Here is a 109,487-nt window from a genome sequence, read left to right on the forward strand (position 1 = left end):
TGGGTCTGTAAAGGAGATCAATGGCATGGTATGCAGCCGGTACTGTCGCGCTCACTAACGGGCAAGCGGCGGTCATCGGGACCGGCACGTCCTTCCTCACGAAGGTCAAAGCTGGTGACATGTTTGTCCCCGAGGATGGGGCGAACATCTTCTATGAGATCGCAGAGATCACATCGTCGCTCCAGTTCATCCTCAAGAAGCCCTACCAGGGCACCACGGCCCAAGGCGTCGGGTACGCCATCGTGCCGACGCAGAGTTTCCTGAAGGAGCTCGCGGCCCAAGTCACGGACCTCATCACGCTGTACTCTGACGTCCCGGCTAACGTAGAGGCCGCCGAGGCAGCCATGACGGAAGCTCAGTCCGCCCGTAGCGCCGCTGTGAATGCGCAGACAGCATCCGAGGCCGCGAGGGACGCTGCCGAGGTCTGGAAGGCCGCCGCAGCCGCCAGCGCTCAGTCTGCGAGCCTGTCGGCTGGTGAGGCCGGAAATGCACAGACTGCTGCTGAGGCGGCGCGAGACTCGGCCCAGGCGGCGCAGGAGATCACCACGGCCGCCCGCGACGTAGCCCTGGCTGCCCGAGACGCGACCATTGCCTCGGAGTCCGCCGCAGCCGCAAGCGCAACACAGGCGCAGCAAGCTGCCGATGACGCCGCCGTCAATCTCACGGAGGTTACTGCGACGGCGAACAATGCACTGAGCGTGGCGAACGGGATCGACGCGAAGGCGCAGACGGCTCTGGACGACTCGTCGGCGGCTGTCGCGACGGCCAACGCCGCTCAGTCCACAGCCAACGGGATCGACGCGAAGGCACAGACGGCTTTGGACAACTCAGCTGAGGCCACGAGTGCGATAAACGCGCTGTCAGGTATCGCCGTGGTAAAGGACGGGAGTGTCCAGTTTACGGGGCACCAGAAGGCCAAGGATAGTACGCCGACAGACCCACTCCACCTCGCGAGCAAAGGGTACGTGGACGCTGCCGCAATTGGCCTAAGCACCGTTACAGGTTTGTCTGCCGACATGCTGACAGGCGCCGTTCCGGTAACTGCCACGGCATCCTCCGTCCTCCTTACGTCCGGCACCGGGGCGATTGTCCGCATCACCTCCATCGGGAACATCACAGCCAACCCAAACTCGGCAGGACCAACGGCTGGAGGCCGCGACACCTCATCTGCGCTTCCGGCTGGCTGGATTCACTGGTACTTCATCTGGAACGGGACGACCCTATCAGCTATCTGGTCGGCGGCGTCGACCCCGGCGCTACCCCCTGGGTACACGCATTGGGCCTACGGATTCACTGTGTACTGGAGCGGCACCGTCGTGAGCAGCTGCCGTGTTCGAGGGTCGATGGTCAAGTTCAACGGTCCGCTCTCGATGGGGACGCGCGGGGCGTCATCCGGGGCCGAAGGGGCCGCTGTCAACATGACTATCAGCCGGGTCCCCCCTAACGCATCCGAAATGGGCCTTATGGTCCACTGCTACGCGTCGTCCAGCGGGACGGCTGCGCTTGAGTACCTTGTGGGTCCGTCAGAATCCGGAGGCGTACGCGAGTACATGACGAAGTTCGTGACCGTCCCCAATCAGTACATCGATGTAGTCGGTCACATCACCATCCCTGCGACAGGGACCGTTAGTGTGTTCTATCGCAACGTGTCGTCAGGCGTCCTTTCCGATGCGGGGAGCACGCTATGGATTAGCTGGTTCCGAATCCCCAACGGCGGATAAGCATCACCCAACAACTCAACTCTTACCTGAACATGAAAGAAGCAAACAAGACCGCATTCATCTGGACCGCCAACGGCGTCGTGTCGGCAGTGACCTTCCCCGGCGAGCAAGTGAGCGTCCCCGGCGTCCTGACCGCCGAAGTGGACGTGGCCGAGATCGTCGGCGTAGGCGAAGTGTGGCCCCCGGTGAAGGCGGACAAGGCGCCCAAGACCCCGAAGGCCACGGGCGCCAAGAAGCCGAAGGCTGACGCCGCGTAATGAACGGCGAGTTCTCCCTGAAGCAGTTCCTGCTGCTACTGACGGGCATGGGCGTCATCATCGGCCTGGGTAAGCTCCTGGCCTCGAACGAGCGGTTCACGTGGCGCCTCGCCATCGGACGCTCGATCATCTCCGCAGGACTGGCCGTGGCCGCAGGTTCGCTCCTGGCGTTCATCCCCGGCCTGTCGCAGATGGCCCTCCTGGGCCTCGCCGCAGCGTCTGCTGTCCTGGGCGAGCAGTTCCTGGAGAAGGTGATCCACCTGAAGGCCGGCGGGTCGCAGTGACCTTCCGCATCCTGCGGGCCTCCGAGCACCACGCCGAGGCCCTGCGGGCACTGCACACCCTGACGTTCCCCGGCGACAGTCACGAGGACTACCTGACCGGCTGGTGGTGGATCGTCTTCGACGGGTGGAACCCCGTGGCATTCGCAGGGATGCGCCACGCCCACTCCGAACTCGACGTCATCTACTTCAGCCGCTGCGGCGTCCTCGCGTCGCACCGTGGCCTGGGCCTCCAGAAGAAGCTCCTGGCCCGACGCCTCGCGCTGGCAAAGCGCCTGGGTGTCAAAGCCTGCATCTCCACAACCATCGTCATGAACACCCCGTCCTCGAACAATCTGATTCGGGCGGGCTTCCGTCTCTACGACCCCGCAGAACCCTGGGGCCACAACGAGACCCTCTACTGGCGAAAGGAACTCATTGTCGAAAAACGAGCCGCGCATCCGGGAGAAGTTCGAGAACATTCTCCTTGATGGGCTGACGGGCGTCCCCCTGGTGGGTAAGGACGGCCCCGTGATCGACCCGACGACCGGACAGGTCGTAATGGGTCCCCCGGACAACGGCTTCCTGGCCGTGGTCAAGGGCTACCTGAAGGACCTCATGGGCTTGAAGCCCGCCAAGCCCGAAGAGAATCTCCCGGCCACCGGGAAGTCCTCGGGCCTCCTGGAGCGCTTCGAGCGCCAGATGCCATTCGGAGCTCGGCACGTCCAGTGAAGACGTGCGCCAAGTGCGGGGCACAAAAGCCCCTCACAGACTTCTACGCCTACGGCGGGAAGGTAAAGGGCAAATGCAAGCCGTGCTGGTCCGCAGATACCGCCGCGCGTCTCTTGGAGACGCCTCGTGGCGTCGCCAACAGGCTGATTGCCGGCGCCCGGAAACGCCGCCCGGTGACTGTATCGGTGGAGCAAATCGAGGCCGGCATCGTGCGTGGCGCCTGCGCTGTAACGGGTCTCCCGTTCGTAATTGGCAGGAGCGGCACTGGCGCACGGGCGCTTGCCCCGTCCATCGACCGAATCGACCCGTCGCTGGACTACACCCCGACCAACACCCAAGTCGTCTGTTGGCTCTACAACCGCGCTAAGGGCGACGGTAGCCACGAGGACGTCTTGATGCTCGCGGAGGCTCTATGTCCGAAGCTGTGACCCGCCCCTGGTGGTGGGAGTCGGACGACCCGCTACGAGAGGACTTCCGAAATCTGGTGTACCTGATTTGGGAGCACATCGGGCTTCCCGAGCCGACCCCGGCGCAGTACGACATTTGTCGGTTCCTCCAGTTCGGATGGGCCGGCTACGGTCGGAACGACGAGACCGGAGAGATCATCGAGTGGTTCGGTCACGAGCCTATCGAGCCTAACCGCACCGGCTGGACGCGGATGGGTAACCCCGAGTCCAAGTTCCGCGAAGACATCATCGAGGCGTTCCGCGGCATCGGGAAGTCCTTCCTGACGTCCGCGTTCGTCCTGTGGCGCCTCTACCGGGACCCGGTGAAGGAGAAGGTCATCGTCCTTTCCGCCTCGGGCGCGAAGGCCAAGGAATTCGTCTCCATGACGAAGAACATCCTGATGACCATGGACCTCTTCGAGCGTCTGCGGCCTCGGGACGACCAACGCGACACCGCGTGGTCCTTCGACGTCAATGGCGCCTCGATCTCCCAAAGCCCCTCGGTGAAGGCCGTAGGTATCACGGGCCAGATCACCGGCTCCCGCGCCACGCTCATCATTCCCGATGACATCGAGGTCGTGGACAACTCGCGGACCGAAGACGCCCGTGAGCGCCTGCTGCACAAGACGAACGAGTTCGCCGCTATCAAGGTGACTGGCGGGGCCGACGTGATCTTCCTGGGGACGCCCCAGACCGAAGAGTCGATCTACACCAAGCTCATCAAGGAAGGCGGAGCGATGGGCTGGATTCTCCCGGCCCGCTACCCGCGCAAGGATAAGCGCGACTCCTACAAGTTCCAGATCGAGGGTCGAGAGACTCCCCTGGACTGCCTCGCTCCCCGCGCCCGCGTGGTGGACCTGGAGCCGTCCCTGGAGTGGATGCCGACCGACCCCGAGCGGTTCGATGAAGTCGAGCTCTCCAACCGGGAGACAAAGGGCCGCGCCTACTTCGCCCTCCAGTTCCAACTGGACACGAGCCTGTCGGACGCCGAGCGCTACCCGCTCAAGCAGAACGACCTGATCGTGATGGCCTGTAACTTCCTGAAGGCGCCGATGACCGTCTCGTGGGGGCATGACTCCAACGGGCGGAACAAGCGGATCGACCTCAAGAACTACGGGTTCACCGGAGACACGTGGCTCGCCCCGCTCTTCATCGACAACGATTGGGCGCCCTACGAGCAAAGCCTGGTGTTCGTGGACCCGTCGGGCCGGGGCAAGGACGAGACCGGCTACGCGGTCCTGAAGGCCCTGAACGGCATGATGTACGCCGTGGAGACCGGGGGCATCCAGGGCGATCCTGGCGCCGCCATGCAGAAGGTCGCAGAGGTCGCCAAGCATCACAACGTCAACGAGATCGTCATCGAGCCGAACTTCGCCCCTGGAGTCTGGATTAGCGCGTTCGAGCCGATCCTGGCGAAGGTATGGCCGGCGGAGAAGCCTGGGGACACCTCGGGCTGCACCGTGCGCGAGGCTGAGTGGTCGAGGGCTCAGAAGGAAGTCCGCATCATCGACACCCTGGAACCCGTCATGGGGAGTCACCGACTCGTCGTGGACGAGACCGTGGCGATGGATGCGGTCCTGATGTACCAACTGACCCACATCACCCGCGAGCGCGGCGCCCTGGCCCACGATGACCGCCTGGACGCCCTGGCCGGCGCAGTGTCCGAAATGCAGAAGGTTTTGCGCATCGACGTCGCCAGCGCCGCCAAGGACATGAAGGACGCCGAGCTCCAGGCGCTCCTGGACCGCTACGTGCGGGACCTGGAGGACGGCAGGACGTCCTGGGACGATTGGGACGACGAGCGGGTAGGCGCCAACGTCCGCTATCAAGGGTGATAGCCAAGCCGCCGATAGCCTCGTAAACTATCGGCAAAATCAAATCAAACAAGAAGGGTCACTATGAAGTCGCTGCTGGTTACCGCCGCTGTCCTGGTTCTCGCCGGATGCGGCACTCAGACTCAATGGGTCAACACGAAGATGGAGAAGCCAGGCCACTGGCGCTCGGACCTCCAGGCGTGCCGTGAGGTCGCCTCCCACGAGGCCGGTCCGATGGACACCCGCAACGGGTACACCATCGACCAGATTCGCCTCCAGCACGCCGCCAAGCTCTCCGGCTACATCCAGGACTGCATGGAGGACCGGGGCTGGGAGCGTCAGGCCGTCCAGAAGTCGTGACGATCCCTGACACCCCGAACGGGCGGCTGGTCACCTACCTGATGTCCAGCTACCTGTACTACGTCGAGGACGTCCACGTCCTGAGCGACTGCGACTTCGACTACCTGTGCAACCGGCTGGTCCAGGAGTGGGAGCAGATCGACCATCCCCACAAGGTCCTGGTGAGTCTTGAGGACCTCCGGGCCGGCACCGGCTACGCCATCAAGTACCCCACGATTGTCGCTGGCGCAGCCCGGCGCTGGTATCGAGAGTCCACGAAGCGCTAGGAAGGCCCAGGAGCGCTTGGAGGCGCGGGGAGTCACCGAGACACCCTGCCGCCGGTAGGGGCCGTCCTGGAGCGTCTCGTGAGGCCCCAGGGGCCATGGCGAATTCCCCAGAAAATTTTGGGCGCAGTAGCGCGTAGTGACTTGCGTGGCCGCGCGAACGCGAATCCCCCCTGCCGCCCCCAGGCCCCCTTGGCCGGATCGAGGGGCGCATCGGCCACGCCTAGCCGTACCGTGGGACCTCGGGCGTCCCCACGACGGCCCGTGAGCGTCGGCAATTCCCTTGCGAATCAATGGCTTGCACCCTGCGGCCAGCGGATACATGGGACTCACGCCGCATCCGATGGGCTCCAGGACGGCGCGGGACGGCAGGCAGCACCAGGACAGAGGTTTGGCGAGAGCGCGAACGCGTGCACTTGCTTGCCTCTGTTTCCTGTTTTGGGCGGTCCTGGGCCGTCCTGGAGCGTCTCCGGCGTCCGGGGGCATCGCAGGCGGTCCTATGCGTCCTGGGCCGTCCTGCCCTCTTATAGGCTCGCTACGGCCTGCGGCCTCCGCTCGCGCTGGTGCGATGCGCATGGATCGCGGGGCCGTCCTGGTGACGTCTGGTGACGTCGGGGAGAGGGCGGGGAAGGTCGGGGAGAGGCACCCTCAGAGTAAATCAGTACATGGTAGTACCGCTGGGCCGGTCTATGAGATAGAGAGGCCCTGCCCGTCTTTAAGACGTCTCTAAGACCGTCCCTAAGCCGTAGATGGGGGATGGATGGGGGAGTATCCACTCCCTCCGCTAGAGACCCTCTCTATGTTCCGCTCGACTCGCCATGACTTGCCTGTGACCGTCTGAGGTATGCCGCACGGCATCGCCCGGCAAGTCATGGCTCATCGCGCGGCCTGAGAATACCCCTACAAAGCAATCAACTTCTAAGCGATTCGCTTTACATGGCCGGCGCCCGCCTCTACTATGAAGGCTCATCAACAAACAACGTACTAAACACACCATGTTCAACGCCTGGATAGCTGCACTCTTCGGTAGCCGCCACTCTGGCTACATCTCGTGGGAGGGGACCATGCACCGCGCCCGCTTCCGTCACGGGCGTCTGGTGGACGCGGACGCCGCCACGGCGAACGCTTACGGCCTCATGGCCGCTCACTTCGATCAAATCGGCTTCTGAGGACTCACCATGAACCGCAAAGACTTCCGCAAGGCTCGGGTAGCCGTGAATCGGGGCGTGTTCGGGCTCGCAGACGATGAGGTGCCGGGCTACTCCGCAGCACTCCGCCTGCAAGGGCAGCGCTTCGACGTCCTGCAACTGCGCACGGGCGGTTTCACCACGGACGCGCGTAGCCGTATCAAGGTCTATCCGATGCTCGGGGCTCGCCATGGGCGCTAAGAACACCAACCCTGCCGAATGGCCGCTCTTCGCCGCGACGCGCCAGGACGGCACCAAGACCGTGTATAGCTCGCCGGACTTCTCCAGCGCCGTGCGTTACTGCCCTGCGGCCGTGCGCGTGGTGAACCTGGAGACGGGCGAAGAGTGGGAGAAGGATAACCCCACGATTCAGTCGGGTTCTAAGTGAAGCGTTTGACTTACTGTGATGCGCTTGGCACTATGTGAACTCCTAAGCAACTCACTTCACCGCAGCAACGAAACACCATGACACACCAAACGAAACCCAAGCGCCGCAAGGCCCCGAAGCGCCGCACAGCAGAGTCCCTTGTCCGATTCTGCCGCCGCACTCCTACCGCACCTCTTGAGGCCCTGACCCTGGCAGACGTCGCAGACGTTATCGCCCTGCCAGTGCGAGGTGTCGAATGACGGCCCCGCGTAGGAGAAGAGCCTGGACCCTGGTTGTCTACGGTCACAGATAGCGCGTTTTGCCCATTTCGCAGTGCTCCAGTTCTAGCCGCTCTCACGGGGCGGCTACGGCGGGCGCATTGACCCGGACAGACGACCACAACAGACACAAGGACACACCATGACTACCGAAATCACCCATGCCGACATCCTGGACCTGCGCGACATCACCGACCGCGTAGAGGACCTGGAGAGCCAGAAGGAAGACGCAGAACTCGCGGAGGACTCCAGCGCCGCCATGCGCGAGTGGGACGCATCCGAAGAGGCGCACGAACTGTCGCAACTGCTGGCCCTGCTGGACGAACTGCGTGGATACGGCGGCAATCACCAGTGGCGCGGCGACTGGTACCCGGACATCCTCATCGCAGAGGACCACTTCCAGGACTACGCACAGGAACTTGCGGAGGACTGCGGGATGGTCACGAAGGGCGCTCAGTGGCCGAACAACTGCATTGATTGGGAACAGGCCGCCCGCGAGCTCAAGATGGATTACACGTACGTCCGCGTGACCCTGGGCCATAACGGGCAGGAAGGCGATTACTACTACCGCTGAGGTAGCGCGTTTCGCCCATTCCACAGTGCTCCAGTTACAGGCCCTGCGGGGCCTCTAGCGGGCGCATTGACCCGGAACAGTCCGCACCCTGAGTGCGTCAGTGCGAGCCCCTTGCGAGGGGGTTCCTGCGGGCGCATTTGAGCGGGCTACATGACAAGGGACTCACCATGACACGAACAGTTGACCGCATCCGCGCGGATCACGAAGCGAACCAGGACGCGCAGCGCGTTATCGACGTCACGCCGACCTGGAGCGCCGTCCTGCCGTATCTGCTGGTCGGTATCGAATCCGGGAACGCCGAGGGCAAGCGCATCGCCCGCGAAGAACTTGCGCGGATGGCACGGGCGGCGGACCTCTACAACGCATCGCGTAAGGGGGACGCGCAATGACCATCATCTACCGCACCGAACAGGCGTTTTATGACGGCGTGGCAGCCCTGGTGGCCCGTGGTCTGACATTCCGCGCCGACTTCGAAGGCATGACCGTGACGCTCCTGGGGGGCTACTGATGACCCGCCAGCGCCGCACCCTGCCCCGGCGCGTCCCTGAGATCGTTTGGACGTGCTGCGCCTTCGTGGTCTTCACCCTGCCCGCGTTCGCGGACTTCCTGAACCGGGGGTGACGCCATGGCGATCAAGTTCCTACCGCGCGACCTGGAGTGCATGGCCCTGGGGTTCATGACGCCGGGCGCGGACTCTCTCAACGCCGCCGAGCATCTACAGGACGCGCTTAAACGCGCTTGGGGATGGGACGTGACCCTCGCCTTTGCGCGGGACGTCATCGAGTTCCTAGAGGGGCGATGACATGCCGAGCAAACCAAGGCCGGTACGCGTGGCCCTCAACGTGCAAGGCGAGGACAACGCGCAGGCAATCTTTGACGTCCTGGCCGCGCAGGACCGTAAGGTCGGCATGGGCCGCAAGCGGGCTACGTGGTGGTTCGTCGCGTTCAATCTGCGGCCCGGTGAAACGCCGGGCGAGATGCTCGCGCACATCCGCTCCCTGTTCCCTCGCGCCCGCATCGGGCTCCAGGACGTCTTTATCTCCCGCTGAGACTTCACCAGACGCCCCAGGATCGCATAACGCGGTCCGGGGCTCACTGCCCTACACACCATGACAATGAACGCACAGCAGCGCCTCTGGGGCCTGCCCGTCAATCCGCAGTTTTACAGTGATCCCCCGCACGTCTGCATAGTGCGCGGGCATTGGGTCTGCGTGGGCCGCGAGACCATCCGTACAGGCGGTACGGCGCGGCAAGCGTACGCGCTTGGGTCGGGGAGGTCCGCCGCCGTCTGACTGCGCCCTTCGGGGGCATGGAGAACGCCCCGCACGGCATGCTGGCTACCCTGCCGCGCTACAGGCCCCGAGGCGCGACCCGGCGCGGCCCGTCGTCCCCACGTTTCGAGTAGTGCGCTTCCCTGGCCTCCCGGCGACGTTCGAGTCACCTACTTGAGCGCCGCCTTCTGAGCCTTAGGGGTCGCCATTACAGCCCAGATAAAGCCGTACAGCGTATCACGCAGGGGTGGGGTATCGCCCCATTCTTGAGCGACGTAAAGTCCCCATTCCGAATGTGCCGCACCCGTTTGGGGCACGCCGGAAGAGGGGTCAAAACCGATACGAGATTCCCCGAGTCTTTGCCGAGTAAATCAGTACATGGCAAGGGCCGAGAGGAATCCTTAAGACTGTCTTATAGACGTCCTATAGAACCATAGGAGGTCTATAAGAGAGCCTTGCGCGAGTAGCTGTTGCAGATAATGCGATGGCAGCTATGAAGTGAGTGACTCTGTTGTATTCCGCCCGATAGAATCCGCTCCTGAAGTTTGTAGCTGTCCTCCTGAGTTACAATTTGAGTTCTTTGGAGATCACCATGACTGTCAAGCTGGATTCGAGTAACGCCGTGCTACGCGGCCGATTCGGAGCGTGGATCAAGGAGCGCCGCGAGGCCCTGGGGTACACACAATTAGAAATGTCGTCCAAGGTCAATTATGCGTACGCCGCCATGGTGTCGCAGATTGAGCGAGGCGCCAGCGCACTGCCTCCGCACGACCTTCGCCTCTGGGCGGAAGTCCTGGAGGTGAAACCTGACGAGTTTGCAATGACGTACTTGTACTACTGCCAACCGTTCATTTATCAATGTTTGACGGGAAAAGACCCTTATGTTGCCGAACGCCTCCCCAAAGCCCCAAAAACAGTCATGTCAGCGCCCGGTCGCCCGAGCGTGCGCCGTGCACGGGATGCTCACTGACGTTAGCTGGTGCAAAGTGGGGCCGCTGTACGTGGAGCACGACGCGGCATTCTTCAACGTAGAGCTCGCGGACTCGGAGCTCCTGGTGTCGGCCATGCCGGACGGCTACATCACGGTCTCGGACGTCTTCGGCGCGAACGCGCTGCGGTGGAATGCTGACCGCACGGGCGTCCACATGGAGGTCTACGAGATGGTCAAGCAATTGTCGGGAGGGAGCCATGAGCATCTACAAACGGCCTGATGGGGCCGGATACTGGTACGAGTTCGTCCTGAAGGGCAAGAGGTTCCGGGGGGCAACCGGGACTGACAACCCGTCGGAGGCTCGCCAGATCGAAGCGCAAAAGCGCTTGGAGGCCGCAGAGGCCATGCGCCGCGACGCGCTAGGGGTGAAGCGTTTGACCCTGTACGTTGTCGCCCAGATGTGGCTCACTGAGACCCAGAAGGTTCTGAGCGACACGCGCAACAACGCCAGCCGCGTCCGCAAGCTCTTCGGGACCGAATTGGTCTGGACGAAGATCAAGGGCCATCCCGACGGCGGCGAGTGGACCCCACGGGAGAACGCGCGGTACGGCCTGAGCAAGACCATGATGGTCGATGAGCTCACCCAGGCCGACCTTCTGAGCCTTAAACGGGAGCGTTTGACTGAGGGCAACTCGCCTTCCACGATCAACCGTGAGATGGCGCTGGTCCAGTCGCTCCTGGGATTCGCGGAGGCCATGGGAGTCTCCATGCCGGCGCGGGCGATCATCTGGGACGCCAAGCGGAACCGGGCGGCCAGCGCCAAGATGCCAAAGACGCCCCCGAAGACCCGCTGGCTCACCCTGGCCGAGGAAGAGAAGCTGCTGGGCTACATGCGCGAGCGCGTGAGGCCCGAGGACGTCGCCTGGATCGACGCGCTGGAGCTCAGCACCCTGCTGCTGGACACCGGGGCGCGGTACTCGGAGATCGCCGGGATGCGGTGGGACCAGGTGAGCCTGGAGGGGGACGTGATGATCGACCTCCAGCGGAGCAAGACTCGGAACAGGTCCTGGCTGAAGGTCACGAAGCGTGCTGCGGCGATCCTGAGGCGGCGCAAGCCGGCCACGCCGGGCACCTACGTCTTCCCGGCCCAGGTAGCGGTCGCTCGGGGCACCATGGCCTACTCTCGTGAGGACGAGCCGCGCGGCCACGCCACGAAGAAGATTCAGCAGGCTATCGAAGAGTGCGGGCTGAACGAGAACGCGGCCCAGGTCGGTCGGGTGACGCCCCATACCTTCCGGGACACCTACGCGAGCCGGCTGGCCCAGGCGGGCATCTCCCTGGCGGAGATCGCCAACATCCTGGGGCATAGCTCGACGCAGATGACTGAGAAGTACGCCCATCTGTGCCCTGACCGGGCGGGCGAGAAGGCGGCGGATGTCCTGGACCGGCTGATGCACGCCGAGTAAATCCGTACAGGGTGACGGCCCTATGCCGGACTCATGGGAACCGGGCGGCTGGAAGCCGCAACCCGGAGATACCGAGGGCGGCTAAGGCGGGGATCGGAGTAAATCAGTACAGGGTGACGACCCTATGCGGACGGCGCGAACCGGGCAAAGCTCCCGGAGGGCGGACGACCCGATCCGAAGTCATAGGTTTTGTTTGTCATGGTGATTGGTGGGGCCGCCTGTATGGGGTCCCACGTTTTTAACCACGATGAAGGACCCCACGGTAAGTAACTCACTTCAATACTTACCCTGGAGCCCTTGAAGAATCTGGTGGGTCGTGCGTGACTCGAACACGCGACCAACGGATTAAAAGTCCGCTGCTCTACCGACTGAGCTAACGACCCGAAAAAACAGAACCGCGATTATAGTGATGCGATTCTCGATGTGTCAAGGGCATGGCTCGCCAGCGCGCTTACACCATGCGTTCGAGGCGCCACATCTGGTAGCGGAACGCCAGCACTGCGCCAAGCAGTATGCCGGCCAGCGCAATGAACGAGCCCAGCGCCAGCGTCGAAACGCCCGACAGCCCCTGCCCCACCGTGCAGCCCAGCGCCGTGACCCCGCCCGCGCCCATCAGGATGCCGCCGACCATGTGATTGGCGACGTCCTCGGCATTGCCGAAGCCTTCCCAGCGGAAGGTGCGCGTGGCCAGCGCATACGCTGCCGCGCCAGCGATCACGCCGAACACGCTGACGATGCCGATGGTCAGCACCTTGCTCTTGTCGCTGAACATCATCAGCCAGTCGAGCGTGTAGGCATACGGCGCGACGAAGCTCAGGCTTTCCATGCGGCCGCTGTTGGTCGAGACGAACAGTTCTTCCAGCGTATTGGGGTCTTCGGCGACGTAGCCCATGTGACCCGACACATACCACATCGCCACGATGATCAGGCCCACGCCGATGCCGCCCAGCAGGTTGTCGAAGGTGCGGAAACCGCGCCCGGCCAGCGCCCACGCCGCCAGCACGCCGCCCAGCGCCAGGCCCAGCCCCAGTTGCAGCACGGAACGCGCCGCGCCGGTGCCCTGCGCCAGCACCGACGGCAGGTCCTGCGTGGTCGGCAGCGCCAGCGCCACCGCGTCGACGGTATTGACGCGCACCACGCCGAACAGGCCGCGCAGCGTCATGTAGGCCGACAGCCCCAGGAACACGAACACCACCAGCGACTTCAGGTTGCCCGCGCCGATGCGCACCAGCGTCTTGCTGCCGCAGCCGGACGCCAGCACCATGCCGAAGCCGAACATCAGCCCGCCGGCCAGCGCCGACAGCCACGCCAGCTTGCTCGCGGCATAGATGGTCTTGGTCGGGTCGATGGCGCCGTTCCAGGCCAGCACGCCGGTGCCGATCATGGCCACGCCGATCGCCAGCACCCACATGCGCATGCGACTCCAGTCGCCCATGTTGACGATGTCCGAGACCGCCCCCATGGTGCAGAAGTGGGTGCGCTGCAGCACCGCGCCGAACAGGAAGGTCAGGACAAAGGTGCTCAGCAGCACCGAGCGCGACAGCGCGGCAAGATCGATTTCAGGCATGGGGCGGGAACGGCGGACTCAGGCTCAGGATCAGGCGGCGGCCTGGTAGCGGGTCGGGTCGGGCACGCCGGCGGCCTCGAAGCCGGCGCGGCGGATGCGGCAGGAGTCGCACACGCCGCAGGCGCGGCCGTCGTCGTCGGCCTGGTAGCACGACACCGTCAGGCTGTAGTCGACGCCCAGCGCGATGCCGGCGCGGATGATCTCGCCCTTGGTCATGTCGATGATGGGCGCATGCACGCGGAAGCGGTCGCCCTCGACGCCGGCCTTGGTGGCCAGGTTGGCCAGGGTCTCGTAGGCCGCGACGTATTCCGGGCGGCAGTCCGGGTAGCCCGAATAGTCGACCGCGTTGGCGCCGAAGAACAGGTCGCGCCCGCCCACCGCCTCGGCCCAGCCGAGCGCCAGCGACAGCATGATGGTGTTGCGCGCCGGCACATAGGTGACCGGGATGCCGCCGCTGGCGCCGTCGGTGGGGACCTCGAGCGCGTCGTCGGTCAGCGCCGAGCCGCCGAAGCGGCGCAGGTCGAGGTCGACGATCTCGTGGCGCACGGCGCCCAGCGCCGCGGCCACGCGCTTGGCGGCCTCCAGCTCCGAGGAATGGCGCTGGCCATAGCGCATCGACAGCGCATAGGTCTCGAAGCCCTGGGCGCGGGCCATGGCAAGTACGGTGGCGGAGTCGAGTCCGCCGGACAGCAGGACGATGGCGCGTTGGGTCATGGTGCGGTTCGCGCCGGGGCGGCGCGCAAGAACATTCAGGCGAATCGCATATTCTAGCGCGACAAACGCAAAAGGCCCGCCGAAGCGGGCCTTGCGGTGGCGGGCGGCGCCGGCGCTTACTTGAGCGTCTTGAGCCGGTTGCTCGCCGCCTGCGCGCCCTCGGTGCCGGGATACTTCGCCACCACCTGCTCCAGCGTCTTGCGCGCAGCCGCCTTCTGGCCGGACTCGAGCTGGTTGTTGGCGATGGCGATCATCGCGTCCGGCACCTTGGGGTGGGTCGGGTTGGCGTTGACCATGTTCTGCAGCACGAAGGTGGAACCCTTGTAGTCGCGCTGCGCGTACAGCGAGTTGCCGAGCCAGTACTGTGCCAGCGGCAGGTACGGGCTCTGCGGGTACTTCTTCGCGAACGCCGAGAACGAATTCCCCGCGCTCTTGAAGTCGCCCGCCTGGAACTGCTTGAGCGCGGCATCGTATTCGGGCTTTTCGCCCGGCTGCGCGACCCCTTCGCGGCCTTCGACCGTGACCTGCTGCGGCTCGAATTTCTTCAGGCGCGCATCCAGGTCGGCGTAGTAGTCCTTCTGCTGCTTCTGCAGCGTGTCCACCGTGTTCTGCAGGACTTCGTTCTGGCCGCGCAGCCGCGCCACTTCCTGGCGCAGGCCTTCGAGCTGGTTCTGCATGTCGAGCAGGGTGCGGCTGTTCTGCTCGATGCGCTGCGTCGCGGTCGCCTGGAAACCGTTGAACTGGTCGCGCAGGCTGATGACGGCCTTGCGGGCCTCGTCATCGTCGAACACTCCGGCATGCGCCTGCGACAGCGGCAGCATGCCGCCGCCGGCCACGGCGGCGAGCCACAACAAGGTGGAAACGCGTGCTTTCATGGAGGGTCAGTCCGCAGATCAGTAGTTGATGTCCGCGCGGCGGTTTTCCGCCCACGAGGCTTCATCGTGGCCGGTGGCCTTGGGCTTTTCCTTGCCCAGGCTCACGGCTTCCATCTGGCTGTCAGGCACGCCCATCGAGGCCAGCGAGCGGCGCACGGCTTCGGCGCGCTTCTGGCCCAGCGCGAGGTTGTACTCGCTGGTGCCGCGTTCGTCGGTGTTGCCCTGGATCAGGATCTTGCGGCCCTGGTTGGTGCCCAGGTACTTGGCGTGCGCGCCCAGCATGCCCTGGTAGTCGGCCTTGACGGTGTAGCTGTCGAAGTCGAAGTAGACGCTGCGCTTGGCCAGCGGGCTGTTCGGATCGTTCAGCGGATCGGCGGCGGTCACCGGGGTGACGGCGCGCGGATCGGCACCCGTGCCGCCGGCACCGGCGCCGGCATTGGCGGTGTCGTCCAGCTTGACGCCGGAGCTGCAGGCGCCAAGGGCCAGCAGTGCGGCAACGGCAAGGGTTTTGGTCATCAGTTGGGCCATGGTGGTTGACTCCTGTTATTGCATGAAAGGACCCCAGGACGGCTCGCGAACATCGCCGGACTGGAGGGACAGAACCTGCCGGGTACGCCCGTCAGTGGACACCGCCGCCAGCACCGCACGACCGCCCACGCGGGTGGCATAGAGGATGTACTTGCCGTTGGCGGCGAAGCTGGGCGCCTCGTCGTTGGCCGTATCGGTCAGCGACGTCACGTCGCCGTTGGTCAGGTCCTGCAACTGCAGCTTGAAGCCGCCCCCGCGCGAGATATACGCCAGGTACTTGCCATCCGGCGAAATGCGCGGGCTCACGTTGTAGCTGCCCTTGAAGGTGACGCGTTGCGCCGCGCCGCCCTCCTCGCCGGAGGCGGGCATGCGGTAGACCTGCGGCGCACCGCCGCGGTCGCTGGTGAAATAGATGCTCTTGCCGTCGGGCGAGTACTGCGGCTCGGTGTCGATGGCGCTGCTGCGCGACAGGCGGCGGATGCCCGAGCCGTCTGCGTTGACCTGGTAGACCTGGGTATTGCCGTCGCGCGACAGCGCCAGCGCCAGGTGGCGGCCGTCCGGCGACCACGACGGCGCGCTGTTGTTGCCCTTCTGGTTCGACACCAGCGTGCGCTTGCCGCTGGCCAGGTCGTGCACGTAGACCACCGGCTTCTTGGCCTCGAACGAGACGTAGGCCACGCGCGCGCCGTCCGGCGACCACGACGGCGAGATGATCGGCTCGTTGCTGGTCAGCGCCACCTGCGCGTTCTGCCCGTCCGAATCGGAGATCAGCAGCTGGTAGCGGCCGCCCACCTTCGACACGTAGGACAGGCGCGTGGCAAACACGCCGCGCTCGCCCAGCAGCTTTTCATAGATGTAGTCGGCGATCTTGTGCGCGGTCACGCGCAGCTGCGACTGGTTCACGGTGAAGGCCAGCCCGCCCAGGCTCTGTCCCTTGACGGTGTCGTACAGGCGGAAGCGCACTTCGTACTTGCCGCCCGCGGCCGGGGTCACGCTGCCGGCGACGAAGGCATCGGCGCCGCGCGCCTTCCAGCTGCCCAGGTCGACATTGGCGGACTCGGCCACGGTGGCGCCGCCGGGGTCGACGTTGCGGAAACGGCCGCTGCGGGCCAGGTCCGAACGGATGATCGCGGTCAGGTTCTGCGGGGCCTGGGCCTCGCCCTGGAAGTTGGCGGTGGCCACCGGGAACTGGCTGCTGCCGACCCCGGAGATCTCAACATTGAGCTGCGCGTGCGCGGCGCCGGCGGCCATGGTCATGGCTGCGGCCAGCCACGCCATCAGCGCGCGCCGGCCCGCCAGCGGCGCCGGCCGCCCGGGGACTCGGGATGCGGGGGGATTTGCGTTGTGCCGCCTCGCGGACAGCCAGTTGGGGGCCCAAAGCTTTCGCATGCTGCTCCTCAGTCGATTTCAAGTTTCGTCGGGCACCGTCGGGCACGCCGGGCAATCGTCAACACGGGCAAATGCGGCATTGCAGCGCGTGGCGCATGCCCCGTCCGTGTGCATACCGCACCGTCGGCTGCGTCGGGCAACCTGTCATGCTAGCGCTGGGACCGGAACCCGGCGATGAAGGTTGCATTATGTTGCAAATCATGCCGTGCCGGTCACTCAGTCCTTCGGCCGGAAGGTAATGGTGAAGCTGGCCGGCGCCTTGCCGTTCTCATCGCGCGGCAGCGGATCGGAACGCTCCACCGCGCGCAGCACGGCATTGTCCCAGCCGGAGTTGCCGCTGGACTTGGACAGCCGCGCCGACAGCAGCGAACCGTCCGGCGCCAGCTGCACCGAAACCACCGCGGTCGGGTTGCCCGGCACGTCTTCGGTAAAGACGATGTTCGGCTTGACGCGGCGGCGCACGCGGTCGGCATAGCCGGGCGAAGCCTTGCCGCCACCGCCGGCACCGGCGCCGGCCGCGTTGCCGACTCCGCCGCCACCCGCGCCGGAGCCGCCGGCCAGCGCCTGCAGGCGCGCCAGCTCGCTCTTGCGCTGGGCGTTGGCGGCGGCTTCGCGCTTGGCCTTGGCGTCGGCATCCGCCTTGGCCTTGGCGTCGGCCTGCGCCTTCGCCTTGGCGTCGGCCTGGGCCTTGGCCTTGGCATCGGCCTGCGCCTTGGCCTTGGCCTCGGCGGCTTCCTTGCGCTCGCGCTCGGCCAGTTCCTTGCGTTCCTGCTCCTGCTGCGCGGCCTTCTTCTTCGCGTCGTCCTTGCGCTGCGCTTCCTTGCGCTCGGCCTCGCGCCGCTCGGCTTCCTTGCGGTCGGCCTCCTTGCGCAGCGCTTCCTTGCGCGCCTCTTCCTTGCGCTCAGCCTCCTTGCGGGCGGCTTCCTTGCGCTCGGCTTCTTCGCGCGCGGCCGCCTCGGCGCGGCGCTTCTTCTGCTCCAGCGCGATATCGGCGTCGTCCTCGACCTTGCTCTTCACCTGGGGCGGCGGCGGCGCCGGACGCGGCTGCACCACCGGCTCGGGCTCTGGCTGCGGCTGCGGCCGTGGCGGCGGGGGCGCGGTGGCGGCGGGGATTTCCTCCCACAGCTCGGCCTCGGCCCCGACCGGGGTGCTGCTCTGCCAGCTCACGCCGTAGTACAGCACCACGGCCAGCAGCAGGTGCATGAGCAGCGCGAGCAGGAAGGAACGCAGGGTTCCCCGCTCCTTGACCGGCTGGTAGGGATAGGCGGCGGCGGTCGTCATCAAGCGCAACGGCAATCGGATAGGTGCTTCAATACGTCAGGAGGTCTTGGACTTGACCATCAGGCCCACGCGCTTGACGCCGTCGGCTTTCAGGACCGACATCACGTCCAGCACCGCCTCGTACTTGACCGCGCGGTCGGCGGCGATCACCACCGGCTGGTCCGGGTTCTCGTTCTGGCGCTGGTGGACGAAGTCCAGCAGGCCCTGCTTGTCGAGCTTGCGTTCGAAGGCGTTGCCGGCGGTGTCCTTGCCGCGCGCGGTGAGCTGGCCGTCTTCATGCACGGTGACGACGATCGGGGGCGCCTTCTGCTGCGGCGTGGCATTGGCCACGGTGGGCAGGTCGACGGTGGCCGGGCTGACGATCGGCGCGGCCACCATGAAGATGACCAGCAGCACGAGCATGACGTCGATATACGGCACGACGTTGATCTCGGCGCTGGCCCGGCGGCGCGAGCCGCCGCGGCGCTGAATGGCTGCCATTGCAGGACTCCTGGAAACGCCGGCCCGGGCTCGCGCCCGGACCGTTGATAGGGAATACGGTTAGCGGGTCTGGCGCTGCAGGATGTTCAGGAACTCTTCCATGAAGCTCTCGAAGCGGATCGCCAGGCGATCGATTTCGGTGGCATAGCGGTTGTAGGCGATCACCGCGGGGATGGCCGCGAACAGGCCGATCGCGGTCGCCACCAGCGCTTCGGCGATGCCGGGCGCCACCGACGCAAGCGTCGCCTGCTGCACATTGGACAAGCCACGGAACGCGTTCATGATCCCCCACACCGTGCCGAACAGGCCGATATACGGGCTCACCGAACCGACCGACGCCAGGAACGGCAAATGCGATTCCAGCACGTCCATCTCGCGCTGGTAGGCCGCGCGCATGGCGCGGCGGGCGGCGTCGAGCAGCGCGCCGGCCTCGTTGCCGCGCTCGCGCGCCTTCAGGAACTCGCCCATGCCGGATTCGAAGATCCGTTCCAGCGCACCGGTGTTGTGGCGGTTGTTGACGGCGCTGTTATAGAGCGCCTGCAGGTCGCCGCCGGCCCAGAAGTCGCGCTCGAAGCCTTCGGTCTGGGTGCGCGCCGAACGCACCGCCAGGTGCTTGCGGAAGATATAGGTCCACGAAAACAGCGACATGACGAGCAACAGCGCCATGACGGCCTGTGCCAGCACGCTGGCGTGGAGCACCAGCGTTACGATCGACATGTCTTGCGTGACGGTCACGGGATTCATCGTGCTGACTTGATGGTGGCTAGAACGGGGTCGGGGATCGGGGCGGGGCGGAAAGTGCTTTTGTCGACGCAGCCAACGCGGATCGCGCCGGTCGCGAGCATCAGTTCGCCACGCCAGGCTTCCTGGGTGAACTGCACCGAAGCCGGACCGACCCGGTCGATGCGCGTGCGGATCTCAAGCTGGTCGTCCAGCCGGGCGGGCGCATTGTAGTCCACCGCCGTGCTGCGGACGATGAAGACCACGCCCGCCTGGTCGGCGAGCGCCTGCTGCTCGATGCCGAGCGAGCGCAGCCACTCGGTGCGGGCGCGCTCGAAGAACTTGAGGTAGTTGGCGTAGAACACTACGCCGCCTGCATCGGTGTCTTCCCAGTACACCCGCAGGGTCCAGACAAAGTTTGGCATGGCCGCGATTGTAACGGAGAGCGATACCCGTTTCGTGTAAACCCGCAGGACGACTTTGCAACAGCAAGTTGCTGGCCAGGGCGGCGCCAGCCCTTGCCAGCGCTTGTCTGGCGGGTCCACGGCTTGCGGCGGGCGGCCGCCTCGCGCTACACTGCGCGCAACCATTCCATCTTGCGCGACTGGCGAAGTCAGTGGGCACTACCACGAGGAAGCGCAAGTTCTCTGGCGTGAAGTTTCCAAACGCCATGGCGTTGACGCGAGTCATGCCTGCCGCTCGCCTGGGCAGCGAATGGGAAGCAGGGTGCGCCCTGCGCCGACGGCCAAGCCGCCGGTGCCGGTCGCCGCTAGCCTTCCCCGCGCGCCCTACCCCCGATGCCTGCATCGGATTCCCTTTTTTCAGACGAGTTTCGCCATGTTCGAACGCAGCCGTTTTACGATCGACCAGATCGACCCCGAGGTCTTTGCCGCCATCCAGCAGGAAAACCAGCGCCAGGAAGACCACATCGAGCTGATCGCTTCCGAGAACTACACCTCGCCCGCGGTGATGGCCGCGCAGGGTTCGCAGCTGACCAACAAGTACGCCGAGGGCTATCCCGGCAAGCGCTACTACGGCGGTTGCGAGTACGTCGACATCGTCGAGCAGCTGGCCATTGACCGCGTCAAGCAGCTCTTCGGCGCCGAAGCCGCCAACGTGCAGCCCAACTCGGGCTCGCAGGCCAACCAGGGCGTGTACTTCGCCGTGCTCAAGCCGGGCGACACCATCATGGGCATGAGCCTGGCCGAAGGCGGCCACCTGACCCACGGCATGGCGCTGAACATGAGCGGCAAGTGGTTCAACGTGGTCAGCTACGGCCTCAACGCCCAGGAAGACATCGACTACGACGCGCTGGAAAAGCTGGCGCAAGAGAAGAAGCCCAAGCTGATCATCGCCGGCGCCTCGGCCTTCGCGCTGCGCATCGACTTCGAGCGTATCTCCAAGGTGGCCAAGTCGATTGGTGCCTACTTCATGGTCGACATGGCCCACTACGCCGGCCTGATCGCCGCGGGCGTCTACCCGAACCCGGTGCCGCACGCCGACTTCGTCACCACCACCACCCACAAGAGCCTGCGCGGCCCGCGCGGCGGCGTGATCCTGATGAAGGCCGAGCACGAGAAGGCGATCAACTCGTCGATCTTCCCGGGCATCCAGGGTGGTCCGCTGATGCACGTGATCGCCGGCAAGGCGGTGGCGTTCAAGGAAGCGCTGACGCCGGAGTTCAAGGAATACCAGCAGCAGGTGGTGAAGAACGCCGCGGTGCTGGCCGAGACCCTGATCGCGCGCGGCCTGCGCATCGTCTCGGGCCGCACCGAAAGCCACGTGATGCTGGTCGACCTGCGCGCCAAGAACATCACCGGCAAGGAAGCCGAGCGCATCCTGGGCGAGGCGCACCTGACCGTGAACAAGAACGCGATTCCGAATGACCCGGAAAAGCCGTTCGTCACCTCCGGCATCCGCGTCGGCTCGCCGGCCATGACCACGCGCGGCTTCAAGGAAGAAGAAGCCCGCATCGTCGGCAACCTGATCGCCGACGTGCTGGACAACCCGCACGACGCCGCCAACATCGCCGCGGTGCGCGAGCAGGTGTCGGCGCTGACCAAGCGTTTCCCGGTCTACGGCTGACGCGACCAGGCCGCCCGCGCGCACGCGCACGGGCGGCCGGCAGCTCCGCGGTCCGTGCCACCCCCGGCGCGGGCCGCGGGCCTCGCCAACCCGCCCCGCCGCCGCAGAACGACAACACGGACAAGGCGATGGGGTTCAACTGAAGGTGGTCCGGCATGAAATGCCCCTTTTGCGGTCATTCCAATACCCAGGTTCTCGACACCCGCATGTCGGAAGACGGCGATGCCGTGCGCCGGCGCCGCCGCTGCGAAGCCTGCGACCGCCGCTTCACCACCTATGAGCGGATCGAGCTGTTCTTCCCCGCCATCGTCAAGAAAAACGGCTCGCGCGTGGACTACGCCCGCGCCAAGCTGAAGGATTCGATGCGCCTGGCGTTGCGCAAGCGCCCGGTCTCGGCCGAAGCCATCGACGAAGCCATCACCCGGATCGAAGAAAAGCTGCTGGCGCTGGGCGAGAAGGAAATCCCCAGCAGCCAGGTCGGCGAGCTGGTGATGCGCGAGCTGCGCAAGCTCGACAAGATCGCCTATATCCGCTTTGCCTCGGTCTACCGCAGCTTTGAGGACGTGTCCGAATTCTCGGACGTGCTGGCCGAAGTCACCGCCGGCAGCGGCAAGCGCTGACGCCCGCGTTTTCCGCTACCAGCACTGCGCCGACGCCACGCCGGCGCGCATCCCCGTGTTCCCCTGCAGCCCAAGGTGGTTGAGGGTATAGCTGCCGCAGTCGTCCCCCGCCTGCGGGCCGACCGGCGCCGCGGTCGCGGTATAGCTGGTGGCCGGATTGCCCGCCACCACCGTCAGCTGGTAGTAGGCCTGTCCGCCCGACTGGACCGCCACAGGGAACGCGTCGCCGGCATATCCCAGCGCGGCAGGCGTGCCGCCATAGACGTTCTGCGTGCTGAACAGCCGCTCCTGGCGCGCCGCGAGATCCAGCAAGGCGGTCTTGGCGTCGGTGCGGCGCGACTTGCGCACGTGTTCGGTGTAGGACGGGTAGGCGATCGCGGCCAGGATCGCGGCGATCGCCACCGCGATCATCAGTTCGATCAGCGTGAAGCCGGCGGCGGCACGCCGCGGCGATGGGGATGCGGACAGCTTCATGGTCGTCAGCGCAGGCGTATCCAGTTGAGGCGGGCGCCGGCGCCATTGGCGCCGGGGTTGATCTGGGTGATGGCGCCGCTGCCGCCCACGGTCTGCTGCACCAGGTAGGGCCGCTTCTTCGCCGTCACCAGCGACGGCGTGCCGGTGCCGCTCAGGCCGATGCCGCTGACGATGCCGTTGTTCAGCAACGGGAAGGTGCTGCTGTTGGTGCTGCTGAAGAACGACTGCGCGGCCGCGCCGCCCGAGCCCATCGACACGCCCATGGTAAAGCCCGACGGCACCTCGGCATTGCACGACAGCGCCTGCGACAGCGCCGAACTGGGCGGGATGGTGGTGTTGACGATCACCATGCCGTAGGCGATCACCGGGTTGTAGATCACCTGCTCGCGCGTGGCCGACGGCAGCGGCAGTTGCCAGCCGTACTTGTTGTTGCCGCTGGCGCAGGCGTTCGAGCCCTGCCAGCACACCTTGCCGGCGCTGACCGTGCGCACCGTGACCGTGCTGCCGGCCGCGCGCCCTTCGGCGGTAATCGACTGCTGCGTCAGGTTGGCGCCGGACAGCGGCCGCGTGGCGCTGGCCAGCGAGGCATAGCGGGCCTGTGCCCCGGCCACCGCGTTCCATCCCGCCATGTCCCAGTCCCACACGCCATACAGTCCCTGCCCGCCCGGCTCGAACACCGCTTCGCTGCCCTGGGTCTGCTCCAGCCGGCGGCCGGTGCCGAACGCCACCACCACGCGCGGCATCGCCGCCGCGCCGGTTCCGGTGCCGGGCACCGAGCCCACCGCCACCCTGGTGGAGATCGGCTTGCCGCCGGTCTGCATCAGCGGGCGGCTGCCGGCGCGCCAGTGGTCCGGATTGTCCGAGGTCAGGTCGAAGCGCCACAGGTTGCCGAACACGTCGCCAGCGTAGACGTAGTCGGTGATGTGGTCGCCGTCGAGGTCGGCCGGCGTGACATAGGCAATGCCGTTGCGGCTGCTGGCGCCGGCCGGGTCCTGCTGCGGCCCGTAGCCGGTGCCGAGATAGCGGAAGCTGCGCGCGCCGTCGGCCGGGTCGACCAGCATGATGAACAGCCCGGCCGAGCCGCTCTTGCTGCCCAGGCCGTTGCCGAACAGCACCGCCCACTGGCCGTTGTGCAGGCGGCGGATCACGGGCGTGCCATAGGTGTTGCCGAGGTTGTCGCCGCACGCGCTATCGCCGGTGCACTGCAGCGTGTTGGTCCACTCGCCGATCACCGTGGCGCCGGCCGCCGCCGGGGTATCGCTGAAGCGCTCCGGATCGGTCACGTCGAGCGCGTAGAGCGCGCCGCCGGTCGCGGCCGCGGTCTTGCTGGCGAGCGGGCCGCCGCGGTTCGCGCCCGGCCCCAGGCCGCCGACCAGCCAGGTATGCCAGGCCCCGGCGTAGTAGAGGTCGCCGGTGCCGGGGGTGGCATCGACAAACAGGTTGTGCACGTATTGCGGCGAACTGTAGGCGAGCGCCGCATTCGACGACTGGATGGTGTCGAGCACCGCGCCGGGCATGTACGCCAGCACCTCGCGCCCGTCGTTGGGCTTGCTGGCGTCGTTGCCGACGAATGCTCCCGCGGCGTTGTAATAGCCGGAACGGAAGCCGTGCAGCAGCCCGTCGTTAGCGCCGACATAGACCACGTTGAGCCGCTGAGCCCTGGCTTGCCGGAAGGCGTCGTAGCTGCCGGCGGGCTCTGGCGGGCTGGCGCGCTTGTACAAGGCATCGGTCCACGGCCCGCTGTACGGCGATGACGGTGCGCCGACCCAGGCCGGGCTGGAATCGATGATGTCGCCCAGCACGCCGGTGCGCTTGCGGAACTGCCCGGCGCCGGCCGCGGTCAGCTCCTTGCTGCGGTCCCCGCGCAGGTAGTCGAGGCGATCGCCGCCCGGCGCGGCATCGCCCGCGCTCAGCTTCGCCTTGTGCGCGTCGGGCAGGTTGGCGTCCCAGCGCAGCGGGATGCCGCTGCTGCCGCTCCAGGTCAGGATCCTGCGGCTGTCCGGCGCCTGCGCCACCACCGCGGTGCCGGTCGCCGCGCAGTGGCCGCCGGTCAGCGTGCAATGCGCGTTCCAGTTGGCCACGGTGGCGATCGACACCGAATCGGTGGCGGGATCGTACAGCAGGTTCTGCGCGCTCAACTCGCCCCACCAGTTGGTCGGATGGTAGTAGGCCAGGTACACCTGCGAGCCGGCCTCGACCCGCGCCGACTGCTGCACGTTGGTGCCGGCCGAGCTGCTCGACTGGCCCACCGGCTCGGCCTTGAAGCAGGTGATCTCGTGCACGTTGCTGCCGCTGCCGGTGCCCGCGGCGAAGCCGAAGCGCAGCGACGCCGGCACCGGTCCGTTGGCCTGCGTGATGTCCTGGTCGGTGATCACCGGCGTGGCCGCGCCGCCGTTGTAGCTGTAGGACATGCTCAGCAGCCCGTTCTGCGTCAGCTTGAGCGAATAGACGATGGGGATGCCTTTGGCGCGCGTCGGCCGCGACACCGCCTGCTGGTTGGCGATCTTGTCGGGCAGGTCGCTGATGCCGAGCATGCGGTAGTTGTAGGCCAGCCGCCGCCCTCTGACGTCGCCCCCGTCCTTGCCGCTGCTCCAGTCCTGCACATAGCCGCGCGCACAGGTGTTCTGCACCGCCTGCGCGCGCTTGCTGGCGCTCAGGCTGTCGGGGTAATAGGCCGGATAGGCGGCGCGCAGGCCGGCCCAGTTGGTATCGCCCGAGCCGCGCACGCTGATGCGGTTGGCCTGGAACGCCGGCCCCGAGTCGGTGTTGTCGGCCTTGTTCGAGAAGTTGCCGAACTCGTCGATGCCGATGCCGATATAGCCTCCCGCCACGCCGTCGTACGCGCCATTGACGTTCGAGCAGCTGTAGCCCAGGCTGCCGCCCAGCCCGCCCACGGTCGGGCTCTTGCTGCCGTCGGCGAGGTAGAAGCTGATGCCGTCGGCGCCGGTGCCGCGCAGGTTGTCGCCGCCGTAGGTGACGGTGGAAAACGTGACCTGCAGCCCTTCCTGCATGCCGAAGGTGAAGCGGGACACTACCGCGCCGGTCTGGTTGTCGCCGTTGGCGCCCTCGGCCGTATCGCCGTTGGTCAGCCGCAGCGCGCCGTAGCCCGTTGCGTCCGGCACGCTGCCGCTGGCGCCCCCGACCAGCTTCGAGTTGCGGTCCCGGTAGTAGGTGAAGCTCGACGTGGCGCAGCCCGGAATCGAGCCGGTGCCGTTGCCTGCGGTCAGGCACGCGCCATTCAGCGCCACCCAGTCGTAGGAGGACGCAGGCCCGTTCAGGTTGTCCTGGATCACCAGCGCATGCGCCGGCCCAGCCAGCAACACGTTGGCGGCGGCGCTGACGGTGGCACTAACGGCGGCGGCAATGCCAGCAAGGCGTGGAGGTTGGCTCATCACTCTTTCCCGAGGTCCTTGGTGCCCGCGCCAAGCTGGTAGGTGCTCTGCACCACCGCGGCGGTGCCGTCGCTGCCGCCGTAGCCGGCGCCGGTCACGCGGAACAGCATCGACAGGCCATCCGGCGACAGGCCCAGATAGTGGATGTAGAGGCTGGGCGCGCGCGCATAGTTGATGTCGGTGCCGTTCAGGCCCCCGGGGCTGCCGGCCGTCGCAAGGCGCATCGACGGCGGCAGGTAATCGGCCCGCGCCGGCGTCCACGGCAGGCTGGCCGGGTCCGCCAGCGCGTTGGCGCAGACCTGCAGGTTGGCCGGGTCGTTGGCGTCGATCACGCTGTTGCAGGCCGCGCCGGCGGAGCCGTTGCCCTGCCCCAGCCACCACTCGCCGTACTGCAGCGCGCCCTGCGCGGCCTCGAACGCGCGCTGCTTCTCGCGGGTGTTGCCGGCGATCTTCTCCTGCAGGCCGAAGCCGCGGAACATCGTCACCGACAGCAGCGACAGGATCAGCAGGAACAGCAGGCCGATGATCAGGACATAGCCGCGCGGCGCGGCCCCGGCGCGCAAGCGGTCTGGCTGGGCGCGTGTCATGGGCGGTTCATCAGGCTGATGGTCTGGGTCCAGCCGAGCGTGGCCGGCTGGCCGGGCTGCCCTGCAAAGGGATTGGCAAAGGTCAGCGTCACGCGCGCGCTGCGCACCTGGCCCCACAGTGCGCCGGCGCTGACCGCGCTGGCGCTCAGGTAGGTGTCGACGTTGCCGCCGTTGCCGGTGTCGGTGCCGTAGCGCACCCGCAGCGCGGTGATGCCGCCGGCCAGCGGCACCGGCGCGCCGCCGTTGACCGCGCAGGTCAGCTCGTTGGCGGCATTGACCGCAAAGGTGTTGAGGTAGGCGACATTGGCGCCCGAGGTATTGGCCGCCCCCTGGCAGTTCATGATGCCGTCGCCGCTGGCGGTGACAAAGCGCGCCGTCAGCGTATCGCTGGCGCCGTCGGCACCGGACTGCCCGACGATGGCCTGCCCCGCGACGAAATCGCCGAAGGCGTTGCCCGCCAGCGCCGGCAGCGCGTCCGCCGCAACCTGGTTCAGCGGATCGGGAAAATACCCGGCCGATTGCACCGTATTGGTCAGCATCGTCATCACCAGGCGCTCGCTGTCCTGCAGCGCGGCCAGCCGCTCCTGGTCGCGCACGGTGCCGCGCAGGTTGAGGAACACCGTCATCAGCGCCGCCAGCATGAACAGCGCGATCACCATGGCCACCAGCACCTCGACCAGCGAGACACCGGCCTGCGCGCATCGATACCTGCGGCGATGCATGCTGCGCGACATTGGGCGCGTAACTCGCAGGATCGCTCTCATGGCTGGACGTGCAGCGTCAGGCTTTGCGTGGCGGCCATGGCCGAGGTCTGCGCCGCGGTGGTCTGGTTGTAGGCCAGGTAGTGCTCGCTCCAGGTGGCGGTCAGGCTGCAGCGGATCGGGCGGCTGATGTCGTTGCTGCAGTTGACCGTGGCCGCATAGGTGGGAAAGTGTGCTGCCATGTCCGCGGCCCAGTGCTGCACGTCGTAGGCGGCCATCTGGATCGGCGTGCAGGCTACGCTGGCGCAGTCCGGCGCGGTGGCGCTGAGCGCGCCGGTGCTGTCGGTCACCGTCGCGCCGGACAGCGTGAATGTCTGCGGCGCCGTGCCGGCCGCCCAGAAGCCGCGGTTGCCGTGCATCGCCGCGGCCAGGCTTTCCAGTTGCAGCGCCACCAGCGAACGCCCGCGCGCAATCTGCGTATTGGCCAGCGCCGCCGCCTGCATCTTGGCCAGGCCGAGCAGTCCCACCGAGGTGATCACCAGCGTGATCAGCACCTCGATCAGCGAGAGTCCGCGCGCCATGCGGCGCCGGTGCAGGCTGCCGTCCCGTCCGGTCACTGGCATGCGCCCTCCCCGGCGCGCTGGATGGTCTGCCGGCCGGCAATATTGATGGCGATGCAGCGCGTGGCGTCGTCGGCCACCGGGCTGGTGCGCAGCGTCATCGTCAGCGCGCCGCCGGGCAGCACGGCGAAGCCGTCGCGGTTGTAGCTCAGGAAAGCCGCGCCGGCGGGCGTGGTGAAGGTGTCGGTGGCGGACCAGCCGGCGCGGTAGTGCAGCACCTCGTCGGCCGGCGGGGCCGCGTCCACCGTTCCCGACCCGTTGCGGTCGACGAACGCGATCCAGCCGCGCGCCCAGTTGCCGGCGCCCAGGCAGGCGCTGCCATTGGCGGACGGGCACACGCTGACCGGCAGGCCGCGCTTGACGGCCTCGCTGCGCGCGAGCTGCAGGGTGCCGACCATCGACTGGATCTCGCTGTCGACGCGGCTGGTGCGCAGCAGCGAGACGAACGAAGGCGTGCCGATCGCCGCCAGGATCGCCACCATCACCACCACCGCCATCAGCTCGACCAGCGTCAGCCCGCGGCAGCGCCGGCGCAACGCGACCGGGCCGGGCATGGCCACATCGTGGTGAGAACGGGGAGGCGCGGTATCGCGAAGGCGAACCGTCGCCGGCATGTCAGCGCGCCGGCAGAGGTGCCGCCGCCGATGGACAAGGTACTGCCAGGATGACCCGATGCATGTTGACCCCCGATAAATGGCTTTGTTATCTGGGCAGGCACTCCGCTCTGACGGCGGAAAGGCCAGCCCGCACCCGAATTCTTGTTCTATGCCTCGCTGCCGGCCGGGTGGCTGGCAACGGGATGCCGCAGATCGAACCGATCCGCGAACCGAATAGCGGAATCGCTACGACTTTGCAACACCCGCGATAGTGGGGAATTTGATAATTCCTGTCAATTGCATCGCGCAGCGTTTGGCGGCGAGCCGGCAACGCGTTGGGCCGCCGCAACTGACTGCGGGCAGGCGTCGCGATCGGGGCCGGCATGCCCGCGCTTAACACAATGGTGCGGATCTTCCCGCTTTACGTTTCGGCACGTTCGCGGCCGTGAGGGCTGGCTAATCTGGGCCCATCGCCTTCACCGCCCATGCCATGTCCTCACCCGCAAACCGGCGTCCTCCGCCGCCGCCAACTATCCCGCAACCCGGGCTCCAGCGCGCCTACGCGCTGATCGAGGCGCTTGGCGCCCTGTCGATCGTACTTGCCGGACTGCTGCCGATGGCAGTGGTCGGCACCACCGGGCTGGGCTGGTTGCGCGAACTGGAGCGCCTGGCGCAGGCCACGCGCAGCGCGGCCGACGAAGCCGAGCTGGGCCGCTGTGCAGCGCCCCTGGCCACCGCGGTCGCCGGCATCATGCCGATGCCGGATGCCGGCAGCTGCCTGCCGGGCGGATCAACATGGGCGCGACCATGAGCCGGCTCATTGACGCCCGCAGCTCGCGGACCCGCACGCGCGGCTTCTCGCTGGTCGAATTGATGGTCGGCATGACGCTGGGCCTGATCGCCTCTGCCGCGGCCGGCGCCGCCTTCCTGAACGCGCACGCCGCCTACCTCGCCGCCACCGACCGCGTGCTGATCGAGGAACGCGGCCAGCGCGCGCTCGCCATTCTTGCCACGCTGCTGCGCCAGTCCGGCTGGCCGGGCGAGCCTGCGTCCGACATGGCCGGCACCGCCCTGCCCGCGGTCAGCGGCGCGGACAATTGCGGGCAACCCGGCCTGGCGGCCGTGCCCGTCTGCGCAAGGGCCGCCATTGGCCAAAGCGACGCGCTGCTGGTCCGCTTCAGCGGCAGCGGCCGGTCGGCCGCGCCGGCGCAGCCGGACGACACCATGACCGATTGCAGCGGTTATCCGCTCGCGGCGCGCAAGGCCGGCGCCGCGGCGAGCGCCGGCTACGTCGCGGAGAACCTGCTCTATGTGGCGGCTGGCGCCGATGGCGTGCCGCAGCTGCTGTGCCGTTATCCGGCCCGCCGCAACGGCCTCGTCGACGGCAGCGGCTGGACCTCGGGCGCGCTGGTGCGCGGCGTGGAATCGCTGCAATTGCGCTTTGGCCTGGACATGGACCAGGACGGCCGCCCCGAGCGCTTCGAAACGGCCTCGGTAATGCCGCCGCCGGGCGATGCCGCGTGGCAACGCGTGGTGGCGGTTCAGATCGCCGTCGCGGTGCGGGGCGACCGGCCGGGTTCCGCCATGCCGGCCCAGGACAGCGGCAGTGACAGGCCGTCGCTGACAGGCACCGCGGCCGGAGACCTGTCATCCCCTTCGTCGGTGCCGGCCGGCACGGCGCGCCGCGTGTTCGCCGCCACGGTAAGGCTGCGCAATGCGCCCCGCTGCGAGGAGACGCTGTGCTAGCGCATTGCCCGGCACGCTCGCGCCACGCCGGCGCCATCACGCTGCTGCTGTGCGCCACCCTGCTGCTGATGGTGGTGCTGATCGCGGCCGCCACGCTGCAGATGCTGCTGGCCGGCCGGCAGCTTGCCGTCATGCAGCGCGAGCGCGAACTCGCCTTCCGCGCCGCCGAGGCGGCGCTGCGCGACGGCGAGGCCGAGCTGCTGGCAGCCGCCACATCGCCGGACACGCACGACCGCCTGGCGCTTTTGCCTGCGCCGGGTCGCTGCGGCAGCGGCCAGCAGGCGGGCGTCTGCCGGCCCGCGCTGGCCGGGCCTCCGGTGTGGCAGCCGTGGCTGCGGGTCGATGCCGACGTCGACGCCATCGGCGTGCCACTGGGCCGCTTTACCGGCGCTGCGCTGCCGGCCAACGCAGCCGCACAGGAGCCGCCGCGCTATGTCGCGGAAATTCTGGATGAAGCGCCGGCCGGCTACAGCGCGCCGGACCCCACTGTCGCAATCGCCCCGTGGCCGCGGATCCGTGTGACCGCGATCGGCTTCGGCCCCACGCGCGCCGTGCGCGCACTGTTGCAAAGCGTGATCCAGCCATGACCCGCCTCGCCCGCTGCGCGCTCGTCTGCCTTGCCCTGATGCTTGTTCCCGCGTGCCATGCCGCCGGGTCCGAAGCGGGCCGGCTGCCGCTGGCCTACCGGAGCGCGAACGGCGCCTATCCGTGGACCGGGCGCTTGTTCGCCATCGGCTGGCAGGACCTGACGCAGGCGCCCTCGCCTGGCATGTGGGAGGCCGGCGACCACCTCGACCGTCGGACGGTGCCATCGCGACGGATATTCACCTACGCCGCGCCGGACGGCGCAACGGCACGCGCCATGCCGCTGCAGTGGGATGCTGTCACCGAGGCCCCGCACATGGGCGACAGCGCATCGGTGGACTGGCTGCGCGGCGACAAGACCCGTGCCGACCTGCGCCCGCGCGATACCCGCCTGGGCAATGCGGCAGGCGCGCGCGTGCGGGTGGTGGCGCCGCCGGCCTGGTCGCCCGGCAAACCCGGCCACGCCGGCTTTCGTCTGCGCTACAGCCTGCGCCCGCACGTGGCCTGGCATGGCACTGTCGACGGCCTGCTGCACGCGTTCGATGCCGCGACCGGCGAAGAGCGTGCCGCTTACCTGCCGGGCGCGCTGCTGCCCTATGCCCTGGCCATGCCGGCCCCGGGCACACCGACGCTGCCACCGCCATGCCCGCGCCCGGAAGCGCAGGACGTCACCCTCCGCGGCGAATGGCGCACGGTGCTGCTGTGCGGCGTCCCGGCCAATGCCGCGGCCGGCAACCCCGCCGCAGTCTTCGCGCTTGACGTCACCGATCCCGACGGACAGATGCCGTTCGTGCCGATCTGGGAGATCGCTGCGACCGACGCCTTGCCACTGGCCGCGCGCGGACCGGTACGCGCGGCCGGCATCCGTAGCCAGGATGGGTTGCGCTGGTTCGCGGTGGTGATCGTCGATGCGGGCGCCAATGACGAAGCGGGTGTTGCCCGCGCCGGACTGGCGCTGCTGCCACTGGACAAGCCCGCCGGCGCCGCATGGGCCGGCCAGTACGCCATCCGCACCTTGCGCTTGCCGGAGCGTGATTGCCTCGACGCCCCCGCGGCGGGGCAGCTGGTGGCGGTCAGCGTGCTGTCCGATATGAGCGGTGCCGCGCTCGCTGCCTATGCCACCGACGATGCCGGCCAGCTCTGGCGCTTCGCGCTCGCCGACCTGCCGCCGGCCGGGGCAGGCCCTGCCGCGGCCTGCCTGTACCGGATGCAGGTGTCCGCCCGACCGGCCAGGGAAGAGGCGCCCGTATTGCTCGGATCCCCCACCGCGCCCGTGGTGATCTACGGCGCCGGCAACGAACTGGCCGCGGTGCCCGATGGCGCTGCCATACGCAGCGCCACGGCCCGCACGCCCCGGCAGGTCACGGTCCAGGTTGCGGACAACGGCCACATCCTGCGCGCGGCCCCCGACGGCACACAGGATCCCGGCTGGCGCCTGACCCTGCCCCATGCCGGCGAACAGCTGGTCCAGGTCGAGCCGGTCTTCCCCGGCTACCTGCTGTTCGTGACCCGCACGCCCGATGGCGCGCAGCGCAGCTACCTGGTGCTGGCGGCGACCGGGGAATCCGTCGTGCAGCGCAGCTCCGGCGAGCGCCTGCTGGTCGCCACCGGCCAGTTGCTGCCGCCCGGGGCCAGCGTGTTCGCGACCCGCACCGAATTGCCCGGCACGCCCGCTCAACCGGGCGGCGCCGGACGCCAGGCCTTTGCCCTCTCAGTGTGGGCGGCGACGGGCAACGCCGTCACGCAGATCGCACAAACGCTGGCCACGCGCCGCACCGGACGCCTGCGCTGGCGCGAGATCGTCGGCCCGGCCAGGGAGGATGCGCCATGAGGAGCCTGGCATCGGCCTGCCGGCGCAAGCGCGGCTTCAGCCTGATCGAACTGGTGGCGGCGCTGGCCGTGATGGCCATCCTCGCGGCCATCGCCGTGCCCGCGTGGCACCGCCATCTGGCGCGAGGCTGGCGCGCGCAAGCCCGTGCCGCGCAGACCGGCGCGATGCTGCGGCTGGAGCGGCATGCGCTCGAAGCCATGACCTTTGCCGCCGCGCCAGGGTCCGACATGATTGCCGGCGAGTGGCCGCTGCGCGTGCCGGCCAATGGCCCGGTGCGCCACCTGGTAAGCGCCGGCGATTGCCCTCAAGCCGCGCTCGATACCTGTGTCGAACTCCGTGCCGTGCCGCAAGCCGCGGATCCCGAATGCGGGACGCTGATCCTGCGCAGCACCGGCCAGTGGCTGGCGCTTCCCGATGGCGCGGCGGTGCCGCAGCCTTTGCCGCACCATTGCTGAGGCGCGCATGGACATGACATGGGATGCCGGCAGGCATCGACACACTGCCGGGCTGACGCTGGTCGAACTGGTCGCCGGCCTTGCCATTCTCGGCGTGTTCACGGCCGCGGCCTATCCGGTGTTCAGCGGCATGCTCGCGCGCCAGCAGGTCACGCTGGCCGCCGACCGGCTGGCGATGTCGCTGGCGCTGGCACGCGCCACCGCGCTGTCGCGCCGCGTCGAGGTGACGCTGCAGCCGCTGCCGGGCGAGTCCACGCTGAGTCCGGGCTGGCAGCTGGTGACGGCCGGCGCCGGCCCGGACCAGCCGGTGGTGCTGTCCGTGGTCGAGCCCGGCACGCCGTGCCTGTCCGTGGCCCTGCGGCAGACCGTGCGCGGCGCCAATGTGCTGAAATTCCTGCCTGTGGGATACTCTCGTTCTGAGCAGGGCGGTTTCCAGGCCGCCACCTTTACGCTTGGCTGCCGTGGCGAGCAGCGGCAAGTCAGGCTGGGAGCGCAGGGACGTATCCGACTCTGCACTCCCGGCCGCGACGCCGACTGCGAGGCGGCGGAATCCCCCGAACCGCCATGACCTGGCAGCCCTGCCACCCAATCTCAGCGCCAAGGCCCACCCGATCGCCGAATGTTTTCCGATACCGACCACGCCGCCATGCAGCAGGCGCTCGCGCTCGCCGCGCGGGGCATGTTCAACACCACGCCCAATCCGCGCGTCGGCTGCGTGCTGATCAAGGATGGCCAGGTCATCGGACAGGGCTTCACCCAGCCGGCCGGGCAGGACCATGCCGAGATCCAGGCGATGAAAGACGCGCTGTCGCGCGGGCTCGATCCGGCCGGCGCCACCGCCTATGTCACGCTGGAGCCGTGCAGCCATTTCGGCCGCACCCCGCCGTGCGCCGATGCACTGGTGCGCGCCGGCGTGGCGCGCGTGGTGGCGGCGATGGAAGACCCCAATCCGTCGGTCTCCGGGCGCGGCCTGCAGCGCCTGCGCGATGCCGGCATCGACGTGCGCTGCGGCCTGCTGGAAAAGGAGGCGCGCGACCTGAATATCGGCTTTGTCTCGCGCATGACGCGCGGGCTGCCGTGGGTGCGCGTCAAGGTGGCGGCATCGATGGATGGCGGCACGGCGCTCCATGACGGCACTAGCCAATGGATCACCGGCCAGGCCGCGCGTGACGACGGGCACGCCTGGCGCGCCCGCGCCTGCGCCATCCTGACCGGCATCGGCACCGTTCGCGACGACAATCCCGCGCTGACGGTGCGCGCCATCGCCACGCCGCGCCAGCCGCAGCGGGTGCTGGTCGATTCCCGCCTCGAAGTGCCACTCGACGCGCAGATCCTGACCCCGGACACCGGCGAGTTTGCCCGGCCCGTGCTGGTGTTCTGCGCGGTGGAAGACCGCCAGCGCCAGCGCGCGCTGGAAGGCCGCGGCGCCGAAGTCGTGGTGCTGCCCAACCCGCACGGCAAGGTCGAGTTGCGCCGCATGCTGGAAGAACTCGGCCGGCGCGGCATCAACGAATTGCACGTAGAGGCGGGCTTCAAGCTCAACGGTTCGCTGGTGCGCGAGCACTGCGCCGACGAACTGCTGATCTACCTGGCGCCCAAGCTGCTCGGCGATGCCCAGGGCATGTTCAACCTGCCGCCGCTGGCGCGGCTGCAGGATGCCGAGCAGTTCCACTGGCATGAAGTCCGGCAGATCGGCGACGACCTGCGGCTGATCGCCCGGCGCAACGACGCGTAACGCCACCAGCGACGGCAGCCCATCCCGGGATTCCCCAAAACCTCAAGCACAAGACTCCACCATGTTTACTGGCATTGTCGCGGCGGTCGGCCGCATTGAATCCGTGACCCCGCTCGGCGCCGCCGCCGACGCCGGCGTGCGCCTGCGCATCGCCGCGGGCGGGCTGGACCTGTCGGACGTCATCATCGGCGACAGCATCGCCATCCAGGGCGCCTGCATGACGGTGGTCGCCATGGCGCCCGACGCCTTCGACGTCGAGGTCTCGCGCGAATCGCTGGACAAGACCGTGGGCCTCGACCGCGCCGGCCGCGTCAACCTGGAGAAGGCGCTGCGCCTGGCCGACCGGCTCGGCGGCCACCTGGTGTCGGGGCATGTCGACGGCCTGGGCGAAGTGGTGCATTTCGCGCCGGTGGGCGAGTCGCACGAGCTGCGCATCCGCGCCCCGCGCGAGCTGGCGCGCTACCTGGCCTACAAGGGCTCGGTGGTGGTCAACGGCGTGTCGCTGACCGTCAACCGCGTCACCGATGAAGCCGACGGCTGCGAGTTCTCGATCAACCTGATTCCGCACACCGTCGAAGTGACCACGCTGCAGGAGCTCAAGCCCGGCGCGCGCGTGAACCTGGAGATCGACCTGATCGCGCGTTACGTGGAACGGATGCTGTCGAGCACGCAGGCTCCCGCGTAAGACGCACGCTAGCGGCCCTCGTCGGGCACGTTGTAAGCCTGGCGCAACTGGTCGGTGAAGGGCCGCAGCGCTTCCACGCACGCGGCGCTGTCGCCGCCTTCCATGGTCGACAGGCTCCAGTTGCAGCCGCTGGCATCCGGGGCGTGCCAGACAATATCGCCAAAGCAGGCGCCCTCGCACGCGGGCACCTTGGCCTGCTCTGCCCGGACCCATCGCGCGCAGTTCGGCCTTGTTCTTGATCTGTCTCGGCATGGCTGTCTCCCTGGATAATGCAAACGTGCGGACGCGCCCCACGGTGTGGCGCGCAGTCCGGCGAACACTTCAGATCCGCCCTGGTGCAGCTTACGCTACCGCCCCTTGCTGGTGGCAAGTTTTCTCGCCGCTAGGCCTATGTTGTAAGTGAACTGGGAGGGGCGACGCGGTACGCCTAGAATGAAAGGGCTGTGCCGATGGCTGGTCTGGCCCACGGCGCACCCCCCGCATTTCGCATTTCGCATTTCGCTTTTCCCTCGCCTACGCCTTATCGGACGCTGCCGCCTGGCGATCGCGTCCTGCTCACTGGCGTTTCCATACATCCGCCACGCCGCGCAATCGCGCCGTGACCGCCGCGCCGCTTGCGCCCGGCGACCAGGAGGATCTCGCATGCCCGCGCCTGCTTCCCGAATGACTTACCGCTGGATTGCGGCGATGCCGCGGCTGCAGCCGCCGCGCCATGCCGCACGCGCGCCGCATCACATGGGCCTGCTGCGGCTCAGTTCGACGCCGCTGCGGCGCGCGGTCACGCTGCTGATCGACTGGGATCGCGCCGTCGGCAACGGCTGGCCGCGCCTGCAGCCGCCGTCATTGCCGTTGTGGCGCTTCAGGCCGTTCAAGCGCCCCGCCGCGCGGCGGTATGCCGGCTTTCCGTGGTGCCATGGCCGGACCGACTGAAACGCTGAAACGCAGCGTACCGCCATCCCGCCATCCATCGCGCGTTGCACACGCGCCAACCAAGCCGGAACCAGCATGGACGAAAGCTTCTTCTATCAGCACTGCCACGTGGTCGTAACGCTGGCCGAGGTGACCTTCGGCAAATGGGAATGGTCGTATGCGCTCGATGCGCACGCCAGGTTCCACCGGCCCAACGCCGGCTTCCCCACCCGCGAGCTCGCGCTGGCTGACGCCACGCGCGCTGCCCGGACCCGCATCGCCAGGACTTCGCGCCTGCGCACCCCTGCCGCCGCGGCGGACTGGACGCCGCTGGCCGAAGCCGCGTAAGGCAAGATACCGGCAGCGCATACGACCACGCGTCGCAGCCGCCACGCGCCTGGCTCCAGCGCCCTTCCCCGGATTCCCCCTTCCCCACACGCCACGCCAGCCGGCGCACTTTCCGCTGCCGCGGCCTCCCGCGTAGGCTGCCTTGGCGTACAATAGCCGGCTTGACTGGGCAACCTGCCGGGCGTATATGGCCCGGCCGGCCCGGCCCGAAGCCCCGCCTCAGTCCGGCCGCTTTCCACCGCGGCCATGGTTCCTACCACAGCCATTCGCCTGATTTCCGCCCCAACCTGCCGTTCAGCACGCCATGACAATCGCCCGTACCGAAGACATCATTGCCGACATTCGCGCCGGCCGCATGGTCATCCTTGTCGACGAGGAAGACCGCGAGAATGAGGGCGACCTGGTCCTGGCTGCCGATTTCGTCACGCCGGAGGCGATCAACTTCATGGCCAAGCATGGCCGCGGCCTGATCTGCCTGACGCTGACCGCCGAGCGCTGCCGCCAGCTCGACCTGCATCCGATGGTAAGCCGCAACGGCACCCAGCACGGCACCAACTTCACCGTCTCGATCGAAGCTGCCGAGGGCGTGACCACCGGCATTTCCGCCGCCGACCGCGCCCGCACCGTGCAGGCTGCCGTCGCCCGTGACGCCAAGCCGGCCGACCTGGTCCAGCCCGGCCATATCTTCCCGCTGACGGCCCAGCCCGGCGGCGTGCTGATCCGCGCCGGCCATACCGAGGCCGGCTGCGACCTGGGCGCGCTGGCCGGGCTGACGCCGGCGGCGGTGATCTGCGAGATCATGAAGGACGACGGCACCATGGCGCGCCTGCCCGACCTGGTCGAGTTCGCGCAGGAGCATGACCTGAAGATCGGCACCATCGCCGACCTGATCCACTACCGCAGCCGCACCGAGAGCATTATCGAGCGCGTCGGCGAGCGTGCCATGCAAACCCCGTACGGCACCTTCCACAGCATCGCCTACCGTGACAAGCCGACCGGCCAGGCCCACCTAGCGCTGGTCAAGGGCCAGCCCACGCCGGAACAGGAAACGCTGGTGCGCGTGCACGAGCCGTTCTCGGTGCTCGACCTGCTGGAAGTGAAATGCACCACGCACTCGTGGAGCATCCCGGCGGCGATGCAGGCCATCGCCGAGGCCGACAAGGGCGTGATCGTGCTGCTGAACTGCGGCGACACCGTCGAACAGCTGTTCACGCAGTTCAGCGCGCTCGACGCGCCGCAGTCGCGTCCGCGCCGCAAGCCGGACCTGCGCACCTATGGCATGGGCGCGCAGATCCTGAAGGATGTCGGCGTCGGCAAGATGCGCGTGCTGGCCGCCAGGCAGCGCATGCCCAGCATGACCGGCTTCGACCTGGAAGTGACCGGCTACCAGCCGATGAGCGGCCAGGCCGACTGAGCCGGCCCCAGGACCGAGCCATCCCCAATACCCGGGCCGCGGCGCATGCCGCCGCGGCCCTCCCGAAAAACTGGAGAATTGAACAATGGATCACGGCTTCTACCCCAGCAACCTCGACGGTGAAGGCCTGCGCATCGGCATCGTGCAGGCGCGCTTCAACGAGCCGGTCTGCGCCGAACTGCTCGAGGCCTGCGTAGCCGAGCTGGAAAAGCTTGGCGTCGAGGGCGAAGACACCCTGGTGGTAACCGTTCCGGGCGCACTGGAAGTCCCGCTGGCACTGCAGAAGATGTGCGAGAGCGGTCAGTTCGACGCGCTGGTCGCGCTGGGCGCCGTGGTGCGCGGCGAGACCTATCACTTCGAGCTGGTCTCGAACGAGTCGGGCGCGGGCATCACCCGCGTCGGCCTGGACTTCAACGTGCCGATCGCCAATGGCATCCTGACCGTCGACACCGACGAGCAGGCCCATGCCCGCACCCGCGAAAAGGGCCGCGACTGCGCGCGCGCCGCGGTGGAGATGGCCAACCTGGTGGCGGCGCTCGATTCGCTGCGCGGCCAGGAAGACGAAGACGAGGACGATGATGAGTGATACCTCGAACACGCCGGACAACGACGCCGGCAAGGCGGCCGGGGGCAAGCCCGGCGCGGCCCGCACCGAAGCCAAGGCGCCGCCCAAGAGCGCGCGCCGCCGCTCGCGCGAACTGGCCCTGCAGGGCCTGTACCAGTGGCTGCTGAACCGCAACGACATCGGCGCGATCCAGGCCCACCTGCACGACGCCCAGGGCTTCAACAAGGCCGACCGCGAGCACTTCGACGCGCTGCTCAATGGCGCCGTGCGCGAAGAGGCACGCCTGACCGCCGCCTTCGAGCCATTCCTGGACCGCTCCGTCGACGAACTGTCGCCGGTCGAGCGCGCCGCCCTGCTGGTCGGCAGCTACGAGCTGGTGCACTGCCTGGACATCCCGTACAAGGTCGTCATCAACGAAGCCGTCGAGCTGACCAAGACTTTCGGCGGCGTCGAGGGCTACAAGTACGTCAACGGCGTGCTGGACAAGCTTGCGGCCCAGGTACGCGCCGCGGAAGTGGCTGCGCGCCGCTAAGCCACCCCGCGGCTGCGCCGTGCCGTCGCGCTGGCCCTGGCGCCAGCGGCGATGAAGACGACACCCGCCGCGGCGGGTGTTTTCATTCCCACCGACCCTTTTTGCTGAACGGGCCCCTGCCCGCCCGGAACACCATGGACTTGCAGCACCTGGCCACCGCCTCCCGCCTCGCCAATATCGACGCCTTCCATGTGATGGAGCTGGCCAAGCAGGCCGCCGCGCTGGAGCGCGCCGGCCGCCATATCGTGCACATGGGCATCGGCGAGCCGGACTTCACCGCCGCCGAGCCGGTGGTGCGCGCCGCCGAAGCGGCGATGCGCCGCGGCGTCACGCAGTACACCGGGGCGCTGGGCATCCATCCGCTGCGCGAGGCCATCGCCGGCTATTACCAGACCGCCTACGGCCTGGACATCCCGGCGCGGCGCGTGATCGTCACCGCCGGCGCTTCCGGGGCGCTACTGCTGGCGTGCGCGGTGCTGGTCGAGATCGGCGCCGAAGTGCTGATGCCGGACCCTAGCTACCCGTGCAACCGCCACTTCGTCGCCGCCTTCGACGGCGTCGCGCGCATGATCCCGAGCGGCCCGGCCGAGCGCTTCCAGCTGACCGCCGCGCAGGTCGAGACCCACTGGGGCGAGCAGACCCGCGGCGTGCTGCTGGCCTCGCCGTCCAACCCGACCGGCACCTCGATCCTGCGCGACGAACTCGCGCGGATCCTGCAGGCGGTGCGCGCGCGTAACGGCTTCGCCATCCTGGACGAGATCTACCAGGGCCTGTCCTACGATGCCCCGCCGGTGTCGGCGCTGAGCCTGGACCCGAACGTGGTCACGGTGAACAGCTTCTCGAAGTACTTCAACATGACCGGCTGGCGCCTGGGCTGGCTGGTGGTGCCGGAGGCGCTGGTCGAGGCCTTCGAGAAGGTCGCGCAGAACCTGTTCATCTGCGCCTCGGCGGTGGCGCAGTACGCCGCGCTGGCGTGCTTCACGCCCGAGGCGCTGGCCATCTACGACGAGCGCAAGGCCGAATTCCGCCGCCGCCGCGACCTGATCGTGCCGGCACTGGAGTCGCTCGGCCTGCGCGTGCCGGTGCGCCCCGACGGCGCCTTCTATGTGTATGCGGACTGCCGCGGCGTCAACCACCCGGCCGCCGGCGACGCCGACCGCCTGACGCAGGCCATGCTGCACGACGCGGGCGTGGTGATGGTGCCGGGGCAGGACTTCGGCCCGCATACGGCCCGGGACTACATCCGGATCTCGTATGCGACCTCGCGCGAGAATATCGAGGAGGCGATGGCGCGGCTGGGCCAACTGTTCCGCTGACCGCACCCCTGCCGCTGCGGCGGCAGACCAACAAAAAAGCACCCCGCGGGGTGCTTTTCTTCTGGGCGATGCCGGGGCCAGGCTCAGGCGTTGTGCGGCCCGTTATTGGCTTCCAGCTTCTCGGTCGGTGCATGCTCGACCGGCGCCTTGTCCTCGGCGGCCGGCTTGTCGGCATTGGCCGGCGCGCTGCGCACGCCGATCAGCTGGCGCAGGCGGGCACGCTCGGCCAGCACCTTGGCGCCGTAGCCTCCGTCGGTGGCCGTGGTGGCGCCGACGTAGTACTTCAGGCCACCCTCGAGCGAGCCGGCGCGGGCGATGCAGTCCTTGAGCACCAGCGCGCCGATCTTGATGTTGGCGTACGGGTTCAGGGCGGCGGACACGCCGCCGACGGCTTCGTACTTGTCCTGGTGGACCTTGGTCATGACCTGCATCAGGCCCTGCGCCCCCACGCCGCTTTCGGCGTACGGGTTGAAGCTGGACTCGATCGCGATCACGCCCAGGATCAGCAGCGGGTCAATGCCGACCTCGCGCCCGGTCAGGTAGGCCGCCTTGACCAGCTGCGCGGTGGCCTGGGCCGCCACGCGGTACTTGCGGGCGATATAGTCCGCCACGGCGGCCTGCTCGCGCGCGCTGCCCAGCGTGGCGCCGGTGCTGCGGGCGTCCATCGCCACGCGCGTCACCGGGATCCGCGCGGCCAGGTGCGCAACCGACGGCACCTTGGTATTGGCCGCCAGGCTCCATTCGTCGACGCCCGACACGGTCGGCAGGCCGAGCTTGCCACCGCGGCCAGTGCCATAGCCGAACTTGGCCGCCGCGACGTCCGCCGTGCCCGGCGGGACGGCGCCGGATACGGCCGGGCTGTTGGCAGCATTGGCAGCATTGGCAGCATTGGCAGCATTGGCAGCATTGGCGGCAGTGCCGGCATGCGCGGGCGCTGCCACGGCAGCGCTCACCAGCACCGCCGGCGCCTCGTCACCGGCCAGCAAGGCGGCCAGCGTGGTGCGCCACTCCTGGCTCACCGACAGCGACACCGCCGAAACCACCGCCATCACGCCCAGGCTGTTCAGGGCGTACTTCAGCGTCGTGCGGCCACCGCGCAAGGCGCGGCCCGCGACCGGATGCGCAAGACGGACCTGCAATGCCCGACTCACTCCGGGTACCGGCTGTCGGAGGCGGACCTGCAGGGCCCGCCCGATGCCGGGAAGATGAAGGGTTTTCCAACCGCTCATGCTTACCTCCATCCGTTGCCCGCTTCGCGTGCCCGACTGCGGCATGCGCCCGATCTCAACGTACTCAAGTAAGGATGCCGCGCCGTCTAGCAGTGACGACCAAGCACCTGTTGGCAGGGCGCTCCCCATGCGCCCAACTGGAAACAGGCCACGCCCTGGGGGGGCGCTACCTGCCACGACTTAACTCTCTACACTCCGGCAAGTCGCCGGAGGCGACCGGTCGCCCGCCATGCGCGCGGGTCTATGACCATCGGTCCTTGCTGGAGGGACTTTCTGGCACGTTGTTTTAATGTGCACCCCTTGACACAGGGAGAAAATCCATGTTGCGACGCAACACTCCAGGGAGCAGACCGGATTGTAGGAACGGTGTTATATCCCGTCAAGAATAAAAATTCTGTAATTCACTACTTTCAGTTATTTGTAACAAGGCAGTTTTGGTCGACCCGGCATCACTCGGATGCCCGCAAACGCAGGCGTAGCCTTGGCTCGCCACGTTACGGCCCGCCCCGGGGCGGGCAAAAAACTTACAATTTCCGCGGCACCGGCTGGACGATTTTTTTGCCGCCGCCCCGAGGAATGTGTATCGTCACCGACCTGACTGCCGCCTCCTGGATCCGGTGCGAATTCCGCACCACAACAGAATTCACCATGCAATACAAAGACTTGCGCGATTTCATCGGCCAGCTCGAAGGGCTCGGCGAGCTGCGGCGCATCGCCCGCCCGGTATCGCCCAACCTGGAAATGACCGAAATCTGCGACCGCCTGCTGCGCGCCGGCGGTCCCGCGGTCGTCTTCGAGCAACCTGCGGGCGCTCCCCATGGCGACATCTATAGCGTGCCGGTGCTGGCCAATCTGTTCGGCACGACACGCAGAGTCGCATTTGGCATGGGCGCCGAATCGATGGAAGACCTGCGCGACATCGGCCGGGTGCTGTCGGCGCTGAAGGAACCCGAGCCGCCGCGCGGGCTGCGCGAGGCCGGCAAGCTGTTCACGCTGGCCAAGTCGGTGTGGGACATGGCGCCCAAGCGCGTCAGCGGCCCGGCCTGCCAGGAGGTGGTCTGGGAAGGCAACGATGTCGACCTGGCGCGCCTGCCGATCCAGACCTGCTGGCCCGGCGACGCCGCCCCGCTGATCACCTGGGGCCTGGTGGTGACCAAGGGCCCGCACAAGAAGCGCCAGAACCTGGGCATCTACCGCCAGCAGGTGATCGGCCGCAACCAGGTCATCATGCGCTGGCTGGCGCACCGCGGCGGCGCGCTCGACTTCCGCGAGCATGCGCTGGCCAACCCCGGCAAGCCGTTCCCGATCGCGGTGGCGCTGGGCGCCGACCCGGCCACCATCCTGGGCGCGGTGACGCCGGTGCCGGATACGCTGTCCGAATACCAGTTCGCCGGGCTGCTGCGCGGCAGCCGCACCGCGCTGGCGGGCTGCCTGACCCCGACGCTGTCCGAACTGAGCGTGCCGGCCTCGGCCGAGATTGTGCTGGAAGGCCATATCCAGCCCGATCCCAATCACCCGTCCGGCTACCAGCACGCGCTCGAGGGCCCGTTCGGCGACCACACCGGCTATTACAACGAGCAGGACTGGTTCCCGGTCTTCACCATCGACCGCATCACCATGCGGCGCGACCCGATCTACCACTCCACCTACACCGGCAAGCCGCCCGACGAGCCGGCCGTGCTGGGCGTGGCGCTGAACGAAGTGTTCGTGCCGCTGCTGCAGAAGCAGTTCCCGGAGATCACCGACTTCTACCTGCCGCCCGAGGGCTGCAGCTACCGCATGGCGCTGGTGCGCATGAAGAAGCAGTACGCCGGCCATGCCAAGCGCGTGATGTTCGGCGTGTGGAGCTTCCTGCGGCAGTTCATGTATACGAAGTTCATCGTGGTGGTCGACGACGATGTCGACGTGCGCGACTGGAAGGAGGTGATCTGGGCCATCACCACCCGCGTCGATCCCAGCCGCGACACGGTGCTGGTCGACAACACCCCGATCGACTACCTCGACTTCGCCTCGCCGGTGTCGGGCCTGGGCTCCAAGATGGGCATCGATGCCACCGACAAGTGGCCAGGCGAGACCACGCGCGAATGGGGCACCCCGATCGCCATGGATGCCGCGGTCAAGGCGAAGGTCGACACCCTGTGGGAAACGCTGTTCGAACGTCCCGCCGGCCGATGATGGCAGCGGGCACGCGCCTGCGCCCAACCGCCGTTATCATGTCACGCTGATGCCGGGCGCCCGCGACAGGCGCCCGCAACCTACCCTCGCACCATCCGATGCCCGCGGCAGACGGGCCCAAGGAGGAGACATGACCACCGCCGCCCCGCTCGCCGAAGGCAACCTGATGTGGACGCCGTCCGAGGCGTTCCGCGACCGCAGCCAGATCGCGCAGTTCATGCGCTGGCTGCGCGCCGAACGCGGCCTGGCCTTCGACGACTACGACGGCCTGTGGCAGTGGTCCGTCACCGAGCTCGAAGCCTTCTGGGATGCCGTGCGCGCCTACTTCGACGTGCGCTTCGACACCCCGGCCAGGCAAGTGCTGGACCGGCGGACCATGCCGGGCGCGCGCTGGTTCGAAGGGGCCACCCTGAACTACGTGCAGCAGGTGTTCCGCCACGCCGGCAGCGGCAGCGCCCGCCAGCGCACCGCCATCCGCCATGCCGGCGAGGCCCAGCCGCTGGCCGATATCAGCTGGCACGCGCTCGAGGCGCAGGTCGCCTCGCTCGCGCATGCGCTGCGCCGGATGGGCGTGCAGCGCGGCGACCGCGTCGCCGGCTATCTGCCCAATATCCCTGCCACCGTGGTCGCCTTCCTGGCCACCGCCAGCCTGGGCGCGGTCTGGTCCGGCTGCGCGCCGGACATGGGCCAGGTGGCGGTGGTCGACCGCTTCCGCCAGATCGAGCCAAAAGTGCTGATCGCGGTCGACGGCTACCGCTACGGCGGCAAGGCCTACGACCGCGCGCCGGTGCTGGCCGAGCTGGTCGCCGCCCTGCCCTCGCTGACCGACCTGGTGCTGGTGCCGCAAACCGGCAGCGGCGCCGCGACGCCCGCCGGCGTGCGCGTCCACGCCTGGCACGACGTGCTGGCGCACGACGTGCCGCTGGCGATCGAACCCGTGCCGTTCGACCATCCGCTGTGGATCGTCTATTCCTCCGGCACCACCGGCATGCCCAAGCCGATCGTGCACGGCCACGGCGGCATCGTCATCGAGCAGCTCAAGCTGATGGCTTTCCACAACAACCTGGGCCCGGACGACGTGTTCCACTGGTACAGCAGCAGTGGCTGGATCATGTGGAACGCGCAGGTGGCGGGGCTGCTGCTGGGCACCACCATCGCGCTCTACGACGGCAACCCGGCCTGGCCCGACGCGGGCGTGCTGTGGCGCTTTGTCGACGATGCCGGCGTAACCCTGTTTGGCGCCGGCGCCGCGTTCTTCACCAACTGCATGAAGGCCGGCATCGAGCCCGCGCGCATCGCCGACGTGTCGCGCCTGCGCGGGCTGGGCTCGACCGGCTCGCCGCTGCCGGTCGAGGCCTACGACTGGATCTACCGCCATGTGCGCGAAGACATCTGGCTGGTGCCGATGTCGGGCGGCACCGACTTCGCCGGCTCGTTCGTCGCCGGCTGCCCGCTGCTGCCGGTCTATTCCGGCGAGATGCAATGCCGCTGCCTGGGCGCGAAGGTGGAAGCCTTCGACGACCACGGCCAGCCGCTGGTCGACGCGGTCGGCGAACTGGTCTGCACCGAGCCGATGCCGTCGATGCCGCTCTACCTGTGGGGTGACACCGACGGCAAGCGCTACCGCGACAGCTATTTCGACACCTATCCCGGCGCCTGGCGGCACGGCGACTGGATCAAGATCACCAGACGCGGCGGCGCGGTGATCTACGGGCGGTCGGACGCCACCATCAACCGCCACGGCATCCGCATGGGCACCAGCGAGCTGTACCGCGTGGTCGAAGACCTGCCCGAGGTGCTGGACAGCATGGTGGTCGACCTCGAATACCTGGGCCGCGAATCATATATGCCGCTGTTCGTGGTGCTGCGCGAAGGCATGGTGCTGGACGACGCCTTGCGCGACACCCTGCGCGCGCGCATCCGCAGCGCGCTGTCGTCGCGCCATGTGCCCAACGAGATCGTGCAGGCGCCCGGCGTGCCGCGCACGCTGTCGGGCAAGAAGATGGAGGTGCCGATCAAGAAGCTGCTGCTGGGCCATGCGCCGCAAGGCATCGCCAACCGCGACGCCATGGCCAACCCCGACACGCTCGACTGGTACTTCGACTACGCCGCGCGCTTCCTCAAGGCCCGCCAGGCCGAGCCGGCCGCGAACTGAGCGCCATGCCCTGATCTCTCCCCCCATGCACAACCTGCCAACCGAAGACTTCCAGGGCCAGCCGCTGGTGCGCATCGGCCAGGCCGACAACTACCTGCTGCTGGCGCCGCAATTCGGGGCGCGGCTGGTCCGCTGGGTGCACCGCGGCCAGGACCTGCTGTACTGGCCCGACGCCGCCGACTGGAGCCGGCCGGCCAAGATCCGCGGCGGCAACCCGCTGCTGTTCCCGTTCATCGGCCGGCATTTTGTCGACGGCAATCCGGGGCAATGGCGTGACGGACAAGGGACGGTCCATACCTTGTCGCAACACGGCTTTGCGCGCGACCTGCCCTTCGCCGTCAGCGCCATCGACCCGCTGGCTGCCATCACGATGACGCTGCGCGACAGCGAGGCGACGCGCGCCGGCTATCCGTTTGCCTTCGTGTTCGATGTGGTCTACACCTTGCTGCCCGACGGCCTGGAGGTGGCGCTGCGCACCACCAACACCGGCACGCAGCGCCTGCCCTGTTATCCCGGCCACCACTTCTATTTCGCCCTGTCCCACGCGCAGCGCGCCGCGGCTTCGCTGGCGCTGCCCGACACGGAGCGCAAGCGTCAGTTGCCGGATGGCAGCCCGGGACCGGCAGAGTCTGGCGAGTCGACCTACCAGCTCGACGATCCACGGCTGCAGGACACCTTCCACGCCTTCCGCGGCAGTCCCTCGGCGCAACTGGCCATGCCCGGCCGCCGTATCGGCTTCGAGCTCGACCTGCCCGGCAGCACGCCCTGGCATGCCGTGACCACGTGGTCAGAGACCGAGACCTCGGACTTCTATTGCGTGGAACCGTGGGTGGGCCTGCCGGATGCCATCCACCACGGCCAGGGATTGCGCTGGATCGAGCCAGGGCAATCGGAAAGCGCGGTGTGCCGGCTGCGTGTGACTGGCTGATTCCTGCCAGCCGCTCAGTGCTCGAAATCCAGCCCGCCGATCAGGATCCGCGGATCGGCCTGCGACAGCGAGCGGAAATCGATGCCGCGCGGCTCCTGCCACGCCCGCAGCTTGGCCGGCAGCGCCGCCAGGTAGCCGGCAAAGCGCGCCTCGCCGCCCGCGGCGAACAGCCGCTGCACCTCCAGCCCGTCCCAGGCCAGCGTGATATCGAGCGCATACGGATGACGGCGCAGCTCCGGCGGGCCTTCTGCCGTCATGCGCAGGCGCGGCGGCATCCCGGCGCCATCGGCAGGCAGCGGCTGGAGTTGCAAGCGCCGGTGCTGCTGGCCGATCGCATCGGCGATGCGCGGCAGGCATTCGGCTTCGAAGCGGGCGAAGAAGTCAGTGGTCAAGGTGGGGGGTATCCTGACATTGCGGGAGGGCGCCGGCGCTTGCGGTCCTGTGCGCCGGCTTGCCAGCCACTATACGCCGCGCGTCGCCGGCCGCGGCAAGCCAGTCCAGTAAGCCAGTCCAAACACGGCCCATCATTGGCAGCTATGCAGCCCTATCGGAATCTCAGCGGCAAATCGGGAGTGGTCGCCTACGAACTCGGCCCGGAACATATCCGGATCCGCTTCGACAACGGCCACGTCTACACCTATGACTACCGCAGGCCCGGCCGCCGTCATGTCGAACAGATGAAGCGCCTCGCCACGGCGGGACGCGGCCTGTGCAGCTATATCAGCCAGGAGGTCGGCAAGGACTTCGCGTACAAGGCCTGAGGCGCCGAATGCGCCCCATCGGCCACTCGCTTGCATCCCCCCGGGATCCCGCATAGAATCGCGGGTTCGCGGGCGTCGTATAATGGCTATTACCTTAGCTTCCCAAGCTAAAGACGTGGGTTCGATTCCCATCGCCCGCTCCACTTCCAGTCGAGACAAGCCGCCTTTGCCACCGTTACGGTGATCCGCCCGGCGGCTTTTTTGTTGCCATGCTTCCCCAAGACCACAGCACCGGGCCGGCCGACGACGCCGAGCCGGCAGACCGCGCCGCCGTGCCAGCGTCCGCCCCCTCTCCAGCCGATCCTGAAGGCGTTGCGCATCCGCGCCGCATCCGTTCGTTCGTGCGCCGCGCTGGCCGGACCTCGACCGGGCAGCAACGCGCCATCGACGAGGTCGGGCCGCGCATGATGGTGCCGTACGCAGCGCAGCCGCTGGACTGGGAGGCGACCTTTGGCCGCCAGGCGCCGTCGATCCTGGAGATCGGCTTCGGCATGGGCGAGACCACCGCGCATATCGCCGGCCTGCGGCCGCAGGACAACTTCCTCGGCTGCGAGGTGCATGAACCGGGCGTGGGCGCGCTGCTCAAGCTGATCAATGAGCGCGGCCTGTCCAATGTGCGGATCCTCCAGCACGATGCGGTGGAGGTGATCGCGCATATGCTGACCGACAACAGCCTCGACGGCGTGCATATCTACTTTCCGGATCCGTGGCACAAGAAGCGCCACAACAAGCGCCGGCTGGTGCAGCCACCGCTGGTGAAGCTGCTGGCCGCGCGCCTGAAGCCGGGCGGCTATATCCACTGCGCGACCGACTGGGAAGAGTACGCGCACCAGATGGTTGAAGTGCTGTCGGCCGAGCCGCTGCTGGAGAACACCTCGGCGGCGCCGGACGGTTTTGCCGAGCGGCCGGACTACCGGCCCGTGACCAAGTTCGAGCGGCGCGGCGTGCGGCTCGGGCATGGCGTGTGGGACGTGGTGTTCCGCAAGCGCGCCTGAGCGCAGCGGCGCGCAAACAAAAAAAAGCGTGGCATCTGCCACGCTTTTTTGTTGCCGGCTGCCCAGCCGCGTCAGGCGTGCCAGGACACCAGGCCGGTGTAAGCGGTCAGCAGCACCACGATGCCGAAGGCGATGCGGTACCACGCGAACGGCTTGAAATCGTGCGTGGCGACGAAACGCAGCAGCCAGCGCACGCACAAAAAGGCCGACAGGAAGGCAAAGACGAAGCCGACCGCGAAGATGCCGAGATCGTCGCCGTTCAGCAGCGCGCGCGCCTTGTACAGTTCGTAGACCGTGGCGCCGAAGATCACCGGGATCGCCAGGAAGAACGAGAACTCGGTGGCGACCTGCCGCGACAGCCCGAACAGCATGCCGCCGATGATGGTGGCGCCCGAGCGCGAGGTGCCCGGCACCAGCGCGAAGCACTGCGCCAGCCCCACCTTGAGCGCGTCGCGCCAGTTCAGGTCGTCGACCGACTCGATGCGCGGCGCGCCGGCCTTGGCGGCTTCCAGCAATGCATTGCCCTGCGGATGCGAGACCGTGCCGCGGCGCGCATCGCGCCATTCGGCCAGCAGGATCACCACGCCGCCGACGATAAAGGCCAGCGCCACCGAGATCGGGTTGAACAGGTGGGCCTTGATCCATTTACCGAAGATAAACGCCAGCACGATCGCCGGCACCGAGGCGATCACCACGTTGGCGGCAAAGCGCTGCGACAGCGGGTCGTCGCGCAGGCCGCGCACCACCTTGCCGATGCGCGCGCGGAATTCCCAGCACACCGCCAGGATGGCGCCGAACTGGATCACGATCTCGAAGATCTTGCCCTTTTCGTCGTTGAAGTCGAGCAGCTGGCCGGCCAGGATCAGGTGGCCCGTGCTCGAAATGGGAAGAAACTCGGTCAGGCCTTCGACGATGCCGAGGATCACGGCCTTCAGCGCTAGTGCGATTTCCATGCGGAACGAAAGAGACGTAGTCGCGGGCGTTGTCCGGCCTGGTGCCGGACCGCCTGCATTGTTGTTCGATGCGCCCGGTCAGGGGCGGTTGATCTTGACGTTGATGCCGTCGGGCAAAACGGTGATTGTACCGGGCTCGACGTGCGTGCCGGCAATGCGCAGCTGGTCTTCGCGGAAGGTATAGAGAGGATAGCCCTGCAGCAGCTGCTCGGCCAGGATGCCGCCCAGCGCATTGAGCTGGCGCGAGAACTGCGCGGGCATGCCCTGCACGTCGAAGCGCTTCACCTCCGGATCCTGCAGCACCACCGAGCGGGTGGGCTCGTCATAGCGCAGTCCGCTGTCCAGCGCAAAGCGGCCGCTCAGGGCCTGGCTGAAGAACAGCTTGTTGTCGATGGTCGCGTCGAACTGCACGTTGACGCGGTTGCGCACGGAGTCCAGCGTCAGCTGCGGGTTGGTCAGCTGGATGTCGAACAACTCCATGTAGCGCTTGTTGAACGGGAACTTGCGTTCCAGCGCCGCCTGCAACTGGCTTTGCGAAAACGTGTATTCGCTGCGGAAGGCGCCGCAGGCGGCCAGCCCCACCGCCAGCGTGGCCGCGGCGGCGGCGGCGAGCCAGCGCCGTCGGGAAGTCCGGATCATATTGCCTCCGATTGCGGAACATCAGGAATGAATGCCAGGCGCCATGCCACCGGACGGCTCAGGCGTGCGCTGGCGGCGCGGTCAGGGTCTCGAGCCGGGTCAGCCATTGCAGCGCCGCTTCGCGCGAATCGCCGCACATCTCGGCCGACGGCTTCAGGCCACCGCAGAACGCGGGCCGGTCCGGGCGCCCGAACACCGCGCAGCGCATGTCAGGCAGCAACTGCGCGCACGGCACGCCCGCCGGCTTGCCGCCCGGCATGCCCGGCAGCGGCGAGGCGATCGACGGCGCGATACAGCACGCGCCGCAGCCCGCGCGACAGGAAAGGTCTGACCGGCAACTCATGACGATGGTTCGGGATCGGCGGCCGCCGAGGCTGCCAGCACAAAGGCGACATTGTGCCCGAAGGGCCGCGGGCCTCCTGTAAGAAAAGGAAAACGCCGTAAGCGCGGTCGCAGGTGACAAGCAGATCCGTGCACTTAACATCACAAGACGGGGACGGGTTGTGGCGGCCTGGCCTGTTGCATGCCCGTGCTTGACCCTCTGGGGGGCCTCATCTACATTACTGACCCACAAGTTATTAACTTTTTCGACGCGCCACTCGTGCCCCGAAGTCTTCGCAAGCCCGCCGTGACCAAGCCACCCACCGATCCGCACAAGGACGCCGACAGCCCGCGCTGGAGCCGGCGCAAGGCGGCGCGGCCGCAGGAACTGGTGGCGGCGGCGCTGGACCTGTTCGTCGAGCGCGGCTATGCCGCCACGCGGCTGGAAGACGTGGCCGCCGCGGCCGGCGTGTCCAAGGGCACGGTGTACCTGTACTTCGCCAACAAGGAAGAACTGTTCAAGTCGGTGGTGCGCGAGAACCTGGTGCCGGCACTGGCGCGCGGCGCCGACCTGGTCGATGCCTACCAGGGCAGCACGCCGGAGCTGCTGCGCGAACTGCTGCGCGGCTGGTGGGGCCTGATCGGCGCCACGCCGGTGGCGGGGCTGACCAAGCTGATCATGGCGGAGTCGGCAAATTTCCCGGACATCGCGCGCTTCTATAACCAGGAAGTGATGGTGCCGGGCGACGAGCTGTTCGCCAAGGTGCTGGCACGCGGCGTGGCGCGCGGCGAGTTCCGCGCGCTGCCGGCCAACCCCACCACCACGCTGATCTGCGCGCCGCTGGTATTCCTGATGATGTGGCAGCGCGCGCTGCGGGCCACCGCCGAGAAGGACATCGACCCCGAGGCCTTCCTCGATGGCCTGCTCGATACGCTGCTGTTCGGGCTGACCGCCGGCGAAGCCCGCGACCGCCCGCTGCCGCCGCAGCACGGCCCCTATATCTGGGAAGTGATCCGCGACGAGATGCTGGCGCAACGCGCCGCCGCGATGGCCGCCGACGCCACGCCCGCCCCTGCCGCGTCCCGACCCGGCACCCCGACATGAAGCGCAAGACCCTGCCGATCACCGCCGCTTGCCTGGCGCTGGCGCTGAGCGCCACGCCGAAAGCGCAAGCGCAGGCCTTGACGGGCCGGCCTTCGGCAGCGGAACGCCCGGCCCCGGTGGAGGCCAGCGCGGAATGAGCCCGCAGGCGCCCGCAAGGTTAAAATAACGGGTTTGATAAGACTGTCCGGCCGTGGCACCGCGCGGCCGGCGCACAGACCGACAGCGGTTGGCATTGGTAAGGAATGGCAAGATGGATCTCGAAAAAGCCCGATTCAACATGATCGAACAGCAAATCCGCCCGTGGGACGTGCTGGACCAGGAAATCCTGGACCTGCTGGCGGTGGTCAAGCGGGAGCAGTTCGTCCCGTCCGCCTACGCCTCGCTGGCGTTCGTCGACATGGAGATTCCGCTGCCCGCCGGGCAGAACATGCTGGCCCCGCGCGTCGAAGCCCGCATCCTGCAGGACCTGGCCGTGCGCAAGCATGAGACCGTGCTGGAAATCGGCGCCGGTTCCGGCTACATGGCCGCGCTGCTGGCCAACCGCGCCCGCCACGTGCTGACCGTCGACATCGTGCCCGAGCTGGTGGAGCTGGCCCGCACCAACCTGGCCAACGCCGGCGTGACCAACGTCGAGGTCGCCGAAGGCAATGCCGCCGACGGCTGGGCCGCCGCCGCGCCCTACGACGTGATCTGCATTTCCGGCTCGCTGCCGGCGATCCCGCCGTCGATCCTGGCGCAGGTGAAGGTGGGCGGGCGCATCGCCGCGTTCGTCGGCGAACTGCCGGTGATGGAAGCGCGCCTGGTCACGCGCGTATCCGAGACCGAGTACCAGGTCGTCAACCTGTTCGAGACCGCGGTCAAGCCCCTGCAGGGCGCGGCCCGGCCGTCGCAATTCCAGTTCTGAGGACGTACCGCCATGCAGGTCATCCAAGCGACCGAACTGGCCCAGTGGCTGGCCGACGCCAGCCGCGCCAGGCCGGTCCTGCTCGACGTGCGTGAAGGCTGGGAGGTGCAGACCTGCGCCCTGCCCGGCATCACCCACATCCCGATGCGCGACATCCCGGCGCGCGCAGCCGAACTCGACGAAGACGCCGACATCGTCTGCATCTGCCATCACGGCGCACGCAGCATGCAGGTGGCGGCCTACCTCGAGCGCCAGGGCTTCGGCAAGGTCTACAACCTGACCGGCGGCGTCGACGCCTGGGCCAGCCAGGTCGACCCCGCCATGCCGAAGTACTGACGCGGCAGCCAGCAGCAACACGAAGAAGAAACGACTGTCGGCCGCGGCACCCGCCGCGCCCACCTGGAGGTGTCATGACGTTTGCGCCCAACGCCCAGCCCGGAGCGATCCGGACGCGCCTGGCGATCGCGGTTTCCCTGCTGGGCCCGCTGCTGGCCCCGCTGCTGGCCCTGATGCCCGCGGCGCCGGCCAGCGCGGCCGACCTGCTGCAGGTCTACCGCGATGCGCAAGCCAATGACGCCCAGTTCGCCAGCGCGCGCGCCCAGCTGCTGGCCACGCGCGAGAAGCTGCCCCAGGGCCGCGCCGGCCTGCTGCCGCAAGTGGTGGGTACCGCGGGCGCCAACCGCACCAAGCTCGACCAGACCGCGTCGCTGCCGATCGGCGGCGCACCCAGCGCCTCCGGCACGCGCTTCTTCAACAACAACAACTGGCAGCTGCAGCTGAGCCAGCCGCTGTTCCGCTGGGACCGCTGGGAAACCTACAAGCAGGGCGAGCTGGCCGCGCAGGCGGGCGAAGTCACCTTCCACCAGGCCGAGCTCGACCTGATCACGCGCAGTGCGCAGGCCTACTTCGACGTGCTGGCCGCGCAAGACAACCTCTACCTGGCGCGCGCGCAGAAGAAGGCCATCTCCGAGCAGCTGGAACAGGCCAGGCGCAATTTCGAGGTCGGCACCGCCACCATCGTCGATGCCAACGACGCCCAGGCCCGCTTCGACCTGGCGACCTCGACCGAGATCGCCGCGCAGAGCGACCTGGAGATCAAGCGCGCCACGCTGCAGCAGATCACCGGCAAGCCCGTCGACGAACTGATGGGCCTGCGCGCCGAAGCGCCAATCCCCGGACCCCAGCCGCCCGACGTCAACGCCTGGGCGGCGCAGGCCGAGACCAGCAACCTGCAGGTGAACCTGGCCAGCTACAACCTCGAGACCGCGCAGCGCGAGACCAACAAGGCCAAGGCCGGGCACCTGCCGTCGGTGGACCTGGTGGCCTCGTACGGCTTCAACAACCAGACCGGCAGCGCCACGCAGGCGATCTCGACGCACTACAACGCGTCGCAGATCGGCGTGCAGCTGACCCTGCCGATCTTCGCCGGCGGCCAGATCCAGTCGCGCGTGCGCGAGACCCTGGCGCTGGCCGACAAGGCCGCCAGTGACCTCGAGTTCGCCCGCCGCACTGCCGCCCAGACCGCACGCCAGACCTACTCCGGCGTCTCCAACGGCCTGGCCCAGGTCAAGGCGCTGGAGGCGGCCGAGCGCTCCGCCACCAGCGCGGTGGAATCCAACCAGCTCGGCTATGAGGTGGGCGTGCGCATCAATATCGACGTGCTGAACGCCGAAGCGCAGCTGTTTTCCACCCGCCGCGACCTGGCCAAGGCGCGCTACGACACCATCATGAACGGCCTGCGCCTGAAGGCTTCCACCGGGGTACTGCAGGAAGAGGACGTGGTGCAGATCAACACCCTGCTGACCTCATCGCCGGGCGCGCTGTACAAACTTCCGGTGCCGGCACAGGCGGGCGCGAAGGTGCCGGCAAACCCGCGGGCGTCGTCGGCCGAGCGCCGCGGCACGCGGCGCGAAGCCACGCCCGCGGGCACGCCGCGCTCGTGATCCTCCGCTTGGTGCGCCTTACTGCGCGCGCGTGCGGGACTCCACCTTCAGCAACTGCCAGCGGATCGCCGACGCATCCGCCGGCGGGTTCGGCACCTGGTATTCGCGCACGCGCAGCCGGTAGGCCACGCCCGGCTCGAAATCCAGCCCCTCGATCGGCCCATACCAGAGCTGCCACGGCGCATCAGGCGACTCGCGCCAGCGGTAGCACGTCATCTTGCCGACGCCCGTGCACTCCACACGCTGCGAGTCGATATAGACGGTCTTCTCCACGCCCGCGGCTTCCACGCGCGCACCACGCTTGCCCACGCCCTCGCGCTCGACGAACTGCAGCAGGTCGCCGTCCACGGTCTTCCAGATGATCTGCCGGCCGGTACTGGCCGCCGACGGCTGCGTGCCCACGGTGGCAAACGGCGTCTGCATTGCCTTCAGCAGCGCCGACTCCAGCGCCATGCGCGGCGGCGGGCAAGCCATGCGCGTGCCGGCGATGCGATCGAAGCGGATGCCGGTCTCGGTCTTGCCATAGCTGCCGGTAAAGCGATTGCAGCCGCTGGTGCCGCTGACCGTGCCCTGCGCGGCATCGATGCCCTCGTTGAACTCGAAAATGATCGGCTGGCCATTGTCGCCGTGCGGGATCTCGCGCAGCGAGCCGTCAGGCTGCTGCCAGCGCACCAGTTCCCAGCGGCTCGGTCCCGACGGCTGGGTCTGGTTCAGGTTGGTGCCGGCCGAGGGAAGATTGGGCGCGGTCCCGGTGGTGCAGGCGCCGAGCATGGCGGCGACCAGCACGGCGGCCGCCAAGGGGATCGGGCGATTACGGCTATCCATAAGAGCTCCTGTTGCGGGGCTGCCCCAAGGGCGCCCGTAGCGATGTCATCGATGGCTGTGACAAGCAGCATGCCGGAAAGTGCACCCCGGCTATAGACCTTCAGTTTAGCAAGTCGATCCGGCAAGACCTCTTGAAGCGCCTGAGCCTCCACATACATCCTGTAACGGGTCGACACGCTCGGCCGGCTAGGATGCGGAACTCCTGGAAATGCCACCGTGGCCATCCGATATAATCGCTTCGCCCCGAGCCGCAATGCCGGCGCCGGGCACCGCTCCTCAGGAGACGGCGACAATAATAAGACGGACGGAACGGCAGGCATCTCCCATGCACTACCTTCCTCCGGAAACCTTTCTCCATGCTCTTGATGACGAGATTGCAAGGGTCCCTACCGTTGGGGATCGACAAAGCTCTGTACCTGAGCGCCTGTGTTGTCCTGGCTGCGTTTCCCGCGCTGATGTTCGTCAAACCGTCGCTCAGCAACACCTGCTACGGGCTGTTGCTGGGGTGGAGCGCCATCGCCCTGGCTGCCGGCGGCCGCGCCGCCCTGGCCGAGTATGGCTGCATCCTGCGCCGGTACTGGCCGTTCATGCTGGCCATGGCGGCGCTGCCGCTCGCCGTGCTGCTCCAGCAACTGCTGACCGGCGCCGATGACCCGCATGTGCCCTATCTTTACCTGCGTTTTGCGCTGTTCATCGTTCTGGTCGCTGGCATGCTGCGCCTGGGCCGACGCGGCATGCAGAGCATCCAGTGGGGCTTCGTCGCCTGTGCGCTGATAGCCGCCTTGTGGCTGCACGAAGTGGCCGCAGCAGGCCGCCCCAGCCATGTCGGCTTCTCCAATGTCATTCCCTTCGGCAACCTCGCCCTGCTTACCGGCATGCTCGCCGTGATCTCGATCGGTTGGAACCGCCCCGGCGATCACTGGCTGGCCGGCCTGAAACTGCTGGCCGGCTTCGCGGGCCTGTATGCCTCATACATGAGCGGCACCCGTGGCGGATGGCTGGCGATTCCGGTGCTGGCGCTGATTGCGCTGGCCGCCTCGCGCCGGTTGACGCGGCTGCACAAGGCGGGGGTGCTGGTGGGGCTGGCCGGGCTGATGGCGCTGGGGTGGTTCAGCAGCGCGATGGTGCAGCAGAGGACGGCTGCGGTTGTATCTGAACTGTCTCAATTTGTTCAGCATGTAACGTCGGACACTTCGATCGGAGTTCGCCTTCAGCTCTGGCGCGCGTCGCTTGAACTGTTCCAGGCGCAACCCTGGACCGGCGTCGGACCGGAACACTTCGAAACGACCCTGCAGACCCTTGCCACTCAGCATGTGATTACGCCGCTGGCGGCGACCATGCCGCATTCTCACAATGAACTGCTGCATGCCGCCGCGACGCTCGGCATTCCCGGATTGCTGGCGATCCTTGCGTTGTACCTTGTGCCCGCCGTCTTCTTCCTGCGCCACCTGCGCGGAACCGACCGCGGCACCCGGGTCGCCAGCGCCATGGGCCTGGCGCTGTGCTGCGGCTTCATGGTGTTCGGGCTGACCGAAGTCATGTTCGCCACGACGCTGGTCAATGCCTTCTATAGCCTGGTCATGGCGTTTTGCTTTGCCTACGTCGTCGCGCGCCAAAGCAAACTGCCGGCACCGGCAACGCCTTGAACCCGGACTCGAGGCGCCATATCTGCTTCCTGACCGGCACCCTGAATGCGATGGCCGGCGCGGAGCGGATGACCGCCACCATCGCCAACGCGCTGGCTGCGCTGGGACACCGCGTCACCATCCTTAGCCTTTGGGACAGGTCCAGCCAGTTTCCATTGCACCCCGAGGTGCGCCATGAAGCGGTGTTCGCGCAACGCCCTTCGTTCAAGCGCGCCTATTTCGCCACCGTTGCCGGCATCCGCCGGCACTGCATTGCGCATCGCATCGATGTGCTGGTGCAGGTGGACCCCATGCTGGAACTGTTCGTGCTGCCTGCCACGCTCGGCCTTGGCCTGCACCATATCGCCTGGGAGCACTGTCACTTCGACCAGGACCTCGGCAAGCCCGCACGCAAGCTGGCGCGTCGGCTGGCGGCGCGGTTCTGCCGCCAGGTGGTGGTACTGACGGAGCGCGACCGCAGCCGGTGGCTGGAAGCCCTGCGGCCGCGCAGCGAGGTCGTGTGCCTGCCGAACCCGCTGCCGTTTGCATTGCCGGATGCGCCGGCCACACGCGCGCAAAGGACGGTGCTGGCCATGGGGCGGCTGGTCCCGGCCAAGGGTTTCGATGTGCTGCTGCGCGCCTGGAAGATCGTGGCGGCACAGGCGCCGCAATGGCAGTTGCTGATACATGGCGAAGGCGAGGAGCGCCCCGCCCTGGCGGCATTGATCCGGGAACTGGGGCTGGAAGACAGCGCCAGCCTGCCCGGCATCTGCCATGACCCCGTGCAAACCTATGGCAGTGCCTCGGTGTTCTGCCTGAGTTCGCGCTATGAGGGCTTCGGGCTGGTGCTGATCGAAGCGATGGCCTTCGGGCTGCCGATCGTATCGACCGATTGCGAGACCGGCCCGCGCGAATTGCTGGATCCGGATCGGGACGCGCTGGTGGTTGCCCCCGACGACCCCAATGCCTTGGCCCAGGCGCTGCTAGCCGTGATCCGCCAACCGGAACTGGCGGCAAGGCTCGGCGCCAGCGGTCGCCAGAAGGCCAGCCGGTTTGCGCTGGAACACATCGCGCAACAGTGGGACGCCCTGGTCAGGGCGCCGAGCTAATCTTCAGTCAGCCTTCCAACGTTGGTGCAACGGCCGCCAGGGTGCGCACCGTGGCGCCGCGATGCAGGCCCGAAAAAGTCTGCGCATGCGCACGCATCTCAGCCAGGCGCGCCGGATCTGCCAGCACGCTGGCCGCGGTACGCATCAGCACGTCGGCATTGTCGACACGCAGGCACGCGCCCGCGGCAATTGCATCCTCGGTCGCCTGCGCAAAGTTGAAGGTGTGCGGCCCGATCAGCACCGGGGTGCCGACAGCGCAGGCTTCGATCAGGTTCTGCCCGCCCAGTGGCAACAAGCTGCCACCGATAAACGCCAGGTCCGACGCGGCAAAGTACATGGCCATCTCGCCCATCGAATCGCCCAGCACGATGTCGGCCGTCAGGGGCGACCGCACGCGATCGAGATCCAGATTGCTGCGGCGTTCGACCGAAAACCCGGTCCGCGCCGCCATCGCGGCCACTTCATCGAAACGCTGCGGGTGGCGCGGAATCAGCAGCAGCGCCGGCCGGGGCACGCCTGGCGCCAGGGACTCCCAGCGCGAGAAGGCGTCGAGCAGCATCGCCTCTTCGCCCTCGCGGGTACTGGCCGCCGCCAGCACCGCGCGCGCGCCGAAGGCCTGGCGCAGCTGCCCGCCCAGCGCCACGCCGGCCGGCGCGGGCTGCATGTCGAACTTGAGGTTGCCGGTGATCTGCACCGCCGGCACGCCCAGTGCGCGAAAGCGTTCGGCATCGCCCGCCGTCTGTGCCAGCACGCCGGCAAAGTCGCGGTACATCGACGCCGCGGCGCGACCGAAGCGGGCCGTGCGCCGGTAGCTGCGCGGCGACAAGCGGGCGTTGACGAGGTACAGCGGCACGCCCGCCTTGCGCGCGCCATGGACCAAGTTCGGCCACACCTCGGTCTCCATCAGCATGCCCACCTGCGGCCGGAAATATCGCATGAACCGCCGCACCAGCCACGGCAGGTCGTACGGCAGGTAGCACTGGACCACGCGCGGCTCCTTGCCGAACAACTGCGCGCCGGTCTGGCGGCCGGTTGGCGTCATGTGCGTCAGCAGCAGGCGGTGATGGGGATGCGCGGCCAGCAGCGCCTCGACCAGCGGCTGGGCGGCGCGGGTCTCGCCCACCGACACGGCGTGGACCCATAGCCACGGCCCAGGCTTCGGCAGGCCGCCATAGGCACCGAGGCGTTCGCCGACATGCTGCAGGTAGCCCGGCTCCTTGCGCGCGCGCCAGGCCAGGCGCAGCAGCGCCAGCGGCAGCACCGCCACCCATAACAAGCTGTACAGGAGACGCAACATCAGGCAGCCACTCCGCGCACGCGGCACGCCGCCTCGTAGACTTCATCGACCGACGGCACCACGCCGTCGTCGCCGACATTGGCAATGCGTTCCGACCAGTAGCCTTCGGTCTTCCAGCGCCAGGTGGCGGTATAGATTTCCACGGTGGGCCGGCACAGCGCCGCGGCGATATGGACCAGTCCGGTATCTACGCCGATCACGACTTCGGCGCGATTGATCAGGCCAAAGCCCTGCATCACGGAAAAGCGCGGCAACACCTTGGCCCGTGGCACGCCCGCAGCAATGGCTTCGGCAGCCTGGCGTTCCTTGTCATTGCCCCATGGCAACAGCATCACCAGGCCTTCTTGATTCAGACGCTCGCCCAACGCGTGCCAGTTCTGCAGCGCCCACTTCTTGCGCGCCCCCGCGGTCGCATGGAAGCACACGGCATAGCGCGCCGGCAAATCCGCCCATAGCGGATCGTCGACGGACAGCGTCCGCGCGGCCTCTCCGAAAAACAACGGCGGCTCCGCCGGCGCGGTCCCGGTCAGCGCTGCGCCGAGCAAGCGCGAGCGCCGCACCGAATGGGTCTGGCGCGGCACGGCCACGGGCTCGGTATAGAGCAGCCGCGCCGCCGGTTCATAGCCCGAGCCCTGCGTCGCGTTGCCAAGCCCGATGATGGGCGCGCTCGGCGCGCGTGCGGCAACGCGCGCCACCACCGCAGTCTTGAGCAAGCCCTGGCTTTCGATCACGGCGTCATAGCGTTCCTGGCGCAAGGCGTCGCGCACCGCGCCGATCTCGCGCCAGGTGCCGCCCTGCAGCAGGCGCTTGCGCCAGCGCCGCAGCGCAAACGGGATCACGCGGCGCACCTCGGGCAGCAGGCGTACCAGCTCAACGTAGCCTTCTTCGACAACCCAGTCGATCTCGGCGCCCGGCCAGCGCGCGCGCAAGTCGTGCACCAGCGGCATGTTGTGCACCACATCGCCGAGCGACGATACCTTGACCAGCAGGATGCGCGGCCGCTCCGGCAGCGCAAAAGGCACCGCGGCCGGCATGGGCTGCGCCACACCGGCCGCGTCAGACGATGCCGCAGGCACCGTCGCGCCCTCAGAACGGGAGCTGAGCATCCGGCTTCTCGGCGAGGATCACGCGCTTGAACTCTGCCTGGATGCGCGCCAGCGCGGCGTCGTTGTCGGCTTCGAAACGCATCACCACCACCGGCGTGGTATTGGACGGACGCGCCAGGCCAAAGCCGTCGGCATATTCCACCCGCACGCCGTCGATGGTGATCACTTCGCGCGCGCCCTCGAACCTGGCGTTGGCGCGGATCTTGTCGAGCAGCGTGAAGGGCTCGCCCTCGGCGCACTTCAGCTGCAGCTCAGGGGTGTTGTTGGCGTTCGGCAGCGCGTTCAGCACGGCGCTGGGATCGGCATGGCGCGACAGGATTTCCAGCAGCCGCGCGCCGGTGTACAGGCCATCGTCAAAACCGTACCAGCGGTCCTTGAAGAAGACATGGCCGCTCATTTCACCGGCGATCGGCGCGCCGGTTTCCTTCAGCTTGGCCTTCACCAGCGAATGCCCGGTCTTCCACATCAGCGGCTCACCGCCGTGCTGGCGGATCCACGGCGCCAGCTTGCCGGTGCACTTGACGTCGTAGATCACCTGCGCACCGGGATTGCGCGACAGGATTTCCTCGGCGAACAGCATCAGCTGGCGGTCCGGGAAAATCACCTGTCCGTCCTTGGTCACCACGCCCAGGCGGTCGCCGTCGCCATCGAAGGCCAGGCCCAGCTCGCAGTCGGTCTCGCGCAGGGTCTTCATCAGGTCCTGCAGGTTTTCGATATGCGCGGGATCGGGATGGTGGTTGGGGAAGTTGCCGTCGACCTCGCAGAACAGCTCGACCACTTCACAGCCCAGGCCGCGGAACAGATCGCCGACAAAGGCACCGGCCACGCCATTGCCGGCATCGAGTGCAATCTTCATCGGGCGGGACAGCTTGACGTCGCCCAGGATCCGATCGAGATACTTCGCGCGCACATCGACTTCCTTGTACGCGCCTGCGCCCTGGGTGAAAGCGCCGGCCTCGATGCGCTTGCGCAGGTCCTGGATCTGCTCGCCGTAGATGGCCCGGCCCGCCAGCACCATCTTGAAGCCGTTGTAGTCGGGCGGGTTATGGCTGCCGGTGACCATGATGCCCGAGGTGGGGCGCACGCCGTCGATTTCGATATTGGTTGCGAAATAGACCATCGGCGTCGCCACCATGCCAAGGTCCAGCACGTCCAGCCCGGTGGCGCGCAGGCCCTCGACCAGGCCACCGATCAGGTCCGGGCCGGACAGCCGGCCGTCACGGCCGACGGCGATGGAAGTCTCGCCAAGCTCCACGGCGGCGGAGCCGAACGACAAGCCGATCTGGCGCGCGACGTCGCGGGTGAGCGTTTTGCCCACGATGCCGCGAATGTCATAGGCTTTGAAGATGGAAGGATCGATTTGCATGTAGGGTCCTGAGTTGCTTGTCGTCCGCGCCACACCTTGCCAGCAGGCCGATGCGGCGCCCCAAAGGCAGCTATTTTGCCGGATTGCGGCGGGCCCGGGCGGTATAATCGCCGCATTATCACGGATGGACACAATTTTCGGAGTCTGTCCTACATCCGGCGGTGCCCTGCCCAGCGCTCAGGGGTAGTTTGTCCTGCCGCGGCACCCGCGGCGGACCCGATCCGTCACGAAACGTACACAGCCTTGAAGCCATCCGCGCAACCGTCGCCCCGACCTCGCATTGCCTACCTGATCACCAATGCGGAGATCGGCGGCGCGCAGTCGCATGTCGCCGACCTGCTGCGGTCGACGGCCGGCAAGGCGGATACCGTGCTGCTGGCGGGCGGCGAAGGCCCCCTCTTCGAGATCGCCGCACGCACCGGCGCGCAGACCATCCGGCTGACACGGCTGGACAATGCCCTGTCGCCCTGGCGCGCCCTCCATGCCTTGCGTGAACTGGCCGGGGCATTGAAACACGCCGCGCCGGACCTGATCCATGCCCACAGCGCCAAGGCAGGCGCCCTGGGCCGCATCGCCGGACTGTTACTCGGCATACCCGTGGTATATACCGTCCACGGCTTTGCCTTCAAGGCCGAAGCCCCACCCCGCCAGCGCCTGGCCGCGCGCGTGGCGGAATGGCTGCTGGCACCGCTGGCCGCGCGCATGATCTGCGTCGCGCAAGCGGAACGACAACTGGCCCGATCGCTTCCGCTTCCCGCCGAACGCATCTCGGTCATTCCCAACGGCATCCCCGATACACCTCATCGCGCCGACCCGCAAGCCCCCCTGCGAAGGATTGTGATGGTCGCGCGCTTTGCCGCGCCCAAGCGCCAGGACGCGGCGATCCGCGCGTTCGCGCGCGCAGGGCTGGAGTCGTGCGTACTGACCCTGGTCGGAGACGGCCCGCAGCGGCACGCCATGCAGCAGCTGGCGCAACAGCTGGCACCGGGGCGCGTGGAGTTTCCCGGCAACGTCACCGAAGTACCGGCGCTGCTGGCTTCGGCGCAGGCCTTTGTGCTGGCGTCGGACCACGAAGGCTTTCCGCTGTCCGTGCTCGAGGCGATGCGTGCCGGACTGCCTGTGGTCGCCTCAAACCTGCTTGGCATTCGTGAACAGATCGAAGACAACCGGCACGGCCTGCTGGTCGATCACGATGACGAGCATGCGTTCGCCGCAGCGCTGCGCCGCCTTGCCGACGACAGCTCCCTGCGTGCGGCGCTTGGCCACGGCGCGCGCCAGCGCTGGGAGCAATGCTATGGCCTGGAACGCATGACCGACGCCACCTGGTCCGTCTACCGCGACGCCCTCGCCCAAACGCCCCGCACCGCGCGGGTGCCGACGTCATGACCATCAAGGCCGACAGCATGCGGCACCGCGCCCTGCGCATGCGCACCGGCGGCTCGGAGACCGTGCGCCGCGTCAGCCGGATGGTGGCCTGGGCGGTGCTCGGCCTGGCGCTGTTCGCGCTCAGCGCGGTCGGCGCCGAAATGGCCCACCGCGCCGGCATCGTGACCTACGTGTTCACGCGCACCCTGCTATGGTCCGTCGTGCCGTACTTGGTCGCGTTCATGCTGCTGCATCGCTCGCTGCACCTGCCAGCGATGGAAGGCAACAGCCTGGCCGGACTTGCCGCGACGCTGCCGTTCTGCGGCCTGCTCTTCGTGTTTGCCGCCTTCCATATCGAATACTCGCGCGGCGCGCTGCTGCTGTCCTACCTGATCACACTGGCGTGGCTCTGGACCGGCTATCGACGCTTCGTGCAGAACTACGTGCCGCTGTTCGGCTATACCGATCCGGCTACGCTGGCGCAGCTGGACGCCATCCTCGCCATGCCCGGCGCCGCGGCGCCGGCCCGCATCCGCTTTGAACCGGTGGGATCGCTGGAGGACGCCAGGCACTTCGACGGCCTGATGGTAGAGCGCAGCGCCACCGGCGACCCCGAACGCACGCGGCTGCTCGCGCATTACAAGATGAGCCATGTCCGCATGTACTCGGTCGAGCGCGTCGGCGAAATGCTGACCGGCCGCGTCGGCCTGGCGCATATCGACGAGAACTTCCTGGACGACTACGCCGCGCACTACCTCTATGGCTACCTGAAGCGCGCGATCGATATCGTGGCCGTCGCCTGCCTGGCACCGCTGGCCGTGCCGCTGGGACTCGCCGTCGCACTCGCCATCCGATTCGAAACGGCTGGCGGCGCCATCTTCCGGCAAGAACGCGTGGGCCTGTTCGGCAAGCCCTTCGTCATGCTCAAGTTCCGCAGCATGGGCGTCGACGCCAGCGCGCCCGCCCTGTTCGCGGCACGCCGCGATCCGCGCGTGACGCGGGTCGGGCGCATTATCCGCAAGTACCGCCTGGACGAGATTCCGCAGCTGTGGAACGTGCTGCTCGGGCATATGAGCCTGATCGGCCCGCGGCCGGAGCAGGCGCCCATGGTCGACCGGTTTTCCGAGACCATCCCCTATTACCCGTACCGGCACCTGGTGCGGCCCGGCCTCTCCGGCTGGGCGCAGGTGCAGCAGGGTTATGCCGGCAGCCATGAAGAGACTGTGACCAAGCTCAGCTATGACTTGTATTACGTCAAGCATTGTTCGCTGGCACTGGACCTGCTGATCGGGGTGAAGACGCTCAGGACCCTCGCGACCGGTTACGGAGCCCGCTGATGGGCAGCGTCGACGAGACTGCCGCGCCGGCGCCATTGCGCATCCTTGTCATCACCACGGGCCTCAAGCTGGGCGGCGCCGAGCAGCAGATCGCGGCGCTGGCGCGCGCCTTCCTGGCACTGGGCAACGAGGTCGCCATCCTCAGCCTTACGCGGGGGCAGGAGATCGACTTGCCTGCCGCCATCCACGTCACCGAACTGGACATGCGCAAGACCCCGCTGTCGATGCTGGCGGCCCTGCGCAAGGCCCGGCTGCTCGTGCAGCAATGGCGCCCGGATGTTATCCACGCCCATATGGTCCACGCCAATCTGTTCGCACGGGTACTGTCCAGGATGGGACGCATGCCGCCAGTCATCTGCTCGGCGCACAGCGCACGCGAAGGCGGCCGCCTGCGCGCCCTCGCCTACCGCGTCACGGACCGCTGGTGCGCCCTGACGACCCACGTCAGCGACGCCGGCCGCCTGGCGATGGTGGCCAGCGGCGCCGTGCCGGACGGGCGCGTGATCGTGATGCCGAACGGCATCGATACCGGCCGCTTTCGCCCGGACCAGGCTTCGCGCGAACAGACCCGGCGCAACCTCGGCCTGGGGCCCGACGACCGGCTAGTGCTCAACGTCGGCAGGCTGGTACCAGAGAAGGACCAGGCCATGCTGATAGATGCCTTCGCCGAGGTCAGCCGCGACTTGCCCCGGGCGCGGCTCATGATTGCCGGAGATGGCCCATTGCGCGATGCGCTCACGAACCAGGTCGCCCGGCATGGGCTGAATCATGCCGTACTGTTGGCCGGCGCCCGTAACGACATCCCGGAGCTGCTGCGCGCCGCCGATGTCTTCGTGCTGTCTTCGCGCATCGAAGGCATGCCGCTGGCGGTGGGCGAAGCGCTGGCCAGCGGGCTGCCGGTCGTGGCGACCGCCGCGGCCGGCGTATCCGAACTGGCGGGAGACACCGCCACGCTGACACCCACTGGAAATCCCCAGGCGCTGGCGAGCGCCTTGCGCAACGCCATCGCAGGCCTGCCCGGCACCGAAACCGAACGCGACCGTCGCCGCCAGCGGATCGTCGGCCATTTCGACGTGAATGGTGTGGCGCGGCAATGGCTGGCGCAATACCGTAGCCTGAGGAAGCAACCCTGATGCGCCGCAAAGTCGCGGGCAACCTGCTCTGGCTGCTGGCCGACCGTGGCTTGCAGGTGGTCGTGGGCATCGGCGTGGTGGCCATGCTGGCGCGGGCGCTGGGTACGGAGGGGTTCGCGCATTTCCAGTATGCGCAGTCGCTGGTGTTTATTGCGGCGTCGATACCGTTGATTTGCTCGGCGGAGGTGGTGGTGCCGCGGTTGGTGGCCCGGGCGGCTCCTGAAGCCGCACACGCACTGCTCGCCCATGCCTTTGCGATCCGCATGATCGCAGGGATCGTCGGCTACGCACTTATGTGTGCCTACCTTGCGTTCACACAACAGCCGGCAGACACGTGGATACCTGCAGCCATCCTAGGCACAGCCATCATGCTGCGCGAACCGTTCGGCGTGGTCATCGCGTGGATGCAGGCGCGTACGCATAACCGGCCGAACGTGGTCTTCAACCTCATTGCAATGGCTGCGAAGGTCGCTCTGATTGGCGCCCTGTTCTTTACTGGTGTCAATTTGGTGCCTGCGTATGCGACCGCCTTTGCCATCGAACCGCTGATTGCCGCTGCGTTGTTGGCCTGGTACTACTTGTCACGCGCGCCGCGTACCGTACTAACCCGGGACGCGTCGCTGACCCGCGACCTGGTACGTGATGGGACGCTGTTCTGGGTGAGCTTTATGCTGATGGTGTGTGCCCGGCGTGCCGACCAGTTGATTCTCAAGCCGCTTGTGCCGCTAGCGGAACTGGGGGCGTATGCGGCGACGATGCAAGTGCTGGATAACTTTACGACTGTCGCTACGATCCTGGCGGCCGGGGTTGCGCCCATGTATGTGTTCAGTCAGCCATCGGTCGGGGCGGCACGGCGGAATGTGCTACGCGTAACCGGAGGTATGATTGCCGTCGGGCTTTGCGGGGCAATCCTCCTGGCACTTTGTGCGGAATGGGTGGTTCAGTTGCTGTATGGGCAGGCGTTCAGCGAAACGGTCGGGCTGCTGCGGCTGGCAGCCCTGGCATCGACGCTGGTCTTTGCGGATGTTGGATTGAGTTTATTCCCGGTGTATTTACGTAAGCCGCGGTGGGTGGCGGTGAAGTGGACATTGGTGCTGGCTACAACGGTTGTCGTCGACTTCATTGCAGTACCGAGTCTCGGTACGCGCGGGGCCGTCCTTGGCTATGCGGTGGGTAACGCCGTGGCATTGGTCTTTGGCTTAGCCTTGTTGCTTCGCACCAGGACTGCGACAGCTGTTGCCTCTGCGTGAGCGAATCCTTTTCTTGCATGACTCCATTCCTGCCAGCGCAGTTCTGGGGATTCTGAGAGTCGTCTCATTCCCCCAACTATCCTTGCCGCGTAGCGTTGCCAGTGGTGCTGACCACACCTCTCACGGCGACTAAGTTGCACTCGGCAGTCGAAGGTACATAGCGGCCAAAGCTCCACTTTGGCCGGGTAGTGCGCATTGATACAAGACCCGAAAGGGAAAAAATGCGGGCCGTCTGTGAGCGGTGGTCAAAGTACCCGGCCGCCCCTTGACCAGGGGCGAAGTGAAATCTCACAGGAGTTAGCTATGACGGAGCAATCTGCTTGTACTCAGGTGCGCACACTCACGACTGGACGCACTTTTTTTCCGGTTCTACCTGCCAGCAGTAATGGCTTTAGCGGCCTACGGGCCGTACCTTGGATTCGATTGAAGGGTGTTTGGTTGGAAGAGGCTGGTTTCGCGGTTGGGAAATCGGTGAAAGTTGAGATACGACAGGGGCAAGTGATTATTTCTGCGGCCTAGATCGGCTAACAAAAACCCCTCGACGAATCTGCAGCAGATGACAGCGCACGCGGCTTGAACACAGCGAGGTGGATATCGAGGCGCCGTCGAAGCGAATTCGCAGTTTACCGAACTCGGCAAGCTAAGCAAGCCTGCGTTCGACAACCCAACGATGCTTGCCGACGGGATCGTTCTCCTCGATGCTGCGTCTTGCAATTTGTGGGTTAATGCCCCTTCACGCGGATGCCGACGACACCGCGTGAAACCACCCCCCTTCCGGCGTCGGCCTTGTCGGGGCGGCTGCACGGCCGGCCAGGAAACTTGGGCACTGCGGGTAGGGCATCAACCAGGGGTTTCGAGGATCACCGAGTCGTGCCAATTAGCACCGCTCATCGCCAGCCCCAAGGAAAATCCGCGCCAGTCTAAGACGAGATGGCGCTTGGTGTCGAGCTTGCCGACCCGTACGTGCCAAAATCACGGCCGCGCCGCATCCTACCTCAAAGCCTGCTTGCGTCGACCGTTTTTTGACCCTGCACTGGCCACCGACTCGTCTGTTCCAACAGGTGGCCATGGTAGCAATGTGCCGCTGAGTGCCCTTTGCGCCCCTCAGGACAGGCACGTTCTCGAAACCGGGCTTTCATGACTCCCATCCACCACAAGTAGCTCTCATGATCACTTCAGCCCGCTGCTTTTCGGCGGCTAAAAGGATGACCTACCCCATCCCCGTGAACTAAACTGGTACTTTTTTGGCCAGAAGCAACAGCCCCGGCCGGGCTGATGGCAAGTGATTTGTAGAGGGCGTTACCCATGAAGTTGTTTCTAGGCTTTCTTTTGATTTCGGGCGTGGGTTGGCTCCTCGATATGGTGTCTTACGCCGCCTTGTCTCAACTCGTAGGAGTGGCGCCGGCTTATGCAAACTTCATCTCCTCAATGGTTGGTGTGACCTACGTCTGGATTATCGCGCTCAACAGACTTTTCGATCGACGAGAGTATGGCAAGTCAATTTACCTACCTATCTATTGGGGCTACCAGGGGGCGTCCATCCTTGCTTACTCGGCATTGATCTCCATCGTTGGAGCCTCCACTGTTAACTCCAGAATTGGTGATGTCCTTGGGGCTCCTCATGATCTTGTTGCAAAAATAATCATCACCGGCCCTAATTTATTAACCAATTTTATTTTTATGACTATTTTGACCAGGTTCATGAAACCCGGCGATCAATAACCGCACCTGCTATGAAACCAAAAATCCTCGTCTTTATCCCGGCCTATAGATGCGAGGCACAAGTCCGCCGCGTCATCGAGCAATTCGATGCCCGCGTACAGCAATGGATTGATACCGTGATGGTCGTCGACAATCAGTCGCCCGACCAGACTTTGGAAGTGGCAATTGAACGTGGCAAAGCAGTGCTAACCAACTGCAATTTCGTTGCCTGGCATAACGAGAACAACTATGGGCTGGGCGGTTCCCACAAGGCAGCGTTCCGCTATGCAATCGAACAGGGTTTCGATTATCTCGTGGTACTGCACGGGGACGACCAAGCCGACATCCATGACCTGATTCCTCAACTCGAAGCTGGCGCACACTTGCAAGTCGACTGCCTGCTCGGCGCACGGTTCATGCGCGGCAGTCAACTCAAGGGTTATTCGTGGTTCCGCACTTTCGGCAACCGGGTGTACAACGGACTGTTCTCGCTGGTGACACAACGCGCCATTTATGATCTAGGTTCAGGTCTGAATTTGTATCGCCTGAAGACCTTCCGTGAATTCCACTTGAAGACTTTCCCGGATGATCTGACCTTCAACTATGTGATGCTGCTGGCGAGCTATTACCGCAAGCAAAAAGTGCGTTTCTTCCCTATTTCCTGGCGCGAAGAAGACCAGCGTTCCAATGTCAAACTTGTCCGTCAAGCATTCAAGGTGCTTGGACTCCTTGCAGGATACGCCTTGAAGCGCGGCAAATTTGTGAGCAGCGACCTGCGCGCGCATGCCTTTGAAACTTACACAGGCCAAATTCGCTACCGCCGCGACAAACAGTTCTGACGGGCCGGGTATGAGAAAAAGCTTGCGTATTTATCTAACATTACTATTGGCGGTCGTCATTGGGTGGTTTTGGTGGAGTGCTCCCGCCATGGCCGACCTCGGCCGGGTCACGCACTGGTCGGGCTTGCTTGGTATCACGGCGCTGTATCTTTGCTCGCATGTTTTGCGGATGCTCCGCCTGGTCTTGCTGACGCTCGACAAACGCAACAACGCTTTTTCTCTTGTCTCGGCGCATGCCCTGACCGCCTTGCCAAGCAGCTTCTTACCGTTCAAGCTCGGAGAGATCTTGCGCTTGGCCGCGTTCTTCCACGTATTTGACACTCGCCAGAAAGCAATTGCAGTCTGGCTAGCTGAACGTTTTGGTGACGTACTAGTCATCACTATCTTCATTTTTGGCCTTTACCTCCTCGACATCAAAGTGCCGCCTGGCATGCGCACCGTTTTCATCATCTTCGTGCTGGCAAGCGGGATCGGTCTGCTCGGATTGTTCGCGGTAGCAAAAGCATTTGTCTACCTCAACCGCCATTTGGTGCTTACCAGCCTGTCGCGGCGCGGTCTGGTGCTTCTGCGCACCAGCCATGTCCTGCGCGGCCTCGAAACAAGCATCCACAGGTCAATCGAGGGGCGTGTCTCTGGTTTCCTGCTCCTGTCTGTGTTGATCTGGTTCTTCGAGATAATGGCCCTATCGCTCTTTATCAACTTGCTTGCTATCGGCGAACCCGATTTTGCGGAACTGTTTGCTTCCGGCCTGCTGGCAAGCCTACATAGCGGCAGCCGGAACGCTTATGGCATTTACCAGTCCCTTGCCCTTGTTGTGCTGACTATCGTATTCCTCCTGGCAGTATGGCTTGCAGCGCGCTTCAAAATCACGAGAATTTGACGTGACAGACATCCATTCCAAACTTCTCCTCATCGTCGACGATCGCGAGTTCACAAGCGGTGAAGTGCGCAGCCTAGTTGGCGTCCGCCGCTTTGGCGACATCATCTTCAAGCGTCGCCCGATGTTCGAACATTTTCGGGAAGCCCTGCCGGCATGGGCCAAACAGCGCTTGATCCGCCTGCAAAGCGATGCCGACCTTGCAGCATTGCGCTCGAACCTGGAAACCTGCTGTGAAGATACCGCGGCCTGTGTGATAGCGGGCCGATCCGGCTTTGCCAGAGCCGATTTGCTCACTCAGCTGGTTGAACGTCTGCCATACGCCGAAGAGAACTTTACCGATACTCTGTACAAGCCTCTCCTAGTATTTTGGCGTAACGCCCATGACCTGGTTGACCAATGGCCTGAATTCGTGTCTTCGCCATTGCATACGTGGGAGCAGTCCTGGCAACGCAGCCAACGCCTGCAGTCCCTACAGCCGCTCGACTTGGGGAAAATCCGCGATTTCCTATCATTCAGCAGCGGCTCGACCACAACGCGGCACTTTAACGAAGTGCTGATCGATGCTTATTACTATACAAAGAGTTCACGCGATAAGCGCAAGATGCAGGCCGAGTACTCGTTCTATAGCCTGGTCCCAGAGCGCATGCGGCCATGGCTAATTGAGTCCTTTGATTTCAAGGACGAGGGTGAACGTGCCTCATACAAAATGCTGCGTTATTATCTGGCAGACTCCGCGCTTCAATGGGTGCACGGAGCATTCGAGCCGGATACCTTTGCGCCTTTTGTCGAACGGCTGCTGTTCTTTATTTCGGACCGGCCAAAACAGGCTTGCAACAAAGAGCAGTCCGCCGCGTTGGCAAAGGATCTATTCGTCACCAAGCTGGAAAGGCGGGTCAAGGAATTCCTGGCGATGGCAGAGGGTAAAAGGATCAACCAGTTGGCATCCAGCGCAACGCCGAAGCTTGACCTTACCGATCTGCTTAGCCGCTACCTGAAGCTCTTCAAGCGCTTCGAAAAAGCATTCTCATTCGATTACCGCGTGGTGGGCCACGGCGACCCATGCTTCTCGAACATCCTGTATGACCAGCAGCGTTATCTGCTCAAATTGATCGACCCCAAAGGCGCCTTGACGGAAGAAGAGCTCTGGACGCACCCGCTGTACGATCTGTGCAAGATCTCGCACAGCGTGCTGGGTGACTACGATTTCATCAACAACGGCCTCTACAAAGTAGATTTCGCGGACAACAACGATCTGGGGCTGAGCTTCAGGCACACCAACCACGCAGATCTGAAGCCCATTTTTGTCAAACAGGTGAAAGCTATGGGCCACGATGTTCGCATTATGCGCCTGGGCGAGGCTTCTTTATTCTTATCGATGCTGCCGTTGCACATCGATTATCCAAACAAGGTGCTCGCCTTTATGCTGAACGCGCGCCAAATACTCGATGAGATTGAAAGTGAACAATAAAATTGAAGAAGTTGACGGCACATTGGTAGTCGATATCGACGGCACGCTCTGCGGCATCAAGACATCTGACCAGTCCTATACGGATCTGGTACCGCGGCAGGATATGCTGCTCAAGTTGGCAGAATACCAGCAAAAGGGCTACCGGATCTTGCTATTTACGTCGCGAAACATGAACACATACAAGAACAACCTGGGTCAAATCAACAAGCACACCGCGCCGGTATTGCTCGAGTGGTTGGCAAAGTGGCAAGTTCCTTACGACGAGATCCTGTTCGGAAAACCCTGGCCAAGGAAACACGGTTTTTATATCGACGACCGCTCGGTTCGTCCAGACGAATTTCTGCGTTTAAGCGAGGAAGAAATTCACAAATTGCTTGGACAGGAATAGGAAGATCACATGTCGCTTAACGTAGTCATCACCATGGCAGGACGTGGCTCGCGATTCTACGACGCCGGGTATAAAGTCCCAAAATACGAAATCCTGGCGCACGAACGCAGCCTGTTCGACTGGTCCGTACTTTCTCTGAAAAACTTCCTGACACCAGACAGCCGGGTCATCTTCGTTTGCCTCGACGAGAACAAGTCATCGGAATTTGTCCTGCGCCGGATCAAGGCGCTTGGTCTTACCGATGTCCACATCGTCGAGCTCAAGGAGCTCACCGATGGCCAGGCCACGAGCGCTTATTTGTCGCGCGATCTGTGGAATCCTGAGTGGCCACTTCTGATTTACAACATCGATACATACGTGAGACCTCAGGCGCTCCACCCGGCCGATATTCGCCCTGGCTCTGATGGATGGGTGCCTTGCTTCCAGGTCCCTGGCGATCACTGGAGCTTTGTCAAGCTGGGTGACGATGGCTGGGCTGTCGATCTCGCCGAAAAACAGCGTATCTCCGGCAATGCTTCGATCGGCTTGTATTGGTTTCGCCGTGCTGGCCGATATGTAGAGCTCTATGACCGATTCTTCAACGACCCAAAGAACCTCGTCGGTGGAGAAAAATATATTGCGCCGCTCTACCGGCAATTGCTTGCCGAAGGCGGTAGGGTGTCCTTATCGGACTTGCCTCTGTCCGAAGTTCATGTGCTTGGGACGCCCGCTGAGCTAGACCGGTTTCTTCAGCTACCCGTGCGAGAGCTGTAAGATTATGAAAAGCAAAACGGATGGATGCCCCGCCCGCTGGAAGCATATTGCGGCGCTTTTTTGCTCCTTATTCGTCTCGCTGCTTATCCTGATGCATTCTGCGGATTGGTGGGGTCTGAACCAAAAGCCCAACTGGTCGGGTTATAAGTTGCTGATGCTGCGTATGGCGGGTAGTGCTCTGCTGTCCTTCGTCGCCTCTACCTTGGTGTTCTGGATGCGCGGATCCAGTACCCGGGCCCAACTTTATTTTGCTGGCTGGTTCGCTTTATGCATGCTGCTCTTTCTGGCGTCGTGGCCCGGCTATTTGATGTCCGACTCCGTGGCCACTCTCAATTATGCACTCGAGCAGCCGATGGTGTTATGGCTCGGATTTTTTACGCCATTTCTTTTCTCCGCCATCCTGCAGGTGTTTCCCGACGTCTCGGCAATCACTTTCATACAGCTGACGATTGTTGCGGCAGTCTTCGCCTACGCTACCGAGGTGATCACGCTCGTCACGGGAAATAGGAAATATGCATTAGCTTTTTTTGTACTCATCACGATCAAGCCTTCCATTTTATTCAATATAGCACTGCTTTCGCGTGATACGCTGTTCAGCGTGATTGTGGTGTGGGCAGCAGCGTTTATCGTGAAGCTCTCGTATGAAAAGACCATCGCAGCACCAGCCGTGCTGACGGCCGGGCTCCTTGCAGGCTTGCTCGTCGCGCTGCGAGGGGACGGATGGTTTGTCCTGCTGCCGTTCCTGTTTTCTTTTGCCGCGATTTCGAAGAAGTTCAAAGATTCCGCTGTGGTTTCAACCGCCGCATTGGCCGTAGTCGTTTTGTTTGCCTGGGTTTTCCCTAAGACGTTCGGTTACCGTGGCAATGAGTTCCACTATAAGGTGGCGAACACAATCAATCCGGTCGGGTATGTCTTGCAGAGTAGATTCCACACCGATGCAGGCAATAACAAGGCTGCAATAGGAGCCGTGCTCAATATCGACAAACTAGCCGCCATCCAGACTCCTTATGAAATTCCTTACTGGTGGAGCAGCGGTGCTGCCGATGTTGAAAAGGCGAAGCCCGAAGCCCTCGATGGCTATCTGAGCCATGTATATGGCTTCCTCAAAGAGAATGCAGGAATTTTCTTGGCAGGCCGCGTCGAAACCTTCCTGACGTCTACGGGCTTTACCGGAGCAGGGTTTAAGATCATCGACATGTACCGCGAGGGCTGGCCGGTTTCGGCTCCTCCACCCCAGTCCGTGAATATTGATCCGAGCCGAGGCCGGCCTTTCCCGACGCTGACTGATAGCCTGCAAAGGTATTTTGCCTACTCGGTCGTGTATGATCCATCGCTGCGCTCGGGCTCTGCACTGTTCTGGAACTTCCTGCCCTCGCTTGCGGTCATTTTGATTGCCTTGCTGACCCGCCTGTCGGATCCGGGCCTTCGCCTGGCAGCCGTCATCGTACTTGCAAGGGTACCTATTGTATTTCTGGCAGCCCCGGCGTCGCAGTTTAAGTATTACCTATCGGTGGAGATGTGCGGGGCATTCTTTCTGTTGCTGTTGATTGCCGCCGGAAAGCAGCGCTTCCTCGCAAAGGGCGCTTAGGGCGCGCACTATGCGGCACCAGACTGGAGCCGCATCCTGTGCTATTGGGCGAAACATCCAGAAGAAGTCGGGCGCGTGCTCATCGGGAAGTCGAAACACTCCCGGAAAAGGAATCAGATTCCTTATGGGAGTTCTCCATCACCGCGACTCTCCCCTTGGCCTTGCCACGCTTGGCTTCGTGGCATTCTGTGGAACCGACGAGCTGGTCGGCCCTCCGACTGCGGTCTTCCAGCCCGATCGAAGACCAAGAAAAGGCAAGGCCAAGCGCTCCAACCGCTATCTAAAGGAAAGTTTCGTCGTGCCGCAGGCGGCCACGTTCAAGCAATCGTGACACGGGTATCCGACACGCTCACTGGTAGAAGTTCCGCGAGTACATGGGCCCGAATCCGAATCTTGTGTCGAGGTGGCGGCGAGATCAGAAGCGAGCTGCAACGTCCTCATCCGAGCCGGTCGAATTATTACCGCCCGTTGAGATCGCATCGGCTCCAATGCCAGAGCCGATCGGATCATCCGAGCTCATCATCGAATATCGTGGCTAGCATGGGTGTTTCGAAGGCAAGCCCGAGTCTGATGTCCGGTACCTTGTGCGGACGTTGGCTGGGACCAGAACCGTGCTGGAGCAGGAATAGTTCAGCGGCCACGAGTTTGTCTTCGTAGCCGACCTACCTAAGACCGGCGTGTCATATAAGTCTTCAAATCCCTCTTCAGCAAATGCCATCATTACGGAGCTTCTTTTCTCAGTCGCAGTTCCGCTCGTTGCTATGGCTGCAATGGAACCAATCGCGCCAAAATCAGGACCTACGTGGGCCACCACGCCGAAGCTTAGAGAGAAAACGCCCGGCGGCCGCCCGGGCCCCAGGAGATATAGGGATACGCCTGCCTATGCGCTGTGCGACGCCGTAGAGACCGACTTGACCGCCAGAATCAAAATGCCCATGTCGAAGATAGCGCGCAACCGCTCGTGGAAGCCGCGTATATCGCCACGAGCGACTTTGAAGAATCCTCTCCAAGTCGTCACGACAGCTTTTGCCCTGCTCGTCACTTGTGAGCAGACGGGCTTCCACCGCCTGAACTCTGGCCACCACAACTTCGACACGGTGCCGCTGGGTATGAGCTTCGTGACCCACTTCGGTTAGCTGCACTGTTAAAGCACGTATGCGTGCTTCCGCATCAAATAGCCGATTTTCAACCAGTTGAGTTTGACCAATCTGCCAATGATTCCTCTCTTCGAGAGTGGGGAGTCCTTTGAAGAAGAAGGCGGACGGAGCCACAGCACCTGGATCGACGTCAAAGACGACATCGTTTCTCATGGATGGAGCTTGAAGCAGACAGCGGTTCAGTTGCTCCAACCACTCTTCCCGTTTCTCCAAATTAAAGCTATGGTCTGCCAGCGATGGCTGCCGTAGAAAGGCATCTAAATCTTGATGCACCTGCACCGATCGGGATTTCTGATCATAATAACTATTTCTGCTCCACAACCAACAGGGAATGCCGGAGAGCTGAAGCCAAAGAGCAACGTGATAGGAAGAAGAACAGCCAACCTCCCCTCCCAAAGTCAGATTAAGATCACGACTGAAACAATGGTAGGCCAACGGAGCTAGTTCGACAACCCGATAGTCAATGAAGGGGAAAGACGGACCGAGTCGTTTAATTGATTCGCGCGAATCTTTAACTTCGTAGCGTGGATCCGCAAACGCTTGAAATACTGTAACACCTTGCTTTGCTGCGAGAGAGGAAACAAGCCTTTCCAAATCTTTGCTGACCACATGCAAGTCATTATCGTCTGATACATAGTCGGATGTATTCAGATGCAGAAGCAGACCAGCCCCTCTTTTCATTTGAGTGCTGTCGGACAATATCTGTAGCGCCTCAGTTGCATCATCGAAAGAGAATGCCGGCTGAAAACCTGCTTGATTCAGACCTTGACGAGAAAGCTCATCCCTAACACCAAAAATGGCCGGTTTAAAATCTCGAACATGTCTAAATACCCGCTTCTCATACGGAGAAGTGATCTGCTGCCCCGACACCAAATAGGTAATACCCGGAAGCCGACTTAGGAAGTGCTCTACGACACCGAGAACAAAATCTCCCCACTTTTCATTCAAAAACCCTCCTCCGTAAAGTTGAACAGCGGCGGGATTACGGATCATTTCGAGTGGTTTCAAGGCGAGATCATTAGCCTCGAAACTCAATGGATTTTCGGAAACGAAGATTACTGCATCAGCGCCATAAGCCCGTCGCGCCCACTCCGGAAAATCTCGAAAACCGATAGAATTGGCGGCGAGAACCGAAACAACTGAGAAGCGGCTTGAATGCTTGCAAATACGGATGCTATTCAAATGTTGCAGAATATCTCCGAAATTACCATACCCAAAATCACTACCAACAAGAATTAGCTTTTCGCTATTGTCAGTAAGGACCGCTTGACTCGCTTCGTCCGCATAAAGATAAAGCCGCTTGGTCATAACTTAATACTTTTAAAGCGAATTAAAGGGAGAACACAGCAGCGACCTGCTTCCTGAACGTATCCCGACCATGTCGGTCATGGATAAGGCGATATCCATTTGCCGCGATTGTGGACGTGCGCTGCCAGTTCGAGTACATGTGATGAAGAGCAGCCACATACGCAGACACCAACGCCTCATCATCTGCAACATTCGGAACGAGAAATCCAGTTTCTCCATCGATTACCAACTCCGAAATACCTCCCACGTCGGGCGCTACCACTGGCAATCCAGCACCCATGGCTTCAAGGAGAATATTAGGAAGGCCATCAAAAGCTGTTGTATAAAGAAAGCCGTCTATATTTTCGAGAGATATAGCATCGAATCCATCAAAGCCACCGCGGTATTTAACACCCGGCACGTTGAACAATACCTCTCTATTTATATCCGGATTCAAATTTCCGCAAACATCAATTTGAAAATTCGGATAATTCTCGCGCATGGCCTTGACAATCCTACCAATCAATTCCGGCCGCTTCTCAGGGGAGATACGTGAAGCCCAAAGCAGTCGATAGGAGGGTTCGGCGGAAATTTGATTTCGATGTCGCTTTTCACACCTTGAATAAATAGTTCGAAACTTCTTCTCGTATAAACCAACACGCAAAAGATCGCTTTTGCAAATTGCATTGCAATCTGTCACAAACAGGTCTATTTCATTCAGATTTCGCCGCAGAAAACCCACCCCATCAGCACCGGTTAACCGATGGCCATTCCATTGATAGTTCCCATCGGCAAATCGATAGTAGACGATCTTGAAGTGAGATGACAGCACAGACCGATAGCGATCTATCAGTCGATGCGCAAACCAACTCGATTTAACATGCATGCGGGCACCCGGTTCGGACACCCCCAACAATAGGCGGAGCGTCATTGCATCCCGATCGGCGTCGTTAAGCATTGGGAAGAAATTGAAGATATCCAGAAGCACGGCCTGCTCCGGCAAACGGCTAGTCCATTCATGCTTGTTCGCCGCCTCACCTGTGAGAACAAGCACACGATTTGTCGATTTCGCCGCTTGAAGTTCATCGAGAACTTGGAGGATATATTTTTCGGCGCCTCCAGGCTTTAACCAGGGCAGCAGCACCACTTCATGAAATTTCCGATGGCCAGTCAGCCGGTATGCTTGCTCCAATTGGAAACCCCAATGAGCCGGACTCCATGGAATCGGGCAGTAGCTATCGGCAGTTTCAATACGCCGTGGCTCGACCTCTGGGTCCAACACAGCAGCATCCATGATATACCCTCGCATTTGCTCTGTCGCGAGCAACTCTCGAGTAAAATTTCTCTGAAAAATTTCCTGCCGATTGCGTATGAATCCCGGCCAATCATTATTTCCTTTCCTCGCATCCTCCATCTTTTGGCAATACCGCTGGGGCTCGAACAAGGTTGAATGAGGGATTGTTTTGGCCGAAACTGCATTCGCTTGGCGTAACAGACTATTGTTTCTTTGTCGGTAGAAGAAAACCGTATTTGGGGCAGTCTTAAAGCTAAAGCCCAGATCAAAGAGCCGGGCATTTAAATCCCAATCCTCATAGGCGAAACCAGCGGTCACCTTAAGATCCACATAGCGAAGCGTCTCAAAGATTGATCGCCTGACAAATATTCGGGACACGAAAGGATGTTGATAAGCAAAGTCTGCCGGGGTAAGCCATTCACTCCCAAAATAACGCACCACGTGAAATTGCTCGCCGAAGGCAACTAAATACTCGACGAAGACCGCAACGTTGTCATCACCATGCGCACGAGCTGTTTCAAGAAGGGAAACAATGGCATTACTTGAAACGAGATCATCCCCATCAGCCGTCCATATGTAATCGCCCCTGGCTTGTTCGATACCCAAGTTTCTGGCTGGACCTAAGGAGCCGACATCGATTTCAATTGGCTTAATGTAATCGAACCCTTCCAACGGAGTCTCTCGGAACACCTGCAGTGTTGCTTCATCGGCCCGATCAAAGACAGCAACCAACTCAACACTCAAACCTGCACGCGCTGCCTCCGTGGCGCAAGCCGACAATGAAAGCAGAGTAGGCCTCAAATAAAGCGCTTCGCGGTGCATATTAAGCACCACACTGACATCGATCTTCTTCATTGGATAATTGCCCGATGGGTATTTGAAATTTGATCCGGCAAGCTTTCCGTCACCGGGGTAGTGTTACCGCCCTTCGTGATATTGCGGAAAGCTATAGCTCCAGTACTTCAGCGATATTCTCGATAACAAGCTAGCTGTTGTACTACCACTCCAACTCAAGTAAGAATTCGCCTTATCAACGGATACGTATAAAGATATCCTTAACCTCTACGTGTGCGCGTCAAAAGTCGACGGCCCACTCTAATGAAGCGCCATGCATTTCGCATAACGAGTAGGTGCAGACCAGTCACGCCGAGGAAGAGTAAAAATAATACCTGTTCAGAGACGCCACTCTTCCAGCCGACCACTCCAATTAAGCCCAGAAATGCATTGGCTGCGAGTATGAGCAGAACAATGGCATCCTGCCCAATACCCAATCGGAGCAAGACATGGTGAAGGTGAGTGCGGTCTGCCGCAAGCGGGTTTCTTCGCTTTATCGTGCGCCGAATCACGACAACCAGTAGATCGATGAGAATGAAGCCCAGAATCCATAGCATTACCACCGGCGGAACATTGGTGCCACCGGGGTTGTATCGCTTCTGCGAAAGCTCGGTCGCGAACCAAACGATTGCAAAGCCCAACATCAGACTTCCGGAATCCCCCAAGAATACCTTCATGTGGCCTCGAAAGGGGTTCCGAAGATTGAACACAAGGAATCCGGCAATCGCACCGCAGAAAATGACGCACACGCGCTGAGCAGGAGCGTTACCAACTTCACCGGCCAGATACGCAAACCATGCAAGTATGATTAGCGCAAGTCCACCTGCTAGTCCGTCTAGGCCATCACACATGTTCATTGCATTGATCACGGAGACCACAGCAAACAAAGTCAGTGGTATGCCCCAGTTGGCTAGCTCAATTTCCCGACGTCCGAACAGATCGCCTAAGGATTCGAGATAGACATTTCCCCATGATGTCATCAAAATAGCAGCAAACAACTGCGCGCCGAGTTTTGTGACCGGGCTCATCCCATACAGGTCATCCACCCAGCCAACCAACGCAAGCACGGTAACGCCACCAAGCAGCGCGATATAATATCCTTGAGTTCGCAGAAACAGGTGGCAACCGACCCAGACTCCAATAGTCACGGCAATGCCCCCCACTAGGGGAATCGCACCTTCGTGACGCTTACGTGCGTCTGGCCTGTCCAGTAGCCCCCCTGCGACAGCCACTGGTCTTAATAGCAGCACTGCTGTAGCTGCCACTAGAAAGGCCGTCACAGGAACCCAAAAGAAATCAAACATTGCGTATATATCGTTTCAATAAGAAGACGCTTTGGCACGACGGTATTGCCAATAGGGTTTCGACGTAAATAGCATAATCATGCTTTTGACGTGCCAGATAAGGTATCGCAGTTTCTTACGACTATCACGACGCGCCTCATGGCATACCACAATATTTCCTACTCGTGTAACAGACCAGTTTTTGAGCCATACACGCAAGCATATATCTACATCTTCGCAATACATGTGATAGCGCTTCTCATCAAATCCCTGCAGCTTTCCGAAGACTTCGGAATCAAAAACCAAAAACATTCCCGCTGCCCAATCAACCTTTACCAATCCTTCGGTCGGGTAGTCGGTCCGAAGCTTTTGCCCACGGGTTCGCATCAAAATTCGTCGGAACAGTTGGGTTAGCGTTGGCAGCATCCTAACACTGTCCTCTGCCACCCCATCCGGGCCAACGATGCGGGGGACAGCCACTCCTGGGTGCGCTATCAGGGCGGAAATGAGCCCCGGAAACGGATCGTCGGCTAACCTCACATCCGGATTCAATACACAAAAATACGGAGTCAGGCAAAAATGGAATGCGCGATTGTGGTTTGCGCCGAAACCCAACTGCACGTCATTTGCCACGTACTCATCGGCAATGTCCTTCACATCATTGGAATGCACCGCACCCGGTTGCGAGGGAACATTCTCTGTAACGATTATCCGTACGGCTTCACGGTTGACCAAATTGCGAAGTTGCGTCAAGAGTGGAAGAATGATTTCCCTCTGCCCATGACTAACGACCGAGATCGTAACCATTGCGTGTATCATGAATCGACAGTCGACGGGAGTTTCTGCATGGCGGCTACCGGAGCGGACTCCGCAACGCGGCCATGATGACCTGCACAAGTGTCAGTATCTCGCCCATCAACAAGAATGTCGCTCCATGTATATCCCACCAAAGCTGCCCAGCTAATCGGATTTTTCCAAATAATTCTGTCAAAATACGAATTAAACTCTCGCAGGAATCCCACTGCAGCCGGTGAATAGTCCTCTCCTAGCTCAAAAACGCAGCGGCATCCCTCGCGCCACGCCTGCTTCAACTGGTCGGTGTGAAGCGCTTGACCATCCTGCTGAAAGTGGCAAACTCTCCCGGACGCTGAACTTCCCTCAAGGCCTGGAGACAGCCATTTTTCTTGGTATGAGCGGCGCAGGATGTTTGTATTTCTCATCTGTCGGACCGAATCGCTGCGCGTGACAGAGCCCGCGTGAATCCGGTGCCGGTACAGAGGCGCATTAACATAGCGAAGCGTGCCGGATTCCGTCAATTTCAAGGCAAGTTCCCAATCTTGAATACCAGAGAACTCGCCGCCAGTCCCGCCAACGCGGAGGTAAGTATCCCGCTTTATCACCTTGAGATGGGATGCGACCATGCCGTCAAGAAGATCACTGGAAATATCCCGATTGGGCGCCGGTCGGATGCTCTCGTAGCCACCGTAAACTGCGTGCCGCAGGATTTTTCCATCTTCATCTACATCCCATCTATCAGTAAAGAAGTAATCAACCGCTTGAGCCTTCCGAATCTCCGCTGCAAGCTTGCTCAAAGCGCCGTCTGCCAGCTCATCATCACAATCCAGAAATGCTATGTACTTACCCCGTGCCAGCCGCACGGCTTCGTTCTGGTTCTCCGAGATACCACGATTCACAGACCTGCGTATTACTTTAAACCTGTCTGACCATCCCGTCAGCCGGTCCAATAGTAGCCCGATTCTTGGATCTGAGGATGCATCGTCAACACAGATAACTTCGAGAGAAACGTCCCCTTGCTTCGCAATTGAACCGAGGCACTTTCCGAGAAATCGATAGTGATTATAGATGGGAACGACAACCGAAATCAGTGGTGCTATCGTAGCATCGTCCAGCACTTTCAAATCCGCAATCAAAGCGTCCGGATCGACGAACTCTGCCTCCGCCGCCGTTGTAATCGCAGATTGGACAGTTTGATTCATTGCCCGCGATTCACGAACCTCGTGCTGGTACGCCTTCTGCTGCTGGTAAAATTCGGCATGCCAGGACACTGCGGAGTCCAGAAAAGCCGGGTGAGAATTTATTGGCAGGAATTCGCGAATCTTACTGGCGGCACGTAACCAGCTATCGGCCATGCGCAGATAAGATCTGCGCATACTTGCGCTGTGCTGACGATAGATCGCACCTCGCATAGGAAGATATGCCAACTTTGCATTTCTCACCTTAAGCAAGCACCAGAACACCCAGTCTTCTTTTGCCCGCATACTCTCGTCAAATGACGAAGACGAAAGCACGGCTTTACGGAAAAGACCACAGTGAATTGGAATCGAAAGTCCACGCTCCCATTCATAAAGAAAATCTTCGAGTTGAAACAACGATGTGGAAATTTGGCTTTCAGGCGCACTGAATGTCATGCGCCATTCATCGCACAACAGGAAGTTCGTGATTGAGACATCCAACAAAGGGCTGACCGCAAAGTGATCTAACTGGGCGCAGATTTTCCCCGGTGCAAGAAGATCGTCGGCGTCGAGAAATTGGATAAAGTCCCCACGCGCCGCTGCAATACCGACATTTCTAGCGCTGGATAGGCCGCCGTTTTCTTTTCGAAGAATCCTTAGCCGTGCTCGGCGCGTACGAACTGCATCAAACGCCGAGATTGTTCGAGCATCGGTGCTGCCGTCATCCACAACAATGATCTCTAATTCGCCGTCGTAGGCTGCCTCACAGGAATCAACCGCGTCCTGAAGATATCCTCCCTGGTTATAGCAAGGAATGATGACAGAGACCGCCGGTAATTTTTTGTCATCAGCTTTCATCTTTCAATTCAACCCCTTCAACTCTTGCCTGTCCGAGGTAGCCGGGGACCTCTCGCAAGGAACGACTAAACGCTGACCATGTGTGCCGTTGTTCGATGAGATCGATCAGACACAGGGCACGCTTTTGGGCATCAGGTCGATTCCCAGCAATCGCGGACAGGGCGCTAACATAATCATGCACAGTCGCTCGTGCGGGCACAAGAAAGCCGGTACGGTCAGAGATCAGCTCACTTACTCCTCCAACGTCAGGCGCTACAATGGGTATGCCAAGCGAGCCCATCTCCAGTAGCATGTTAGGCATCCCCTCCCACTTGGAGGTAAACATGAAGACATCACAGGCGCTCTTTTCCACCAGCTCTGCGGGATCTGAAAAGCTCCCTCCATAATAAAGATTCTTGATTTTTGGCAAATTCGGCATCTCACCAACTACACTTTCACCAAACACGAGGAAATCGTAGTCGGGGCACTGAGCTGCCGTGTCAAAAAGAAGATCAATCCGCTTCTCTGGATCTAGACGACCGGCCCAGAGCACCCTAAGACGTTTACCTTGCGCAATTGCCGACATAGCATCAATACGCTCACGTGCTTGTTTAACCCAATCGCCGTGCGCGACGCGGCACGCATTGTAGACGACGGACATCTTGTGATCCGAAGAGCGTAAAGCGAAAGTGGACTGAGCATCTCGCAAGAAACGAGCATTATCGCTCAGAAGGCCGTGCAAAGAATCTGCTGCATCGCGTAAGTAATACTCAGCATAGCCAATACGCTTATTATCATTTCCCATGAACTGAAATGCGAAAATACTGCCATATAGTCGCATTTCCTTTGCTAGCCTTCCTCCTTGAGCAATAATAGCTTGCCAACCAAGATCGCTGTTGATGACATGAAAGATCTGCGGGCGCACGCATAGCAGCCATTTACAAAGAAAATCCACTCGTGCGTTCGTCAATAAATCCGTCGGCAAATATTTTGCCAGATCGATAACGTAAACGTGCGCTGGTATTTCGATACCATCGGAAACTAAGCTTCGGTCGGTAAGAATAATGCCAACGCTTGACCTCGGCATATCTTCATTGATGGCTTTCGCGAAATGGATTGCCGTCCGTTCTGCGCCGCCTGCTCCCAAAAAGGGTAACGCTATGAGATGAGTCATAGGGCCGTATTGGCGGCAATGTACCGCTAGGTCCCTAATCAATGCAAGCTCAGCCTCATTTAACCGCTCCTGTTGATCAGGTCCAGAATTCAGCTGCTTTCTTGTCTCCAGCAGGCGGCGGAAAAGTTCGCCGTTGGTAACCGACTCATTCAGTGCCTTCAATACCGGTGCGATTGCATCTCTCATCTTCCACTTAACATGCAAAGGCACCGGCATCCGATGATACGTGTATCTTGCCAGTCTCAACAGTTGTTTAGAAAGCTGCATACATTTCCTTGCCGTGAGTTATCCGAGACCAATATGCATCAACTCCAATGGTGAGCCGACAGCTGGTCTAGTTAGGAAAAATAAGCAGCGCAAACGGCTTCGGCACCTCCATCCATGCGAACCTTCCCGTGCTCCAGCCAGATCGCACGATTACATGTATGCTGCACTAATTCTCGTGAATGACTGGCAATTACCAGGATGTTGGTTGCCTGAACTAGTTCTTTCATCCTCGACTCGGCCTTATGCCGGAACCCTTCGTCTCCGACGGAAAGCCATTCATCCATTAGCAGAATCTCAGGACGCACGATCGTTGAGACTGAAAATGCCAAGCGAAGATGCATACCGCTCGAATAGGTTCGCAATGGCATATCAACAAAATCACCCAATTCCGAAAAATCGATAATTTCATCAACACGCTGATTTATCTGCGTGCGTGACATGCCGAGCAACCCACCGCGAAGATAGATATTTTCCCTACCAGTGGCCTCCGGATCGATACCCAACGAAATATCAATCAAGGACCCAATTTCTCCGTGAATACGCGCTGAACCAGATGAGGGCACGTAGACGCCGCTTAAAAGCCGAAGCAATGTACTTTTGCCCGCACCGTTATGCCCGAGCAAACCCACCCGGTCGCCATCTTTAAGACTAAAGGTCAATCCCTCCAGTGCTCTAACAACGACCCTACCATTGGGATCAGCACCCAACTGCCCACCAGTGGCAACCTGAATAAGCCGCTTTTTTAATGACCTTCCGCTTGCATTGTAAATGGGAAAGTCAACAGACACGTCCTCAAATTTGACAGAAGCCATAATCTATCTCTTTCCACCCTCAGAGCCAAAATGCGATACGATGTTTGTAACGGCCATAAATCATAAGCGCCACCATCCATCCAGCAATACCCAGCCCCAGGGATACCCCCCAGTTCCATGAAGTTGGCAGGTTACCAAGCAGGGGAGAGCGGACGATCTCGATCAAATGAAATACTGGATTCAGGTCCAATAAATATAGTGCCACGCGCCCCTCGAGGTGGTTGGGCATCCACATGATAGGCGTGATGTAAAAGACAACTTGAAGTACGCTGGCAACAATTTGGGGGAGATCCCGATACCGTGCACACAAGATACCCAAGAGCAGGGCAACCCATGCCAGATTGACAATCAGAAGAACGAGTCCTGGAATGGCAATAAATGCCGTCACACTCAATGGCTTCCCCACTGCCAATAATACTATTGGATAAATGACGACATTATGCGCGAAAATTATAACATTCCGCCAAATCATGCGGAGCATATGAACAAACAAGGGAATTGGAAGTTGCCTGATAACTCCCTCTGCCGCGATAAATCCCGTACATCCTTCGTTTGCAACAGAAGAAATAAATGCCCACAGCACCATTCCAACAGTCAGGTAGGGAAGAAACTCCTGCAAGGGAGATTTGAATATCTGACCGAAAACCACCCCGATAGTGGCGATCATCACCCCCATGCTAATGGTAAGCCAAAACGGACCGAGGGCTGACCTTCGATAACGTTGGCGAACATCTTGCCAGCCAAGCATACCAACAAGTGAATAGCGTCCTGCAGCCGCAAGAATGTCCGACAAAGCCGAAATTACCGATCCCTTACCCATCATAGAACACCAAATGACATGAAGATCATACTATTCCAGTTATAAGATGTTGTTATCTATAAAACTCATCAATCTCGGCCAGACGTCGCCCATTTCCATCCTTGTACGCAAGGATGGGAGGCTCCATTATCGGCCACCCGATATTCAAATCCGGGTCATTCCACAAAAGGCTTCGCTCATGCTCCGGATACCAATAGTCAGTTGTCTTGTATAGAAATTCCGCAACTCCGGAAAGAACGACGAAGCCATGCGCGAAACCCTCCGGTATCCAAAGCTGCTTCTTGTTATCGGCAGTCAGCGTCACACCGACCCATCTTCCGAAAGTGGATGATGATTGACGCAGATCCACTGCCACATCAAAAACTGCGCCAGCCACCACGCGCACCAGTTTTCCTTGTGGGTGTTGAATCTGGTAATGAAGACCACGCAACACGTTGTACGCAGAACGCGAATGATTGTCCTGAACAAAGTCCCGCTTCAAGCCAGTGGCTTGTTCAAAGTCGCACGCGTTAAAGCTTTCAAAAAAAAAGCCACGCTCATCGCCAAAAACCTTTGGCTCGAGGATGAGCACATCCGGAATGGCAGTTGGAATAACAGTGAGGCTCATGGCAGTTACGTTCAACCTTACTTTACGGCTTCCGTTACGATCCGCTGCAAATATTGGCCGTAGGCATTCTTGGCAAGGGGCCTTGCAAGGGCTATCACCTGTTCCGCGCTGATCCACCTACTCCGATATGCAATCTCTTCTGGACAAGCGACCATCAATCCCTGTCGGTTTTGGAGAGTGGCAATAAAGCTCGCTGCTTCCAGCAACGAGTCATGGGTCCCCGTATCGAGCCACGCGTAGCCTCGCCCCATGATCTCCACGTCCAATTGCGCAGCGTCCAAATAACGCTTATTGACGTCGGTGATCTCGAGCTCGCCACGCGCGGAAGGCTTGATATCGGCGGCAATATCGCAGACTTGGTTGTCGTAGAAATACAAGCCGGTCACTGCATAGTGGGAACGCGGCTCTGCCGGCTTCTCCTCTAAGGACAGCGCGCGAAAATCGGTATCGAACTCCACCACGCCATAGCGCTCTGGATCATGCACGTGGTACGCGAAAACTGTTGCACCTTCCTTCTGCTCGGCAGAGCGAGTCAACTGGCTAACCAGATCGTGACCATGGAAGATGTTATCTCCCAGAATTAACGTCGAGGGATCATTGCCGATGAACTCTCGGCCAATGATGAATGCCTGCGCCAACCCATCCGGCGACGGCTGTACCGCATACTGCAGGTTGATACCCCACTTGCTGCCGTCACCGAGCATGTCAAAAAAACGCGGCGTATCTTCCGGCGTGGAAATAATCAGAATGTCCCTAATCCCCGCCAGCATCAGCGTCGACAGCGGATAGTAGATCATCGGCTTGTCATACACCGGCAGTAATTGCTTGGAGACCGATCGCGTGATCGGATAGAGCCGGGTGCCGGAGCCACCGGCCAAGATGATGCCCTTGCGCATAGCCACTCGCTCAGAAAAAAATCTGGTCCAGCAGGTGGTGCACACCTTGCTGCCAATCTGGAAGATGGATGCCGAACGCCTGGCGCAGCTTGCCAGTGTCCAGGCGCGAATTGGCCGGACGTGGCGCAGGCAGTGGATACGCCGTGGAAGGAATAGCTTCGATGCGGGAAAGGTCTACCTTCAGTTCGATGCCTTGGGCCACGGCATAGCGGAGGACTTCGGTAGCGTAGGCGTGCCACGTTGTCTCGCCGGCGGCAGCCAGGTGGTATACGCCTGGGACTAAGGCGCTGCGGTCACCGTGCAGCCAGTACCGCGCCACGATCTGCGCCGTCACGTCGGCAATCAGAGACGCCGTAGTGGGAGCACCGAACTGGTCGGCGATCACGCGCAAGCTATCGCGCTCACGGCCGAGCCTTAGCATGGTTTTGGCAAAGTTGCCACCGTGGGCCCCGGCCACCCAGCACGTACGCAGTACCAATGCGGAACCGCCTGCAGCGGCAACAGCCTGCTCGCCGGCAAGCTTGCTCTTGCCGTACACCGATTGCGGATTGACGGGGTCGGTTTCGACGTAGGCGCCGTCCTTGCTGCCGTCGAAGACATAGTCGGTCGAGTAATGGACTAACAGGCTGTCGAGCGCCTTCGCTTCTTCGGCCAGGACACCGGCGGCGGCGCCATTGATAGCGAAGGCCAGTTCAGCCTCGGTCTCGGCCTTGTCCACGGCGGTGTAGGCCGCCGTATTGATGATCACGTCAGGGCGGTATTCGCGCACCACCCTGCGGATCTGATCCGGGCGCGACAGATCGCAACCGGCGCGACACAGCGCCACCACCCGCCCAAGCGGCGCAAGGCTGCGGCGCAATTCGAAGCCAACCTGGCCGTTGCTACCGGTTATGAGAAGAGTGGGAACGCCTGCACTATGCTGCATATTGCTTTTCTACCCAGTTCCGATACTCCCCCGACATTACGTCCTGCACCCATGCCTGGTTGTCGAGGTACCACTGAACCGTCTTGCGCAGGCCGGATTCAAAAGTCTCCGCTGGCTTCCAGCCCAACTCGCGTTCCAGCTTGCGCGCATCGATGGCGTAGCGGCGGTCGTGCCCCGGACGATCTTTCACAAACGTGATCTGATCGCGATAGGAGCCCACCTCCTTCGGGTACAGTTCGTCCAGCAAGTCGCACAGGGTGTGCACCACGTCGAGGTTGGTCTTCTCGTTCCAGCCACCAACGTTGTAGGTCTCGCCGAGCTTGCCCCGCGCCAACACTTCCCTGATGGCTGAGCAATGATCACGCACGTATAGCCAGTCACGCACGTTCTGACCGTCGCCATAAATCGGCAGCGGCTTGCCAGCTAGAGCGTTGGCAATGACCAGCGGGACCAGCTTCTCAGGGAAATGATACGGGCCGTAGTTGTTCGAGCAGTTAGTCGTTAGTACCGGCAGGCCATAAGTATGGTGATATGCCCGGACCAGGTGGTCGGATGCGGCCTTCGACGCCGAATACGGACTGTTTGGCGCATAGGGTGTGGTCTCGGAGAACTGCGGATCGGTCTCACTGAGCGAGCCGAACACTTCATCCGTGGACACGTGAAGGAAGCGGAAAGCGGATTTGGCAGGCTCTTCGAGGCCGCCCCAATAGGCACGCGCCGCTTCCAGCAGCGTAAAGGTGCCTACGATATTTGTCTGAATGAAATCAGCCGGCCCATGGATCGATCGATCTACGTGACTCTCGGCGGCGAAATGTACAACTGCACGCGGTTTGTGGGTAGCAAAGAGCTTGTCCAGTGCGTCACGGTCACAAATATCCGACTGCGAAAAAACGTGCCGTGGATCATCCTCGACCGACGCCAGCGTCTTCCGATTCCCCGCATAAGTGAGCTTGTCGACGTTGACGATCCCATCCGCCGACTTATCGCCCAGCCATGCCAGAACGAAATTGGCGCCAATGAACCCAGCGCCCCCTGTGACCAAAATATGGGACAAAACTTGCTCCTTGCCTCGATATGTTTCGATGACCCGACAAAAGCCGAGCGCCCACCTTGTCCTCTTCCGGGACGGCGGGGCGTTAAGTGCCTGCAGAAGTGGCGGTATTCTATCTGACTGAATGCACCAGCTTACGGGCTGCCTCCCACTTTTTGTTGCCTCATGTAACCGTGCCACGGTATATCGGTCACAAAACTACAAATAGAAGCGAATTTATTCTGATTGGACCCGATGCCTGACCATAAAGTCACACATACATCACTTTACGCCATCGGTGACCTGCAAGGCTGCGCACCCTCGCTGGACGCCTTGCTGGCTCGCCTGCCCCCGCAACCCACAGTGCGCCTCGTCGGCGATCTCGTCAACCGGGGCCCTGCCTCTCTTCAAACCCTGCGCACCATCCGCGCCATGGGTGACGGGATTGAAACCGTCCTCGGCAACCACGACATCCACCTTCTCGCCGTCGCATCGGGTGTCCGCAAGAAGGGCCGCCACGACACCCTCGACGACATCCTCGCCGCCCCCGACCGTAACGACCTGCTCACTTGGCTCCGCCACCGCCCGCTCGCCTTGCTGGAAAACAACTTCCTGCTGGTCCACGCCGGTGTGCTGCCCCAGTGGACCGCGGCCCAGGTGATCGACCTCGCCCATGAAGTCGAAGAGCAGCTGCAGGGCCCCAACTGGCAAGGCTTCCTCGCCGACATCTTCGGCAACACGCCTGACCGCTGGCACGACGGCCTGCGCGGCATCGACCGTCACCGCGTGGTGGTGAATGCCCTCACCCGACTGCGCTACTGCACGATCGACGGGGTGATGGACTTCAAGGCCAAGGACGGCCCGGGCAAGGCGCCGGAGGGGTTCATGCCATGGTTCGACGTGCCGGGGCGGCGCACCGAGGCGGTGACGGTGGTCTGCGGGCACTGGTCGACGCTGGGCCTGGTCATGCGCCCGAACCTGATGGCGCTGGATACGGGTTGCGTCTGGGGTGGCAAGCTGACGGCGGCGCGCCTGGCGCACGACCCGGCCGAGCGGACCGTGATCCAGGTGGATTGCCCGCAATATTGCGATCCGCTGGCTTGACTCGCTATCCCGCGTTGGCGGGGACGACAGGGCGGCTAGCCGATGGCAGCGGACGCCCGCTGTGCGGCCCCGCCCGATTCTGAGGGCTGATTCAGCCGTTGCGCGGCCGTGGCGGCGTGCTCCGCGGCACCCTGGCTGAGATGGGCGACGACTTCCCTTGCAGAAGCCGCCAGTTCGCGGCGGTCGCCCGAGGCCGGCACCAGCGCCGGCCCGGCCACCAGCCGCGCCTTGATCCGCGGCGCACGCAAGACCGCCTCCAGCGATTGCAGCAGCGTGGTGTCGCCGATATAGGCGGCGGCCAGCGTCGGCTGGCCGGTGGCAGCATCGAGGTAGTTCAGCCCCAATGGCTGCACCGGCAGGCCGCCTGAAATCGGCGCCTGCATCAGGTTGGCATGGAACGGCAGCACGCTGGTCCCATCCGTCGTCGTCCCTTCCGGAAACACCCCGACCAGGTCCCCCTGCAGCATCACATCCGTAATGTCATGCAACACGCGGTGCGCGTCACGCTTGCGCGCCCGTTCGATGAAGATGGTGCCGGTCTTGTCGCACAGCCAGCCGATCAGTGGCCAGCTGCGGATCTCGGACTTGGCGACGAAGCGCACTGGTTGCCAGCTGTGGATGACGTAGATGTCCAGCCACGAAATGTGGTTGGACACCACCATCGCGCCCTGCCGTGCGGCGCCGGTGTGCGCGGCGCCGGTGGCGTCGACCACCTCCACCTCCACCCCGCAGATCCGCAACAGCCGCCGCGACCAGCGCCGGATATGCCATGCGCGCGAGCGCACGCCCAGCCATGGGAACAGCAAGGCGCAGGTCAGCAACCCGCGCAGCAGGTGCAGGACCAGTGCGGTCTTGCGCAGCCAGATCATGCCTGGGCGTGGTTGCCGTAGACGACTTGCCCGCCGACCAGGGTCATGCGGACCTTGCCTTCCATTTCGTAGCCGAGCCACGGCGAGTTCTTGCCCTGGCTCTTGAGGGAGCGGCGGTCGACCTTCCAGACTTGCTTCGGATCGAACACGCACACGTCGGCGGCGCTGCCGACGGCGAGGGTGCCGGCCTTGAGGCCGATCACGCGGGCGGGTTCGGAGGTGATGCGGGCCAGCGCCTGGGCCAGCGGGACCTTGTGCTCGCTGGCCCAGCGCAGGGTCAGCGGCAGCAGCAGTTCCAGGCCGGTTGCGCCGGGGGACGCCTCGGCGAAGGGCAGCAGTTTCTCGTCGTCGTCGACCGGCGTATGGTCGGAGCACAGCGCGTCGATGGTGCCGTCGGCCAGCGCGGCGACGATGGCGTCGCGGTCGCGCGGGCTGCGCAGCGGCGGCGAGAAGCGCATCTGCGAATTGAAGTAGCCGATATCCATGTCGGTCAGCGAGACGTGGTGGATATTGACGTCGCAGGTCACCTTCAGGCCTTCGCGCTTGGCCTGGCGCACCAGTTCCAGGCCGGCGGCGGACGACAGGCGGCACAGGTGGACGCGCGCGCCGGTGCTGCGCATCAGCTCGAAGATGGTGTGCAGGCGCACGGTTTCGGCGATGACCGACACGCCGGACAGGCCCAGGCGCGATGCCACCGCGCCGCTGGCGGCGACGCCGCCGCCCAGGAACGGGTCTTCCGGGCGCAGCCACACGGTGAAGCCGAAGGTCTGCGCGTATTGCAGCGCGCGCAGCAGCACCTGGGTGTTGCGCACCGGCGCCTCGGCCTGGCTGAAGCCGACGCAGCCGGCCTCGGTCAGCTGGCCCATCTCGGTCAGGGTCTCGCCCTTCAGGCCCAGCGTCAGCGCGCCCAGCGGGTAGACGTGGGTCTGGTTCAGCGTGCGCGCGCGAAACTTCAGCATTTCGACCAGGCCGGGCTCGTCGAGCACCGGGTCGGTGTCGGGCGGGCAGACCAGGCTGGTCACGCCGCCGGCGGTGGCGGCCGCGACCTCGGATTCGAGCGTGGCCTTGTATTCGTAGCCGGGCTCGCGCAGGCGCGCGGACAGGTCGACCAGGCCCGGGCACACGATCAGCCCCTTGGCGTCGATGACCTTGTTGGCGGTGAAGTCCGCCGGGGCGCTGCCGACGCCGACGATCTTGCCGGCGGCGATATAGAGGTCCTGCGCGGCGTCGGTGTTGCTGGCCGGATCGATCAGGCGGCCGCCCTGGATGTGAATCTTCATAGCTTGGCTTGTCGTGTCGCTGGGCTGGTTCGGTGTGTTCTGGCTGGCGTGCGGGCTGGCGTGCGAGGTGGGGCTGGCCGGCATCAGTCGTTGTTCCCGGCGACGATGCCCATCACGGCCATGCGCACGGCGATGCCGAAGGTCACCTGGTTCAGGATCACGGACTGGGAGCCATCGGCCACGGCGGAGTCGATCTCGACGCCGCGGTTCATCGGCCCCGGGTGCATCACGATGGCGTCGGGCCTGGCCAGCGCCAGGCGCTCCGGCGTCAGGCCGTAGGCCTTGAAGTATTCCTGCGCGGACGGCAGCAGCGCGCCGCTCATGCGCTCGTTCTGCAGCCGCAGCATGATCACGACGTCGACGCCCTTGAGGCCCTCTTCCATGCTGTGGAACACGCGCACGCCCATCTGCTCCAGCCCGGACGGCAGCAGCGTGCGCGGGCCGATGGCGCGCACCTCGGGCACGCCCAGCGTGGTCAGCGCATGGATGTCGGAACGCGCCACGCGCGAGTGCAGGATGTCGCCGACGATGGCCACCGTCAGGTTGGTGAAGTCCTTCTTGAAATGCCGGATCGTGTACATGTCCAGCAGGCCCTGCGTCGGGTGGGCGTGGCGGCCGTCGCCGGCGTTGATCACGTGCACGTGCGGGGCGACGTGCTCGGCAATCAGGTAGGGCGCGCCCGAGCTGGCATGGCGCACCACGAACATGTCGGCGGACATCGCCGACAGGTTGTTGATGGTGTCCAGCAGCGACTCGCCCTTGCTGGTCGACGACGCGTTGATGTTCAGGTTCAGCACGTCCGCCGACAGCCGCTTGGCGGCGATCTCGAAGGTGGTGCGGGTGCGGGTGGAGTTCTCGAAGAACAGGTTGAACACGCTCTTGCCGCGCAGCAGCGGCACCTTCTTGACATCGCGGTCGGAGTCGGACAGCGACACAAACTGGCTGGCGGTGTCGAGGATGTGCGTGATCATGTCACGCGACAACCCCTCGATCGACAGCAGGTGCTTCAGTTCGCCGTTCTTGGTGAGCTGCGGGTTGCGGAACGTCTTGGTCATGGCTGGTCGGGCGCGGGCAAAAAACGGGGAGGTGGTCTGGTCTCGGGGCTGGCTTTCGGGCTTTCCGGCGTTCGGGCGCGCCGGGCGCGCCCCTCGGTGCCGGTTCAGCCGGTGGCGGAATCGGTGGGTTCGGTGGCGAAGGTGAATTGCGCGGCGGCGCCTTCGCCCTGGCGCGACAGCACCAGGGTCGTGCCGGGCGGCAGCGCCATCTCGCCGGCGCACAGGTCGGCGGCGATCGGCAGCTGGCGCCCGCCGCGGTCCACCAGCACGCCCAGCGCCACGCGCGCGGGGCGGCCGTAGTCGAACAGCTCGTTGACGGCGGCGCGGATGGTGCGGCCGGTGGCCAGCACGTCGTCGATCAGCAGGATGTTGCGCTCGTCCACGGCAAACGGCAGCGTGGTTGGCTGGGCCTGGCTGTGCAGGCCCTTCTTGGCATAGTCGTCGCGATGGAAGGCGACGTTGATCACGCCGTGCTCGGGCAACTGCAGGTCCGCCGCCAGGCGCGCGGCGATCCATGCCCCGCCGGAATGGATGCCGGCCACCGACCAGCGCGCGCGCTCGGCCTCGGGGATCAGTGCCTGCGCCTGCTCCAGCAGCTTGCGGTACAGCGACTCGGCGTCGGGAACGGAAATCTGCGTCATAGCGGGAATTGGTCGAAGTACTGTTGCAGGATGATGCGGGCGGCCTCGGCATCGAGTTCGCCGCGGCGGGCGCCGGCCATCGACGCGGCGCGCGAGGTATAGCGCTCGTCCACCCATTCCACCGGCAGGCCGAAGCGGCCGTTGAGCTGGTTGCCGAAGCGCCGCGCCAGCTTCATCGACGGCTGCTCGCCGCCTTCGGGGTTGACCGGCATGCCGACGATCAGCTGCACCGGGTTCCACGCCTGGATCAGCGCCGCCACGGCCTCGAAGCGGCCTTCGACGGTGATATTGGGAAGGATGGTCAGGGCCCGCGCCTCGCGCGTGATGAAGTTGCCCAGCGCAACGCCGATCTTTTTTTCGCCGTAGTCGAATGCCAGGACCGTGCCGTCGCGGGGCAGTTCGCGCCCCACGGCATCAGGCATGCCCGGCCTCGCCGGACAGCATGGTGAAGTCGATGCCGAGCAGCCGGATGGCGGCGGCAAAGCGCTCGTCGGGCGGCACGCTGAAGATGATTTCGGGATCGGCCTGGACCGTGAGCCAGCCGTTGCGGCTGAGTTCTTCCTCGAGCTGGCCGGCGCCCCAGCCGGAATAGCCCAGCGTCAGCAGGAAGCGGTGTGGGCCGCTGCCATTGGCCACGGCCTCCAGCACGTCCTTGGAGGTGGTCATCTCCAGCCCGCCGGGCACGGCCAGCGACGAGACATAGACGCCGACCGGGTCGTGCAGCACGAAACCGCGCTCGGTCTGCACCGGGCCGCCGAAGTAGACCGGCTGGTGCGCCACGGGCTGGATCTCGAGCTTGAGGTCGATCTTGTCGAACAGCGTGGCCATGTCGATGTCGATGGGCCGGTTGATCACCAGCCCGAGCGCGCCACGCTCGTTGTGTTCGCAGATGTAGACGACGGAACCCGAAAAGGTCGGATCGGCCATGCCGGGCATGGCAATCAGGAACTGATTGGTCAGATTGATGGGTGCTTCGGGCTTCGCCATGCCTTGCATTTTATCAAATCGCCGGGGGTCTTCCGGAAAAGATTGGCGGGCCTTGCAGTGCAGCAAGCGGCGCGCCAGCGGCTGAATGCCGTTCAGATAACCACCGTCGTTCCCGCGCAGGCGGGAACCCAGCGTCTTCAAAAGTCACTGGATTCCCGCCTGCGCGGAATGACGGTGGTGTTTGATACCTTGATGGCTCATTCACTTGCCGGTCAGCGCGGCCAGTTCCTGGGCCGTCAGCCAGCGCCACTCGCCTTCGGCCAGCGCCGGATCCAGCTGCAGGCTACCGATGGCGCTGCGATGCAGCGCGTCGACGTGGTTGCCCGCGGCCGCGACCATGCGCTTGACCTGATGGTACTTGCCTTGCACCAGTGTCAGCCGCAGGCTGCGTTCGCCGGTGATCTCGCAGGCTTCCGCCGCGATCGGCGCCGGTTCGTCCAGCAGCTGCACGCCGCTGCGCAGCGCCTCGGCCTGGGCCGGCGTGACTGGCTCGGCGGTGGTCACTTCATAGACCTTGGGCACCTTGCGCTTGGGCGAGGTCTGTGCGTGGATGAACTGGCCGTCGTCGGTCAGCAGCAGCAGTCCGGTGGTGTCGTGGTCGAGCCGCCCCACCGCCTGCACCTCGCGCTGGCGCAGCGGCACCGGCAGCAGGTTGTAGACGCTGGGGTGATGGCGCGGGCGCTGCGAGCATTCATAGCCGGCGGGCTTGTTCAGCATCAGGTAGGCCTTGGTGCAGGCCAGCCACTCCTCGCCGTCGACGGTCAGGCGCAGGCCGTCAACGTCGAACTGCGCGCGCGGGTCTTCGCACAGTTCGCCGTTGACCTCGACCAGCCCGGCGGCGATCAGGTCGCCGCAGTACCGGCGCGTGCCAAAGCCCTGGGATTGAAGAATTCGGTCGAGAGTCATGAGCTTCTGTAGAGAATGGGATGGCGGCATGGCGGCCGGCATGCCGGCTCGGTACCGCTATGTTAGGGTATCGGCGCGATCGATCCGGCGTTGCGCAAGGTCCAGCGTCGGCAAACCCGTCAGACAGGCAAGCGAACATGCAGCCAGCAGCCACACCGGCTACTTCCCGGCCACCATACCGGATCGGCAAGACCTTTGCGCGCGGGCTGGCCTGGTTCCGGCGCGACCTGCGCGCCACCGACCACGCGGCGCTGCATTATGCCCTGCGGCACTGCGCGCAGGTGTGGTGCGTGTTCGTATTCGACCGCGACATCCTCGACCCGCTGCTGGCGCGCGGGCTGCGGGCTGACCGGCGGGTCGAATTCATCCGTGAATCGCTGGTGGAACTCGCCGAGACACTGGCCGCGGCCGGCGGCGGCCTGATCGTGCTGCACGACCGCGCGCAGACCGCCATCCCGGCACTGGCGCGCGCCCTGGACGCCGAGGCGGTCTTCGCCAACCACGACTACGAGCCCGCCGCGAACGCCCGCGACGAAGCGGTGCGCCAGGCGCTGTCGGAACAGTCCTGCGCGCTCTTTACCTTCAAGGACCAGGCGGTGTTCGAGCGCGACGAGATCCTGAACGGCCAGGGCAAGCCGTTCTCGGTGTTCACGCCGTACAAGAACGCCTGGCTCCGGAGCGTGGAGCCGTTCGACCTGCGCCCTTATCCCGTCGAACCGTACCTGCCGGCGCTGGCGCCGGTGCCCGCCGCGTACCGCCAGCCGGTGCCGACGCTCGCGCAGCTCGGCTTTGGTGCCAGCAACCTTGCCGAGATCGCGATGCCCACCGGCGCATCGGGTGCCAAGGCCTTGTTCGAGGAATTCAGCGGGCGCATGGGCGACTACGGCCGGCGGCGCGACTACCCTTCCCTGCGCGGCCCCAGCTACCTGTCGGTGCACCTGCGCTTCGGCACCATCTCGATCCGCACGCTGGCGCGCACGGCGCACGCCGTCATGCTGCGCGGCGGCGCCGACAGCGCGGGCGCGGCGGTGTGGCTGTCGGAACTGATCTGGCGCGATTTCTACTTCATGGTCCTGCATCACCATCCGCGCGTCGCCGCCGGCGCGTCGTTCCAGCCAGCCTATGACGCCATCCGCTGGCAGGACGGCGACACCGGCGAGCGCTATTTCCGCGCCTGGCGCGACGCCGCCACGGGGTATCCGCTGATCGACGCGGCGATGCTGCAGATCCGGCAAAGCGGCTATATGCACAACCGCCTGCGCATGGTCACGGCCAGCTTCCTGGTGAAGGACCTGGGCGTCGACTGGCGCCGCGGCGAGCAGTATTTTGCCGACCAGCTCAATGATTTCGACCTGGCCGCCAACAACGGCGGCTGGCAATGGGCCGCGTCCACCGGCTGCGATGCGCAGCCGTGGTTCCGCATCTTCAATCCGGTGACGCAGTCGCAGAAGTTCGATCCGCAGGGCCGCTTTATCCGCAAATATCTGCCGCAACTGGCGGCGTTGCCGGACAAGTACCTGCACGCGCCGTGGACCGCCCCGGAAGCCGTGCTGGCCGAGGCCGGCGTGCGGCTGGGCGACAACTACCCGCGCCCGCTGGTGCAGCACGACGTGGCGCGCCAGCAAACGCTGCGGCGCTATGAAGTGGTGAAGCAGGTGGTGAAGCCGGAGGTGAAGGGCGCCGGCGCGGAGGACTGAACGCGCCGGCCGCCGTGCCGCTCAGGCGGCCAGCATCGCGCTTTCGCGATAGTGGCGCTGCGCGTCTTCGAAGCGCTCGGTTTCCTCGAACAGCCGCGCCAGGGCCAGGTGCGTGCGCACGCGCAGGCGGCGCTGCTGATCGGGGTCGGCATACTTGAGCGCGCGCTCGAAGCTGGACTGCGCCTTGCCCCACAGCTTTTCGCCCAGGCACAGCACGCCCAGCGTGTAGTACAGGTCGGCGTCGGCGGGATGCGCGGCCAGCCATTTCTCGGCCTGCTGGATCTGCGGCAGCGCATGGCCGGGCACGGCGCAATCGGCATAGCGCAGCACCAGGCGGCTGTCCCAGTTGACCTTGAGCGCGTCTTCGATGATGCGGCGGGCTTCGTTCTGCCGCCCCAGCGCGGCGAAGTAGCGCGCCGCCGGTTCGGCGATGCGGGTGGCGCGGCGCTCGTCGGCGGACAGCGAGCGCCAGAATTCGGACAGCGCCTCGGCATCGTGGCGGCGCTCTTCCAGCATGGCTTCGACGGCCATCTGCTTGAGCCGCAGCGCCAGCACCGGATGCAGGGCGTTGCGCTTCTCCAGCGAGCGCGCCAGGCGCAGCACCTCGGACCAGTTCTTCAGGTGCTGGTGCGCGCGCAGCGCGATGCGCTGCACATGGATCTGGCGCGCGCCCTGCGACTGCAGCTGGGCGATGGTTTCGAGCGCGCCGTCGGCATCGCGGGCATCGACCAGCAGCTCGGCCATCGACACCAGCCGGGCCTGCTCGCGCTCGGGGTCGGTCACCTGCGCCATCCAGGCGTCGCGCCGCTCGGTTTCCTGCATGCGGTGCGCGGCGCGCGCGCCGATCAGCGCGGCGGTCTGGGCCTGGTCGTCCCATGACTGGGCTTCGCGCGCGGCGCGCTCGGCGCGGGCGAAACGGCCGGCGAACAGGTTTTCGATCGACTCGCGCAGCGCCGCCTGGGCCTTGCTCATGCGGCTGCGCTCGCGATAGGCGGCGGCGCGGCGCGGCATCTCGGCCAGATGGCGGATGGTGGACATCACCGTCCACACCACGAAGAAGATCAGCAGCAGCAGCGCCAGCGCCAGGTTCAGCGACAGCTCGACCCGGTACGGCGGATAGAACAGCACCACATTGCTGTGGTTGAACTGCGTGAACAGGGCCAGCCCGACGGCGCCGCCGAACAGGACCGCAACCCAGAACAGAAGGCGCATGGGCTTACTCCTTCTTCAGGGCTTGCAGCGCGCCCAGGCTTTCGGCCATGGTCGGCAGCTGCACCGTGACCGCGCCGGCCTGCGCCTGGCGCAGCAGCGTCAGCACACCCTGCACGCGGCGCGACTTGGTATCGAAATAGCGGCCGATCATCGCCTGCGCCGCGGCCAGGTCGTTGCGGAACACGGGTTCGTTGCGCGACAGCAGCGCCAGGCGCGCATTGAGCAGGCGCAGCTTGACGTTCTCGCGCAGGAACCAGCCCTGGTCGCCGGAGAGCAGCAGCGCCTCGGCATCGTCGACCTTGCGGATGCGGATCACCTGCGCCAGTTCTTCGCGCAGGTAGTCCCAGAAGCGGGTGAACCAGCCCGGGCCGGTGCCGCTGGCGGCGGCCGGCGCGCTGGCGCCCCGGGGACCATTACCACCGTTGGCGGCGGCGCCCTTGCGGGCATCGGCCTCGCTGCGCTCGAGCATGCGCTCGCTCGACAGCAGCGGCAGCGCATCGACCTGGTTGATGGCTTCGTCCAGCTTGATCGCGGCGCCGGTCAGGTCGGTGTCGGGCACCGCCTTCATGCGCGCCACGTCGCGGGCGATGGCCCGGCGCAGCAGGTTGTATTGCGGCTTGTCGGCGCGCGCCAGGCGCGCGTCGGCGCTCTGCAGCGCGGCCAGCGCGACCTGCACGTTGCCGGTCAGCTGCAGCTGCTGACCGGCGCTGGTCAGCAACTGCTGGATCTCGGCGATTTCCCAGTCGTCGCGATTACGCATCAGGTCCTGGTAGACCTGCTCCAGCGCCACCTGCTTGTCGCGGGTCTCGCCGACCTGGTTCTCCAGCGCGCCGACCTTGGCCTGCAGTTCCTTGACGGTGTCCTGCGCGTTGCGCGTCAGCACGCGCGACTCCTGCACCAGCGCGTCGTTGCTTTGCTGGCGGCGCGCCAGCTCGCCGGTCAGGTGGTCGACACGCTGCTGCAACCACCAGAAGCCGCCGGCGGTCGCCACCACCAGCACGGCGACCAGCGCCCATAGCGCGGCGGAGCGGCGCGCGGCGGGACGGGCAGCGCCGCCGTCGCCGGCGCCTTGCGGCGGCACCGCCTGCGCGGACTGCGCCGGGTGGACAGAGGCCGCGCCAGGCGGCGGCGTAGCGGAGGAGGACGTGGTTTCTTGCGTCACGCGTTCGACCTTCGTTGACATTGCAGGGACTGCGGCAGGTGCGCTGGCGGCCGGCGGCGTTGCTTCGACCGGCTTGGCGGCCGCGGGGGCGATCGGCGCTGGCAGGCTCGATGGCGCGGGCCCGGCAGGCGCAGGACCGGCATAAGCATCGGCCCACTGCAGGCACGCCGCCAGCAGGCCGGCATCGCCGGGCGCGGCACGCTGGATATGGGCGAAGCCCAGCGCCAGCGCCTGTTCGGCGATTCTCGCATGGGGCGCGATGCACTGCACCTGCCGCAGCGAAGCGTCTTCCTGGGGCGACAGATGCTGCCGTGCCAGCACGTCGAGGTTGCGCACCGCCTCGGAACTGGTTAGCAGCCAGGCATGCGGTGCGGCGCCGGGACGCAGGTTGTCGCGCACGGCCTGCCATTGCATCGCGGTCGGTTCGGGCAGCGTGCGCTGGTAGGCCTCGACGGCTTCGACGTGGGCGCCGGCCTCGCGCAGGCGGTCGCCGAGCCAGTCGCGTCCGCCGTTGCCGCGGATGATCAGCACCGGCTTGCCGGCCAGTGCGGCGGGATCGAGCTGCGCCCACAGCGCCTCGGAATCGAAACGCAGCGCCTCGGCATCGGGCACCGTATCGTCATGCCCCGCCCCGTTGCCGCTGGCGCCCGCGGGCGCGATCACGCGATACGCCGGTGCGGCGATGCCGCGCTCGGCCAGCGCGGCGACGCTGGCCGGGCCGACCACTGCCGCCGCGACCTGAGCCGGCCAGCGCGCCACGGCCGAGCCCTGCACACCGGCGAGCGCGTCCAGCGCAAAGGCAATGGCATTGGGGCTGACGAACACCACCAGCGCAAACGTGTCCAGCCGCGCCAGCGCCGCGCGCAGCGGCCCGTCGTCAGCGGCCGGGCCGATCGCCAGCAGCGGGAAGCTGAGTACATCCAGACCGGCGCCCTGCAGGGCCTCGGTCAGTTGCCGGGACTGCCCGGCGGGTCGTGTCACAACGACGGTCGGGCGGGGCATCGGGCAGCCTCAGGCAGGAGATGGAGCAGCGGCGTCGCCTGAATCGGCCAGCGCGGCAAGGATCGACTCGGCGCCCTGCGCCAGCAGGTCGCCGGCGCAAGCCTGGCCCAGCGCTTCGGCGGCAGCCAGGTCGGCGGCGGGCCCCGCCGCCGCGGCGCGGATGGCACGGCTACCGTCGGGCAAGGCGACGAAGGCCTCCAGCCGCAGCTGGTCGCCGTCCCAGCGCGCGTGCGCCGCCAGCGGGACCTGGCAGGAGCCGCCCAGCCGGCGCGACACGGCGCGCTCGGCGGTCACGGCCAGCGCGGTCGGCTGGTGGTTCAGCGGCGCCAGCCACTCGGCCAGTTCCGGGCGGGTGGAAAGGGTCTCGATCCCAAGCGCGCCCTGCCCCGCGGCCGGCAGCGACGCCTCGGCCGGGATCAGCGCGCGGATGCGATCGCCCAGCCCGAGCCGCTTCAGGCCCGCGGCGGCCAGGATGATGGCGCCATATTCGCCGCGATCGAGCTTGCCGAGCCGCGTGTCGAGGTTGCCGCGCAGCGGCTTGATCACCAGGTGCGGGTAGCGGCTGCGCAGCGCGGCTTCGCGGCGCAGGCTGGAAGTGCCGACCACGGTACCGGGCGGCATCTCGTCCAGCGATGCATAAGCCGACGACACCAGCGCGTCGCGCGGATCCTCGCGCTCCATCACCGCCGCCAGGGTGAAGCCCGGGGGCAGCTCCATCGGCACATCCTTGAGCGAATGCACCGCGAGGTCGGCCCGGCCTTCGTCCATCGCGAACTCCAGTTCTTTGACAAACAGACCCTTGCCGCCGACTTTCGACAGCGTACGGTCTAGAATCTGGTCTCCCCGGGTGGTCATGCCAAGAATGGACACGTCGCACGCGGGATAGTATTGTTGCAATGCAGCACGCACATGTTCTGCCTGCCACAGCGCCAGACGGCTCTCTCGGGAGGCAATGACGAGCTTTTGCGGAAGGTTGCGAGACACGACAGCGGTAGCGGAAGACGGGGTGGCGGACGACATGCGTCAATGGTAGCACGCGCCCCAATCGCCCCTCCGCACCATTAGATAAGCTTAGAGAAGCAAGAGGAGATTGCATGACGCAGCATGCTGCGCGGCCCAATGGTCGGAAGACCGGCGCGGCCGCCAAGGATTCGTCCGCCGCGAAAGGTGACGCAACCGGCGCAACCAGCGCTAAACCGCCCCGCTCCGCCCCCCGCGCAGCCAAGCGTTCTACCAAGCCCACGCTTTCGATCGTGTCGAGCAACGGAACCACCATCGCCGCCCCCACCCGCCGCACCGCCCGCACCGCTGACAAGGACGTGCCGCTGCGCGAGGACATCCGCTTCCTGGGCCGCCTGCTGGGCGACTGCCTGCGCGAGCAGGAAGGCGACGCCGCCTTCGAGGTGGTCGAGACCATCCGCCAGACCGCGGTGCGCTTCCGCCGCGAGAACGACCGCGCCGCCGGCGCCGAGCTGGACCGGCTGCTCAAGCGCCTGTCGCGCGACCAGACCAACCAGGTGGTCCGCGCCTTCAGCTATTTCTCGCACCTGGCCAATATCGCCGAGGACCAGCACCATAACCGCCGCCGCCGCGTGCATGCGCTGGCCGGCTCGCCGCCGCAGGACGGCAGCCTGCAGCACGCGCTGGAAAAGATCGACGCCGCCGGAGTCACCGGCAAGCAGCTGCGCAAGTTCCTCGACGAGGCGCTGATCGTGCCAGTGCTGACCGCGCACCCGACCGAAGTCCAGCGCAAGAGCATCCTTGACGCCGAGCGCGAGATCGCCCGCCTGCTGGCCGAGCGCGACCTGCCGATGACCGCGCGCGAGCGCGAGCACAACACCGCGCAGCTGCGCGCCAAGGTCACCACGCTGTGGCAGACCCGCATGCTGCGCGACGCGCGCCTGACGGTGGCCGACGAGATCGAGAACGCGCTGTCGTACTACCGCACCACCTTCCTGCGCGGCATCCCGCAGCTGATGAGCGAGCTGGAAGAAGACATCGCCGCAGTGTTCCCGGGGACGCGCAAGCGCAAGGGCGCCGCTGGCGCCTCGGGCACGCAAGCCGCGCCGCTGGCGCCGTTCCTGCAGATGGGTTCCTGGATCGGCGGCGACCGCGACGGCAACCCCAACGTGACCGCCGAGACCCTGGAGCACGCCGCCAGCCAGCAGGCGCAGCTGATCCTGGACTGGTACCTGGAAGAAGTGCACGCGCTCGGCGCCGAGCTGTCGATGTCGATGCTGATGGTCGACGCCAGCCCGGAACTGCTGGCGCTGGCCGAGCGCTCGCCCGACCATTCCGAGCACCGCGCCGACGAGCCCTACCGGCGCGCGCTGATCGGTATCTACGCGCGCCTGGCCGCCACCTGCAAGGCGCTGAGCGGACATGCCGCGACCCGCCGCCCGGTGGCGCCGGCCGAGCCCTATGACAGCGCCGAGGCCTTCGGCGCCGACATCCAGGTGGTGATCGACTCCTTGCGCGCGCACCACGGCCAGGCGCTGGCCAGCCACCGCATCGATGCCCTGGCCCGCGCCATCGCCGTGTTCGGCTTCCACCTGGCCTCGGTCGACATGCGCCAGGTCTCCGACGTGCACGAGGCGGTCATCGCCGAACTGTTCGCCGCCGCCGGCATCGCCCCCGACTACGCCGCGCTGCCCGAGGCGCGCAAGCTGGAACTGCTGCTGGCCGAACTGCGCCAGCCGCGCCTGCTGACGCTGCCGTGGCACGAGTACTCGGAGCAGACCCGCAAGGAACTGGCAATCTTCGCCGCCGCGCGCGAGCTGCGTGCGCGCTATGGCAAGCGCATTGCGCGCAACTACATCATCTCGCACACCGAGACGCTGTCGGACCTGGTCGAAGTCATGCTGCTGCAGAAGGAATCCGGCATGCTGCAGGGCACGCTGGGCAGCAAGACCGACCCGGCGCGCATGGAGCTGATGGTGATCCCGCTGTTCGAGACCATCGAGGATTTGCGCAACGCCGCCGGCATCATGCAGTCGCTGCTGGACCTGCCGGGCTTCGATTCGGTGATCGCGCACCATGGGGTCGAGCAGGAAGTGATGCTTGGCTATTCGGACTCGAACAAGGACGGCGGCTTCCTGACCTCGACCTGGGAGCTATACAATGCCGAGCTGGAGCTGGTGCAGCTGTTCGAGCAGCGCAACGTCAAGCTGCGCCTGTTCCACGGCCGCGGCGGCACCGTCGGCCGCGGCGGCGGCCCGACCTACCAGGCCATCCTGTCGCAGCCGCCGGGCACGGTCAACGGCCAGATCCGCCTGACCGAGCAGGGCGAGATCATCAACAGCAAGTTCGCCAATGCCGAGATCGGCCGGCGCAACCTGGAAACGGTGGTCGCCGCGACGCTGGAAGCCTCGCTGCTGCCGCAGCAAAACGCGCCGAAGGACCTGGATACCTTCGAGGCCGTGATGCAGCAGTTGTCGGACCGCGCCTTCACGGCCTATCGCGACCTGGTCTACGAAACCCCCGGCTTCAAGGACTACTTCTTCGCCACCACGCCGATCACCGAGATCGCCGACCTGAACCTGGGTTCGCGGCCGGCCTCGCGCAAGCTGATGGACAAGAAGAACCGCCGCATCGAAGACCTGCGCGCGATCCCGTGGGGCTTCTCGTGGGGCCAGTGCCGCCTGCTGCTGCCGGGCTGGTACGGCTTCGGCAGCGCGGTGCGCTCGCTGCTCGACAGCGCGCCGGACGACAAGGCGCGCAAGCAGGCCGTCACCACGCTGCGGCGCATGGTCAAGACCTGGCCGTTCTTCTCGACGCTGCTGTCCAACATGGACATGGTGCTGGCCAAGACCGACCTGGCGGTGGCCTCGCGCTACGCCCAACTGTGCGACGACGCCGCGCTGCGCCGCAATGTGTTCAACCGCATCAGCAAGGAATGGCACCTGACCTGCGACATGCTGGCGCTGATCACCGGCCACCAGGAGCGGCTGGCGGACAACCCGCTGCTGGCGCGCTCGATCAAGAACCGCTTTGCGTATCTGGATCCGCTCAACCACTTGCAGGTGGAACTGCTCAAGCGCTACCGGGCCGGCAAGGATGGGGATGATATCCGCGTACGGCGCGGGATCCACCTGACCATCAATGGGGTGGCGGCGGGGTTGCGCAATACGGGTTGATTGTCCTTCTGGCTCCCCTCTCCCATTTATGGGAGAGGGGTCGGGGGAGAGGGCAGGCGCTCGCCAGCATGACGCCGCCCGGATCGCCACTACCGGCTCACTGTGAGATTTGAATCTCTGCAGTCCTGCCGCCACCTGCCCTCTCCCCCAGCCCCTCTCCCGCAAGCGGGAGAGGGGAGCAAACCCGCGGCAAGCTCAGACAACCCCTCACCCCACAAACGCCCCCGGCACCGGATCTTCACCCAGCGCGTGCAGCAGCACCGCCCAGTGCATCGCCTCGTCGCCGAGGATGCTGCCCGCCGCGCGCGTCAGCTCGCGGTTGTAAAAGTTCGGCAGCACGCCCAGGTAGGCCGACGTGGCGCCCTTCTCGAGCCCGGCGGCAAAGCGCAGCACGTCGGCCTGCGTCTTCAGCTTGTCGGTCGGAAACTCATACGCCGACGCCTTCTTCGCCGTTACCGGCGTGCCGCCCAGCTTCGACACCGTCCCGGCCAGCACCTGCGCATGGGCCTTGTGGTGGTCCTGGAACTTGACCGCGGTGGCCAGCACCGGCTTCTGCAGCAGGCCGCTTTCGGCGCCGGCCTGGTAGGCCGCGATCGCCTGGTATTCCAGCCCCAGCGCGGTATTGAGGATATTGATGTCGTCCTTGGTGCTGCCCGATTGCGTCTGCGCCCACGCCGGCATCGATTCGCCGAGCGTGATGACGGCCAGCGAGCCCAGCGCGAACAGGCCGGGCGCCTTGAGCAGCCCGCGCCGGCGCGCGTCCGGCGGCGTGATGAGGGTTCCGGTCTCGCGTGCGGGCTTTTGTGACATGCGGTCCATGGTGTGCTCCGGTGAGGGATGACAACGTGGCGCCCCCGGGACGGGGTGCCTGGCTTGCGCCTGTCAGCATCTACGCAGGCCCCGCGCGTTTGGATGCAGCGCTACCTATAATCCGGCAAAGCTTGCTTGCAAGGAGCCGTCCCGGTGCCGCCCTCCCCGCAGCCGTCCTATGCCACGCCCGCCAGCCCCGACCGGCTGGAAGGACTGTTGCAGGCCGTGGCGGTGGGCGAGCGCCAGGCACTGCGCGCACTCTACGACCTCACCGCAACGAAACTGTTTGGCCTTGCGCTGCGTATTACCGGCAGGCGCGATTGGGCGGAGGATGTCGTGCAGGAAAGTTTTGTCAGCATCTGGCACCACGCCGGCGACTACCGGCCGCAGCTGGCCGCGCCGATGACGTGGATGACCGCGATCGTGCGCAACCGCGCGCTCGACTGCCTGCGCCGGGCGGCGGCGGCGCGCGTGCCGCAGACTGCCGAACTGGAGCAGGACCTGGCCGAATGGCTGGCCGACGACTCTGCCGGGCCCGCCGAACTTGCCGAAGCCAGCCAGCAGGCGCGCGCGCTCAACCGCTGCCTGCAGCGGCTGGAGCAGCCCCAGCGCCAGGCCATCATGCTGGCCTACCTGCAGGACCTGAGCCACGCCGAGCTGGCCGAGCGCCTGCGCGCGCCGCTGGGCACGGTCAAGTCCTGGATCCGGCGCGGGCTGGAGCGGCTGCGCAACTGCATGGAGGGCGCGGCATGAAGCTGGCCAGCCACCCCGACCTGCTCGACCGGATCGCAGCCCAGTACGCGCTGGGCGTGCTGCGCGGCGGCGCGCGCCGGCGCCTGGAGCGGCTGGCGCATGAAGAACCGGCGGTGCGCGCGGCGATCCACCGCTGGCAGGCGCGCCTTGCCGGCGTGGCCGAATTGCAGGCGGCGGCCGAGCCGGTAGACAAGGTCTGGTGCGGGATCGAGGAAAGGCTTGGCTGGAAGGCGGCCGAGGAGCGCAGTTCGCTCGCCGCACCCCGCGCCGCTGGGCCCGTCGCCGGCGGCTGGTGGCAGCGCCTGTGGACGGCGCCGGTGTTCTGGCGCGGCGCCACGGCGGCGATGGCGGTGGTGGCGGTGCTGGCCATCGGCATGCAGCTGGCAGGTCAGCGCGAGGCGGCTCCCGGCGAAGTCATCGCCGTGCTCAACGACGAGCGTGCGCGGCCGGCCATGCTGGTGTCATGGGACGCAGGGAGCGGCGATCTTGTGGTGCGGCGGCTGGATCACCTGAGACTGAGCGATCAGCAAGTATTGCAGCTGTGGGCGCTGCCGGAACGCGGCAAGCCACAGTCCCTGGGCCTGATCGGCCGTGTGCCCCAGGCGAGACTGGCCCTGGCGCAAGGGCCGGTAGCCGTGCCAGCGCTGGCCGTCAGCATCGAACCGGCCGGCGGCTCGCCCAGCGCCGACGGGCCCAGCGGCCCGGTGGTGTTCAAGGGGCCCGTGGTCCACAGCCGGCCCTGACCACCGCCCCGCCGTCGCGGCCGGCACCGCCAGCGCGCCGCCGGGCGATATAATCGCCGTTTCCCAAATTTTCGCGCCCGCCGCCGTCCGCACGCCGGCCGCCTGCCGCGCGAGCCACTGCAGCCGACGTCCATGTCCAACTCCCAACTTGCCAAGAAAGGCGAAGCCTGGTCCGCCCGCTTCTCCGAACCGATGTCCGACCTGGTGAAGCGCTACACCGCCTCGGTGTTCTTCGACAAGCGCCTGGCCCTGTTCGACATCCAGGGCTCGCTGGCCCACGCGGCCATGCTGGCACAGCAGGGCATCATCGCCGAGGCCGACCGCGCCGAGATCGAACGCGGCATGGCGCAGATCCGGGGCGAGATCGAGGCCGGCAGCTTTGAATGGAAGCTGGACCTGGAAGACGTCCACCTGAACATCGAGGCGCGCCTGACCGCGCTGGTGGGCGATGCCGGCAAGCGCCTGCACACCGGCCGCTCGCGCAACGACCAGGTCGCCACCGACATCCGCCTGTGGCTGCGCAGCGAGATCGACAACATCATCGCGCTGCTGGGCGCGCTGCGCACCTCGCTGCTCGACCTGGCCGAGCAGCACGCCGACACCATCCTGCCTGGCTTCACCCACCTGCAGGTGGCGCAGCCGGTCACCTTCGGCCACCACCTGCTGGCGTACAACGAAATGTTCACGCGCGATGCCGAGCGCATGGCCGACTGCCGCAAGCGCGTCAACCGCCTGCCGCTGGGTGCCGCCGCGCTGGCCGGCACCAGCTATCCGATCGACCGCGAGTTCGTCGCGCAGCAACTGGGCTTCGACGGCGTCTGCCGCAATTCGCTGGACGCGGTCTCGGACCGCGACTTCGCCATCGAATTCTGCGCCGCCGCCGCGCTGGTGATGACCCACGTGTCGCGCTTCTCGGAAGAGCTGGTGCTGTGGATGAGCCCGCGCGTGGGCTTTATCGACATCGCCGACCGCTTCTGCACCGGCAGCTCGATCATGCCGCAGAAGAAGAACCCCGACGTGCCCGAGCTGGCGCGCGGCAAGACCGGCCGCGTCAACGGCCACCTGATCGGCCTGCTGACGCTGATGAAGGGCCAGCCGCTGGCGTACAACAAGGACAAC

Annotated in this window: 114 protein-coding genes, 2 tRNA genes, 2 pseudogenes and 1 riboswitch (2 of these 119 cut by a window edge); of the genes and pseudogenes, 68 read left to right on the forward strand and 50 right to left on the reverse strand. The window is 64.7% G+C overall.

Annotated features, from left to right (window positions below; genetic code table 11):
* The 20 genes from CBM2588_RS13040 to CBM2588_RS13130 form a co-directional block, all read left to right on the forward strand.
* Window positions 1-11, forward strand: partial view of a hypothetical protein gene (locus CBM2588_RS13040; RefSeq protein WP_062801423.1) — the end only. It extends 676 nt beyond the left edge of the window; the window shows 11 of its 687 coding nt (coding positions 677-687); its start codon lies off the left edge, out of view; its stop codon occupies window positions 9-11.
* Window positions 12-20: 9 nt separating this feature from the next.
* Entirely contained in the window at window positions 21-1,721 is a 1,701-nt protein-coding gene (locus tag CBM2588_RS13045; protein ID WP_115680851.1) for a hypothetical protein, read from the forward strand.
* Between the two features lie 32 nt (window positions 1,722-1,753).
* On the forward strand, window positions 1,754-1,978 hold the full coding sequence (locus tag CBM2588_RS13050; protein WP_115680852.1) for a hypothetical protein: 225 nt from the start codon (window positions 1,754-1,756) through the stop codon (window positions 1,976-1,978).
* A complete protein-coding gene (locus CBM2588_RS13055) occupies window positions 1,978-2,262 on the forward strand; it encodes a holin (RefSeq protein ID WP_115680853.1) in 285 nt (94 codons plus the stop codon). Before CBM2588_RS13050 ends, CBM2588_RS13055 begins: the two co-directional genes overlap by 1 nt.
* On the forward strand, window positions 2,259-2,729 hold the full coding sequence (locus CBM2588_RS13060; protein ID WP_115680854.1) for a GNAT family N-acetyltransferase: 471 nt from the start codon (window positions 2,259-2,261) through the stop codon (window positions 2,727-2,729). Before CBM2588_RS13055 ends, CBM2588_RS13060 begins: the two co-directional genes overlap by 4 nt.
* Window positions 2,730-2,769: 40 nt before the next feature.
* The gene (locus CBM2588_RS13065) at window positions 2,770-2,970 is read left to right on the forward strand and encodes a hypothetical protein (protein WP_115680855.1); all 201 of its coding nucleotides are present in this window, start codon (window positions 2,770-2,772) and stop codon (window positions 2,968-2,970) included.
* The gene (locus CBM2588_RS13070) at window positions 2,967-3,398 is read left to right on the forward strand and encodes a hypothetical protein (protein WP_115680856.1); all 432 of its coding nucleotides are present in this window, start codon (window positions 2,967-2,969) and stop codon (window positions 3,396-3,398) included. The genes CBM2588_RS13065 and CBM2588_RS13070 overlap by 4 nt, the downstream gene beginning before the upstream one ends.
* The gene (terL, locus tag CBM2588_RS13075) at window positions 3,383-5,251 is read left to right on the forward strand and encodes a phage terminase large subunit (RefSeq protein ID WP_115680857.1); all 1,869 of its coding nucleotides are present in this window, start codon (window positions 3,383-3,385) and stop codon (window positions 5,249-5,251) included. The genes CBM2588_RS13070 and terL overlap by 16 nt, the downstream gene beginning before the upstream one ends.
* 63 nt (window positions 5,252-5,314) lie before the next feature.
* On the forward strand, window positions 5,315-5,590 hold the full coding sequence (locus tag CBM2588_RS13080) for a hypothetical protein (protein ID WP_115680858.1): 276 nt from the start codon (window positions 5,315-5,317) through the stop codon (window positions 5,588-5,590).
* Entirely contained in the window at window positions 5,587-5,856 is a 270-nt protein-coding gene (locus tag CBM2588_RS13085) for a DNA ligase LigA-related protein (protein ID WP_062801432.1), read from the forward strand. Before CBM2588_RS13080 ends, CBM2588_RS13085 begins: the two co-directional genes overlap by 4 nt.
* 1,175 nt (window positions 5,857-7,031) lie before the next feature.
* Window positions 7,032-7,241, forward strand: coding sequence for a hypothetical protein (locus CBM2588_RS13090; protein WP_115680859.1), 210 nt, complete (start codon window positions 7,032-7,034; stop codon window positions 7,239-7,241).
* Window positions 7,231-7,428, forward strand: a complete 198-nt coding sequence (locus CBM2588_RS13095; protein ID WP_115680860.1) for a hypothetical protein — start codon at window positions 7,231-7,233, stop codon at window positions 7,426-7,428. The genes CBM2588_RS13090 and CBM2588_RS13095 overlap by 11 nt, the downstream gene beginning before the upstream one ends.
* 399 nt (window positions 7,429-7,827) lie before the next feature.
* Complete coding sequence (locus tag CBM2588_RS13100) at window positions 7,828-8,259, forward strand: antirestriction protein ArdA (protein ID WP_115680861.1); 432 nt, start codon at window positions 7,828-7,830, stop codon at window positions 8,257-8,259.
* A gap of 167 nt (window positions 8,260-8,426) precedes the next feature.
* Window positions 8,427-8,648 (forward strand): hypothetical protein, encoded by a 222-nt coding sequence (locus CBM2588_RS13105; RefSeq protein ID WP_147298409.1) that lies wholly within the window; start codon window positions 8,427-8,429, stop codon window positions 8,646-8,648.
* Window positions 8,645-8,767, forward strand: coding sequence for a hypothetical protein (locus CBM2588_RS31355; protein WP_269462413.1), 123 nt, complete (start codon window positions 8,645-8,647; stop codon window positions 8,765-8,767). Before CBM2588_RS13105 ends, CBM2588_RS31355 begins: the two co-directional genes overlap by 4 nt.
* A 117-nt stretch (window positions 8,768-8,884) precedes the next feature.
* Complete coding sequence (locus CBM2588_RS13110; protein ID WP_172583589.1) at window positions 8,885-9,061, forward strand: hypothetical protein; 177 nt, start codon at window positions 8,885-8,887, stop codon at window positions 9,059-9,061.
* 1 nt (window position 9,062) lies between these two features.
* Complete coding sequence (locus CBM2588_RS13115) at window positions 9,063-9,308, forward strand: hypothetical protein (protein WP_147298410.1); 246 nt, start codon at window positions 9,063-9,065, stop codon at window positions 9,306-9,308.
* Window positions 9,309-10,122: 814 nt separating this feature from the next.
* Window positions 10,123-10,500 (forward strand): helix-turn-helix domain-containing protein, encoded by a 378-nt coding sequence (locus CBM2588_RS13120; protein ID WP_062801437.1) that lies wholly within the window; start codon window positions 10,123-10,125, stop codon window positions 10,498-10,500.
* Window positions 10,490-10,741 carry a hypothetical protein gene (locus tag CBM2588_RS13125; RefSeq protein ID WP_062801438.1) on the forward strand — a complete coding sequence of 84 codons (252 nt, stop codon included), beginning with the start codon at window positions 10,490-10,492 and terminating at the stop codon, window positions 10,739-10,741. Before CBM2588_RS13120 ends, CBM2588_RS13125 begins: the two co-directional genes overlap by 11 nt.
* The gene (locus CBM2588_RS13130; RefSeq protein ID WP_172583590.1) at window positions 10,719-11,927 is read left to right on the forward strand and encodes a tyrosine-type recombinase/integrase; all 1,209 of its coding nucleotides are present in this window, start codon (window positions 10,719-10,721) and stop codon (window positions 11,925-11,927) included. Before CBM2588_RS13125 ends, CBM2588_RS13130 begins: the two co-directional genes overlap by 23 nt.
* A gap of 307 nt (window positions 11,928-12,234) precedes the next feature.
* Here CBM2588_RS13130 and CBM2588_RS13135 read toward each other — a convergent pair.
* The 10 genes from CBM2588_RS13135 to ybgC all read right to left on the reverse strand — a co-directional run bounded on the left by CBM2588_RS13135 (window position 12,235) and on the right by ybgC (window position 19,906).
* A tRNA-Lys gene (locus CBM2588_RS13135) sits at window positions 12,235-12,310 on the reverse strand.
* Between the two features lie 68 nt (window positions 12,311-12,378).
* On the reverse strand, window positions 12,379-13,494 hold the full coding sequence (locus tag CBM2588_RS13140; RefSeq protein WP_115680865.1) for a YeeE/YedE family protein: 1,116 nt from the start codon (window positions 13,492-13,494) through the stop codon (window positions 12,379-12,381).
* 30 nt (window positions 13,495-13,524) lie between these two features.
* The gene (gene queC, locus CBM2588_RS13145) at window positions 13,525-14,208 is read right to left on the reverse strand and encodes a 7-cyano-7-deazaguanine synthase QueC (protein WP_012353550.1); all 684 of its coding nucleotides are present in this window, start codon (window positions 14,206-14,208) and stop codon (window positions 13,525-13,527) included.
* A gap of 116 nt (window positions 14,209-14,324) precedes the next feature.
* A complete protein-coding gene (ybgF, locus tag CBM2588_RS13150; protein WP_115680866.1) occupies window positions 14,325-15,083 on the reverse strand; it encodes a tol-pal system protein YbgF in 759 nt (252 codons plus the stop codon).
* A gap of 18 nt (window positions 15,084-15,101) precedes the next feature.
* Window positions 15,102-15,611: a peptidoglycan-associated lipoprotein Pal gene (pal, locus tag CBM2588_RS13155; RefSeq protein ID WP_115680867.1), complete on the reverse strand. Its 510-nt coding sequence runs from the start codon at window positions 15,609-15,611 to the stop codon at window positions 15,102-15,104.
* A 15-nt stretch (window positions 15,612-15,626) separates the two neighbouring features.
* Complete coding sequence (tolB, locus tag CBM2588_RS13160; protein ID WP_115680868.1) at window positions 15,627-17,000, reverse strand: Tol-Pal system beta propeller repeat protein TolB; 1,374 nt, start codon at window positions 16,998-17,000, stop codon at window positions 15,627-15,629.
* A gap of 216 nt (window positions 17,001-17,216) precedes the next feature.
* Entirely contained in the window at window positions 17,217-18,281 is a 1,065-nt protein-coding gene (gene tolA / locus CBM2588_RS13165; RefSeq protein WP_115680869.1) for a cell envelope integrity protein TolA, read from the reverse strand.
* Window positions 18,282-18,317: 36 nt separating this feature from the next.
* Entirely contained in the window at window positions 18,318-18,761 is a 444-nt protein-coding gene (gene tolR, locus CBM2588_RS13170; protein ID WP_111519458.1) for a protein TolR, read from the reverse strand.
* Between the two features lie 60 nt (window positions 18,762-18,821).
* Window positions 18,822-19,505, reverse strand: coding sequence for a protein TolQ (gene tolQ / locus CBM2588_RS13175; protein ID WP_012353556.1), 684 nt, complete (start codon window positions 19,503-19,505; stop codon window positions 18,822-18,824).
* Entirely contained in the window at window positions 19,502-19,906 is a 405-nt protein-coding gene (gene ybgC / locus CBM2588_RS13180; RefSeq protein WP_111519457.1) for a tol-pal system-associated acyl-CoA thioesterase, read from the reverse strand. Before ybgC ends, tolQ begins: the two co-directional genes overlap by 4 nt.
* 165 nt (window positions 19,907-20,071) lie before the next feature.
* A riboswitch (ZMP/ZTP riboswitch) is annotated at window positions 20,072-20,197 on the forward strand.
* Window positions 20,198-20,318: 121 nt separating this feature from the next.
* Between ybgC and glyA the strand changes: the two genes are divergently transcribed.
* Entirely contained in the window at window positions 20,319-21,566 is a 1,248-nt protein-coding gene (gene glyA / locus CBM2588_RS13185) for a serine hydroxymethyltransferase (RefSeq protein WP_115680870.1), read from the forward strand.
* Window positions 21,567-21,721: 155 nt separating this feature from the next.
* Window positions 21,722-22,186, forward strand: a complete 465-nt coding sequence (gene nrdR / locus CBM2588_RS13190; protein ID WP_012353559.1) for a transcriptional regulator NrdR — start codon at window positions 21,722-21,724, stop codon at window positions 22,184-22,186.
* A 15-nt stretch (window positions 22,187-22,201) separates the two neighbouring features.
* Here the strand turns inward: nrdR and CBM2588_RS13195 are convergent, their stop codons facing one another.
* Genes CBM2588_RS13195 through CBM2588_RS13220 form a run of 6 tightly spaced genes read right to left on the reverse strand, consistent with a single transcriptional unit; the run spans window position 22,202 to window position 28,514 of the window.
* Window positions 22,202-22,660: a type IV pilin protein gene (locus CBM2588_RS13195; protein WP_115680871.1), complete on the reverse strand. Its 459-nt coding sequence runs from the start codon at window positions 22,658-22,660 to the stop codon at window positions 22,202-22,204.
* Between the two features lie 5 nt (window positions 22,661-22,665).
* Window positions 22,666-26,052: a pilus assembly protein gene (locus tag CBM2588_RS13200; protein WP_115680872.1), complete on the reverse strand. Its 3,387-nt coding sequence runs from the start codon at window positions 26,050-26,052 to the stop codon at window positions 22,666-22,668.
* The gene (locus tag CBM2588_RS13205; RefSeq protein WP_115680873.1) at window positions 26,052-26,639 is read right to left on the reverse strand and encodes a pilus assembly PilX family protein; all 588 of its coding nucleotides are present in this window, start codon (window positions 26,637-26,639) and stop codon (window positions 26,052-26,054) included. Before CBM2588_RS13205 ends, CBM2588_RS13200 begins: the two co-directional genes overlap by 1 nt.
* Window positions 26,636-27,361 carry a PilW family protein gene (locus CBM2588_RS13210; RefSeq protein ID WP_231942140.1) on the reverse strand — a complete coding sequence of 242 codons (726 nt, stop codon included), beginning with the start codon at window positions 27,359-27,361 and terminating at the stop codon, window positions 26,636-26,638. The genes CBM2588_RS13205 and CBM2588_RS13210 overlap by 4 nt, the downstream gene beginning before the upstream one ends.
* Window positions 27,362-27,399: 38 nt before the next feature.
* Complete coding sequence (pilV, locus tag CBM2588_RS13215; RefSeq protein WP_231942141.1) at window positions 27,400-27,963, reverse strand: type IV pilus modification protein PilV; 564 nt, start codon at window positions 27,961-27,963, stop codon at window positions 27,400-27,402.
* Complete coding sequence (locus tag CBM2588_RS13220) at window positions 27,954-28,514, reverse strand: GspH/FimT family pseudopilin (protein WP_115680876.1); 561 nt, start codon at window positions 28,512-28,514, stop codon at window positions 27,954-27,956. Before CBM2588_RS13220 ends, pilV begins: the two co-directional genes overlap by 10 nt.
* A gap of 532 nt (window positions 28,515-29,046) precedes the next feature.
* On the opposite strand from CBM2588_RS13220, the gene CBM2588_RS13225 reads away from it, so the two are divergent.
* The 8 genes from CBM2588_RS13225 (at window position 29,047) to CBM2588_RS13260 (ending at window position 35,593) form a co-directional block, all read left to right on the forward strand.
* Entirely contained in the window at window positions 29,047-29,367 is a 321-nt protein-coding gene (locus CBM2588_RS13225; RefSeq protein WP_115680877.1) for a hypothetical protein, read from the forward strand.
* Window positions 29,364-30,302, forward strand: a complete 939-nt coding sequence (locus CBM2588_RS13230; protein WP_115681486.1) for a PilW family protein — start codon at window positions 29,364-29,366, stop codon at window positions 30,300-30,302. The genes CBM2588_RS13225 and CBM2588_RS13230 overlap by 4 nt, the downstream gene beginning before the upstream one ends.
* On the forward strand, window positions 30,296-30,889 hold the full coding sequence (locus CBM2588_RS13235; RefSeq protein ID WP_231942142.1) for a pilus assembly PilX family protein: 594 nt from the start codon (window positions 30,296-30,298) through the stop codon (window positions 30,887-30,889). The genes CBM2588_RS13230 and CBM2588_RS13235 overlap by 7 nt, the downstream gene beginning before the upstream one ends.
* Entirely contained in the window at window positions 30,886-32,718 is a 1,833-nt protein-coding gene (locus CBM2588_RS13240) for a pilus assembly protein PilY (protein ID WP_115680878.1), read from the forward strand. Before CBM2588_RS13235 ends, CBM2588_RS13240 begins: the two co-directional genes overlap by 4 nt.
* Window positions 32,715-33,173, forward strand: coding sequence for a type IV pilin protein (locus CBM2588_RS13245; protein ID WP_115680879.1), 459 nt, complete (start codon window positions 32,715-32,717; stop codon window positions 33,171-33,173). Before CBM2588_RS13240 ends, CBM2588_RS13245 begins: the two co-directional genes overlap by 4 nt.
* 7 nt (window positions 33,174-33,180) lie before the next feature.
* Window positions 33,181-33,741, forward strand: a complete 561-nt coding sequence (locus CBM2588_RS13250; RefSeq protein ID WP_439897434.1) for a GspH/FimT family pseudopilin — start codon at window positions 33,181-33,183, stop codon at window positions 33,739-33,741.
* Between the two features lie 51 nt (window positions 33,742-33,792).
* On the forward strand, window positions 33,793-34,908 hold the full coding sequence (ribD, locus tag CBM2588_RS13255; RefSeq protein WP_115680880.1) for a bifunctional diaminohydroxyphosphoribosylaminopyrimidine deaminase/5-amino-6-(5-phosphoribosylamino)uracil reductase RibD: 1,116 nt from the start codon (window positions 33,793-33,795) through the stop codon (window positions 34,906-34,908).
* 61 nt (window positions 34,909-34,969) lie between these two features.
* Entirely contained in the window at window positions 34,970-35,593 is a 624-nt protein-coding gene (locus tag CBM2588_RS13260; RefSeq protein WP_115680881.1) for a riboflavin synthase, read from the forward strand.
* Window positions 35,594-35,601: 8 nt separating this feature from the next.
* Here CBM2588_RS13260 and CBM2588_RS13265 read toward each other — a convergent pair whose 3' ends face one another.
* Entirely contained in the window at window positions 35,602-35,781 is a 180-nt protein-coding gene (locus tag CBM2588_RS13265; RefSeq protein WP_231942143.1) for a hypothetical protein, read from the reverse strand.
* Between the two features lie 454 nt (window positions 35,782-36,235).
* Between CBM2588_RS13265 and CBM2588_RS13270 the strand changes: the two genes are divergently transcribed.
* The 6 genes from CBM2588_RS13270 (at window position 36,236) to CBM2588_RS13295 (ending at window position 40,677) form a co-directional block, all read left to right on the forward strand.
* Window positions 36,236-36,523, forward strand: a complete 288-nt coding sequence (locus CBM2588_RS13270; RefSeq protein ID WP_115680882.1) for a hypothetical protein — start codon at window positions 36,236-36,238, stop codon at window positions 36,521-36,523.
* A 75-nt stretch (window positions 36,524-36,598) separates the two neighbouring features.
* Window positions 36,599-36,850: a hypothetical protein gene (locus tag CBM2588_RS13275; RefSeq protein WP_115680883.1), complete on the forward strand. Its 252-nt coding sequence runs from the start codon at window positions 36,599-36,601 to the stop codon at window positions 36,848-36,850.
* Between the two features lie 304 nt (window positions 36,851-37,154).
* Window positions 37,155-38,264 carry a bifunctional 3,4-dihydroxy-2-butanone-4-phosphate synthase/GTP cyclohydrolase II gene (ribBA, locus tag CBM2588_RS13280; protein WP_115680884.1) on the forward strand — a complete coding sequence of 370 codons (1,110 nt, stop codon included), beginning with the start codon at window positions 37,155-37,157 and terminating at the stop codon, window positions 38,262-38,264.
* An 85-nt stretch (window positions 38,265-38,349) separates the two neighbouring features.
* Window positions 38,350-38,850: a 6,7-dimethyl-8-ribityllumazine synthase gene (gene ribH, locus CBM2588_RS13285; RefSeq protein WP_115680885.1), complete on the forward strand. Its 501-nt coding sequence runs from the start codon at window positions 38,350-38,352 to the stop codon at window positions 38,848-38,850.
* A complete protein-coding gene (nusB, locus tag CBM2588_RS13290; protein WP_115680886.1) occupies window positions 38,843-39,361 on the forward strand; it encodes a transcription antitermination factor NusB in 519 nt (172 codons plus the stop codon). Before ribH ends, nusB begins: the two co-directional genes overlap by 8 nt.
* A 134-nt stretch (window positions 39,362-39,495) precedes the next feature.
* Complete coding sequence (locus tag CBM2588_RS13295; protein ID WP_115680887.1) at window positions 39,496-40,677, forward strand: pyridoxal phosphate-dependent aminotransferase; 1,182 nt, start codon at window positions 39,496-39,498, stop codon at window positions 40,675-40,677.
* 83 nt (window positions 40,678-40,760) lie between these two features.
* Here the strand turns inward: CBM2588_RS13295 and CBM2588_RS13300 are convergent, their stop codons facing one another.
* Entirely contained in the window at window positions 40,761-41,906 is a 1,146-nt protein-coding gene (locus CBM2588_RS13300; RefSeq protein ID WP_115680888.1) for a lytic transglycosylase domain-containing protein, read from the reverse strand.
* 648 nt (window positions 41,907-42,554) lie between these two features.
* On the opposite strand from CBM2588_RS13300, the gene ubiD reads away from it, so the two are divergent.
* The 3 genes from ubiD to CBM2588_RS13315 all read left to right on the forward strand — a co-directional run bounded on the left by ubiD (window position 42,555) and on the right by CBM2588_RS13315 (window position 47,164).
* Entirely contained in the window at window positions 42,555-44,081 is a 1,527-nt protein-coding gene (ubiD, locus tag CBM2588_RS13305) for a 4-hydroxy-3-polyprenylbenzoate decarboxylase (RefSeq protein ID WP_115681489.1), read from the forward strand.
* Window positions 44,082-44,211: 130 nt separating this feature from the next.
* The gene (locus CBM2588_RS13310) at window positions 44,212-46,236 is read left to right on the forward strand and encodes an acetoacetate--CoA ligase (RefSeq protein WP_115680889.1); all 2,025 of its coding nucleotides are present in this window, start codon (window positions 44,212-44,214) and stop codon (window positions 46,234-46,236) included.
* Between the two features lie 25 nt (window positions 46,237-46,261).
* Window positions 46,262-47,164, forward strand: coding sequence for an aldose epimerase (locus CBM2588_RS13315; RefSeq protein WP_115680890.1), 903 nt, complete (start codon window positions 46,262-46,264; stop codon window positions 47,162-47,164).
* Between the two features lie 14 nt (window positions 47,165-47,178).
* Here CBM2588_RS13315 and CBM2588_RS13320 read toward each other — a convergent pair whose 3' ends face one another.
* Window positions 47,179-47,556: a DUF5594 family protein gene (locus CBM2588_RS13320; protein WP_115680891.1), complete on the reverse strand. Its 378-nt coding sequence runs from the start codon at window positions 47,554-47,556 to the stop codon at window positions 47,179-47,181.
* A 180-nt stretch (window positions 47,557-47,736) separates the two neighbouring features.
* On the opposite strand from CBM2588_RS13320, the gene CBM2588_RS13325 reads away from it, so the two are divergent.
* The 3 genes from CBM2588_RS13325 (at window position 47,737) to trmB (ending at window position 48,920) form a co-directional block, all read left to right on the forward strand.
* Complete coding sequence (locus tag CBM2588_RS13325) at window positions 47,737-47,925, forward strand: hypothetical protein (RefSeq protein ID WP_306437241.1); 189 nt, start codon at window positions 47,737-47,739, stop codon at window positions 47,923-47,925.
* A 68-nt stretch (window positions 47,926-47,993) separates the two neighbouring features.
* Window positions 47,994-48,068, forward strand: a tRNA-Gly gene (locus tag CBM2588_RS13330).
* 66 nt (window positions 48,069-48,134) lie between these two features.
* Window positions 48,135-48,920, forward strand: a complete 786-nt coding sequence (gene trmB, locus CBM2588_RS13335) for a tRNA (guanosine(46)-N7)-methyltransferase TrmB (RefSeq protein WP_115680893.1) — start codon at window positions 48,135-48,137, stop codon at window positions 48,918-48,920.
* Between the two features lie 71 nt (window positions 48,921-48,991).
* Here the strand turns inward: trmB and CBM2588_RS13340 are convergent, their stop codons facing one another.
* From CBM2588_RS13340 to CBM2588_RS13350, 3 genes are all read right to left on the reverse strand, one after another.
* Window positions 48,992-49,873, reverse strand: coding sequence for an undecaprenyl-diphosphate phosphatase (locus CBM2588_RS13340; protein ID WP_062801473.1), 882 nt, complete (start codon window positions 49,871-49,873; stop codon window positions 48,992-48,994).
* Window positions 49,874-49,951: 78 nt separating this feature from the next.
* Window positions 49,952-50,512: a DUF1439 domain-containing protein gene (locus CBM2588_RS13345; RefSeq protein WP_112774446.1), complete on the reverse strand. Its 561-nt coding sequence runs from the start codon at window positions 50,510-50,512 to the stop codon at window positions 49,952-49,954.
* Window positions 50,513-50,570: 58 nt separating this feature from the next.
* Complete coding sequence (locus tag CBM2588_RS13350) at window positions 50,571-50,855, reverse strand: YkgJ family cysteine cluster protein (RefSeq protein WP_115680894.1); 285 nt, start codon at window positions 50,853-50,855, stop codon at window positions 50,571-50,573.
* Window positions 50,856-51,113: 258 nt separating this feature from the next.
* Here CBM2588_RS13350 and CBM2588_RS13355 point away from each other — a divergent pair, with 258 nt between their 5' ends.
* The 5 genes from CBM2588_RS13355 to CBM2588_RS13375 all read left to right on the forward strand — a co-directional run bounded on the left by CBM2588_RS13355 (window position 51,114) and on the right by CBM2588_RS13375 (window position 54,785).
* Complete coding sequence (locus CBM2588_RS13355) at window positions 51,114-51,938, forward strand: TetR/AcrR family transcriptional regulator (RefSeq protein ID WP_115680895.1); 825 nt, start codon at window positions 51,114-51,116, stop codon at window positions 51,936-51,938.
* Window positions 51,935-52,075, forward strand: a complete 141-nt coding sequence (locus CBM2588_RS13360) for a hypothetical protein (RefSeq protein ID WP_172583592.1) — start codon at window positions 51,935-51,937, stop codon at window positions 52,073-52,075. The genes CBM2588_RS13355 and CBM2588_RS13360 overlap by 4 nt, the downstream gene beginning before the upstream one ends.
* 113 nt (window positions 52,076-52,188) lie before the next feature.
* Window positions 52,189-52,842, forward strand: coding sequence for a protein-L-isoaspartate O-methyltransferase family protein (locus CBM2588_RS13365; RefSeq protein WP_111519380.1), 654 nt, complete (start codon window positions 52,189-52,191; stop codon window positions 52,840-52,842).
* Between the two features lie 12 nt (window positions 52,843-52,854).
* Window positions 52,855-53,178: a rhodanese-like domain-containing protein gene (locus CBM2588_RS13370; RefSeq protein ID WP_115680896.1), complete on the forward strand. Its 324-nt coding sequence runs from the start codon at window positions 52,855-52,857 to the stop codon at window positions 53,176-53,178.
* Window positions 53,179-53,252: 74 nt separating this feature from the next.
* Window positions 53,253-54,785: a TolC family outer membrane protein gene (locus CBM2588_RS13375; protein WP_115680897.1), complete on the forward strand. Its 1,533-nt coding sequence runs from the start codon at window positions 53,253-53,255 to the stop codon at window positions 54,783-54,785.
* Between the two features lie 18 nt (window positions 54,786-54,803).
* Here CBM2588_RS13375 and CBM2588_RS13380 read toward each other — a convergent pair whose 3' ends face one another.
* Window positions 54,804-55,610 carry an META and DUF4377 domain-containing protein gene (locus CBM2588_RS13380; RefSeq protein ID WP_115680898.1) on the reverse strand — a complete coding sequence of 269 codons (807 nt, stop codon included), beginning with the start codon at window positions 55,608-55,610 and terminating at the stop codon, window positions 54,804-54,806.
* Window positions 55,611-55,966: 356 nt separating this feature from the next.
* Here CBM2588_RS13380 and CBM2588_RS13385 point away from each other — a divergent pair, with 356 nt between their 5' ends.
* Complete coding sequence (locus tag CBM2588_RS13385; RefSeq protein WP_115680899.1) at window positions 55,967-57,256, forward strand: O-antigen ligase family protein; 1,290 nt, start codon at window positions 55,967-55,969, stop codon at window positions 57,254-57,256.
* On the forward strand, window positions 57,253-58,344 hold the full coding sequence (locus CBM2588_RS13390; protein WP_115680900.1) for a glycosyltransferase family 4 protein: 1,092 nt from the start codon (window positions 57,253-57,255) through the stop codon (window positions 58,342-58,344). The genes CBM2588_RS13385 and CBM2588_RS13390 overlap by 4 nt, the downstream gene beginning before the upstream one ends.
* 7 nt (window positions 58,345-58,351) lie before the next feature.
* Here CBM2588_RS13390 and waaA read toward each other — a convergent pair whose 3' ends face one another.
* The 3 genes from waaA to CBM2588_RS13405 are packed head-to-tail and all read right to left on the reverse strand — an operon-like array spanning window position 58,352 to window position 62,113.
* Window positions 58,352-59,641 (reverse strand): lipid IV(A) 3-deoxy-D-manno-octulosonic acid transferase, encoded by a 1,290-nt coding sequence (gene waaA / locus CBM2588_RS13395; protein ID WP_115680901.1) that lies wholly within the window; start codon window positions 59,639-59,641, stop codon window positions 58,352-58,354.
* Window positions 59,641-60,747, reverse strand: coding sequence for a lipopolysaccharide heptosyltransferase I (gene waaC, locus CBM2588_RS13400; RefSeq protein ID WP_115680902.1), 1,107 nt, complete (start codon window positions 60,745-60,747; stop codon window positions 59,641-59,643). The genes waaA and waaC overlap by 1 nt, the downstream gene beginning before the upstream one ends.
* Complete coding sequence (locus CBM2588_RS13405) at window positions 60,728-62,113, reverse strand: phosphomannomutase/phosphoglucomutase (protein WP_115680903.1); 1,386 nt, start codon at window positions 62,111-62,113, stop codon at window positions 60,728-60,730. The genes waaC and CBM2588_RS13405 overlap by 20 nt, the downstream gene beginning before the upstream one ends.
* 243 nt (window positions 62,114-62,356) lie before the next feature.
* Here CBM2588_RS13405 and CBM2588_RS13410 point away from each other — a divergent pair, with 243 nt between their 5' ends.
* The 5 genes from CBM2588_RS13410 to CBM2588_RS31540 all read left to right on the forward strand — a co-directional run bounded on the left by CBM2588_RS13410 (window position 62,357) and on the right by CBM2588_RS31540 (window position 67,717).
* Window positions 62,357-63,499: a glycosyltransferase family 4 protein gene (locus CBM2588_RS13410; protein ID WP_115680904.1), complete on the forward strand. Its 1,143-nt coding sequence runs from the start codon at window positions 62,357-62,359 to the stop codon at window positions 63,497-63,499.
* Window positions 63,496-64,815: a sugar transferase gene (locus CBM2588_RS13415; RefSeq protein ID WP_115680905.1), complete on the forward strand. Its 1,320-nt coding sequence runs from the start codon at window positions 63,496-63,498 to the stop codon at window positions 64,813-64,815. Before CBM2588_RS13410 ends, CBM2588_RS13415 begins: the two co-directional genes overlap by 4 nt.
* Window positions 64,815-65,948 carry a glycosyltransferase gene (locus tag CBM2588_RS13420; RefSeq protein ID WP_115680906.1) on the forward strand — a complete coding sequence of 378 codons (1,134 nt, stop codon included), beginning with the start codon at window positions 64,815-64,817 and terminating at the stop codon, window positions 65,946-65,948. The genes CBM2588_RS13415 and CBM2588_RS13420 overlap by 1 nt, the downstream gene beginning before the upstream one ends.
* Complete coding sequence (locus CBM2588_RS13425) at window positions 65,948-67,198, forward strand: lipopolysaccharide biosynthesis protein (RefSeq protein ID WP_115680907.1); 1,251 nt, start codon at window positions 65,948-65,950, stop codon at window positions 67,196-67,198. Before CBM2588_RS13420 ends, CBM2588_RS13425 begins: the two co-directional genes overlap by 1 nt.
* 303 nt (window positions 67,199-67,501) lie before the next feature.
* On the forward strand, window positions 67,502-67,717 hold the full coding sequence (locus CBM2588_RS31540; RefSeq protein WP_115680908.1) for a SymE family type I addiction module toxin: 216 nt from the start codon (window positions 67,502-67,504) through the stop codon (window positions 67,715-67,717).
* Between the two features lie 12 nt (window positions 67,718-67,729).
* On the opposite strand, the pseudogene CBM2588_RS31035 reads toward CBM2588_RS31540, so the two are convergent.
* Window positions 67,730-68,152 (reverse strand): annotated as a pseudogene (locus CBM2588_RS31035) (transposase); the annotation flags it as partial.
* Window positions 68,153-68,503: 351 nt separating this feature from the next.
* On the opposite strand from CBM2588_RS31035, the gene CBM2588_RS13435 reads away from it, so the two are divergent.
* The 8 genes and pseudogenes from CBM2588_RS13435 to CBM2588_RS31670 all read left to right on the forward strand — a co-directional run.
* Window positions 68,504-68,920, forward strand: a complete 417-nt coding sequence (locus CBM2588_RS13435) for a GtrA family protein (RefSeq protein WP_115680909.1) — start codon at window positions 68,504-68,506, stop codon at window positions 68,918-68,920.
* Between the two features lie 11 nt (window positions 68,921-68,931).
* A complete protein-coding gene (locus CBM2588_RS13440) occupies window positions 68,932-69,738 on the forward strand; it encodes a glycosyltransferase family 2 protein (protein ID WP_115680910.1) in 807 nt (268 codons plus the stop codon).
* 10 nt (window positions 69,739-69,748) lie between these two features.
* Window positions 69,749-70,618 carry a lysylphosphatidylglycerol synthase domain-containing protein gene (locus tag CBM2588_RS13445; RefSeq protein WP_269462420.1) on the forward strand — a complete coding sequence of 290 codons (870 nt, stop codon included), beginning with the start codon at window positions 69,749-69,751 and terminating at the stop codon, window positions 70,616-70,618.
* Between the two features lies 1 nt (window position 70,619).
* Window positions 70,620-72,086 carry a hypothetical protein gene (locus CBM2588_RS13450; protein WP_115680912.1) on the forward strand — a complete coding sequence of 489 codons (1,467 nt, stop codon included), beginning with the start codon at window positions 70,620-70,622 and terminating at the stop codon, window positions 72,084-72,086.
* Window positions 72,076-72,474, forward strand: a complete 399-nt coding sequence (locus CBM2588_RS13455; protein ID WP_197717961.1) for a capsular biosynthesis protein — start codon at window positions 72,076-72,078, stop codon at window positions 72,472-72,474. Before CBM2588_RS13450 ends, CBM2588_RS13455 begins: the two co-directional genes overlap by 11 nt.
* 9 nt (window positions 72,475-72,483) lie before the next feature.
* Window positions 72,484-73,227 carry a glycosyltransferase family 2 protein gene (locus CBM2588_RS13460; protein WP_115680914.1) on the forward strand — a complete coding sequence of 248 codons (744 nt, stop codon included), beginning with the start codon at window positions 72,484-72,486 and terminating at the stop codon, window positions 73,225-73,227.
* Between the two features lie 4 nt (window positions 73,228-73,231).
* Window positions 73,232-74,815: a hypothetical protein gene (locus CBM2588_RS13465; protein WP_147298411.1), complete on the forward strand. Its 1,584-nt coding sequence runs from the start codon at window positions 73,232-73,234 to the stop codon at window positions 74,813-74,815.
* 223 nt (window positions 74,816-75,038) lie between these two features.
* Window positions 75,039-75,143: pseudogene (locus tag CBM2588_RS31670) on the forward strand (IS21 family transposase); the annotation flags it as partial.
* 463 nt (window positions 75,144-75,606) lie between these two features.
* Here CBM2588_RS31670 and CBM2588_RS13475 read toward each other — a convergent pair.
* The 12 genes from CBM2588_RS13475 to rfbB all read right to left on the reverse strand — a co-directional run bounded on the left by CBM2588_RS13475 (window position 75,607) and on the right by rfbB (window position 90,035).
* Window positions 75,607-77,280, reverse strand: a complete 1,674-nt coding sequence (locus CBM2588_RS13475; RefSeq protein WP_147298412.1) for a polysaccharide pyruvyl transferase family protein — start codon at window positions 77,278-77,280, stop codon at window positions 75,607-75,609.
* Between the two features lie 22 nt (window positions 77,281-77,302).
* Window positions 77,303-79,408, reverse strand: a complete 2,106-nt coding sequence (locus CBM2588_RS13480) for a glycosyltransferase (RefSeq protein ID WP_115680919.1) — start codon at window positions 79,406-79,408, stop codon at window positions 77,303-77,305.
* Between the two features lie 200 nt (window positions 79,409-79,608).
* A complete protein-coding gene (locus CBM2588_RS13485) occupies window positions 79,609-80,691 on the reverse strand; it encodes an MraY family glycosyltransferase (RefSeq protein ID WP_115680920.1) in 1,083 nt (360 codons plus the stop codon).
* Window positions 80,692-80,706: 15 nt separating this feature from the next.
* The gene (locus tag CBM2588_RS13490) at window positions 80,707-81,477 is read right to left on the reverse strand and encodes a glycosyltransferase (RefSeq protein WP_147298413.1); all 771 of its coding nucleotides are present in this window, start codon (window positions 81,475-81,477) and stop codon (window positions 80,707-80,709) included.
* An 8-nt stretch (window positions 81,478-81,485) separates the two neighbouring features.
* Window positions 81,486-83,501, reverse strand: coding sequence for a glycosyltransferase family 2 protein (locus CBM2588_RS13495; RefSeq protein WP_115680921.1), 2,016 nt, complete (start codon window positions 83,499-83,501; stop codon window positions 81,486-81,488).
* On the reverse strand, window positions 83,491-84,921 hold the full coding sequence (locus CBM2588_RS13500) for a glycosyltransferase family 4 protein (protein ID WP_115680922.1): 1,431 nt from the start codon (window positions 84,919-84,921) through the stop codon (window positions 83,491-83,493). Before CBM2588_RS13500 ends, CBM2588_RS13495 begins: the two co-directional genes overlap by 11 nt.
* Window positions 84,922-84,992: 71 nt before the next feature.
* On the reverse strand, window positions 84,993-85,733 hold the full coding sequence (locus CBM2588_RS13505) for an ABC transporter ATP-binding protein (protein WP_115680923.1): 741 nt from the start codon (window positions 85,731-85,733) through the stop codon (window positions 84,993-84,995).
* A gap of 19 nt (window positions 85,734-85,752) precedes the next feature.
* Window positions 85,753-86,556, reverse strand: coding sequence for an ABC transporter permease (locus tag CBM2588_RS13510; RefSeq protein ID WP_306437242.1), 804 nt, complete (start codon window positions 86,554-86,556; stop codon window positions 85,753-85,755).
* Between the two features lie 49 nt (window positions 86,557-86,605).
* Window positions 86,606-87,160 carry a dTDP-4-dehydrorhamnose 3,5-epimerase gene (gene rfbC / locus CBM2588_RS13515; RefSeq protein WP_115680924.1) on the reverse strand — a complete coding sequence of 185 codons (555 nt, stop codon included), beginning with the start codon at window positions 87,158-87,160 and terminating at the stop codon, window positions 86,606-86,608.
* A gap of 17 nt (window positions 87,161-87,177) precedes the next feature.
* Window positions 87,178-88,056, reverse strand: coding sequence for a glucose-1-phosphate thymidylyltransferase RfbA (rfbA, locus tag CBM2588_RS13520; protein WP_115680925.1), 879 nt, complete (start codon window positions 88,054-88,056; stop codon window positions 87,178-87,180).
* A 10-nt stretch (window positions 88,057-88,066) separates the two neighbouring features.
* Window positions 88,067-88,981 carry a dTDP-4-dehydrorhamnose reductase gene (gene rfbD, locus CBM2588_RS13525; RefSeq protein ID WP_115680926.1) on the reverse strand — a complete coding sequence of 305 codons (915 nt, stop codon included), beginning with the start codon at window positions 88,979-88,981 and terminating at the stop codon, window positions 88,067-88,069.
* Window positions 88,971-90,035, reverse strand: coding sequence for a dTDP-glucose 4,6-dehydratase (rfbB, locus tag CBM2588_RS13530; RefSeq protein WP_115680927.1), 1,065 nt, complete (start codon window positions 90,033-90,035; stop codon window positions 88,971-88,973). Before rfbB ends, rfbD begins: the two co-directional genes overlap by 11 nt.
* A 231-nt stretch (window positions 90,036-90,266) precedes the next feature.
* Between rfbB and CBM2588_RS13535 the strand changes: the two genes are divergently transcribed.
* Window positions 90,267-91,115 carry a symmetrical bis(5'-nucleosyl)-tetraphosphatase gene (locus tag CBM2588_RS13535; RefSeq protein ID WP_115680928.1) on the forward strand — a complete coding sequence of 283 codons (849 nt, stop codon included), beginning with the start codon at window positions 90,267-90,269 and terminating at the stop codon, window positions 91,113-91,115.
* 35 nt (window positions 91,116-91,150) lie between these two features.
* Here CBM2588_RS13535 and CBM2588_RS13540 read toward each other — a convergent pair whose 3' ends face one another.
* The 7 genes from CBM2588_RS13540 to CBM2588_RS13570 all read right to left on the reverse strand — a co-directional run bounded on the left by CBM2588_RS13540 (window position 91,151) and on the right by CBM2588_RS13570 (window position 96,853).
* Entirely contained in the window at window positions 91,151-91,984 is an 834-nt protein-coding gene (locus CBM2588_RS13540) for a lysophospholipid acyltransferase family protein (RefSeq protein WP_115680929.1), read from the reverse strand.
* Window positions 91,981-93,264 (reverse strand): dihydroorotase, encoded by a 1,284-nt coding sequence (locus tag CBM2588_RS13545; RefSeq protein ID WP_115680930.1) that lies wholly within the window; start codon window positions 93,262-93,264, stop codon window positions 91,981-91,983. Before CBM2588_RS13545 ends, CBM2588_RS13540 begins: the two co-directional genes overlap by 4 nt.
* An 83-nt stretch (window positions 93,265-93,347) precedes the next feature.
* Complete coding sequence (locus CBM2588_RS13550) at window positions 93,348-94,319, reverse strand: aspartate carbamoyltransferase catalytic subunit (protein ID WP_018008094.1); 972 nt, start codon at window positions 94,317-94,319, stop codon at window positions 93,348-93,350.
* A 104-nt stretch (window positions 94,320-94,423) separates the two neighbouring features.
* Window positions 94,424-94,960 carry a bifunctional pyr operon transcriptional regulator/uracil phosphoribosyltransferase PyrR gene (gene pyrR / locus CBM2588_RS13555; protein ID WP_115680931.1) on the reverse strand — a complete coding sequence of 179 codons (537 nt, stop codon included), beginning with the start codon at window positions 94,958-94,960 and terminating at the stop codon, window positions 94,424-94,426.
* Window positions 94,957-95,382, reverse strand: a complete 426-nt coding sequence (ruvX, locus tag CBM2588_RS13560) for a Holliday junction resolvase RuvX (RefSeq protein ID WP_012353630.1) — start codon at window positions 95,380-95,382, stop codon at window positions 94,957-94,959. Before ruvX ends, pyrR begins: the two co-directional genes overlap by 4 nt.
* On the reverse strand, window positions 95,375-95,947 hold the full coding sequence (locus CBM2588_RS13565; protein WP_025583981.1) for a YqgE/AlgH family protein: 573 nt from the start codon (window positions 95,945-95,947) through the stop codon (window positions 95,375-95,377). The genes ruvX and CBM2588_RS13565 overlap by 8 nt, the downstream gene beginning before the upstream one ends.
* A 201-nt stretch (window positions 95,948-96,148) precedes the next feature.
* Complete coding sequence (locus tag CBM2588_RS13570; protein WP_115680932.1) at window positions 96,149-96,853, reverse strand: pseudouridine synthase; 705 nt, start codon at window positions 96,851-96,853, stop codon at window positions 96,149-96,151.
* Between the two features lie 137 nt (window positions 96,854-96,990).
* On the opposite strand from CBM2588_RS13570, the gene CBM2588_RS13575 reads away from it, so the two are divergent.
* Window positions 96,991-98,550, forward strand: a complete 1,560-nt coding sequence (locus CBM2588_RS13575) for a cryptochrome/photolyase family protein (RefSeq protein WP_115680933.1) — start codon at window positions 96,991-96,993, stop codon at window positions 98,548-98,550.
* Between the two features lie 21 nt (window positions 98,551-98,571).
* On the opposite strand, the gene CBM2588_RS13580 is transcribed toward CBM2588_RS13575, so the two are convergent.
* Genes CBM2588_RS13580 through hemC form a run of 3 tightly spaced genes read right to left on the reverse strand, consistent with a single transcriptional unit; the run spans window position 98,572 to window position 102,946 of the window.
* Window positions 98,572-99,762, reverse strand: a complete 1,191-nt coding sequence (locus CBM2588_RS13580; RefSeq protein ID WP_115680934.1) for a heme biosynthesis protein HemY — start codon at window positions 99,760-99,762, stop codon at window positions 98,572-98,574.
* Between the two features lie 4 nt (window positions 99,763-99,766).
* Window positions 99,767-101,926: a fused uroporphyrinogen-III synthase HemD/membrane protein HemX gene (gene hemDX, locus CBM2588_RS13585; RefSeq protein ID WP_115680935.1), complete on the reverse strand. Its 2,160-nt coding sequence runs from the start codon at window positions 101,924-101,926 to the stop codon at window positions 99,767-99,769.
* A gap of 9 nt (window positions 101,927-101,935) precedes the next feature.
* Window positions 101,936-102,946: a hydroxymethylbilane synthase gene (hemC, locus tag CBM2588_RS13590; protein WP_115680936.1), complete on the reverse strand. Its 1,011-nt coding sequence runs from the start codon at window positions 102,944-102,946 to the stop codon at window positions 101,936-101,938.
* Window positions 102,947-103,020: 74 nt separating this feature from the next.
* Between hemC and ppc the strand changes: the two genes are divergently transcribed.
* On the forward strand, window positions 103,021-106,062 hold the full coding sequence (ppc, locus tag CBM2588_RS13595; RefSeq protein ID WP_115680937.1) for a phosphoenolpyruvate carboxylase: 3,042 nt from the start codon (window positions 103,021-103,023) through the stop codon (window positions 106,060-106,062).
* Between the two features lie 207 nt (window positions 106,063-106,269).
* Here the strand turns inward: ppc and CBM2588_RS13600 are convergent, their stop codons facing one another.
* Entirely contained in the window at window positions 106,270-106,881 is a 612-nt protein-coding gene (locus CBM2588_RS13600; RefSeq protein WP_172583593.1) for a ferritin-like domain-containing protein, read from the reverse strand.
* A 144-nt stretch (window positions 106,882-107,025) separates the two neighbouring features.
* Between CBM2588_RS13600 and CBM2588_RS13605 the strand changes: the two genes are divergently transcribed.
* The 3 genes from CBM2588_RS13605 to argH form a co-directional block, all read left to right on the forward strand.
* Window positions 107,026-107,625: a sigma-70 family RNA polymerase sigma factor gene (locus tag CBM2588_RS13605; protein ID WP_115680938.1), complete on the forward strand. Its 600-nt coding sequence runs from the start codon at window positions 107,026-107,028 to the stop codon at window positions 107,623-107,625.
* Entirely contained in the window at window positions 107,622-108,368 is a 747-nt protein-coding gene (locus CBM2588_RS13610) for an anti-sigma factor (RefSeq protein ID WP_115680939.1), read from the forward strand. The genes CBM2588_RS13605 and CBM2588_RS13610 overlap by 4 nt, the downstream gene beginning before the upstream one ends.
* A gap of 132 nt (window positions 108,369-108,500) precedes the next feature.
* Window positions 108,501-109,487: the 5' portion of an argininosuccinate lyase gene (gene argH / locus CBM2588_RS13615; RefSeq protein ID WP_115680940.1), read on the forward strand. Its footprint extends 432 nt past the window's final position; only the first 987 of its 1,419 coding nucleotides appear in the window; it begins with the start codon at window positions 108,501-108,503; the stop codon falls past the right edge of the window.

Source organism: Cupriavidus taiwanensis, assembly GCF_900250075.1.
Taxonomy (GTDB): Bacteria; Pseudomonadota; Gammaproteobacteria; order Burkholderiales; family Burkholderiaceae; genus Cupriavidus; species Cupriavidus taiwanensis_C.

Excerpts from the sequence above, each read along its gene's own strand:
- CBM2588_RS13345 (WP_112774446.1), bottom strand. The coding sequence starts at position 50,512 with ATGATCCGGACTTCCCGACGGCGCTGGCTCGCCGCCGCCGCCGCGGCC.
- CBM2588_RS13095 (WP_115680860.1), top strand. The coding sequence starts at position 7,231 with ATGGGCGCTAAGAACACCAACCCTGCCGAATGGCCGCTCTTCGCCGCG.
- CBM2588_RS31540 (WP_115680908.1), top strand. The coding sequence starts at position 67,502 with ATGACGGAGCAATCTGCTTGTACTCAGGTGCGCACACTCACGACTGGA.
- rfbC (WP_115680924.1), bottom strand. The coding sequence starts at position 87,160 with ATGAGCCTCACTGTTATTCCAACTGCCATTCCGGATGTGCTCATCCTC.
- CBM2588_RS13460 (WP_115680914.1), top strand. The coding sequence starts at position 72,484 with ATGTCGCTTAACGTAGTCATCACCATGGCAGGACGTGGCTCGCGATTC.
- pal (WP_115680867.1), bottom strand. The coding sequence starts at position 15,611 with ATGGCCCAACTGATGACCAAAACCCTTGCCGTTGCCGCACTGCTGGCC.
- terL (WP_115680857.1), top strand. The coding sequence starts at position 3,383 with ATGTCCGAAGCTGTGACCCGCCCCTGGTGGTGGGAGTCGGACGACCCG.
- CBM2588_RS13300 (WP_115680888.1), bottom strand. The coding sequence starts at position 41,906 with ATGAGCGGTTGGAAAACCCTTCATCTTCCCGGCATCGGGCGGGCCCTG.
- CBM2588_RS13050 (WP_115680852.1), top strand. The coding sequence starts at position 1,754 with ATGAAAGAAGCAAACAAGACCGCATTCATCTGGACCGCCAACGGCGTC.
- CBM2588_RS13110 (WP_172583589.1), top strand. The coding sequence starts at position 8,885 with ATGGCGATCAAGTTCCTACCGCGCGACCTGGAGTGCATGGCCCTGGGG.
- waaC (WP_115680902.1), bottom strand. The coding sequence starts at position 60,747 with ATGCTCAGCTCCCGTTCTGAGGGCGCGACGGTGCCTGCGGCATCGTCT.
- tolR (WP_111519458.1), bottom strand. The coding sequence starts at position 18,761 with ATGGCAGCCATTCAGCGCCGCGGCGGCTCGCGCCGCCGGGCCAGCGCC.
- CBM2588_RS13575 (WP_115680933.1), top strand. The coding sequence starts at position 96,991 with ATGCAGCCAGCAGCCACACCGGCTACTTCCCGGCCACCATACCGGATC.
- CBM2588_RS13310 (WP_115680889.1), top strand. The coding sequence starts at position 44,212 with ATGACCACCGCCGCCCCGCTCGCCGAAGGCAACCTGATGTGGACGCCG.
- CBM2588_RS13425 (WP_115680907.1), top strand. The coding sequence starts at position 65,948 with ATGCGCCGCAAAGTCGCGGGCAACCTGCTCTGGCTGCTGGCCGACCGT.
- CBM2588_RS13380 (WP_115680898.1), bottom strand. The coding sequence starts at position 55,610 with ATGGATAGCCGTAATCGCCCGATCCCCTTGGCGGCCGCCGTGCTGGTC.
- hemDX (WP_115680935.1), bottom strand. The coding sequence starts at position 101,926 with ATGCCCCGCCCGACCGTCGTTGTGACACGACCCGCCGGGCAGTCCCGG.
- CBM2588_RS13230 (WP_115681486.1), top strand. The coding sequence starts at position 29,364 with ATGAGCCGGCTCATTGACGCCCGCAGCTCGCGGACCCGCACGCGCGGC.
- CBM2588_RS13570 (WP_115680932.1), bottom strand. The coding sequence starts at position 96,853 with ATGACTCTCGACCGAATTCTTCAATCCCAGGGCTTTGGCACGCGCCGG.
- CBM2588_RS13375 (WP_115680897.1), top strand. The coding sequence starts at position 53,253 with ATGACGTTTGCGCCCAACGCCCAGCCCGGAGCGATCCGGACGCGCCTG.
- CBM2588_RS13385 (WP_115680899.1), top strand. The coding sequence starts at position 55,967 with ATGCTCTTGATGACGAGATTGCAAGGGTCCCTACCGTTGGGGATCGAC.
- CBM2588_RS13465 (WP_147298411.1), top strand. The coding sequence starts at position 73,232 with ATGAAAAGCAAAACGGATGGATGCCCCGCCCGCTGGAAGCATATTGCG.
- CBM2588_RS13405 (WP_115680903.1), bottom strand. The coding sequence starts at position 62,113 with ATGCAAATCGATCCTTCCATCTTCAAAGCCTATGACATTCGCGGCATC.
- CBM2588_RS13220 (WP_115680876.1), bottom strand. The coding sequence starts at position 28,514 with ATGCCCGGCCCGGTCGCGTTGCGCCGGCGCTGCCGCGGGCTGACGCTG.
- CBM2588_RS13440 (WP_115680910.1), top strand. The coding sequence starts at position 68,932 with ATGAAACCAAAAATCCTCGTCTTTATCCCGGCCTATAGATGCGAGGCA.
- CBM2588_RS13200 (WP_115680872.1), bottom strand. The coding sequence starts at position 26,052 with ATGAGCCAACCTCCACGCCTTGCTGGCATTGCCGCCGCCGTTAGTGCC.
- CBM2588_RS13195 (WP_115680871.1), bottom strand. The coding sequence starts at position 22,660 with ATGAAGCTGTCCGCATCCCCATCGCCGCGGCGTGCCGCCGCCGGCTTC.
- CBM2588_RS13435 (WP_115680909.1), top strand. The coding sequence starts at position 68,504 with ATGAAGTTGTTTCTAGGCTTTCTTTTGATTTCGGGCGTGGGTTGGCTC.
- CBM2588_RS13225 (WP_115680877.1), top strand. The coding sequence starts at position 29,047 with ATGTCCTCACCCGCAAACCGGCGTCCTCCGCCGCCGCCAACTATCCCG.
- CBM2588_RS13535 (WP_115680928.1), top strand. The coding sequence starts at position 90,267 with ATGCCTGACCATAAAGTCACACATACATCACTTTACGCCATCGGTGAC.
- CBM2588_RS13100 (WP_115680861.1), top strand. The coding sequence starts at position 7,828 with ATGACTACCGAAATCACCCATGCCGACATCCTGGACCTGCGCGACATC.
- CBM2588_RS13250 (WP_439897434.1), top strand. The coding sequence starts at position 33,181 with ATGGACATGACATGGGATGCCGGCAGGCATCGACACACTGCCGGGCTG.
- CBM2588_RS13270 (WP_115680882.1), top strand. The coding sequence starts at position 36,236 with ATGCCCGCGCCTGCTTCCCGAATGACTTACCGCTGGATTGCGGCGATG.
- tolB (WP_115680868.1), bottom strand. The coding sequence starts at position 17,000 with ATGCGAAAGCTTTGGGCCCCCAACTGGCTGTCCGCGAGGCGGCACAAC.
- ybgC (WP_111519457.1), bottom strand. The coding sequence starts at position 19,906 with ATGCCAAACTTTGTCTGGACCCTGCGGGTGTACTGGGAAGACACCGAT.
- ybgF (WP_115680866.1), bottom strand. The coding sequence starts at position 15,083 with ATGAAAGCACGCGTTTCCACCTTGTTGTGGCTCGCCGCCGTGGCCGGC.
- ruvX (WP_012353630.1), bottom strand. The coding sequence starts at position 95,382 with ATGCCTGATGCCGTGGGGCGCGAACTGCCCCGCGACGGCACGGTCCTG.
- hemC (WP_115680936.1), bottom strand. The coding sequence starts at position 102,946 with ATGTCGTCCGCCACCCCGTCTTCCGCTACCGCTGTCGTGTCTCGCAAC.
- CBM2588_RS13090 (WP_115680859.1), top strand. The coding sequence starts at position 7,032 with ATGAACCGCAAAGACTTCCGCAAGGCTCGGGTAGCCGTGAATCGGGGC.
- CBM2588_RS13205 (WP_115680873.1), bottom strand. The coding sequence starts at position 26,639 with ATGACACGCGCCCAGCCAGACCGCTTGCGCGCCGGGGCCGCGCCGCGC.
- pyrR (WP_115680931.1), bottom strand. The coding sequence starts at position 94,960 with ATGACGCAGATTTCCGTTCCCGACGCCGAGTCGCTGTACCGCAAGCTG.
- CBM2588_RS31355 (WP_269462413.1), top strand. The coding sequence starts at position 8,645 with ATGACCATCATCTACCGCACCGAACAGGCGTTTTATGACGGCGTGGCA.
- trmB (WP_115680893.1), top strand. The coding sequence starts at position 48,135 with ATGCTTCCCCAAGACCACAGCACCGGGCCGGCCGACGACGCCGAGCCG.
- CBM2588_RS13610 (WP_115680939.1), top strand. The coding sequence starts at position 107,622 with ATGAAGCTGGCCAGCCACCCCGACCTGCTCGACCGGATCGCAGCCCAG.
- CBM2588_RS13565 (WP_025583981.1), bottom strand. The coding sequence starts at position 95,947 with ATGGCGAAGCCCGAAGCACCCATCAATCTGACCAATCAGTTCCTGATT.
- CBM2588_RS13545 (WP_115680930.1), bottom strand. The coding sequence starts at position 93,264 with ATGAAGATTCACATCCAGGGCGGCCGCCTGATCGATCCGGCCAGCAAC.
- waaA (WP_115680901.1), bottom strand. The coding sequence starts at position 59,641 with ATGTTGCGTCTCCTGTACAGCTTGTTATGGGTGGCGGTGCTGCCGCTG.
- CBM2588_RS13240 (WP_115680878.1), top strand. The coding sequence starts at position 30,886 with ATGACCCGCCTCGCCCGCTGCGCGCTCGTCTGCCTTGCCCTGATGCTT.
- CBM2588_RS13490 (WP_147298413.1), bottom strand. The coding sequence starts at position 81,477 with ATGGTTACGATCTCGGTCGTTAGTCATGGGCAGAGGGAAATCATTCTT.
- ppc (WP_115680937.1), top strand. The coding sequence starts at position 103,021 with ATGACGCAGCATGCTGCGCGGCCCAATGGTCGGAAGACCGGCGCGGCC.
- CBM2588_RS13275 (WP_115680883.1), top strand. The coding sequence starts at position 36,599 with ATGGACGAAAGCTTCTTCTATCAGCACTGCCACGTGGTCGTAACGCTG.
- CBM2588_RS13485 (WP_115680920.1), bottom strand. The coding sequence starts at position 80,691 with ATGTTTGATTTCTTTTGGGTTCCTGTGACGGCCTTTCTAGTGGCAGCT.
- ribD (WP_115680880.1), top strand. The coding sequence starts at position 33,793 with ATGTTTTCCGATACCGACCACGCCGCCATGCAGCAGGCGCTCGCGCTC.
- CBM2588_RS13125 (WP_062801438.1), top strand. The coding sequence starts at position 10,490 with ATGCTCACTGACGTTAGCTGGTGCAAAGTGGGGCCGCTGTACGTGGAG.
- CBM2588_RS13315 (WP_115680890.1), top strand. The coding sequence starts at position 46,262 with ATGCACAACCTGCCAACCGAAGACTTCCAGGGCCAGCCGCTGGTGCGC.
- CBM2588_RS13550 (WP_018008094.1), bottom strand. The coding sequence starts at position 94,319 with ATGACCAAGACGTTCCGCAACCCGCAGCTCACCAAGAACGGCGAACTG.
- rfbD (WP_115680926.1), bottom strand. The coding sequence starts at position 88,981 with ATGCAGCATAGTGCAGGCGTTCCCACTCTTCTCATAACCGGTAGCAAC.
- CBM2588_RS13475 (WP_147298412.1), bottom strand. The coding sequence starts at position 77,280 with ATGACCAAGCGGCTTTATCTTTATGCGGACGAAGCGAGTCAAGCGGTC.
- CBM2588_RS13495 (WP_115680921.1), bottom strand. The coding sequence starts at position 83,501 with ATGAAAGCTGATGACAAAAAATTACCGGCGGTCTCTGTCATCATTCCT.
- pilV (WP_231942141.1), bottom strand. The coding sequence starts at position 27,963 with ATGCCAGTGACCGGACGGGACGGCAGCCTGCACCGGCGCCGCATGGCG.
- CBM2588_RS13295 (WP_115680887.1), top strand. The coding sequence starts at position 39,496 with ATGGACTTGCAGCACCTGGCCACCGCCTCCCGCCTCGCCAATATCGAC.
- nusB (WP_115680886.1), top strand. The coding sequence starts at position 38,843 with ATGAGTGATACCTCGAACACGCCGGACAACGACGCCGGCAAGGCGGCC.
- CBM2588_RS13600 (WP_172583593.1), bottom strand. The coding sequence starts at position 106,881 with ATGGACCGCATGTCACAAAAGCCCGCACGCGAGACCGGAACCCTCATC.
- CBM2588_RS13500 (WP_115680922.1), bottom strand. The coding sequence starts at position 84,921 with ATGCAGCTTTCTAAACAACTGTTGAGACTGGCAAGATACACGTATCAT.
- CBM2588_RS13415 (WP_115680905.1), top strand. The coding sequence starts at position 63,496 with ATGACCATCAAGGCCGACAGCATGCGGCACCGCGCCCTGCGCATGCGC.
- CBM2588_RS13540 (WP_115680929.1), bottom strand. The coding sequence starts at position 91,984 with ATGATCTGGCTGCGCAAGACCGCACTGGTCCTGCACCTGCTGCGCGGG.
- ribBA (WP_115680884.1), top strand. The coding sequence starts at position 37,155 with ATGACAATCGCCCGTACCGAAGACATCATTGCCGACATTCGCGCCGGC.
- tolA (WP_115680869.1), bottom strand. The coding sequence starts at position 18,281 with ATGACGACCGCCGCCGCCTATCCCTACCAGCCGGTCAAGGAGCGGGGA.
- CBM2588_RS13505 (WP_115680923.1), bottom strand. The coding sequence starts at position 85,733 with ATGGCTTCTGTCAAATTTGAGGACGTGTCTGTTGACTTTCCCATTTAC.
- nrdR (WP_012353559.1), top strand. The coding sequence starts at position 21,722 with ATGAAATGCCCCTTTTGCGGTCATTCCAATACCCAGGTTCTCGACACC.
- CBM2588_RS13045 (WP_115680851.1), top strand. The coding sequence starts at position 21 with ATGGCATGGTATGCAGCCGGTACTGTCGCGCTCACTAACGGGCAAGCG.
- tolQ (WP_012353556.1), bottom strand. The coding sequence starts at position 19,505 with ATGAATCCCGTGACCGTCACGCAAGACATGTCGATCGTAACGCTGGTG.
- CBM2588_RS13080 (WP_115680858.1), top strand. The coding sequence starts at position 5,315 with ATGAAGTCGCTGCTGGTTACCGCCGCTGTCCTGGTTCTCGCCGGATGC.
- CBM2588_RS13105 (WP_147298409.1), top strand. The coding sequence starts at position 8,427 with ATGACACGAACAGTTGACCGCATCCGCGCGGATCACGAAGCGAACCAG.
- CBM2588_RS13055 (WP_115680853.1), top strand. The coding sequence starts at position 1,978 with ATGAACGGCGAGTTCTCCCTGAAGCAGTTCCTGCTGCTACTGACGGGC.
- CBM2588_RS13340 (WP_062801473.1), bottom strand. The coding sequence starts at position 49,873 with ATGGAAATCGCACTAGCGCTGAAGGCCGTGATCCTCGGCATCGTCGAA.
- ubiD (WP_115681489.1), top strand. The coding sequence starts at position 42,555 with ATGCAATACAAAGACTTGCGCGATTTCATCGGCCAGCTCGAAGGGCTC.
- CBM2588_RS13140 (WP_115680865.1), bottom strand. The coding sequence starts at position 13,494 with ATGCCTGAAATCGATCTTGCCGCGCTGTCGCGCTCGGTGCTGCTGAGC.
- CBM2588_RS13210 (WP_231942140.1), bottom strand. The coding sequence starts at position 27,361 with ATGCATCGCCGCAGGTATCGATGCGCGCAGGCCGGTGTCTCGCTGGTC.
- CBM2588_RS13115 (WP_147298410.1), top strand. The coding sequence starts at position 9,063 with ATGCCGAGCAAACCAAGGCCGGTACGCGTGGCCCTCAACGTGCAAGGC.
- rfbA (WP_115680925.1), bottom strand. The coding sequence starts at position 88,056 with ATGCGCAAGGGCATCATCTTGGCCGGTGGCTCCGGCACCCGGCTCTAT.
- CBM2588_RS13120 (WP_062801437.1), top strand. The coding sequence starts at position 10,123 with ATGACTGTCAAGCTGGATTCGAGTAACGCCGTGCTACGCGGCCGATTC.
- CBM2588_RS13510 (WP_306437242.1), bottom strand. The coding sequence starts at position 86,556 with ATGATGGGTAAGGGATCGGTAATTTCGGCTTTGTCGGACATTCTTGCG.
- CBM2588_RS13350 (WP_115680894.1), bottom strand. The coding sequence starts at position 50,855 with ATGAGTTGCCGGTCAGACCTTTCCTGTCGCGCGGGCTGCGGCGCGTGC.
- CBM2588_RS13365 (WP_111519380.1), top strand. The coding sequence starts at position 52,189 with ATGGATCTCGAAAAAGCCCGATTCAACATGATCGAACAGCAAATCCGC.
- CBM2588_RS13360 (WP_172583592.1), top strand. The coding sequence starts at position 51,935 with ATGAAGCGCAAGACCCTGCCGATCACCGCCGCTTGCCTGGCGCTGGCG.
- CBM2588_RS13130 (WP_172583590.1), top strand. The coding sequence starts at position 10,719 with ATGAGCATCTACAAACGGCCTGATGGGGCCGGATACTGGTACGAGTTC.
- glyA (WP_115680870.1), top strand. The coding sequence starts at position 20,319 with ATGTTCGAACGCAGCCGTTTTACGATCGACCAGATCGACCCCGAGGTC.
- CBM2588_RS13480 (WP_115680919.1), bottom strand. The coding sequence starts at position 79,408 with ATGAAGAAGATCGATGTCAGTGTGGTGCTTAATATGCACCGCGAAGCG.
- CBM2588_RS13245 (WP_115680879.1), top strand. The coding sequence starts at position 32,715 with ATGAGGAGCCTGGCATCGGCCTGCCGGCGCAAGCGCGGCTTCAGCCTG.
- queC (WP_012353550.1), bottom strand. The coding sequence starts at position 14,208 with ATGACCCAACGCGCCATCGTCCTGCTGTCCGGCGGACTCGACTCCGCC.
- CBM2588_RS13445 (WP_269462420.1), top strand. The coding sequence starts at position 69,749 with ATGAGAAAAAGCTTGCGTATTTATCTAACATTACTATTGGCGGTCGTC.
- CBM2588_RS13580 (WP_115680934.1), bottom strand. The coding sequence starts at position 99,762 with ATGCGCCTTCTGTTCTGGGTTGCGGTCCTGTTCGGCGGCGCCGTCGGG.
- CBM2588_RS13420 (WP_115680906.1), top strand. The coding sequence starts at position 64,815 with ATGGGCAGCGTCGACGAGACTGCCGCGCCGGCGCCATTGCGCATCCTT.
- CBM2588_RS13260 (WP_115680881.1), top strand. The coding sequence starts at position 34,970 with ATGTTTACTGGCATTGTCGCGGCGGTCGGCCGCATTGAATCCGTGACC.
- ribH (WP_115680885.1), top strand. The coding sequence starts at position 38,350 with ATGGATCACGGCTTCTACCCCAGCAACCTCGACGGTGAAGGCCTGCGC.
- CBM2588_RS13370 (WP_115680896.1), top strand. The coding sequence starts at position 52,855 with ATGCAGGTCATCCAAGCGACCGAACTGGCCCAGTGGCTGGCCGACGCC.